Source organism: Bacillus sp. JK106 (genome assembly GCF_053663355.1).
In genome coordinates, this window is record NZ_JBSJQC010000001.1 from 230,687 (window position 1) to 345,542 (window position 114,856).

The window sequence follows — 114,856 nt, forward strand, 5'->3', positions numbered from 1 at the left end:
CAAAATCCAGCTCGGGGTGCTCGTCATCAGTCATGATTTGCGCATACACTTCCCATTCAGGATAATCGCCTTTTTCAATCGCTTCATACAAATCCTGTGTCGCATGGTTAAAGTTTTTCCCCTGAATCTCTTCCGCTTCCTTCTGTGTCAGGTTGCGGATGCCCTGTTTCGGTTCAAAGTGATATTTGACGAGCACGGCTTTTCCTTCTTCATTGACCCATTTGTAGGCATGGACGCCTGAGCCCTGCATCTGCCGGTAGTTGGCCGGGATGCCCCACGGCGAAAACAAGAAAGTGATCATATGAGTCGCTTCCGGTGATTGGGAAATGAAGTCGAAAATACGCTCGCCGTCCTGAATGTTCGTAACGGGATCAGGCTGAAATGCGTGCACAAGATCCGGGAACTTCAGCGGATCACGGATAAAAAAGATTTTCAGGTTGTTGCCGACCAGATCCCAGTTGCCGTCTTCGGTATAAAGCTTAACGGCAAAACCCCGGGGATCACGCAATGTTTCCGGGGAATGCTTCCCGTGGTTGACGGTAGAAAACCGCACAAACGCCGGAGTTTTCGTTCCTTTCTTTTGAAACACTTTCGCTCTTGTATATTTAGAAATCTCCTCGTCTCCAAAACTTCCGTACGCCTCAAAGTATCCGTGTGCGCCGGCGCCGCGCGCGTGAACGACACGCTCGGGAATCCGTTCGCGGTCAAAGTGGCTGATTTTCTCCAAAAAATCATAATTCTCCAATGTCGTCGGTCCTCTATTGCCGACTGTCCTGACATTCTGGTTGTCAGTGACCGGATGGCCCTGCCGGTTTGTCAGCGTGTCTTCTGACTCGCCTTTACCGGTCGTCTTACTGGAAAGCGTTTCTTCGCTGTTTTTGTTATTTTCCATTGTTGAACCCTCCTTTTTGAACGGTAACAATATGCCCAGCAGAGCCGTTTTTTAAAACCGATTTTCAAAAGAAGCGGTTATTCCGCGATCGGCGTCAAGGACCCGCCGTTCCATATTTCGCCCTTGTTCAGCGTCCAGCTGTTTTGATAAAGGCTTTGCGCGCCTTGATTGGCCGCCGGACTTAATTGTTCATCCCATGTCAAAAAGTACGTGGTCTGAGGGTATTTTTGCCTGATCGCATTAATAAAAGCAGCATAATCAAAGCTTCCGATATTGCCGGACGGACCGGTTTCGGCAAAGGCAAACGGTTTTTTCAGAGACAGCATTTCATCATAGCCTGATATCGCATACGGATCAGTGAAGTAAGCGTCCAGACCGGTAATATCCACATAAGATGAGCCTGGGTAGAAGTCTGTTTTAAAGTCTCTGTTGGCATCCGGCGAATACACCCACAAAAGGTTATCCAATCCTCTTGTCTCTGTCATATAGCGGTATATCTTCTTGTAAAGCTCTTTGTACAGCGAGATTCTCTCATTGTCTTTTTGGTTGTAGCCTGTCAGCCCCCACCAGAACCACTCGCCGTTCATTTCATGCAGCGGTCTGAACAGAACGGTGACGCCTTGATTTTTCAGCTGAGTAAGGCCGTCGGCAATTTTGCTGAGCAGCGCCTCAAGCCGTTTTCCTTCCACAGTTGAAGGGTCAAGGATGTTTTTGTACTGGCTGTTTGAGATGGCCGTTTTATAGTTTCCGGATGGAAAGGCCGGATTTGCGAGATGCAGGCTGACCTGAGGGAGGCCGCCGCTTTTCCAGTATGAGATTAAGCTGCTGTTGCAGCTGTAATCGATAGTATCGGTGATATCCGCTGTTTCCAGCCACCCTCTCCCATAGTCACAGCCGTAGATGGCGGGAGACTGTCCCGTCGCGTTTTTCAAGCGGTTTTCCTCTGTCATTGAAAAAGTGACATCGCTGTAGCCGCCGAACGCTCCGGACATGACCCTGTTTTCTGAACGGTTGGGCAGGTGCGCCAGCCAGTTCATGATATCTTTTGTCGTCTGCTGGGCATTTGGGTTGACGGGATAAACGGTGTGAGCCGATATCGGACTGGCGGCTCCTAAGAGTAATAAAACGATAGACAGGCAGACTGCTAACTTTTTAAGCATATAAAAGACCTCCTGATTTTTAAGATGATGAAGGGTGTGAAACGATAACCTCACAATCTCCTTCTATAACAAAATCTCCGGAATCCGCCGGCACGATAAAGTGATCGCCTTTGTGAACGGGGCATCCATCCAGTTCTCCGCGTCCTTTAATGACGCTTGCGAGTAAATACCGGCCGGGTGCGGGGAATGATGCTTTCCCGCTCACATCCCATTGATAAACTGAAAAGAAAGGTGTTTCGGCGAGTATCGTAATAAGAGCATCTCCGATCCGATGCTTTGTGCTTTTTACATTTTCATCGGTATGGGGAATGTCTGTTACGTCAATTGCTTTCTCAAGATGAAGCTCGCGTTTATTCCCGTTCCCATCCGTCCGGTCATAGTCGTAAAGCCGGTAGGTGGCATCAGAGCTTTGCTGGATTTCAAGAACGAGCGTACCTTCACATAAAGCGTGCAGTGTGCCGCTCGGGACATAGAAAAAGTCGCCGGGCTTAATGGGGATGCGGCGGAGCAGGTGATCCCACTCGTTTCGTTCAATGAGCCGAACGAAATCTTCTTTTGTTTGGGCGCGGTGCCCTAAAATGAGCTCCGCGTCTTTTTTGCAGTCCAACACGTACCAGCATTCCGATTTTCCGAGTTCTCCGTTTTCATGCCGATGTGCATATGCGTCATCCGGATGAACCTGCACGGATAAGTCCATATTTGCGTCAAGAATTTTTGTGAGCAGGGGAAAAGCGTCTTCTTTCGGATGTCCGAACAGGTCAGGGTGTTCATTCCAGAGCCGGTGTAATGATGTTCCGGAAAAAGGCCCGTTCCGCACGATGGATGTACCGTGCGGATGAGCTGAAATCGCCCAGCACTCTCCCGTCCGCTCAGAAGGAATCTCATACCCGAATGTATCGCGCAGCTTCGTCCCGCCCCATAATCTTTCTTTAAAAACCGGTTCCAAAAATAAGAGTTTCGTCATTTTCCCGCCTCCCGGTTTGCCGTCTCTAATGCGCGCTCCGCCAATACGAGCGAACCGGCCGCGCCGGAGTGAATCCCTAATTGAGGGGGAACGATGAAGTGTTCAATGTCGGGCAGGTCAATATATTGATTCAGCCGCTTTTTCACGTGCTGACGGATATAAGAGAACAGCTGATGCTGCTTCATGACGCCCCCGCCGAGAATGATCTTTTCAGGCGAAAGTATGAGAATATACTGCACAAGCGCTTCGGCAATATAATAGCCCTCAAGCTCCCACACTTCCTGCTGATCCGCCAGCAGATATGCTTTTTTCCCCCAGCGTTTCTCAATGGCGGGACCTGCCGCGAGGCCTTCCAGGCAATCTGTATGGTAAGGGCAATTGCCTTTGTAGCCGTCGTCAGGGTGTCTTCTGACATAAATGTGGCCCATTTCAGGATGAGACAGCCCTTGAACAAATCTGCCGTTCATGATGGCGCCCGCTCCGATGCCAGTGCCGACCGTCAAATAGAGGCAGCTGTCCGCGTTTTTGGCCGCGCCGAAAGAAGCTTCTCCGAGCGCCGCCGCATTAACGTCGGTGGTGAAGCCTGCGGGAATATGCAGTGCGTTTTTGATTGTTTGAAGAATAGGGCAGTTCCGCCAGGCTGTCTTCGGCGTCGCGGTGATGCACCCGTATGTTTGACTGTCGGGGCGGATGTCAATCGGTCCGAACGACCCGATGCCGATGGCTTCTATCGGGAAATCTTTAAAGTAACGGATGACCTGTCTGAGTGTGTCATCCGGTTCTCCCGTCGGAAACTCCGCTCTGTCCAGAATGGTGCCGTCTTTTTGTCCGGCGGCACAGACAAATTTCGTGCCGCCGGCTTCAATACCTCCAAGCATGGCCGTACCTCCTCATCTGTTAAAATCCGTTTTGATCGGAAACGGCTTTGAACCAGCGGCCGCTTTTTTTGACGGTCCGTTCGCCCCCGTTTTCCAGATTGACAGATACAAAGCCATAGCGGTTTTTATAAGCATTTGTCCAAGACCAGTTGTCCATGAAAGTCCAAAGATGATAGCCTTTAACATTTGAACCTTCTCCGATGGCCCGATGCACCCATTTGAGATGTTCCTGGATAAATTCAATCCTGTAATCATCCTGAATGATGCCGTTTTCATCGCGGAAGCGTTCCTCGCCTTCAACTCCCATGCCGTTCTCGGAAATAAAACATTCGATATTTCCGTAATGTTCTCTGAGATTGGTGAGAATGTCATAGATTCCTTTTTCGTAAATTTCCCACCCGCGGTGAGGGTTCATTTTCCGTCCGGGCATGACGTACGGATCGAAGAAACGCTCAGGCAGGAAAGGGGCATGCGGATTCGGAACATGTTCTTTTGCCTTGACGCGTCTCGGCTGGTAGTAGTTCACGCCTAACAGGTCAACCGTATGCTCCTGAATGAGGCGGAGATCTTCTTTCTCATAACGCGGCAGAAAGCCTTCCGCCTTGAGAATCTCGACAAGCTCCTCAGGAAATTCGCCCTTTACGGCGGGATCTAAAAATGAGCGGTTGAAAAAGGCGTCGGCAATCCGGGATGCTTTCAGATCTTCAGGGTGTGAGCTTCTCGGATAAGAAGGCGTCAGATTCAGAATGATTCCGATTTGTCCGTCCTGTTTCAATTCTCTGTAGGCTTTGACAGCCCTTGCATTCGACAGCAGGGTATGGAAGCCGGCCTGCACCGCTTCTTGAAAATTAACGTGATTCGGATAGTGAAAGTCGTATAAGTAGCCGCCTTCAATCGGCACAATCGGCTCGTTGTGAGTGAACCATTTTTTCACTTTGTCACCGAATAGCGAAAAGCAGGTTTTGGCGTAATGTTCAAACGCGTCAACGGTGTCCCGGCTGACCCAGCCTCCCTTACGCTGAAGGGCGAGCGGCATGTCAAAGTGAAACAAATTGACAAACGGCTCAATGCGATGGGCAAGCATTTCATCGATGACGTCCTGATAAAACGCGACCGCTTTCTGATTGACCTCGTCAGTTCCGTCCGGAATCAATCTTGACCAGGAAATAGACAGCCGGAAGGAGTTGTGGCCGATTTCTTTCATCAGCCGGATATCCTCCTTGTATTGATCATAAAAACGTGACGTGTCGCCGGGGCCGACGCCGTTAAAAAAACGGCTCGGCTCTTTTTCATACCAGTAATCCCATATGTTTTGGCTTTTTCCGTCTCTGTCGGCGGCGCCTTCTGTTTGGGTGGCGGAGGCGGAAGACCCCCACCAGAATCCTTCCGGAAAACGATATTGAATATTTGATTCAGTCAATTGATTTCTCTCCCTTACTGCGATTTTGATTACATACTCATGCTGTCATCCCGTGCATGCTGCTCGGCCTCGGCTTCTTTTTCCTTTGCCATATTTAATTTGTCCAGCGCTTTAAGAAACGGGAACCAGATGACAAAGACAATACAGAGGTTGACCAGCTGCATAATGCCGCCCATGACGGAATTGGTCGCCATAATCCCGTTAATGAAAAGGGGGACGGTCCAGGGCACGGTCACGCCGGTAGGAGGGGGCACGATCCCCGCCGACATGGCCAGATAGGTGACGAGCGTGACAACCATCGGCGCGATTACCCACGGAATGATAATGATCGGGTTCATCACGATCGGCAAACCGAAAATAACCGGCTCATTGACGTTGAAAATACCTGGCGCGAGACCGAGTTTGGATATCTGTTTCATCTGTTTGCTTTTCATAAAAAGCAAGATGGTGATCACTATGGCCAATGTCATTCCGGTTCCGCCCATTCCGACGGTGTAAATCTCCATAAACGGCTTAGAAATAATATGGGGAATCTCTTTTCCCGCTGTATACGCAGCCAAATTTTCGACCTGTAATGTATTCCAGATCGGGTCCATCACGGAATTGATAATGATCTGTCCGTGAAGTCCGAAAAACCATAAAATCTGAATAAAGAAAACAGCGATTAATGTAGGAATGATGCCGCTTCCAAGTCCGACAAGCGGGGCTTGAACCGTATGATAAATGACATCATGCAGATTGGTGTGAAAGATCTGGGTGACAGCCGCATTGATCAAGAGGAAGACGGTAAGCGTGATAAAAGCCGGAATCAATGCGGCGAACGATTTAGCAACAGCCGGAGGAACACCGGCAGGCATCTTAATCGTTAAGTTTCTCTGGACGATTCTTCTGTAGATTTCACCCGACAAAAAAGCGGTTATCATGCCGAGAAACATCCCTTTTGCTCCAAGCCGGTCAACCGGAATGACGCCTGCGACCGCTTTGCCCGTTTCCGGCTCTAAGACGAACGGGGTGAGCAGCAGAAAAGAAACCAATGCAATCGCTCCGCCGAATACGGCCTCCACTTCGTAGCTTTTTGAAAGGTAATAGCCGATCCCGAAGACGACAAAAATGGACATAATCCCCATCGTCGCCGTCGAAGCGCCGCCAAATCCGGATTGAAAGACAGACAGGGCGGAGCTGCTCATGATTTTGTTTAAAAACGGCAGGTTCGTCAGCACGACGAACACCGAACCGAAAATGGTCAGCGGAAACGCCAGCATAAAAGCATCCCGTAAGACTTGCAGGTAGCGGTTATTGTTTAATTTGCCCGCGATCGGAACAAGGAATTGGCTGATTTTCTCAAACACGTCTTCACCCCCGGCTTTTTATAAATTCTTTGATTGAAATAAGTCGAGCATTTCTTTGACGATCTCTTTCATTGAGAGCGCTGACATTAAGTGGTCTTCAGCATGCATAAAAAGCAGGGAGACATCCGTCTTGGCGCCGCCGGCTTCTTTTTGAATCATCTGAAAATGGATGTCGTGCGCTTTTCCCAGTTCTTCTTCAGCCTTTGTCAGAAAGGTGTCTGACTCATCTGGCCGGCCGTCTTTATAAGCGCGTATCGATTGAATAATACAGCTGCGGGCATTGCCGCTGTGAAGAATCAGCTGAAAACTGATCTGTTCATCCGTGTACGTTTCCATGCTTATCGCTCCTTTATTTGATCTCTATCAAGGAAACGGCCTGTTCGTATGCTTTTTTGCCGTCTCCCATGCCGTATGCCATCATATCAATCACATCAACGGTGATGTGAAGCGGGTCCGCCTCTTTCTGAAGCTCGCCTTTTAAAAAACTCATCTGCGGGCCGATCAGTACGACGTCTGCGTCTTTCATCGCTTCTTTTGCTTTATCCTGTCCGACTGCCCAAATCTCGGCCTCCTCACCGATGGAGCTGGCGTAATTCTGCATTTTTGTGACAAGAAGGCTGGTGGACATGCCTGAGCTGCAGGCTAATAAAATTCTTTTCATGAGGAATCCCTTCTTTCATAAAGTTAAAACGTTTTCATGAATATTATAATCTTTTGAAATTAAATGTCTATACTTTTAAAATATAAAAGTTTTACTTTTCGGATTTTTGACACAAAAAAACCTTTTAAGATTCAACTTAAAAGGTTTTTCATCTCAAGCGAGCCATAACAGCCATAAATAAAGTCCGATCAGGGTGATGAATAACGTCGGAATGGTTAATAGCAGACCTGTTTTGAAATACATTCCCCAGGAAATTTTCACGTTTTTCCGGCTCAGCACGTGGAGCCATAACAATGTCGCCAGCGACCCGATCGGCGTGATTTTCGGCCCGAGGTCAGAACCGATAACATTCGCGTAAATCAATGCTTCTCTCAGCAGCCCGTGAGTGTCCGTTCCGCTGATGGCTATGGCGTCAATCATCACCGTCGGCAGGTTATTCATAACGGAGGAGAGGATCGCAGCGATAAAACCCATTCCGAGTGTGCCCGCAAACAATCCGTGATCCGCCGCTTTCTGAATAAGCTGAGAAAGAAGATCCGTCAGTCCGGCATTCCGCAAGCCGTACACGACAACATACATGCCGACAGAAAAAAACACGATGGCCCACGGGGCGTCCTTGATGACTTGTTTCGCAGGGACGGCGGGGCTTCGCTGCGCCAGAATGAGAAAAATGACCGCGATGGAGCCGGCAACGAAGGAAACGGGTATCGACAGCAGTTCGCTGACGAAATATCCGATCAATAAAACGGCCAGCACAGCCCATGATAACCGGAAAAGGCGCTCATCCTTAATGGCGGATGCCGGATGTTTCACAAGACCGGTGTCATACCGTTTCGGAATGTTTTTTCTGAAATAGAGATACAGCACCAAAATGCTTGCCGCCAGAGAAAAAAGGTTGGGCACCAGCATGCGTGATGCATATTCAATGTACCCGATATGAAAGTAATCAGCGGATACAATATTGACCAAATTGCTTACAACGAGCGGAAGCGAGGTGGTGTCGGCGATGAATCCCCCGGCGATAATAAACGGAAAAACCAGCTTTTCAGGTAAATTCAAAGCCCGCACCATCGCCAGTACGATCGGCGTCAAAATGAGCGCCGCTCCGTCATTGGCAAACAGGGCGGAGACAACAGCCCCTAAGACCGACACATAGAGAAACATCCGCAGCCCGCTGCCTTTGGCCGCCATGGCCATATGCAGCGCGGCCCACTCAAAAAAACCGATACTGTCAAGAATTAATGAAATGATAATAATGGCGATAAAGGCGAGTGTCGCATTCCAGACGATCCCCGTCACTTCCGCGATATCGTGCAGGCTGACTGCTCCGGCGATCAAAGCGAGGACCGCTCCGCCGCAGGCAGACCAGCCGATTGATATATGTTTCGGCTGCCATATGACAAACACAAGTGTCAGCACAAAAATCAGCGCTGATAAAACCGCAACTCCCAAGAATATATCCCCCTTACCGGCATGTAACAGTGACTTCTTTTTGCCGCAATGTCTGTAAAACTTCGTCCTTTTCATCTATCTGCTGCAGAATCGAGCAGACCAGCGCGTATTCCGGTCCGGACGGATGAATGGCATAGTACCGCCACTGGCCCTCGCGTCTTTCGCGCACAAGGCCGGCGTTCTTTAATTTCCGCAAGTGCTGGCTGATGCCGGGCTGACTTATATGAAAAATAGCCGTCAGCTCGCAGACACAATATTCCTTATCCTCCAGAAGCTTCAGCATCAAAAGCCTCGTCGGGTCGCTTAGAAGTTTGAGGCACTGGCTGATCCCTTCGGAACTTAAAGCATTATGCCGCCGTTCCATGCGCTCACTCCTTTTTTACACTATTATATAAGCGAATGTTTATATAAGTAAATGGCAATATAAAAAAAGCCGGTCTTGCACTTTTCGCAAAACCGGCTCATGTTTATTTTTGGAACAGTTTTTTCGCTTCATCCATTGCTAATTTATTTCCCAGTGCCGAATAATCAAGCCAAGGCTGATCGGCAATTTTATAGACATGGTTTGCTTTCACGGCCTTAAGCCCTTTCCAGACAGCGCTTTTTTGCAATTCTTTATAGGCTTGCTGTGACTTGTCGTCTCTGTTAACGACCACGAAAATCGCATCCGCGTTGTAATCAGGCAGCACTTCTTGAGAAATGACTTCATAAGGGCGGGAGGTGTTCATTTCTTTAATGCCGTCAGCCGGTTTCAGCTTCAGATCGTCAAACAGAATCGGTCCCATCGGGCGGCGTGTGCTGAAGACGCGAAGCTCTTTTGCGTTCACGCGGATCGCCATGACTTTGGCGTTTTTCCCTAATTCCTTATTCATCATGGATCTGACTTGTTTTGTTTCATCTTCATAATCTTGAATAAATGTTTTCGCTTCTTTTTCACGGTTGACGATTTTTCCGATGTCTTTTAAATGATCACGCCATGTGCCTTTATCAAGGTCGAAAACGTGTGTGTTTCCGATTTTCTTGTATTTTGACACATCTTTTCCCGCAAATTCTTTATCAAGATAAATGTTGTCTGGATTCAGCTCAAGTAAAGCTTCCATATCCGGGTCTGAGGCAGGTCCGAGTTTTTTCGTGTCTTTCAGCTGATTTTTCACATGAGGGAGAAAATCTTTTAATTCTCCGCCCACGACGGAACCGGCAGGTGTAACGCCGAGAGCCAGCAGATCATTTGTCAGGTGAATGGACATCGAAGCAATTTTATGATCGCCGGATTTCTTTTTTGACTCCGGCTGTGATGAATCGGATTGGCAGGCAGCCAGTAAGAAAATACACATGAAACTGATGAGCGCAATTATTTTTTTCATGGGAATACTCCTTGTTTTATGATTTGATTTTCATGACGAGATAGAGAAAATACGGCGCGCCGATGGCTGCCGCAACCACGCCGGCCGGAATGGCGTTCGGCTGAAACAAAGACCGGCCGATGGTGTCTGCCGCGACAAGAATGACAAGGCCGATTAATCCCGCAATCGGAATAATATGCTGATGCATGGTGCCGACGAGCCGTCTTGCCAAGTGAGGGGCGGCAAAGCCGATAAAGCCGATTCCGCCGGCCATCGCGACGCTCGCGCAGGACAAGCCGACCGCTATGGCGATCAGCATGATCCTTTTTCTCTGCACGTGTGCGCCGAGCCCCGCGGCTGCCTGGTCACCGAGCATTAAAATATTCAAAGACCGGGCGTTCAGCCATGCAAGCGGTGCGAGAATGCCGATCCAGGGCAATAGCGACCACACGTGAATCCAATCTCTGCCCCAGACGTTTCCCACCAGCCAGCGGGAAGCGAAGGTATAAGTTTCTTCATTCAGGCGCAGCGACATAAACAATGTAACGGCGCTGAAGCCCGCGGAAACGGCGATCCCGACCAACAGCATGCGGATCGTTAAAAAACCGTTCAGCCTGTCGTACGTAAGCACTACGATCAGCAGGGCGGCGAGTGTTCCGCCCGCAAACGTAAACAGCGGGATGAACATCGACGCCTGCGCCTCCAGGGAATGAAAGAATGTGATATACATCATCAAACCGAAGGAAGCGCCGGCATGCAGTCCGAGAATGCCCGGATCGGCAAGCGGATTTCGGGATACACCCTGCAAAACAGCGCCCGACACGCCTAAGCCGATACCGGCCAGCATCGTCACCAGAATCCGGGGGAGCCGGTAATCGAATAAAACGGTTGTGCTTTGAAACGTGCCGTAACCGAACAGCGTTTTTCCCACGGTGAGGGGAGAAAGCCGGAATGAGCCCGTGTGCAGCCCGATCAGAATAATGCAAACGGCGATGACCAGCAGAACGAGACCTGCCGCCGCCGCTTTTTTTGTTTCTTTCTGCACTTTCATTTATAAGTCTCTCCCTTCCTTGCGGGCAATATAAAGAAAGAAAGGGACACCGACAAGTGCGACCATGATGCCTATCGCCAATTCTCTCGGGGGACTGACCGTGCGTGAGGCCAAGTCGGCCAAAATCAAAAGAATCGCCCCAAGCAACGCGGACATCGGAATAATCAGCCTGTACGTAACGCCGACGATCTTTCGCGCGATATGGGGAATGACCAGCCCGACAAAGCCGATCGCGCCGGCAGCGGAAACAGACACACCGGCAAGAACGACGGCGATCATTAATCCGGCGGCACGCGTCAGAGCCGTGTTCACCCCTAAATTCGCCGCCACGTCATTTCCCATTGAGAGAAGGGTGACGGACCGGCCCATGAATGTCGCGAGAATGATGAAGACCGCAATCACGGGAACAAGGACTTGTAAATGAGCCCACTTGATCCCTGACACCCCGCCGGCGTACCAGAAGGCCAAATCCTGGCTTAAATCGTAATAAATCGCCACACCGGTACTGAGTGAATGTAAAAGCGCGGCCACGACCGCCCCGGCAAGCGTCACCTTTAAAGGTGTCATGCTGCCTTTTCCCGCCGCACTGATAAAGAAAATCAAGCCGGTGCTTGCCAGTGCTCCCAAAAATGACATCACCATCAGCAGGGCGTATGACAAATGAGGGAAAAAAGCAAAGCTGAGCGCAACAACAAACATGGCGCCCGCGTTTACGCCTAAGACACCCGAATCGGCAAGCGGATTTCTCGTGACACCCTGCATGAGGGCGCCGGCTGCGGCAAAAGCGGCTCCTGTAACGGCCGCGCCGAGCACTCTCGGAAGACGCAATTCATGAATGATCTGCTGGCCCGTTATGTTCGGATTGTAATCAGCAACAGCCGACCAAACCGTATGTAAAGTAATGTCTTTCGCGCCGAATGAGACGGCGAAAAAAATAGAAACAAGCAGCCCGACCACCGCGATCAGGAAGAAAACCCCGTTTTTTAAGATGCTGTTCAGACGGCTTGCGGACGTGACAGAATCGCTCAAAAATCAATTCACCTACTTTTATGATCATTGTCCGGCATTTATTGAATATGAGAATCATTTTCATTTGAACCATCATATTATACCGGGCCGATTTTCAAAACGCAATAGAGTGTTCAACAATGATGCCCTTTTTTCTTTCATGTTTATATTGTAAAAAAGAAGTGAAAAACGTGAAAGAGGAAATCGCTATATTCAGAAAGGAGGGAGGCAAATGGCGGGAGAAGGAAAGCCTTTGCCGATTGAATTTTACCAGAGACCGTCAGTGGAGCTTGCCCCTTTATTGCTCGGCTGTCTCCTGGTGAAGGAGACGGATGAGGGAACGGCTTCAGGTTTTATCGTGGAAACGGAAGCTTATATGGGAGCGGATGACCGGGCGGCGCACAGTTTCGGCAACCGGCGCACGAAACGGACGGAAATTATGTTCCATGAGGCGGGCCGCATTTATACATACGTCATGCACACTCATACATTAATGAACGTCGTCGCCGCGGACATCGGCATTCCGCAGGCCGTGTTAATCAGGGCGGCGGAGCCTCATGAAGGACAGTTCCTGATGGAGAGCAGGAGACCGGGCAGACCCCCGAGAGAGTGGACAAACGGCCCGGGAAAACTGACGAAGGCGATGGGCATTTCAATGAACGACTACGGCGGCATGATCACGGAACCGCCGCTGTATATTACGGAGGGCTTTACGCCTGAACATATATCAACAGGCCCGAGAATCGGGATTGACAACAGCGGAGAAGCCCGGGATTATCCGTGGCGCTATTGGGTGACGGGGAACCGGTATGTCTCACGCTGACCATGTTTATAAACGCTGATAACAGGGGAAAGACAAGGTAAAAGAAAGGGGATTCAGACATTGAAAAAATTTTTCAAAACGATTATCAAATGGGCGCCCGTCATCTATCCGATTATCAGAAAAATCATAAAAGAACGGAAGGCATCTAAGCGGAACCGCATGTCCGCATCCCGAACAGCCGGCTGATCCGGCTGTTTTTTTACGGTCTTGGCATCGGATTGCCGCATTGACTTGAAATCCTCCCCAGTATAGAATTTACATACATTTACCCCTTCCTCATTCTTTTTGCCCATTTTTCACATCTGCATCTGATCTGATAGGAGGTTTTTCTCATGCTTCATGGGCGGCTTCGTGAACTTCTGCGCTTGCTTTTAGCTGCTGAAACACCGGTTACAAGCTCAGTCATCGCTGCAAATGTAAAGGTAACGACGCGGACGGTCCGCAATGACATAAAGGAACTGCAAACCATTGTAGAAAAACACGGCGCATCCATTCAATCTGTCAGAGGGAGCGGCTATAAGCTGCTGATCCGGAATGAGCAGCCGTTTAAAAACTGGCTTCAGGACAATTTCCAGCAGAACAGCACCGTGCCGATTTTTCCCGATGAACGGATAGATTACCTGATGAAAAGAATGCTTCTGGCCGACGGCTACCTCAAGCTGGATGACTTGGCGGAAGAACTGTTCATCAGTAAATCCACACTTCAATCTGATTTAAAAGAAGTCAAAAAACGGCTCCGCCCCTATGACATCATTTTGGAAACAAGGCCGAACTACGGCTTTAAGCTGCGCGGCGAAGAGCTCCGCCTCCGTTATTGTATGGCGGAATACTTAGTGGACGACCGCGAGCCCGAGCCTGATCTCCTGAGTGAAAAGGCCGGTATTCTGCCGAAAGACGACATTCATGTGATCCGCACAGCCATTATGAAGCAGGTTCGAAACCATAAGATCCCGCTTTCTTTCTTCGGCCTGAACAATCTCATCATCCATATCGCCATTGCCTGCAAACGAATCCGGACAGAAAACTATGTATCTCTCATTCCGGAAGATCTTCATGATATTAAGCTCGAAACAGAATATCAGTCAGCGGAAGCCATTGTAAAAGAGCTTGAATCTGCGCTTTCGGTCACCTTTCCCGAACAGGAAACCGCCTATATCGCCATTCACCTGCTCGGGACAAAGCGCATGACCCAGTCACAAATGGAAGGAAAAGAGCTTACAAGGCTGATAGACGGGGAAACCAGCCGTTTGACGGAGGCCATGATTGAAGCCATTGAGCGGGAGCTGAAGCTCGGAATCACGGACGACAATGAGCTGAAAGCGGGTCTTGCGCTCCATATCAAGCCGGCGATTAACCGAAACCGGTACGGCATGAACCTGAGAAACCCGATGCTCTCCGCCATAAAGGAGAATTATCCGCTCGCATTTGAAGCGGGAGTGATTGCGGGAATCGTGATCAAGGAGCAAACCGGCATTGATATTCATGAAAATGAGATCGGGTATTTGGCGCTTCATTTCGGAGCCGCCATTGAAAGGAGAAAGACGGAACGGCCGCCTAAACGCTGTCTGATTGTCTGTGCGTCCGGCGCCGGCAGCGCGCAGCTTTTAAGAGAAAAGCTCCGTTCCCGGTTCGCAAAACGTCTTGAAATCGTCGGAACGGCTGATTACTGCAGCCTTGACCAGCTTTCCTTTGAGTCGATTGATTTTGTGGTCAGCACCGTGCCGATCAAAAAAGACCTGCCTGTTCCCGTATTGAAGGTTCATACGCTGCTGGGCGGCGGGGATTTTACAAAAATCGACGCCATGCTGGAAGAAAAGCGGGAACAATTGAACTTTCTGAAACCGGAGCTGGTATTTTTGCAGCAGGATCTGGAGACGAAGGAGGACGTCATCCGTTTTCTCGGACAGCAGGTTGCAGAAGCCGGCCTCGCTTCTGATTCTCTGACCGATTCTATTTTTGAAAGGGAAGCGATTTCTCCTACGAGTTTCGGCAATCTTACGGCGATTCCGCACCCGCTCGTTCCGCAGACAGACACGACGTTTTGGGCGGTATGCACGCTGAAGAAGCCGATTGACTGGGCGGATAAGCGTGTCCAATTTGTCTGCCTGCTCTGCGTCGAGAAAGAAAGCAAAGCCGACCTCCAGCATATGTACAAATGGCTCGGCGGCATGTTGGATGATCCGGCCGCGGTAAGCCGTCTCTTAAAATGCACAACCTATCAGGAGGTTTTACGAGTATTCAGAGACAAACGATCAGAGAAAGACCGGGATACACCTTTTTTCCGTTAGCAGCGGAAAAAGCCTGAGTAGTTATGAAAGCGATTTCATAATATGATGTTACTAACATCGAGACATACAAAATATCAAACTTTCAGGAGGTCTTTTACATGAATATATTACTCGTTTGTGCAGCAGGGATGTCAACAAGCTTACTCGTCACCAAGATGGAAAAAAGCGCGCAGGAACAAGGAAAAGAATATAAAATCTGGGCGGTGTCAGGCGATTCAGTCAACCAGCATATTGATAAAGCGGACGTATTGCTGCTTGGGCCTCAAGTCCGTTATTTGCTTCCGCAGCTGAAAAAATTGGGTGAATCAAAAGGAGTGCCGGTTGAAGTCATCAATACCGTCCATTACGGCACTTGCAACGGAGCGGAGGTTCTGAAATCAGCGGAACAGCTCGGAAACGCATCGTAGAAAGGGGCGGGCCGTGTGAATAAGGTGAACCAGTTTTTAGAAGAGAAAGTCATGCCCATTGCCGGAAAAATTGCCTCCCAGCGGCATCTGCAAGCACTGCGTGACGGAATCATCCTCACCATGCCGCTTATCATCATCGGTTCATTTTTTCTAATCATCGGCAACCTGCCGATTCCGGGATATGCGGATTTCATGGCAAAGACGTTCGGAAGCGCCTGGTCTCAAAAACTGCAATATCCGGTTGATGCGACCTTTGAAATCATGGGCCTTGTCGCCGCTTTCGGAATCGCCTACCGCCTGGCCGAAAAATATGGGGTGGACGCATTATCGGCCGGTGCGATATCTTTGGCGGCGTTTCTCTTGGCAACGCCGTACAAAGTTCCGTTTCTGCCTTCCGGCGCAAAAGAGGAAATCATGGTGGGCGGCGGCATCCCGCTGTCTCTCATGGGAAGCAAAGGGCTGTTTGTCGCGATGATCATCGCCATGCTGTCGACGGAAATTTACCGCCTGATCATCCAGCGGAATTTCGTCTTCAAAATGCCGGACGGCGTGCCTCCGGCGGTCAGCAAATCATTTGTCGCTTTAATTCCCGGCTTTGCCGTCATCTTTCTGATCTGGGGTGCGCGTTTAATTGTCGAAGCGACGCCGTTTGAAAGCCTTCATAACATTGTAAGCGTTGTACTGGGGACGCCGCTCTCGATTCTTGGGGGAAGTCTCGGCGGAAGCCTGGTAGCCGAAGCGGTTCAAATGCTCTTGTGGGCGTGCGGATTACATGGGGCGAACATTGTCGGCGGCGTCATGGCGCCGATCTGGTTCGGAGCGATGGATGCCAACCGGATTGCGTTTCAGGCGGGCGATGCGCTGCCGAATATTTTCACCCAGCAGTTCTTTGAAATCTGGATCAACATCGGCGGAAGCGGCGCGACACTGGCGCTCGTGGTCACCATGTTTCTCCGTTCGCGAAGCAAGCAGATGAAGCAGCTTGGGAAACTCGCCATCGGGCCGGCTGTCTTTAATATTAATGAGCCGATTATTTTCGGAATGCCGATCGTCATGAACCCGATGCTTCTCATTCCGTTCATTATCACACCGCTTGTCACACTGGTCTTTACCTATATCGGCATGAGCACTGGCCTCGTCGCCAAACCTGCCGGCATTGCCGTCCCATGGACGATGCCGCCGATTTTCTCCGGCTATCTTGCCACGGGCGGAAAAATATCAGGGGCTGTCATGCAGGCGATTAATATCATCACAGCCTTTATCGTGTACTATCCGTTCTTCAGAATGTGGGATTCGCAAAAGCTGAAAGAAGAAAACGAACTTGAACAATCGCAGGCGCCAGCCGTACAGGGAGACGAAAAAGCCGTGCTGTAGAGAAAGGGAGTGAAACACATGAATGAAAAAATGGAACAGACCATTTTTCAGATCATCCTGCATGGCGGCAACGGAAGAAGCGCATCAATGGAAGCCATTGCCGCCGCAAAGCGGGGGGACAGAGCCATGGCCGAGGAAAAGCTTCAGGAAGCCGCAAGGGAACTGACAGAAGCCCATCATTACCAGACAGAATTGATCCAAAATGAAGCCGGCGGAGAAAAAACAGACATGACGCTTTTAATGGTGCATGCGCAAGATCATTTAATGAATGCCATGACCGTGAAAGACTTGGCCGTTGAGTTAGTCGAAATTTACGAAAAAGTGAGTCTGCAAGGGGGAGCAAAAATATGACAAAAGGAATTAAAATTGTAACGATCGGCGGAGGTTCAAGCTATACACCGGAGCTTGTGGAAGGCATCATTAAGCGCTATGAGGAACTGCCTGTCAGAGAATTATGGCTCGTCGACATTCCCGAAGGCGAGAAAAAACTCAATATCGTCGGCACGCTTGCAAAACGCATGGTCGAAAAAGCGGGTGTTCCGATAGAGATTCACCTGACGCTTGACCGGAGAGAAGCCTTGAAGGATGCGGATTTCGTAACGACTCAATTCCGCGTCGGCCTTCTTGAGGCCCGCGCCAAAGATGAACGGATTCCGTTAAAATACGGCGTAATCGGCCAGGAAACAAACGGTCCGGGCGGTTTATTCAAAGGGCTGCGCACCATCCCGGTTATTCTGGAAATCGCGAAAGACATCGAAGAGCTTTGTCCGAATGCATGGCTCGTGAATTTCACAAACCCTGCCGGCATGGTTACCGAGGCCTTGCTCCGCTACTCGAATCTGACAAAAGTCGTCGGCCTCTGCAATGTGCCGATCGGCATTAAAATGGGCGTCGCAAAAGCATTGGATGTGGATGTCAGCCGGATCGAAGTGCAATTTGCCGGGCTGAATCACATGGTCTTCGGATTAGATGTTTTCTTAGACGGCGTCAGCGTGAAGGATCAAGTCATTGAAGCCATGGGAGACCCGGAAAACGCCATGACGATGAAAAATATTTCCGGAGCGGAATGGGAGCCTGAATTCCTGAAGGCGCTCGATCTGATTCCTTGCGGCTACCACCGCTATTATTTCAAAACGAAAGAAATGCTCGAGCATGAAATAGAAGCGTCACAGACGGAGGGCACACGCGCCGAGGTCGTGCAGAAGGTTGAGAAAGAACTGTTCGAACTGTACAAAGATCCGAATCTCGCCATCAAACCGCCGCAGCTGGAAAAACGGGGCGGAGCGTACTACAGTGACGCGGCCTGCAACCTGATCAGCTCCATCTATAACGACAAACATGATATCCAGCCCGTCAATACGATAAACAACGGCGCGATCGCCAGCATTCCGAATGACTCAGCGGTCGAAGTGAACTGCGTCATGACGAAAGACGGTCCGAAACCGATCGCCGTCGGTGATCTGCCGGTGTCTGTCCGCGGACTCGTCCAGCAAATCAAATCATTTGAGCGCGTCGCCGCTGAAGCAGCCGTCACGGGAGATTATCAAACGGCGCTTCTTGCGATGACGATCAACCCTCTTGTCCCGTCAGACTCCGTGGCAAAGGCCATTCTGGATGAAATGCTTGAGGCCCACAAAGAACATCTGCCCCATTTCTTTAAGTCGATTGAAGCATAAGAGCAGTAAAAAAACCCGGATTCGCTTCCGGGTTTTTTGCTTATTTTGATTCGCTTAGTGAGGCGACTTTCGTCGTCCAGCCGAACACGTCGGCTTCCGCGCCTTTTTGAATGCCTGTAATGGTATCGTACAATTTCTTCGAGATCTCTCCGGTTTCACCGCTGCCGATGACAAGACTTTCATCATTCCAGATCAGTTCGCCGACCGGAGAAATGACCGCCGCCGTACCGGTTCCGAATGTTTCTTCCAATCGGCCGTCACGATGCGCCTGGATGATTTCATCGATCGAAATCTTCCGCTCAGACACAGTCAGTCCCCAATGTTTGAGAAGGGTGATGACGGAATTTCTCGTAATTCCTTCAAGAATGCTTCCGTTCAGCTCCGGCGTCACGATTTCGCCGCTGATTTTGAAGAAGATGTTCATGCTGCCGACTTCTTCGATGTATTTTTTCTCAATGCCGTCAAGCCATAAAACCTGGGAAAATCCCTTCTCTTCCGCAACCTGTTGCGCTTTCAGGCTTGATGCGTAGTTGCCGGCGGTTTTCGCATTTCCGGTGCCGCCTTTGACGGCGCGCACGAATTCGTTTTCCACGGCGATTTTTACCGGTTTAATGCCTTCTTTGTAATAAGAGCCGACCGGGGAAAGAATGATAAACAGCTTGTACGTATGGGATGCCGCTACACCGAGGAAAGGCTCAGTCGCAATAATAAACGGACGGATATAAAGGGAAGTGCCTTCCGCTTTCGGAATCCAGTCTTGGTCGATGGCTACGAGCTGTTTCAGGCCTTCAAGAACAAGCTCTTCATCAATGAGCGGGATGCAAAGGCGGTCATTTGACTGGTTCAGGCGCTCCATATTTTTCTCCGGTCTGAACAGAAGCACTTCCTGATCCTTCGTTACATACGCTTTAAGCCCTTCAAAAACGGTTTGGCCGTAATGATAAACCATGGCCGCAGGATCCATTGAGATGGACTGATAAGGGATAATTCTCGGATCATACCAGCCTTGACCGGCGTCGTAATCCATAACAAACATATGGTCGGTGAAAATTCTGCCGAACGCAAGGTTATGGGGGTCCGGTTTCGGTTTTTTGGCTGAAGTCAATTCAACACGAATGTCTTGTTTCATAATGTTCTGTCTCCCTATTGGTGTTATTGTCAAACTTATTTGAAAATAATTTATATTCTATTGTATACCTTCAACAAATATTCGCAATAGTTTTCCTCAAATTTGTGAAAAAATCAAATCACATAAAAAGCAGGGGAGAGAATGCCCCCTGCGTGTTCGTTTTTACGTATTCTGTCATCACCGTGCTCAGTGAACCGTCACCTTGCCGGTTTTGTAAAACTGCTCCATTGCTTTATCGACGTACACCCAGCCCTTCCAGGCGATATGGATGGTGTCTTTCATAAAGTACGGATCATATTCGTGCCCGGATAAGTCGGCAACCTGAAAGCCCTTCGCTTTAATTTGCTTAGTGACTTTTTTGTAGTAATCAGTCCGGCCTTTTTTCGGGAAGCCGGTGTAGTCATACCATTTTCCGTTGACCGGAATAACCACGAACATCGGTTCAGCGCCGGCATCTTTCAGAATGTCCAGCATATCCTCAAAGTCGTGATATTCGACTGATTTGGCGTACGTTCTTCCTTTGTTGATTCCTTTCACTCTCTTTACTTTCTTCTTAATCTTTTTATAAGAAGCGTCATCGATATAGAAAGGATTGGACTTGGAGCTCCGTTCTCCTAATTGAGCGGCGGCTGTCTTTAACTCTGACCACGATTTCCCTTTCAGGTTTTCAGAGATCGTCCGTTCAGGGCCCTTGGTTTCTCCCATTGAATAATAAAGATCTTTTTTCTCAAGCAGAGAATAATAAGCTTTGGCAGCCGGCATGACCGCTTTCACTTTCCATGATTGTCCGTTGACCATTCCCTTGTATAATTCAGAAAGGACGGCATCATGCTGAACAACTTTAAAACGGAGCATGCGCTTCATCATGTTCTTTTTGACCGCGGGATCAATCTGGTTATTAAATGCTAAATCCAATGCCTGAAGTGATGAAAAATTCGGCGCAAAGTGCTGTTCATCAGAACCTTTTTTGATAAACCATTGCGGAGAAACAATGAATACCAGCTTTTTGCCCTTCAGCTGCTGATAATGCGCCGCAAAGTTCACGGCGTGTATCAAGGATTGGTCCCCGCCTTTTCCGACAAGATAAGGCGTAAAGCCTTGGTTGTTCACTTGGAAATAGTTGGACGGGTGAAATTCATCCAGTCTTGAAAGCTCGGAAGAACCGAAAATCGGCATATACTTCGTGTCTTCGAACATTTTGTTTTGCAGATAGAGCCCCTGGAACATATTCGGATTTAAGGCTGCCGCCGACTCTTCGACACGTTTTTCAGGAATGAAGCGCGTAAGCCATGAAGCCGGAACTGCGATAGCTCCGACAAACAGGACAAACGCTAAAATAATTGGTCCAAAGAAACGCTTTTTCATTTACTTCAACTCAGTCAGTTTGTTTACAATGTTGTTTGGCGTATTCCACTCGTCACGGTCAAATTCAGTGATCGGCACTGTAATGCCGAAGCGGTTTTCGATGGCGACAAGCAGTTCTACAGTTCCGAAAGAATCAAGCAGTCCTTCTTCAAAGATTTCAATATCAGGATTTTCTTTTACAGCGTCTTCCTGACAAACTTCAGCTAATACGTCTAATACTTCCTGTTTAAATTCCATGTGTTTTCAATCTCCTTTAGTGATGAAATGGTTTTCCTGAGAAAATATAAAATCCGAAACATACGAAATGGAATGTGATGACGATGGCTAAAAAGGCCGTAAAACGATTGGCGGGCAGCCACTTGTATTTCTTATTCCATTTCTCAAAAAAGTTATACCCGGTCATTAATACGGCGTGGTAAAGGCCGTATATAATATATTGCAGGGCGAGTCCGTGCCAGACGCCCATCAGCATGAACAGCAGGAAATACCCGATGTTCGAGACGGCCATCCGGTTCTTTATCCATTTTTTCTTTGTCATCCAGAATACAAAGCGCATAAATACGTAGTCTCTGAACCAGAAGGATAAGGACATGTGCCAGCGGTTCCAGAAGTCTTTAATGTTTTTGCTGATAAACGGCTTATTAAAGTTTTCCGGAGATTTGATACCCATAATATAGCTTACACCGACGGCAAACATCGTGTAACCCGCAAAATCAAAAAACAGGTACAAGCTGTATCCGTACATGTACAGCACATTACCCCACAGTTTGCTGTGGGTGATATGAGACAGATTCATAATGAAATACGTGTTAATCGCATATCCGATAATGAATTTGTACAAGAAACCGATAAAAATTTTATGAATGCCGGTATACAGTAAATCAGCGTATTCTCCCTTTGTCCATACTTTCTGTTCGTCCTTGGCAAATCTGCGGTATCTGTCGATCGGGCCGGAAGAAATGGTCGGGAAAAACATAATAAAGTACAAAAGGCGGTGAAGCGGCATTTTTTCTTTAATCAGTCCGTCTCTCGTTTCCATGATCAGCTGGACGCCTTTAAATGTCAAATAAGAAATTCCTAAGAAACTGATCAGGTTATGAACCGGATGATGAGGCGCCGGCGGGAAGAAAAACGGCCATAATTTAGATAAAAACAGGGGTAAAATGGACGCGATCACGGCCATACTGAAGACAAAGCCGCTGTTGGCTTTCAGTCTGTAAGCGAGATAACCCCTGATTAAAAGCACCTGCCACAGCGTAAAGATACATAGTGCGATCACGCCGTGCAGATCATGCGCGAAAATCAAAGCCAATACGATGATGGATATAAACATGTTGTATCCTTGGAATCTCTTGCCGTTCAGCCCTAAAATAATCGTCGGCAAAAGAAGGATTCCAAGTAAGATAAAGAAGAAAAACGAGCTGTAAGGCGTCATACAAGAACCTCTTCGCCAATGCGTTTACGGTCGATTTTTCCGTTCGCAGTCATTTGAATGTGATCCTGATAAATGAATTTTCTCGGAATCATGTAGGCCGGAAGCGAAGCGGCCAGTTCTTTCTTAATGGCGCTTGTCAGCTGGAATTCTTTTTCAAAATCATGTTTTTCAGGCACGATGGCGGCAATTAAATATTCGACTGGTCCGTTAGGCTGATACGGGATGACAACCGCCGTGCGCACATATTGAGACTGCCTTACATGTACTTCGATTTCCTCCAGCTCCATGCGGTAGCCGTGAAGCTTAATCTGGAAATCAAGGCGTCCTTGGCAGAAAATCTGACCATCCTGAACATAACCGGCATCACCCGTGTGATATGCCCACTGGCCGTCAATTGAGAAAAACGCTTTTTCAGTCAGAGACGGTTCACCGAGATAGCCTTTGCTCACGCTCGGGCCGGCGATGATGATTTCCCCTTTTTCTCCGTCCGGAAGCTTATTCCCGTTTTCATCCATGATGAAGATATTCATATCGGGTTTTGCAAAACCGACGGGCAGAGATTCATTTTCATCGATAATCTGCTGCGTAATTTCAACGGAGGTGACGGCAACCGTTGTTTCAGTCGGGCCGTATGTATTGAATACGCGGGCCTTCGGAAAACGGTTTAACAGTTCCTGTGCCACGGCAGCCGGAAGCGCTTCTCCGCAAAACATAAATACTTCTGCCTCAGGCAGGAGCTCCTGCGTAAAGCCGGGGTCCATCAGACACATTTGGACGAAAGACGGCGTCGATGTCCAGACGTTCAGTTTGGATTTCTCCAGCTCTTCAAATAGTACTTTCGGTTTATTGATTTTGTCTTTCGTTACGCAGTGCAGCGTACCTCCCGTTTGAAGCGACGGGAAAATGTCCATGACAGATAAATCAAAAGAAAACGGAGCTTGGTTTAAGAATGTCTTACCCCCGCCCACAGGAAAATCCCTGCAGATCCAGTCAGTGAAGCTTTGCAGGTTATCAGCCGATATCTGTACGCCCTTCGGATTTCCCGTGCTGCCGGACGTGTAAATAATGTAAAACGTATCCAGCTCTTTTACCCAGTTCTCACGGCTGAGGTCTGCATCTCCGTCAGCTGCAAGCTCTTCGGGCGTAACGGTTTTAATCAGATTGCTTCCCGTATCGACTGCATCGCCCGATACGCTGATAAGCAGCTCTGCGCCTGAGCTTTCAATGATTTTGACGATCCGCTCCGCCGGAATGGAAACATCGACAGGGATGTAAGGGCGGCCCGCTTTGACGCTTCCCAAGAAAGAAACGATCATATTCGGCTCCATATGTCCGTAAACCAGGACAGGCGCTTTCGAACCGTCAGCCGTATGTTTTTGAATGCCGGACGCAACCCGCTCCGACAAATCCCATAATTCCCCGTAAGTGAGGGAATGATCTAAGGAACGAAACGCTATGGCCTGCGGCTTGGCGTCTGCGTATGTTTTTATAGCATCAAGTAGTTTCATAGTTATCCTCCCCGATTAGAAATCGTTGTAAATATAAGTGCCGGTATTCGCTGTATGAAATCCATACATCCAAAAGAGCAATACTAATATCAGAAAATAAAAGCCCGTATGAAACGTCCATTTGATCAATGTATTTTCATAAGCACGTTTTAATTTTTGCATCATATTCAAAATTCCTTCCCCGCGTATTCAATAATTACACCAGTATATGACGATTAGATTAACAAAAAGTTTCAAAATATGTCTAATATCCTAAGCTTAAAATTTCCTTAAAAATGAATGAGAAACAAAAGGATGGAAAACACGCATGTATAAATTGGAAAATGATCATACTAAAAAAGCACTGTTCAGGCGGGATTTTTAACTTATCGTAAATATAAACGAGGTAAAAAAATTTTGGCGGCTTTTTCTTAAGCAGGCTTGTGCCGAACCCCAATGGAGAAGGGCGAAAAGCCGTTTCCGGCAGGATAGCTGATAAAGCGCCGCATCTTGTGAAATGAGGAAGAAATTATTATGATAGATAAGGTAGCAGAAAACGTGAAAACCCCAATTCAACACTACTGTTATCGGCTGACTGTGAAAGCCTTTTAATAGAAAGGAAGAGGAAAATGAATCAAAACAATATGGGGGGCAGCCAAAAGACGCCCGAGAAAGAAAGCATGGGCCGCATTTTGTGGCAGCTAACCCGCCCTCATACATTGACGGCATCGTTTGTGCCCGTACTTCTCGGCACCGTATTGGCGATGTTTTACGTAAAGGTTGATTTCCTGCTGTTTTTGGCCATGCTGTTTTCCTGTCTTTGGATCCAGATCGCCACGAACTTATTCAATGAATATTACGATTTTAAACGCGGTTTAGATACGGAGGATTCCGTCGGTATCGGCGGAGCGATCGTCCGCCACGGCATGAAGCCGAAAACAATTCTGCAGCTGGCGCTCGGCTCTTATGCGATTGCCCTCGTGCTCGGTGTTTATATCTGCATGAGCAGCAGCTGGTGGCTTGCGGCTATCGGCCTTGCCGGCATGCTGATCGGCTATCTGTATACGGGCGGCCCGCTGCCGATTGCGTATACACCGTTCGGGGAACTGTTCTCCGGCATTTGCATGGGCTCTGTATTTGTCCTTATTTCTTTCTTCATTCAGACAGGCAGAATTAATGAGCAGAGCATTTTGATTTCCATCCCGATCGCCATCCTGGTCGGAGCGATTAACCTGTCCAACAATATTCGTGATATTGAGGAAGATAAAAAAGGCGGACGTAAAACGCTGGCCATTTTGATGGGGCATAGAGGGGCCGTCATGATACTGGCCGCATCTTTTGCCATCGCTTACATCTGGATCGTCGGTCTTGTCATCATGGGTTACACAAGCCCGTGGCTGTTCCTGGTCTTTTTGAGCGTGCCGAAACCCGTTCAGGCCGTGAAAGGCTTTGTGAAAAACGAAATGCCGATGAACATGATTATTGCGATGAAATCAACGGCGCAAACCAATACATTCTTCGGATTCCTGCTTTCAATCGGACTCCTGATCAGTTATTTCCGCTGATCAAATGAAAGGGCAAATGCCATAACCGGCATTTGCTTTTTTTTATGACATAATCTTCACGATATTGTAAAGAACCTGACCGCGGACTGACCCGTCTCATATATGGACAGCAAAGCAAGGAGATGAAAAAAATGGACTTGTCAACAGCCCATATGGATGATTTAAAAACGGTCATGGAAGATTGGAAAAATGAATTATTAGTTTATAAATTCGCTTTAGATGAGCTGGATACGAAGTTTTCGATCATCAGCCAGGAATATAATCTGATTCACGGGCATAACCCGATCGAGCATACAAAATCACGCGTGAAAAGTTTTGAAAGCATCGTCAATAAACTGATGCGAAAAGGCTGCGATGTGACGACGCAGGAAATGAAAGAGCATATTCATGATATCGCGGGTGTCAGGATTATCTGTTCCTTTATTTCCGATATTTATAATGTCGCTGAGGTTTTGAAGCAGCATAAGGATCTGAAGATCGTAAAGGTGAAGGATTATATCAAACATCCGAAGCCGAACGGCTACCGCAGTCTGCATTTGATTATTGAAATTCCCGTTTATTTGACGAATCGTGTGGAATATGTGAAGGCGGAAATTCAAATCCGCACCATCGCCATGGATTTTTGGGCGAGCCTTGAACATAAAATTTATTACAAATTAAATAACGAAGTCCCAAAGCATCTGACCGACGAGCTGAAGGAAGCGGCGGACATCGCCCATTATTTAGACGAAAAGATGCTTGGGATTAAGAAAGAAGTCGATTAAACGATTGACCCGTCACAACCAGCCGGACCGCTTTTATACGCAGTCCGGCTGGTTGTTTTTATGTTTACGCGTTTTTGCTTTCCCGCACGATGTATTCTGACGATGATTCAGGCTGAAATTCTGATTGAATTTGAACAGAGAATGCAATAGATATCAAATCGCAAACAGCACATTCCCGCAGAAAAAATGTGTAAGATCGAGGTTTACTTTTTTAAAAAAGGGAAAGACATTTGTACAACAAAAAGGGAGATGAATATCAGTGGGAAAGAATGAAACAATGCATATCGTATCATGTGCCGATGATAATTATGCTCGTCATTTGGGTGGGATGTTCGCTTCTTTATTGATGAATATGGATAAAACAAGGAATGCCAAATTATATGTGATCGACGGCGGAATTACTGCCGAAAACAAGGACAAGCTTGAACAGACCGCGATGTCATTCGGGACGCCGCTTGAATTTTTAGAAGTGGATGCTGATCAATACAAGCATGCAGTCGAAAGCAGCCACATTACAAAAGCGGCTTATTACCGCATTTCTATCCCTGATTTAATTAAGGATGAGTCCGTAAAGCGGATGATTTACATCGATTGCGATGCAATTGTGATGGAAGATATTTCGGTTTTATGGGACTTGGATATTTCCCCGGCAATAGTTGCGGCGGTAGAAGATGCCGGACAGCATGAAAGACTGAAAAAAATGAATATCAGCGACACTGCCAAGTATTTTAATTCCGGTATTATGATTATAGATTTCGAACCTTGGAGAAAACAGAATATTTCTAAAAGAGTGATTGATTTTATCAATGATAACAGCTCGGAGGATTTTCTCGTGTTTCATGATCAGGACGCGCTTAACGCGATTTTATATGATCAATGGCATGAACTGCATCCGCGCTGGAACGCGCAGACGCATATTATCATGAATGAGAAAACGCCTCCTGAACTGATCGACCGTATACGTTATAGAGAAACACGTGCCGAACCGGCCATCGTCCATTTCTGCGGCGGGGACAAGCCTTGGAATATAGGCACTTCGCACCCGTATCGTGATCATTATTTCCGATATATGTCCTTTACGAAATGGAACACGATTGACCGCCCGGCCATGAACCAATAGGCAGGTGTGATGAAAACGCTTGTGAAGCCGTTGACCGGCTCACAAGCGTTTTTTTATTATTTCACCCGAATCGCACGCACGCGTTTTTGCAGGCTGGTCTTTTCGGCAGACGGCTTCAATCGGCTGACTGCCGTTTGCGCCGCTGATTTTGCTTTTTTCGTCTTGGTTTTTTCCGCCGTTTTTACTTTGTCCCTTGCCTGCTGCCGGTTGAGTTTATCTTTTATCCGGCCAAGCCGTTTTTCCAGAGCGGTTTTTTCTTTTCCCGGCTGGATTTTGCTGACTGCTTTTTGGGCTTTTGCGGTGTTGGCTTCAGAGGTCTTTTTTTCCGCCTGCTTGACGCTGGCCTCAGCAGTTCTCAAAAGGCTTGAGTTGACAGCGTTCAGCCGCTTTTGCAGCCCTTTTTTCTCTGAACCGGCCGGTAATTTGCGGATGGCGCTTTGTGCGGCATTGACGGCGGTTTTTTTCTTTTGTTTTTCGGCAGTCCGGACTTTGTCTCTTGCGTCCGTCACATTTCTTGCCGTCTGAACTTTATTGATCCGCGCCTCGAGAGCGGTTTTTCCTTTTGACTTGGACAGTTTGCTGACTGCCGTTTTTGCTTCATTGATATCTGCCTGCTTTTTCGTCTTTTCCGCTTTTATTACGGCCCGTTCGGCAAAGCTCTTTTGCTTTGTGTGATATTGCACCAGTCCGTACCCGAATCGGCTGTCACGTCCGGGAGCGCCCAGATCTTTGACGTTTTGCTGCATCTGCTGCCGGAGCTGTGTATTTGTTTCCTCCGGATATTTCTGCCTGAGCAGCGCGAACATGCCGGTGACGTGCGGCGCGGCTTGAGATGTGCCGTCAGCCGTGGCGTACATTTGATTCAGATATGTGCTCGTAATATTGGTGCCGGGTGCGGCAAACTCAATTTGTTTTCCGGTCGTGGAAAAAGACGCGAGCCCGTTTTTTTCAGTTGACGCTGAGACTGCCGTTACGCTGCTGTAGGCGCCCGGATAATTGACGGGTTTTTTGTTGCCGTCGTTTCCTGCGGCGGCTACGATCACGATTCCTTTTTTGTAAGCTTTGTCAACGGCGTCGTGAAGACTTTTGCTGTCTGCGTTTGTCCCGAGGCTCATATTGATGATGTCCATTTTATTGGCGATCGACCAGTCGATCGCTTTAAGAAGGCTTTTGAGATCTCCCGCACCTTTTCTGTCTAATGCTTTAACCGCATATAACCGGACATCCGGCGCGATGCCGTCAATGCCGTATCCGTCATGTTTGGCCGCAATGATTCCGGCGACATGCGTCCCGTGTCCGTTGTCATCTTTGTATGAGGAAGTATAGCTGACTGCGGAATAGCCTCCGGCAATGGAGAGATCATCATGAGGGTAAATGCCGCTGTCAATGACAGCCACTTTCACCTTTTTTCCCGTCAAGCCTTCTTTCCACGCCTGCTTAACCTGAGTCGGTTCGATATCCCATTGCGGCAGCACGTAACTGCTGCTTTGGACCGCTGATAACGGGCGGATATCAGAACCGCCTGCTGCCTGAAAGGATACATTCTCTTCTACATATAAGATGTCAGGGTCCTGTTTCAGGTCTTTCACCGTTTGCGAATCGGCTGACACGGCGACTGCCGGGAGATGCTGATAGGTCTGTTCCACATCCGCTCCGCTGTCTATGGCGGATTCCTTGCCGTTTTGATTTTTGTACACCACGATAACGTCCCGGTCATGCGTCTCGGCGTGCGCGGGCGCCGCGGCGGAGAACAGGCTGATGCACAAGGCCGCGGCCATTATCGGTTTCAGGGTGTGATACATTGCAATTCCCCCTTTTTCTTTATATATCGGCGGTGCGGAATTCTTTTTTTCCTGAGGGATAAGGAAAATTTCTGTATGCAAATGTAAGCGTTTCCAAAATATGATGGAGAAAATGCTTTAAGACATCTGCGCAATGAACTCAAAAAGGGGGTTTTTGATAAATGAGTACGTTCAATCGGGTCATGGAAGAAAAAATCATGCCTGTCGCCGGAAAAGTCGCCGGCCAAAGGCACTTAAGAGCTTTGCGGGACGGCATTATTTTGACTATGCCGCTTATCATCATCGGATCGGTTTTTCTGATTCTGACGAGTCTTCCGATTCCCGGTTATGCCGATTTTATGGCTGGTCTTTTCGGTGAAAATTGGGTTGAAAAGCTCGGGTATCCCGTGAATGCGTCCTTTGACATTATGGCGCTTGTCGCCGCCTTTGGGATTGCTTATCGGCTTGCGGAAAGCTATGAGGTGGATGCCCTGTCGTCGGGAGCCATTGCCCTTGCCGCCTTTTTATTGGCGACGCCGTATCAGATTCCGTTTATCCCTGACGGCTCGTCAACAGAGATTATGGTGGGAGGCGGCATACCGATTTCGCTGCTCGGAAGCAAAGGTCTGTTTGTCGCGATGATCATTGCAATGCTGTCTACGGAAGTGTATCGGTTTATTATACAAAGAAATATCGTCATTAAGATGCCTGACGGAGTGCCGCCTGCGGTCAGCAAATCGTTCGTTGCGCTCATCCCCGGTTTCATTATTATTACGCTTGTATGGCTGGCCCGTCTGTTTATTGAAATAACTCCTTTTAAAAGTCTCCACAATGTCGTAGGCGATCTGCTGGGCACCCCGCTGTCTATTTTGGGCGGGAGTCTCGGCGGAAGTCTTATCGCCGAATTCGTGCAAATGCTTCTTTGGTCGTGCGGCATACACGGCGCGTCCATAATCGGCGGCGTCATGTCGCCGATCTGGTACGGGGCGATGGACGCCAACCGTTTGGCTTTTCAGGCGGGAGAAGCGCTGCCGAGCATTTTTACGACACAGTTCTTTCAAATATGGATTAATGTCGGCGGAAGCGGAGCGACGCTTGCCCTTGTGCTGACCATGCTTGTGCGCTCCAGAAGCAAACAGATGAAACAGCTCGGCCGTCTCGGCATCGGGCCCGCGATTTTTAACATTAACGAACCGATTATTTTCGGGATGCCGCTCGTCATGAATCCGCTGTTAATCGTGCCCTTTATCATCGCGCCGCTCTTGACCATTACGGCGACGTACATCGGGATGAGCACGGGGATGGTGGCAAAACCGGCGGGAATCGCCGTGCCGTGGACGATGCCGCCGCTGATTTCCGGTTATTTGGCGACGGGCGGGAAAATCTCCGGTTCGGTCATGCAGCTGATCAATCTCCTGATTACATTTATCATTTATTATCCGTTTTTCCGAATTTGGGATCTTCAAAAATGGAGAGAGGAACGGGCGGCGGAACAAAACGTCACAGAAGAAACATAAAAAAAACGGGCGCTTTCGCCCGTTTTTTTAACGCTGGAAAAATTCGATCCATTCGCCGTCAGGTCCTTCAATGTAAAAGTAGCGGTATCCGTTCGGAAGCGTCGTGATTTCTTCATCAATGAATACGGCGCCCTGACGCTTCGCATGCGTGAACTCCGACGCGATATCTTCAGTCAATAAAGCGACATGGTGCACTTTTCCTTCTGCGGGAAGCTCGCTGCTGTAGCCCTGGATCAGCTCAATTTCTGTCTCCGGCCCTTCTTGAAAGCCGAGAAAGGCAAGTTCAATAATGCCGTTCGTATGAGTGATACGATCCTTTAACTGCATACCGAGAACGTCTTGGTAAAAGGCGATGGATGTTTCAATATCTTTGACCATAATGCCTGTATGGTCGATTCTTTTGGCTGTCATGGTTTTCCCCCTGTTTTGAATTTTTCGGGACAATGCGGTGTTGATCATGTTTTATGGTACGATAAGAGAAAGCAAAACGAAAGAGGAATGCACAATGAAGCTACTTACAGTGAAAGATACATTTGCCGGAAAGCTGAAAAAAGGATTCCCCCTGATTGAAAAAGACGCTCTGTCCGGAAGCTCGGCTCATTTAACAGAGGGCGATCTTTTTGATGTGACATCCGAGAAGGGTGAGTTTATCGGAAAAGGCTATTACGGTTTGCAGAATAAAGGAGTCGGCTGGGTGCTGTCCCGCGCGAAAGATGAACGGATCGACGGACGTTTCTTTCTGGACAAGCTGAAAAAAGCGGTTGAAGCAAGAGCTCATCTGTTTAAGGCGCCCGATACAACGGCGTTCCGGCTTTTCAACGGTGAGGGCGACGGCATCGGCGGCGTCACGATTGACTTTTATGACGGTTATCTGCTGATTCAATGGTACAGTAAAGGCATTTACGCTTATAAGGACAGCATGATTGAGGCGATTGACGGACTGGAGCTTTCTTATAAAGCGATCTATGAAAAGAAACGATTCGATACTGCCGGGCAATACGTGGAAGACGACGATTTTGTCAAAGGCGAAAGAGGAGCTTTTCCGGTCATTGTTCAAGAAAACGGCATACGGTATGCGGTGGATTTAAACGATGGGGCGATGACGGGCATTTTCTTAGACCAGCGTCATGTACGCAAAGCGATTCGGGACAAGTATGCAAACGGCAGACGGGTGCTGAATACGTTCTCTTATACGGGGGCATTTTCCGTCGCGGCGGCGCTTGGCGGAGCTGAGAAAACGACCAGCGTCGATGTCGCCAACCGCAGTCTCGCAAAAACGATTGAACAGTTCAGCGCCAACGGAATTGATTATGAGGCGCATGACATTAAAGTCATGGATGTTTTCAAATACTTCGGCTATGCGGAGAAAAAAGGGCTGGCGTTTGACCTCATCATCCTTGATCCGCCTTCTTTCGCCCGCACAAAAAAACGGACGTTCAGCGCGGCGAAAGATTATAAAAACCTGCTGAAGGAAACGATTGCCATCACCGCAAAAAACGGCATCATCGTCGCTTCGACAAACAGCAGCGCCTTCAATATGAAGAAATTTAAAGGTTTTATAGAGACCGCCTTTAAAGAAACAAATGAGCGTTACGACATTTTGGAAGAATACACGCTTCCGGAAGATTTCAAAACGATTCCCGCGTTTAAAGAAGGGAACTATTTGAAGGTTGTTTTCTTGCGGAAAAAATAGGATGATCATTTATAGCGTGGAAAGAGGGGGAAAAGAAAACCCTCTTCCATCGCTCTAATACGGGATAAATAATCTTCATATCTTACTGTTTAAAGAAAAAACCCGCTATTACTTAGTATCTCATCTGTGCCGAGTAAAGTGGCCTCACTAATCCCCACATTGTTGGCTTTCATGAAGGATTGCACCGCTTGGTAGCCAACCGCATAACCTGCAAACGGTGATAAGCCGACAGGCTGATAACCTTGTTCGGCTGCAAAGGTGTCACCAAACATGTAACTGCTGACTTCAGCAAATCCTTTCACATTTAATGAGTCTTTGATAATTTCTTTTGAGTATTCTAAGTCTTCTTTTTCAAAAGAAGTAACCCAGGGACCTAACAGAGCTTCTCCGTAAAGTTCTTTGGCAAACGATTCTGCCAACCCCTCTATCATTAAGTAATCCCCAACCGTTACATTCCCATAATCCCAATTGAAATACGAAAAACGAATATTATGATGAAATTCATGTGCAATTACAGCAGGCAGTCTCGGTATGTTATATGAATTGGGGAATATTGAAACTTGAATAAATCCCGGAATTCCTCCGAATCCACAATACCCTCTATGTAATTCAAGCTTTTTTTGATTGGCCAGATACATCCCGAACCTTATTTCATCAGCATTTATTTTTAAGCGGTTTTGTTTGATAAATTTAACACAATGAGTTAAAGTGTCAAATGCAATTTGAGGAGCTTGAATTTCTTTTAGATTCTCTAATGCTTTTCTTCCGGTTTCCGTATCAAATATGCTCAGATAGCCCAGCATATTTGCAGCCATGATTACATCATATCCGTTAGGTTCCTTTGCCTTTAAGGGAACATTAATCTTTTTCCACATATCTTCAAAAGGTTTCATCATTGAATACCGATAATAATCTTCTCTATTTTCAATCATTGAAAATAACTTTTCGTATTGCCCAATTGTATCCTCGATAATGATTTTAATGGGTACCACCCTTTTTTTGATGATTTATATAAATTGTAATAGCATCACTCATGAGCTTCGCCAACCCTTCACCATACCGGTCGATGTTCTTAGTGAAGCGTTCATCTTCAATATAGAGTTGACCTAATCCGTAAAAGGCATCAAAAGAATATTCACCAAAATTTTCATTGAGAAAATCAAACCACTCTTTGATAGCGGTTTGTACGTCTGGGGACTCGGGAGATTGGTTAATAAGGAGTGCAAATTTATTGAACATTGCAGTCCACTTATCAGATAAATCTTTTTGCTCACCATCAGTCATGTTTTTCAATCTAATATTTACCTTATCGACAGGTTGATCACCCCACCGTTTGCGAGCTTCTTGTTCATAAAGATTATGATTGAAGTTCATTCCCTCAAACCGCTCTTTGTTCGTCATGCAAATCTCTCCCATCAAATGTTTGATTGATTTATCGATGGTTTCAATCATTTTATCGACTCTATTCCGTTTCTCAATCAACATTTTCTTTTGTAAAATTAATGCCTCCCTTCGGTTAAATGAAGGACTATTAATGATTTCTTTAATGTCTTTTAAGGAGAAATCGAGCTCCTTGAAAAATAGTATCTGCTGCAGCTGTTCAAGATTCTCTTCAGAATAAAGCCGATAACCGGAATCGGTCGTTTCCTGAGGAGTCAATAATCCAATTTGATCGTAATGATGGAGAGTGCGTATGCTTACTCCAATCAGTTCAGCTACTTCTTTTACTTTCATACCCATCACGTTTGCCGCCTCCTTAATGGCTACTCTAAAGTATTACGCAACGTAAGAGTCAATAGTTGGTTAAAAATTTTTTGTATATAAAGGGAGAACATATGAGGATTTCATTGCTGAAATTAAAGAAAAAAAGCCGGGCGTGAAGCTCCGGCTTTTTTCTATTCAATAATGTGCTGCACCCGGCCGATTCGCCCGTCTTCAAGGCGGACCTTAATGCCGCGCGGGTGGAAGCTTGAGTTCGTCAAAATATCCTTGACGATTCCTCTTGTCAGCTTTCCTGAACGCTGATCGGCTTTCAGGACGATATCGACTTCAAGTCCTTTTCTGATGCTGCTTCGCTGCTGGCCGTTCATATGACACATCCGTTCTTCAGTCTTTTCACTTCATGTCTTATCATATCGTGTTTTCGTCTTTTTATGAAGGACAGACAAATCAATTCTTCATGGCAACTAAAAAAAGACCGCTCTGTAAGGAGCAGTCTTTTATGACATAAACGAAAGCAAAATCGGGGCCGCGCACAGTGTCATAATCGCGGCGAGGATCATCGACACGCTTGAGATCGTTCCTGATACGGAGCTGAGCTCAAATGCTTTAGATGTTCCCGCTCCGTGCGCGCTAGTTCCGAGCAGCACGCCCCGGGCAATTTCGTTATCAATGCGGAAATAGCGGATGACCATCGGCCCGATGATCGTTCCCAATAAAGCCGTTAAAATGACGAAAACCGCTGTAACGGCCGGCATCCCGCCGATCATTTCTGAAACGTTCATGGCAATCGGCGTCGTCACGGATCGCGGCACGAGACTGTCGACTAAGCTGCTGCCGAGATGGAACCATTTTGCGATAAAGGCTGTTGACAGAATGGCGATACATGAACCGACCGCTACGTTCAAAATAATTTCCACGGCGTATTTCTTTAAAATCGGGAAATATTTATAAAGCGGGATGGCGAACGCCACTGTTGCCGGCTGAAGCATATCGGTCAGCAGTCCGCCGCCGAGATTGTATGTCTGATACGGGACATTGACAAGAAGCAGCAGGACGACCAAAACAGCGGGCGTAATCAGAAGCGGCGACGTATACACCCGCGGAAAACGAATGTAGAGTTTTTTCGCGCCCAAATACACTAAGACAGTTAAGAATAAACTTATGATTCCGATGAACACGTTTGTTTTTTCTCCTTTCTTTTTGCTATTAGCTGTGTAAGCGTACCTGTTGAAACCATCACGACAAATGTGCTGATGACGACGACAAGTAAAATGCTTACGCCGAATTTAGACATAATATCTCCGTATTCAATCACTCCGACGGCAGACGGGATGAAAAACAGCAGCAGCTCACCGAGGAGCCATGCTGCGCCAAGCTCAATCCATTCAAGTTTGATAATCTTGAAGTGCAATAATGTGAAAAGAATCACAATCCCGATTATACTGCCGGGAATATTTATATGAAGAGCCGCCGTGACCCAATTGATCAGACGCGCAAATATAAACAGCAGAGCGATTTGAATAACGGTAAGCAGCAATTTTTTCATAATGATGCCTCCCTTATATTTATATTGTACAGAAGGTTTTGCTATAGGTAAAATACATATAAAGAATAATGTGTATTCCTTTTGTCTATAGAAAGGATGAAATGTAATGGATATACGGCACTTAACGTATTTCTTGGAAGTGGCCCGTTTGAAAAGCTTTACGAAGGCTTCGCAGTCTCTGTATGTTTCACAGCCGACAATCTCAAAAATGATTAAAAACCTGGAGACGGAGCTCGGCATTAAGCTGTTTTACCGCAATGGCCGGCAAGTTGAACTGACTGACGCCGGGCAGAGCATGTATGTGCAGGCGCAGGAAATCACAAAGTCATTCCAAAACCTGACGTCAGAGCTGAACGATATTATGGAAGTGAAGAAAGGGCACGTCCGCATCGGTCTTCCGCCGATGATCGGGTCCGGCTTTTTCCCGAGAGTGCTCGGTGACTTCCGCGTCACATACCCCGATGTGACGTTTCAGCTTGTTGAGGACGGCTCTATTAAAGTGCAGCAAGGGGTGGAGGACGGCTCGCTTGATATCGGGGTCGTCGTGCTTCCCGCGAATGAAGAGATTTTTCATACCTTCACAATCGTCAAGGAAACCCTTATGCTTGTCGTCCATCCGTCACATCGGCTCGCTGACGAGAAAGAATGCAGTCTTCATGAATTGAAAGAAGAGCCGTTCATATTTTTCAGGGAGGATTTTGTCCTTCATAATCGAATTATGACGGAATGCGTGAAAGCCGGATTCAGGCCGCATGTCATTTATGAAACATCACAGTGGGACTTTATCAGCGAAATGGTATCCGCCAATCTCGGTATCGGCCTGCTGCCGGAAAGAATCTGCCGCGGTCTTGATCCTGACAAAGTCAGAACCATTCCGCTCGTTCATCCGGTCATTCCGTGGCATTTAGCCATCATTTGGCGGAAGGACCGCTATATGTCCTTTGCCGCCAGAGCCTGGCTGGAGCATACGAAATCGTATTTATGGAATCCGAAAAAGAGAAAAAAGGATGATTAAGCATGGACGCACAAACCGCAGCTCAACACTTGAGTAAAGTGCGGGATCAAAACCCGCTCGTTCACAGTATCACCAATAATGTCGTCACGAACTTCACCGCTAACGGACTGCTCGCGCTCGGCGCATCACCCGTTATGGCTTATGCAATTGAGGAGGCCGCCGACATGGCGAAAATCGCCGGAGCGCTCGTCCTGAACATAGGCACCCTCAGCTCGGCGTCGGTTGAAGCTATGATCGCAGCCGGAAAATCGGCCAATGAAAACGGTGTTCCGGTCATTTTTGATCCGGTAGGCGCCGGCGCCACGCCGTTTCGGACGGCATCAGCCCGCAAGATCATACAGGAGGTCCGCTTTTCCGTCATTCGCGGAAATGCCGCGGAAATCGCCAATATTGCCGGCGCCCCTGATTGGAAGATAAAAGGCGTGGATGCGGGGGAAGCCGGAGGAGATGTGGTTCAGCTCGCTAAGACGGCTGCAAGCAGGCTGAAGACGGTCATTGCGATTACCGGAAAAACCGACGTCATCTCCGACGGCACCGACACATACGCCGTACATAACGGTGATAAACTGCTGACGAAGGTGACGGGGGCGGGATGCCTGCTGACGTCTGTAATCGGAGCCTTCTGCGCAGCGGGGCAGGACGTTCTGCAAGCGGCCGTTTCAGCCGTTTCTGTATACGGAAGCGCCGCTCAGCTTGCCGCTTTGGACACCTCCCATAAGGGGCCGGGCAGCTTCCAGATTGAGCTTTTAAACAAGCTGGCAAGCATCTCAGAACAAGAAGCGGCCGAGCTTGCCGCAATTGAAAGGGTGATAGAAAAATGACGCGTATTTCTCGGGAAATGATGAAGGATATGTTATCGGTTTATTTTATTATGGGATCAAACAATACAAGCGCAGACCCGGTTTCCGTGGTGAAAAAAGCAATTGAGGGCGGCGCTACGCTTTTTCAATTTCGGGAAAAGGGGAGCGGTTCTTTAACAGGGGATGAACGTGTCCTGTTCGCGAAGCGGGTGCAGGATGTCTGCAGGCAGGCCGGGATTCCTTTCATCATTAATGATGATGTCGAATTGGCCTTGCGCCTTGAGGCGGACGGAGTGCATATCGGACAGGATGACGCAGACGCCGAAGAAACGAGAGCGGCAATCGGCGATATGATTCTCGGTGTGTCAGCACATAACGTCTCCGAGGTGAAGCGGGCGGAAGAAGCCGGAGCCGATTACGTCGGAATGGGCCCGGTCTATCCGACCGAAACAAAAAAAGATGCTGAAGCCGTGCAGGGCGTTACATTGATTGAAGAGGTACGGCGTCAGGGCATCACCATTCCGATTGTAGGAATCGGCGGCATTACGGCTGACAACGCGGCGCCCGTCATTGAAGCGGGTGCAGACGGCGTCAGCATGATCAGCGCCATCAGCCAAGCCGAAGATCCAAAAGCGGCGGCGCGGAAGTTTTCAGAGGAAATTCGGCGCTCCAAAGCAGGGCTGTCCCGATAGGGCGGCCCTTTTTCTGTGTGCGCAAAAAGGCAGTGACGGACTTGGAGAATAGAAGCTGTATGTCAAGAACAGAGCAATCAGCTTGCAATATCGACCGAAGCGTTTGACGGCTCTATCGCTTCTCTCAAAGTGACGCCTGAACCAATCACCGCCGGCGCCGAAGGCTCAAAAGCCCTCTATAAAACAGTGAATAGCGCGCAGTGAGAGTCACGGAAAACTTAATGCGGAATTCAGCGAATTTGAAGTTTTGATGTCGAAATACAAAACGTGCGATCAATCGTATACGTCTTGTGATACATTAAGTACAGATCAAATCAGAGAGATAAGCACGAAGCTGACGGCCCTTTCTGAAACCATGTCGAAGATTGCCGATGTGCTTTAAAAGGAGTTAAGACACAGCATGAGCGATGAACATAACAAGGAAAAACAGATCCACAGACGGGATGTCCTGAAGTGGGGCGCCGTCGCGGGCGCAGCCGTCGCTATCGGAGCGAGCGGCCTCGGGGGACTCGCGCCGCTCTTCAAACCGGCGGCCACCGCTTCAAAGAAGAATGATGAAAAACATGATCGTGATCAAATCGTTCCTTTTTACGGAAAGCACCAAGCAGGAATCACAACGGCGCATCAGACGTATGTGTATTTTGCGGCGCTTGATGTCATGTCAAGCGACAAAGCCGATGTCATCTCCCTTTTCAAACAATGGACAAGCCTGACACAGCTGCTGACTTCAGGCGCCGTCCCGTCAGGCGAACAGAAAAATAAATATATGCCTCCGCAGGATACCGGGGAGTCGCAGGATCTGGCGCCGGCGAATTTGACCGTTACCTTCGGCTTCGGCCCCGGGTTTTTCGAGAAAGACGGGAAGGACCGCTTCGGACTGAAGGATAAAAAACCGAGGCACCTCGCCGATATTCCGCCGATGCCTAACGACAAGCTCGATAAGAAACAAGGCGGCGGTGATATCGTTATACAGGTCTGCGCGGATAATGAACAAACGGCGTTTCACGCGGTGCGCAACCTGATGAAACAGGCATCGGGTGTGTGTGAAGTCCGCTTTCTCAATAAAGGTTTCTTAAGCGGCGGAAAAAACGGAGAAACACCGCGCAACCTCTTCGGATTCAAAGACGGTACCGGCAACCAAAGCACGAAGGATGAAAACCTGATGAATTCGATCGTTTGGGTTCAATCAGGAGAGCCGGACTGGATGACGGGCGGCACGTACATGGCGTTTAGGAAAATTAAGATGTTTTTAGATATATGGGACCGTTCATCCTTGAAGGAACAAGAGGACACGTTCGGGCGGGTGAAAAGCTCGGGCGCGCCTTTCGGACAAAAAAAGGAAACCGATCCCGTGAAGCTGAATCAAATTCCCGCCGACTCGCATATCAGCGTGGCAAAATCAACCGGCAGACAGATTCTGCGCCGGGCATTTTCCTATACGGACGGAATTGATCCGAAGACGGGCTATGTTGACGCAGGCCTGCTGTTTATCTGCTTTCAAAAAGACCCGGACCGCCAATTTGTCCCGATGCTGAAGGCTTTGGCGGCAAAGGATGCGCTGAATGAATACACACAAACGATCGGCTCTTCCTTATTCGCCTGTCCCGGGGGCTGTAAAAAAGGAGAATATATCGCCCAAAGGCTGCTGGAATCGTGACACCTTCCATATGGAAGGTGTTTTTTAAAAAAACACTTGTAACTATAAAAGTTACAACTTAAAATGATAAGGAAAGGAGACTTACAATGACACTGCAGATTAAAGTATATTCTGATTATGTATGTCCGTTTTGCTATGTCGGCAAAGCGGCGTTTGAAGAAGCTATCAAAGACAAGGACGTACAGGTGGAATGGATGCCGTTTGAATTGCGTCCGAGCCCCTCGCCGAAACTTGATCCGGTGAATGATCCCGCCAAGCGGCAGATGTGGAAAAACTCCATTGAGCCGATGGCGCAGTCGTTAGGCGTTGAAATCACGTTCCCCCGCGTGTCACCGCATCCTTACACGGATTTGGCATTTGAAGGCTTTCATTTCGCAAAGGAACATGGGAAAGGAAGCGAATACCATACACGCGTTTTTCAGGCGTTCTTTCAGGAAGAACAAAATATCGGTGACGTTGGCGTGCTGACAAAGCTTGCGGAAGAAGCCGGACTTGACGGCGCTGCCTTCAAAGAGGCGCTTGAGACAAGAGCGTACAAGGACGTACAGCGGGAAGCGCTCCGCCATGCTTATGAGGAAGCCGGCATTACGGCAGTGCCGACGTTTATCATCGGCGATGAGAGAATCCCTGGCGCGGCGGGAAAGGAAACCTTTGAACAAATCATTGAGCGGGAACTGAATAAACGTTAGTAAAAAGCCCTCTTTGCATCAGCGAGAGGGCTTTGCCATATAGTGTTTGACAAATGTTTGTCTGTCCGCTTCATATGCCGCGGCGTCAAAGGAGTCGCCGCAAAAATGAAGGCACCAAGGGTCTTTCTGGCAGGCGACGCCGACTTGATAGCCGTGTTTTTGAAATTCGAGCGACTGTGATGTGTCGTAAAAATGAAAGCCGCGAAACAAATCCTCCCGCCACTCCACGTCATATTGAGCCGCCATTAACAAGCCGTCAATGGCGTCAGCGGGCGTAAACAGGCCGTCTTCATCACCGTGCTCAAAATCCAGCGGGTGATAAGCATTCCCCCGGTATTCAATCACTTTTCCCATCCGCTGTCCGCTTTCCCACCAAATGCCGTTCGGCGGCAGGGTTTTGCAGCCGGCGACACCAAGAAGGCCGAGCTCCTGATGAGATTGAAAGATATGAAGCATGTCATGAAGGAAATGCTGATGAATGATAAAAGTATCCTGATGCAGATAAATTTTATATTTGGAGGGGTGTTTCAGCGCTTTGTTGTAGGACGAGGCCATGCTTGCTGAATCGTATATCGGCATGATATCAACGGAGTATGAAGGGGGGACGGTAAGCTGCATGATATGGCTCTTGCACCGGGAGTACAGCGACTCATCATTCACACAGACGACAAACAGAAATGAATGTGAATCCATTACATGCTCCTCTCGGCCTCAATCACATATTGATAGGCCGATGCTTCTGTCATAAAGTCATGCCTTATGCCAAGCTGTACGCATACTTCGTGCAATGATGCGATGGCTTTGTGGTAAGAAGGGTGATCAACGCGGATCGCCTCAATGCGTTTCACCTCATAGCCGGCGGCTTTAAATAATGAAAGAGTCTCTTCCCGGGTAAAAAAACGCAGGTGGGTCTGATCCATTAATCCGGCGTCACTGTAAGTCCATTTGCCGGCTAAAAGCTCCAGCACCACTGAGATGTGGCCGACATTCGGTATGCATGCAAGCACAGTGCCGTCTTTTTTTACATAAGGACGAAGCTTTTTCAGCACTGTCCACGGGTCGATAAGATGCTCAAGAACGTCTCCGAACAGCATGCAGTCGAATTGCTCTGATTCGTACGGAAGAATGGCGGATTCAATGTCGCCGCAAAGCACATGGCTCAATTTGCTTTCCGCCTTTTTTGCGGCTTCGGGATACGCTTCAATGCCGTAAACCGTTATTCCGCGGTCTTCGATCGCCGCTCCTAAATTGCCCGTTCCGCAGCCGACATCAAGCACTGTCCGCCAGTTTTCGTCTATTTTGTTCAATAAATAAGGATTCAGGCCTTCGTAGTAGTTCTGTTGTTTTTCATCATAATAGGGATTCGTATCCATCTGTGTATCACCTCATAAATGGGCATAATACACAAGATATGCAGCGGGGGGATCTCATATCACCATGTTTGGCTGTTCAATTGCGGAATACGGACGGGAATGGTTGTCCGGTATACGGTTTGTTCTCTGATTCCCCTCTTATTGCGGGTGTTCCTTTGAAAACTCAGGTGCGGGCGGACTGTGGCAGGTCATATAGTAAAAGGATCCGCCTGTAATCTTACCGCTGGCGGATGGTGTTTTTCATTGGTGTTTTTTTCTTCACCGCTTTTTCAGTATTTAAGAAGCGCCTCACATCGTCAATGTTCAAACCCATGATTCTAGCCTCTTGAATTAACAATTGCCAATCTTGATCTATATCTTTCATTACATGAGTTTTCATAAGAACCTCCAATTGAAAAATTGATTTGCCCAGCTACAGCAGCCAATGTATAACAAATATCACACATAGTTGGCCGGTAATCCCAAATTGAAGATGAATTCACCTACCTATTCCCTAAGAAAATGACTGAAATAACCAAAATCCTTCAAGAATTCTTACATATAATAATAAACAAATAAATACTGACTGGATAGTATGCAAATAAAAATAAACCATATGACCTATTAATATTTACCCTCAAAACGTCGAATAGCATATTCTTTTTGCATAAAAAATACCGCAAAAGAATGATTCGGTGTAAGATAAAGTGAATGATCAAACAGCTGGGGTAAAAAATGAAAAAAAACAAATTTCAAATTAAGAGAGAAGAAACATTTGAAAATTTTATTGACGCAGGCCTTCATCTCCTGATTGAAAGAGCTTACGATTCAGTCTCAATCGATGACATCAGTAAAGCGGCGGGTTTCAGCAAAGGGGCGTTTTACGTTCATTTTGAAAGCAAGGAAGATTTTCTGAAGCATTTGTTAGAGAGGCGTCAGATTAAAAAAAGGATCATCACTGGCTATCTCGACGAATTAGAAAAGCAAACAGAGCGGCCGTTGACGCTTTGTGAAGCCGCGGCCAGCGCGGCCAGCCTGTTGATGCGGTTTGTAAACAGCAAGCCTGCCTGGAATGTTGTGTCTTTTGCCGTTCATATGCCTACTTACAAAGTCGTCAGTGAATATGAAGCTTATATCCGTCTTTATAAGTTATGGATAGAAGAAAGCACCATGTACATAAATTGGCTCAAATCGAGAAATTTAATAGAAGACCATATAGATACCGAGCATACCGCTAACATGATGTGCGCGCTCATCGACGGGATGATTAAGCAATCCAATGTGCTGGGAAGGCCGGTTACTTTCCGCAGCATGTTTGACGCGCTCTATGTTTTTGTCAGCGGCAGAAAATCAGGGTAACGTTCTTCTTGATTTGACAAAAGGTTTAGAAAAGTCTTTCAGAAAGCGAGGAACTGCCATGCGCTACAGAGAAATTATGATGTATATCATTATGGGGATATTCACGACCATCGTGAATATCGTCAGTTTTTACATTCTGACGTCGGCATTTGAGATGGATTACAAGGCGGCGACTGTCGCCGCTTGGATTCTGTCCGTTCTATTTGCTTATGTTACGAATAAACGGTATGTCTTTCAGCAAAAGACCGCGGGGATGCGGAGTCTGGTGAAAGAATTAACGGCCTTTTTCAGCGTGCGGGTGCTGTCTCTCGCCATCGATCTCGCCATGATGATTCTTCTGGTCAGTCAATTTCATATGAACGAAACATTGGCGAAAATCGCCGATAACGTCATTATCGTAGTCGTCAACTATGCGGCCAGCAAGTGGATTGTCTTCAGAAAAGCGAAAGAAGAGGGCGTGTCATAACGGTTTTTTTCTGCGCCCTGGGGGGAAAGTGTAATGGTGGAAGAGGATGCGTATGAAGCACAAAATAAAGAAAGCGTTTGCTGATGTATTCGGGGAATCGGAGGACCTGCGCGTTTTCTTTGCGCCCGGCAGAGTGAATCTCATCGGAGAGCTAACGGGGGCCGCTATGAGGAGAGGACAGGGAGAAAAGCTGACTTTTACACGGCGGATATCGGAGCGAGAGAACTAAAGGGGGATGACGATGGCAATTGAGCGGCACGTGGAACGTTTAATCCGGTACGGATTGCAAAAAGAGCTGATTTCATTTCTTGATATTGAATATACAAGAAACCGTTTATATGAAACTTTGCATATTACCCATCCGGAGGCTTCAGAACAGAAAGAAAATGAATCGTCGGCATCATTGCCGGACATATTGGCCCCGATTTATGAATGGGCGGCAGAAACGGGCCGGATGGCAGCCGATACAGACACCTATCGCGACCTGCTGAGCGTGAAGATCATGGGCTGCTTTGCCCCGCAGCCGTCCGAGATTGTGCGTCGTTTTGAAGAAACAAAGGCGGTGCACGGGCCGGAGCAGGCGACAAAGGCGTTTTACCGATTTTCAGAGGATGTGTATTATATCCGTTCGGACAGAATACAGCGGAATGTCGGGTGGACGGCTGAGACGGCTTACGGAAAGCTGGACATCACGATCAATCTTTCAAAACCGGAAAAAGATCCGAAAGCAATTGCCGCTGCCAAAGAGCAGCCTCAATCCGATTATCCGAGATGTGTTCTTTGTAAAGAAAATGTCGGGTACGAGGGGAGACCGGATCACCCGGCGCGTCAAAACCTTCGTGTCATTCCGGTCATTCTCGGCGATGAGCAGTGGTTTCTGCAATTTTCTCCGTATGTGTATTACCGGGAGCATTGCATCGTTTTGAAAGACCGGCACGAACCGATGAAGATCAGCAAAAAAACGTTTGACCGGCTGCTGTCGTTTGTCAGCCAGTATCCTCATTATTTTCTCGGTTCCAATGCTGATCTGCCGATTGTCGGCGGCAGTATTTTAAGCCACGACCATTTTCAGGGGGGCCATTATGAATTCCCGATGGCGCGGGCGGAGACAGAAAGCCGGTACAGGCTGCCTGACTATCCGAAAACGGTGCTGGGAATTGTGAAGTGGCCGATGTCGGTCATCCGCCTGCAAAGCGAGAGCGCGTCTGAGCTTTCCGGCGCGGCGGATGCCATCCTGCGGGCATGGCGCGGTTATTCCGATGAGGCGGCTGATCTCCTCGCCTGTTCAGGAGAAACACCGCACAATACAATTACGCCGATTGCCCGGCGGAGAAACGGTTTATTCGAATTAGATCTCGTCCTCAGAAATAACCGCACCTCTGATGAGCATCCGCTGGGAATTTTTCATCCCCATCAGGAAGTTCATCACCTGAAAAAAGAAAATATCGGACTGATTGAGGTAATGGGGCTTGCGATTCTGCCGGGCCGCCTTGAACAAGAAATGAAATACACGGCTGAAGCGCTGTGCTCCCCGGACCCGGAAGCGGTCTTAACGGCAGACCCTTCTGCGGCAAAGCATAAAGATTGGGCGCTCAGTGTGCTGCATAAGCGGAAGGTAACGAAAGAAAACGCGGAACAGATTCTGAAAGAGGAAATCGGCCATGCCTTTGCGCGGATACTGGAGCATGCCGGCGTCTTTAAACAGACAGAAGAAGGCAGAGCGGCTTTCCGGCGGTTTATCCGCCATTTGGGCGCTCTACCGGAAAAAAGCCCCATCCCATAAGGGACGAGGCTTTTTTTTATCCTCTGCTTCTGGCGATCAGGCTGAATAAGAATACCACGATCGCAGCTCCGATGATTGCCGGAATGATGGCAAAGCCGGCAAGGTGAGGACCCCATGTGCCGAGCAGTCCGTGCCCGATCCATGCGCCGATCAGACCGGCGATCATTGACCCGATGATTCCCCCGGGCATACTGCCTTTTACAAATAAACTTCCGATCCAGCCGATAATAATAGCGACAATCAGAGATACGATAAAACCCATAAATATCACTTCCTATTTTTTATTATTTATGCCTATATGTTTCCTTCGTTTTGTCCATATTAAACATATGAATGCGTTTTTTATAATGAACATATCAAGGCGCGTTCCGGTCTTTTTTTTCACAATGCGTTGCGTTAAAATGGAAACCGTGTGAAAAGGTGTGAGCAAAGGAAAAAATATTTCTTTTGTAGAATGTTTAACAAAATGAAACTTTTTGTTGACCAGCGATTTTTATTATGGTAAACCTTTATTTGGTATTATTCGTTCTCGCTATCTTTTTTCTCTATATATGCTAAATGATCTAAAACTTTTTATGTTTGATTTACGCAAGTGGAAAAAGTTCATGCATTTTTTGACGATTTTGTGACATTAGGTCGAAAAAAAGATGAACTTTAGAAAAAAATAAAGCTAATAAGTGCAGATTTTGATAGCATAACAAGGTAGATAGAGAAAAGATTTTGAGAAAGTACATTTCAGATTCACTACATCAATAGGAAGGATGGTGATCTTCTTGTTCAGAGCATTTAAACCGTTACTTTTATTAGCGATGTTGGCTGTTGTTTTCGTACTGGGCGGATGCAGCGACATTTCCGTTTTAGATCCGAAAGGACCTGTAGCAGACCAGCAGAAAGATCTGATTCTCTTGTCAATCGGATTTATGCTGTTCATTGTCGGCGTCGTATTCGTACTATTTACAATCATTTTAGTGAAATACCGCGACCGCAAAGGCAAAGACAGCGGAAATTACAAGCCCGAGATGCACGGCAACACGTTCTTAGAAGTAGTCTGGACAGTGATCCCAATTTTAATTGTTATTGCACTTTCTGTGCCTACCGTACAGACGATATATTCGTTAGAAAAAGCGCCTGAAGCGACAAAGGATAAAGAGCCTCTTGTTGTTTATGCTACTTCGGTAGACTGGAAATGGGTATTCAGCTACCCTGAGCAGGATATTGAGACGGTTAACTACCTGAACATTCCTGTAGACCGTCCGGTTTTATTTAAAATTTCTTCAGCAGATTCAATGGCATCGCTATGGATTCCTCAGCTTGGGGGACAAAAATACGCGATGGCGGGAATGCTGATGGATCAATACTTACAAGCTGACAAAGTGGGAACATATGAAGGCCGCAACGCGAACTTCACCGGCGAACACTTTGCCGACCAGAAATTCAACGTAAAAGCTGTTACGCAAAAAGACTTTAACAGCTGGGTGAAAAAAGCCCAAAGCGATTCTCCAAAGCTGACGAAAGAGAAGTATGACGAACTGATGCTTCCGGAGAATGTCGGAAAATTAACGTTCTCTTCTACACACTTAAAATACGTTGACCACGGCCAAGATGCCGAATATGCGATGGAGGCGCGCAAACGCCTTGGCTACAAAGCCGTATCACCGCACTCTAAAACAGACCCGTGGGAAGATGTAAAGAAAAACGAATTTAAAGTATCCGACGATAAACAAGATTGAAATTGAACAAGAAAGGAGGAAGCCCGAATGAAATTGAGATGGGATGAATTTTTTGTAACAGGTGACCCATTAATTCTGGGCGCACAAGTTTCCATTGCGCTTTCCACTATCGCTATCATCGTTGTACTCACATACTTCAAAAAGTGGAAATGGCTCTGGTCTGAATGGCTGACGTCTGTAGACCATAAGAAACTTGGAATCATGTACATTATCTCTGCTGTTATCATGCTGTTCCGCGGCGGGGTCGACGGCTTGATGATGCGCGCCCAGTTAGCGCTTCCTAATAACAGTTTTTTAGACTCAAACCACTATAATGAGATCTTTACGACTCACGGTACGATCATGATTATCTTCATGGCGATGCCGTTTTTAATCGGTCTGATCAACGTTGTCGTACCTTTGCAGATCGGTGCGCGCGACGTAGCATTCCCTTACTTGAACAACCTGAGTTTCTGGACGTTCTTTGTAGGTGCGATGCTTTTCAATATTTCTTTCGTTATCGGAGGTTCTCCGAACGCAGGATGGACGAGTTACATGCCGCTGGCAAGCAACGACATGAGTCCCGGGCCTGGTGAGAACTTCTACCTGCTCGGTCTTCAGATTGCCGGTATCGGTACGCTGATGACGGGTATCAACTTTATGGTGACGATCCTGAAAATGCGTACGAAAGGCATGACGCTGATGCGTATGCCGATGTTCACATGGACGACGCTGATTACAATGGTTATTATCGTATTCGCCTTCCCTGTTTTGACAGTGGCATTGGCGCTGTTATCATTTGACCGTTTGTTCGGCGCTCACTTTTTCACGCTGGAAGCCGGCGGTATGCCGATGCTTTGGGCTAACTTGTTCTGGATTTGGGGACACCCTGAAGTATATATCGTTATCTTACCGGCATTCGGTATTTTCTCTGAAATTATTTCAGCGTTTGCAAGAAAGCAGTTATTCGGTTACAAAGCGATGGTCGGCTCAATTATCGCCATTTCCGTCCTGAGTTTCCTTGTATGGACTCACCACTTCTTCACAATGGGAAACAGTGCGTCCGTTAACTCTTTCTTCTCGATTACAACGATGGCGATTTCGGTTCCGACCGGGGTTAAAATCTTTAACTGGCTCTTTACGATGTATAAAGGCCGAATCAGTTTTACAACACCGATGCTGTGGGCGCTCGCGTTCATCCCGAACTTCGTTGTCGGCGGGGTAACAGGGGTTATGCTTGCGATGGCTGCAGCGGATTATCAATACCATAATACGTACTTCCTCGTATCTCACTTCCACTATGTGCTGATCGCGGGTACGGTATTTGCATGTTTCGCAGGATTTATTTTCTGGTATCCGAAAATGTTCGGCCACAAGCTGAACGAAAGAATCGGAAAATGGTTCTTCTGGATCTTTATGATCGGATTTAATGTATGTTTCTTCCCTCAATACTTCTTGGGGCTGCAAGGTATGCCTCGCCGTATTTACACTTACGGACCGAATGACGGATGGACTGCATTGAACTTTATTTCAACTGTCGGAGCCTTCATGATGGGTGTCGGATTCTTAATCCTTTGCTACAACATCTACTACAGCTTCCGCTACTCTACTCGCGAGATCAGCGGAGATTCATGGGGCGTGGGACGTACGCTTGAGTGGGCGACTTCATCTGCGATTCCGCCGCATTACAACTTTGCGGTGCTTCCTGAAGTGAAATCTCAAGATGCGTACCTGCAATTGAAAGAAGACAAAACGGATATTCATCCGGAAAGCAAGTTCAAGAAAATCCATATGCCGCACAACTCCGGAAGACCGCTTATTATGTCAGTGGCGTTCGGTATTGCAGGCTTCGGACTTGTGTTTGAATGGTTCTGGATGGGCATTGTCGGCTTGATCGGCATTCTGCTTTGCATGGTGCTTCGTTCATTTGAATATGACAATGGCTACTATATACCTGTTGAAGAAATAAAAGAGACGGAAAGAAAGATTTCCGAATAAAGGAGGCGTGATTTATGGAACATGCAGAACACGGCAATTCTAACGCGCCTATGGAATATCAATCTGAAACCGGCAGACTCAATATTCTCGGGTTTTGGATCTTTTTAGGGGCAGAGATTGTGTTGTTCTCAACACTATTTGCAACCTTCTTCGTTCTTCAAAGAAGAACAGCAGGAGGAGTCTTACCGGCTGAATTATTTGAAGTGAAGCTTGTCATGATCATGACATTCCTGCTTCTGATCAGCAGTTTCACCTGCGGGATCGCTGTTCATGAAATGCGTCGCGGAAGTTTAAAAGGCGTCGTCATTTGGACGATCATTACGCTTCTTCTCGGTGCGGGCTTCGTCGGATGTGAGCTTAACGAGTTCATCCACTATGTACATGAAGGAGCATCTCTCGGTACAAGTGCTTTCTGGTCTGGATTCTTCGTCCTTCTGGGAACGCACGGAACGCACGTAACGATCGGTATCTTCTGGATTGCCGGCATCTTACTGCAATTGAAGAAACGCGGATTAACGCCGCAGACGTCTTCAAAAATCTTTATCTCAAGTTTATACTGGCACTTCTTAGACGTTGTTTGGATCTTCATCTTTACAGGCGTCTATCTCATCGGATTGGGGGGACTATAATATGGCAAACAAATCTGCTGAACACAGCCACTTTCCGTGGAAGCATATCGTAGGTTTTGCGTTGTCTATTATTCTGACCCTGCTGGCCCTTTGGGTTGCGGTATATACGGAATTAAGCCCATCAGCAAAACTGTGGATCATTTTCGGATTCGCATTTATCCAAGCCGGTCTTCAGCTTCTCATGTTCATGCACATGACAGAAAGCGAAAACGGCGGAATTCAAGTCGGAAACACGCTCTTCGGATTTTTCGGAGCGATTGTTATCATCCTTGGTTCCATCTGGATCTTTGCGGCGCACTACCATCACGGGGACCATATGGATGGAAACCCTCCGGGCGGTGCGAAGCATCATTCCGAACATCAGGAATAAAAAGAAACCCTCTTCGTTCAGGCGAAGAGGGTTTTTTGTGCCTTTATTGGCTTCTTCTCCGGCGCAGGCGCGGAAGGCCGTAAATGATAAAGGCGGCGATATGGGCAACGATGACGTTGACGGCAAACAGGATGATCATGAGTGTGTGGCCGAGAGGGGATAGGCTGCTGGTTGCGTAAAAGTAGAAGAAAACCCACATGAGAATAATTGGCGGTATGGCCGAAAGAGCGACTTTTTTGTTATCCAGCCAGATAAAGAGGGGTGTTGCGCTTGCGACCAGTAAATAAGCAAAAAACATGTCCATCTTACATGTCTCCTTTCATTTTATGGGAGCGTTTCCAAAATGAAATACAGAGAATAAAATGTGTCTGTTTTGTGGTCGTTTTTTGAACATTTTGTTACAATTATTATACCATGTTTTCCAATTTTTGATACCGCTTTTTCGAGAAATGTATTGCAACTATTGCCTCATTTTTGGATAGGTACAAGAAACCGGAAAGGTCAAATACCCTGTCACATTTCCGGACAAGGGAATGGCACAGGCTGTGAACCTTTGCTATGTTCAAAGAAAACATGCACAGCAAGGGTGGTTTTGAAGTGGACATAACAAAAGACGATGTCACAGCGCCGGACGTCATTGCGCTTTTGCAGGAGCATCTGAAGAGCATGACCATGCATTCTCCCCCGGAAAGTATACACGCGCTCAATGCGGACCGGCTGCGTCAGCCTGACGTTACGTTTTGGAGTGCGAGGGAAAACGGCGTCCTGCTCGGCTGCGGCGCCTTAATGGAGCTAAACAGCCGGCACGGTGAGATCAAATCAATGAAAACGGCTCCGCATCATGTCAGAAAAGGCGCAGCCAACCGGATCCTCCGCCATATGCTTGAAGAAGCAAGGCGGCGGGGCTATCAGCGGATCAGCTTAGAAACCGGTTCTATGGAGGCTTTTCTCCCCGCCAGACGCCTGTATGAAAAAGCAGGGTTTCAATATTGTGATCCGTTTGCACATTATAAAGAGGACCCGAACAGCTTGTTTATGACGTTAAACATAGACTGAAACCCCTTTTCTGACGAGAAGGGGTTTTTTATCGGAAAAGTTTCATCATGACCGAAACATTTCCTTTTCTGACACGTCATATGTCGTGTAGTCCCCAAACCGTAAAAAATAAAAAGGAAGCAACCTCATCATGTTTTCTTGAACGGTGTTCATGTATAATAAACAATAGTGACTTCCGATGAAAATGTAAGGCGGGATAGAATGAGTCGATATAAGAAACAGCAAAATCCCTATTATCAGGGGGATTTGATTTTTATATTTGGTGTGTTTTTAATAATTAGTGTTGCGGCGATTTATGCGGCCGGACAGTTCGGGCAGTATGGAGGCAGTGCCTGGATGAAGCAGATTGTCTTCTATGTTATAGGTGCGGGATTCATCGGATTATTGCTGTACTTTGATTTAGAGCAGCTTGAGAAACTGAGTCTGTACGTATTGATTGCCGGCGTGCTGTCGCTGCTCCTTTTGCGTGTGGCGCCGGAATCCATCGCGCCGATCAAAAACGGAGCGAAGAGCTGGTTTCAAATCGGCAGCTTTACCCTCCAGCCCTCTGAGTTTACGAAAATAGGAATTATGATGATGGTCGCGTCCATTATATCGAAGGCGGGCCCGAAGGATCAAAGATCGCTTCGGGAAGATGTGAATCTGCTTTTGAAAATTGCGGCATGGACGGTTATTCCGATCGGGATGATCGTTTTGCAGGATGCCGGAACGGGTGCGATCTGTCTGTTTATCGTTATGGTGATGGTTTTTATGTCAGGTGTAAACTGGAAGCTGATCACCATCATCGGCGGTTCGGCCGCGCTTGTGCTTGGCCTATTCTTAGTGCTTGTAATTGAATTTCCCCATGTGGCGAATTCGATCGGTATTGCGGATTATCAAATTAACCGGATTACATCGTGGATGTCTGACTCCAGTGCGGCAACGACTCAGGCCGAGAGCGATAAAAGCTGGCAGGTGGATCAGGCCGTTATGGCGATCGGATCGGGCGGCATTACCGGAAACGGCGTTCATAATCTGAAAGTGTACGTACCTGAGGGACAGACTGACTTTATCTTTGCGATTTTGGGTGAAAGTTTTGGGTTTTTAGGCTGCGCCATTGCGGTTGTCATGTTTTTCTTTTTAATTTACAGACTTGTGGTGCTGATTGACCGCTTGCATGCGTTTAACCGATTTGGCGCGTTTTTTTGCGTAGGGTTTACTGCACTTATCGTGATTCACACCTTCCAGAACATCGGGATGAATATCGGCATTATGCCGGTTACCGGTATTCCGCTGCTGTTTGTCAGCTATGGAGGGAGCTCGGTGCTTTCTACATTAATCAGCTTCGGGATCGTATATAACGCAAGTGTGCAGCTGACGAAATATAAAAGCTACTTGTTCAATTCTTAATGTGAGACGGCTCGTTTTTCGGGCTGTCTTTTTTGTTTAGAGCATTTCGCTTTTGGCATGATACTCTTTCGGATATGATATATAGAGAAGGAGGCTTTATATATGAACAATACCATCGAAACCATACTTAATCATCGGTCGATCCGATCATTTACTGACGAGCTTCTGACAGCAGAAGAGATAGATACATTAGTGAAAAGCGCCCAGGCGGCGTCAACGTCCAGTTACGTGCAGGCTTACTCCATCATCGGCGTAACCGATAAGGAGAAAAAGCGGAAGCTGGCGGCACTGGCCGGAAACCAGCCTTACGTCGAAAATAACGGGCACTTGTTTGTGTTTTGCGCTGATTTGTACCGTCATAAAAAACTTGCTGAGGAAAAAGGCGAAAACATTACCGAGCTTCTTGAGAATACGGAAATGTTTATGGTCAGCGTCATTGATGCCGCACTTGCCGCACAAAACGTAAGTGTTGCCGCGGAATCAATGGGGCTTGGCATTTGTTACATCGGAGGCATTCGAAATGAACTTGATCAGGTGACGGAAGTGCTTGGTACACCTGACCATGTGCTGCCGCTGTTCGGCTTGGTAGTCGGTCATCCCGCTCATCCGTCCGGTCAAAAGCCGCGCCTGCCGAAACAAGCCGTATATCATGAAAACACGTACGATACGAATGAAGAAAACTTCCGCAGTTATATGAAGGAATATGATGAAACCATTTCCGATTATTATGATAAACGGACAAACGGCAAGCGGGTTGAAACGTGGTCTGATCAAATCCTGCAGTTCATGAAACAAAAACCGAGAACCTATTTAAATCAATATGTAAAAGATAAAGGTTTTCAAAAGAATTAAGAAAAAACCTCTCCTGACCGGGAGAGGTTTTTTTATGTTTCACGTGTAACATATTTCGACAAAATGGAACAAGGTATATAAATGTTTATCATCAGGGATGCTTATAAGCATACAGAAAGAAAAAACGGCTTAGCAGTGGTACGATGTTGATGAGGTGACAGTGATGATTTCATTAAGTATATTGGATCAATCTCCTGTATCAGAAGGTTGTTCTGCGGAAAGTGCACTGCGGAATACAGTAAGACTGGCGCAGGAGGCGGAAAAGCTCGGATATAAGAGGTTTTGGGTGTCAGAGCATCATTTTTCAGAGCGGTTGGCGGGTTCAAGCCCTGAAGTGCTGATCAGCCATATTGCGGCGAAAACGAATGACATTCGGGTAGGATCAGGCGGTGTGATGCTTCCGCATTACAGCGCATATAAAGTGGCGGAGAATTTCCGAGTGCTCGAAGGGTTGACGCCGGGCAGAATCGATCTCGGATTAGGGAGAGCGCCGGGCGGAATGCCGATCGCATCATGGGCGCTGAATGACGGAGGGAAGCGTAATGCTGATCAATATCCGCAGCAGCTTCGTGAGCTGGCGATGTATTTGCATGATGCAGCTGATGACAATCACCGTTTTCCGAATCTGACCGCATCACCCCTTATTAAGACGGCGCCGGAAGTCTGGCTTCTCGGTTCTTCGGGGGAAAGCGCGCTTCTGAGCGCAGAAATGGGAGCAGGCTATATGTTTGCCCACTTTATTAATGGAGAAGGGGGAGAAAGCACGACAGCACAATATAAGCGCAGATTTAAACCTTCTGTATTAGGAAAAGAACCAAAAACAGCCGTGGCGGTGTTTGTGCTGTGCGCGGATACGGAGGAGAAAGCGGAGGAACTCGCGGCCGTCATGGATTATACGCTGCTTGCGGGTGAACAGGGGATTCCGCTTCACGGCGTACCGTCTTACGAAACCGTCCGCGGCAATACGTATACACCGTATGAACAAAGACGAATTGCCGATAATCGGAATCGGATGATCATCGGAACGAAGCAGCAAGTGAAGGAACAGATTCTGGCTCTCAGTAAAGCATACGGAACAGAAGAAGTAATGGCTGTGACCATTACTCATCATTTTGAAGATAAACTTCAGTCATACCGTCTGCTTCGAGAAGCTTTTGCCGAATAGTCAGAAAGAAACCCTGCTGATGCTCCAGCAGGGTTGTTCGGTTATTCAATGATAAAAGGTTTTTCAGTCAGCACCTGGCTTGATTTCCCTTTGTTCGCGGCATAGGCCAGCATATAATATTCTCCTGCCGGCAGTGCGGTGTCACCATTGACTTTGCCGTTCCAGTCGAAATATTGATAGCCTTTATCCTGCTTTTTGTAGATGCCGGCTTGGCCGACAAAGTCAAGATTACTGTCATATACAAGGAAGGCAAGCTCTTCGGCTCCCGCCGGAAGATAGGTTTCAATTTGGTAGGTTCCCTGCGTTGTGCCGTCCTGTACGTCGATTGACGTCACGCGCGGATAGTCCGGCTCTTTTACAATCAGCAGCGTCGGCACTTTTGCGGCTGTTTTTCCGCCTTCACGCACTGTGACGGTTCCCTCATAGGTGCCCGCCTTTACTTTTTTGGCATTGACCTTTACTTTCGCATTGACCTTTCCGGTTTGATGAGCGGGGATCACGACCCGGTCTGTGCCCGAAACGGTAATGCCCGTGCCGTTGAAAGAATACTCGAGCTGATATGATTTTCTGATGGACGATTGGTTTTCAATCGTAAAGGTTTCTTTTTTCGTTTCATTGCCTTTGTCTTTCATAAACGTTCCGTAAGAATAACTTCCCGGGGCGACAAGGGAGTCTGCTTTGATCGCCTTCATGATTCTGATGCTTCCGGCGCCTTGCGCATTATGCGGGTATACGTCACCGTCCGCGTCCGTTAAGGTTTCCGCCGTGTTCATGAGAGCGGCTTTTATTTGTTCCGGGCTCCATTTCGGTTTGGCCTGCTTGATGACGGCAGCTGCGCCGGCTACATGCGGAGAAGCCATGCTCGTTCCCTGTTTCGATCCGTAGCCGTACGGGTCGGCCGGATCATGGGTCGGAATGGTGCTCACGATGTTTACGCCGGGAGCAGAGACGTCAGGTTTAATCATCCACGTGTCCATAACCGGGCCGCGTGACGAAAAGTCTGCCATTTGTTCAGTGAGCGATTTAGCGACGGATAAATGGAATGTCGCTTTTGTGCCGCCCGCTTTTAATTGGCTGACGAGTTTTTCGCCGTCTTCTGATGAAAGCTTAACCGTCGGTACGGACATGCCCGGTACGTTGGCTTCAATTTCTCCCGGGGCATTGTTATACACAACCATACCGATCGCGCCCGCTTTTTTGGCGTTGTCTGCTTTATCCACAAAGGCGATGCTGCCCCGTTTGACGACCGCGACTTTTCCTTTCAGATCTTTGCCTTCAAAATCCTTTTGCTCGCCGATACCCGCCTCTATGAGCTCTGTTTCTTTTTTATTCAGTGCTTTTATGTCATCTTCTTTGTTGTAGCCCATTACTTTCGCTGAGGAATAGGAACCGAAGGAGACGGCGTACTCGTTCAGCGGCAGCTGGGTCGCACCGACGGAGATGGCTTCTCTGGACGTTCCCGGAGAGCCGACGGTCCAATTGTTCGGCCCGCTGTTTCCGTTTGATGTAACGGCCGTGACGCCTTCTGACATCGCCCAGTCAAGCGCCGTGCTTGTCGCCCAGTCCGGGTTATTCACAGAATTGCCGAGAGAAAGGTTCATGACATCCGCTCCGTCCTGTACGGCGCGTTCGATGCCGGCGATGACGTTCTCCGTTGTTCCGCTTCCCCCCGGACCGAGCACACGGTAGGCAAGGAGTGTAGCATCCGGTGCGACGCCTTTAATCGTTCCGTTTGCCGCTACCGTGCCCGCGACATGAGTTCCGTGGTCAGTCGACGCGCCTCTCGGATCACCGGACGGTGTTTCTTCAGGATCGTAATCGTTATCCACAAAATCGTATCCTTTATATTGTCCGAAATTTTTCTTTAAGTCAGGGTGTTTATATTCGACACCGGTGTCAATAATGGCCACCTTGACGCCTTTCCCCGTATAGCCGAGCTTCCACGCGTCATTTGCCCCTATATAAGGCGCGCTGTCATCCATCTGCGGAGACACGGCATCCTTAGATAGGGTGATGTCTTTATCTTTCAGCTGATCGGTATGATAGCTGACGTTCGGATAAACCGCTTTGACATCCTGATCACTCAGCAGTTTCGGAATTTCATTTGCCGGGAGTTTCATGGAGAAGCCGGAAAACACTTGCTCATATTCCCTGTTGATTTTTCCGTGTTTAATGGTTTTGAGCGCTTTCTTTTTCACCTTTGAGCGTTCGCTTTTCAGCTTGCTTTTTGTCTGTGCTTTGCCGAGTTCCTTTGCTTCCGCCAGTGACTTTTCCTTCAGCTCGACGATGACTGTCGTTTGTTTGCCGGTGGTCATATCAATGTCACCAAATACCTCAGCCTTCTCAAGATCAGGAGTTTGCGGTTTTGAAGCCGGCGCAGCCTGTGAACTTGTGGATAAGGTAAAGGATAAGACAAAAGCCGGAAGCAGATAACGGATGATTCCTTTTTTCAATCGTGTTTCCCCCTTTTTCTTTATCTAAATTAGAAATCTAGTATATATTTCTTGAAAATTCAAAATAATCCTTGTGACATATGACTCATTTATGGAAATTGGTCTGTGAATAAGGAGGGAGTTATACACAGAATCCTGTGTATAACTGAATAAAATTGTGTATATATATTGTTGGGAACGAGTGTTCCTATACAAAATATAGATCGAGTTTGTGGATATGTGGATATACCCTGTGTTTAAGCTGTGCTTAACCAAGGGATAAGGTGTGTATAACTTTTTTTATCGGCTTTTCCATTTTTCAGGTCATTTCCATCAGCTTTCAACAAAACTTCTGAAAACTAGTTTGTTTTTTCACTCATATTGTGACAAACAATTCGCCCGGCCGCGTCTATCATAGAGTCATAGGGTTGCTAGACCCGCTAGTTTTTAGCGGAGAAGGATCGGCCGCCTTTTCCGTTAAAGCGGAGAGAAAAACAGGCCTGCGAACAAGCTGTCTGTCAAAAAGAAGCGGAGGGATGATTTGCAATGAAACGTTTGCTAGTATCTTTACGGGTGTGGATGGTCTTTCTGATGAACTGGATGGCGCCGGGTAACGGAAGATATCCATTAGCCGCCGTGTACGGAAACCAAGCGGCTTATCATAAGAAAGCGAAGCGGACGGCTGGGGCTTTTTCGTTTGTGAGCCGTGTCCGATCGGCGGATTTGACCGATGAAACGAAATCGGCCCGCGGCAGGCTGGATAAAAATCGATGGATGCCTGTCCGCAAAGAATTGCCGAAACGGGAGCGCGCGGGTCCGGCACCTTTACATCATATGAAAAAGAGGGTACAATCCCACTAAACATATGAACGGGAGCGAACCTCTTGAGAATAGACAAAGTATTAAATAACAATGCGGCGTTAATAAAAGAAGACGGACGGGAAAAGATCGTAATGGGTCCCGGAATCGCTTTTCAAAAGAGAAAAAATGATGTGATTCAAAAACATAAAATTGAAAAAATATTTGTCGTGCACGACGAAAATGAAAAGTTCAAACAAGTGTTAGAAACGCTTCCCGAAGAGCATATAGAGGCGGCTGAAGATATCATCAGCCATGCGGAGGGAGAGCTTGCGGCACCTTTGAACGATCACATCCACATTGCGCTGGCGGACCATTTATCCTTTGCGATCGAAAGGATTCAAAACGGCCTTCAGGTGCATAACCGATTGCTTCATGAAATTAAGGCGCTTTATAAAAAAGAATATGAAATCGGCCGCTGGGCGGTTGAACACGTGAAACAAACCCTCGGTATATCATTGCCTGATGATGAGGCGGGGTATATCGCGCTTCATATCCACACTGCTAAGGCGGATGCCAAAAGCATGTATTCGGCGATGAAGCATACAACCATGATCAAAGAAATGATCGAAAAGATCGAATCCTTTTTCGAACAGAAGGTGGATGAAGACAGTATTTCCTATCAGCGCCTCGTCACGCACTTGCGGTATGCGGTCAGCCGGTTGGACTCAAATGAAGCACTCCATTCCATGGACGAGGAGATGCTTTATTTCATCCAAAAAAAGTATCCGTTTGCTTATCGGTGTGCGCTTGAACTGGCGGCGTTCTTAAAAAATGAATATGATTTGGAACTGCCGGAATCCGAGGCCGGCTATATTACGCTGCATGTCCAGCGTCTGCAAAAAAACCCGGAATAACGCGTCTGTTTCGAGAAACAGACTTTTTTTTTGAAAACATATTGACGAAAGCGCTATCATGAAATAAAATGAAAGCGCATTAAAAAACTGAATCGGCGGGATTGTGACTGGTAATGCAGGCAAGACCTAAAATTTGCGTACATGAAAAAGGGATCATGCTGACCTTTTTCGTTGGCGAATTTTAGGTCTTTTTTGATTTTAGAAAGGGGGATACATCATGAATTATCAAGAAACGGCAAAACAGCTTATCAAACACATCGGAGGGAAATCAAATATCATCAGCGCGACACATTGCGCCACACGGCTCAGGCTCGTCATTCAAGATGAACAGAAGATCAGCCAGGCCGATATTGAAGAGACAGAAGGAGTAAAAGGGGCTTTCAGCAGCTCGGGGCAATATCAGATTATATTCGGCACCGGTCTTGTGAATAAAGTGTATGACGCTGTTTCAAAAGAAGCCGATTTGGAGCGGGAGGATCGTGAGACACATCAGGACGCAGCGAAAAAAAAGCTGAATCCGGCCGCAAGATTTGCGAAAACACTGTCTAACATATTCGTTCCCATCATTCCGGCTATCGTGGCAAGCGGACTTTTAATGGGGCTGCTCGGCATGATGAAGGCTTTTCACTGGGTGTCTGAACAATCATCGCTGTTTAAGCTTTTAGACATGTTTTCAAGCGCGGCGTTTATCTTCCTGCCCGTATTCATCGGGTTCAGTGCGGCGAAGGAATTTGGCGGCAATGCCTATCTCGGTGCCGTGCTCGGGGGGATTATGATCCATCCGGCGCTTTTGAATCCGTGGGGGCTTGCGGATGCATCGCCTGATTTTATGCAGCTCTTCGGCTTCGACATTGCGCTGCTCGGCTACCAAGGGACGGTCATCCCCGTACTGTTAGCCGTTTACATTATGAGCAAAGTGGAAAAGGGCACGAGAAAAATGGTGCCTCACGCATTCGACTTATTGGTCACCCCGTTTGTCACGGTGATTGTCACAGGATTTATCACCTTTATCGCAATCGGTCCTCTTGGCAGGGCGATCGGATCAGGCATTACCGTCTCGCTGACATATGTGTATGATCATGCGGGTATTGTTGCCGGACTTCTTTTCGGCGGTCTTTATCCGCTTATTGTGCTTACCGGTGTGCATCACAGCTTTCATGCGATTGAGGCCGGCCTCATCGCTGATTTGGGCAGAAACTATATCCTTCCTATCTGGTCGATGGCGAATGTCGCTCAGGGCGCGGCGGGACTGGCTGTATTTTTCCTGACGAAAAAAGCGAAAATGAAAGAAATCGCCCTGCCTGCCGCATTTTCCGCTTTTCTCGGCGTAACCGAACCAGTCATTTTCGGTGTGAACCTAAGGTACCGTAAGCCGTTTATCGCGGGAATGATCGGCGGAGCGCTGGGAGGGGCCTATGTCGTGGTGACCGGTGTCGCAGCCAATGCTTACGGTCTGACCGGAATTCCGATGATTGCCATCACGGCTCCGCTCGGTTTAGGAAATCTTATAAACTATCTGATCGGAATGGGCATCGCCTCTGTTTCGGCGTTTATTGCCGCTTACATTATGGGAGCTAAAGAAAAGGAGGCCGTCAAATGAGGACACCGGATCAAGAGCTGCGCCTGCAGGCTGAGGAAGTGAAAAAGAAGCGGCAAGAAACAGCCGCGTCAGATCCATACCGCCAGAACTATCATGTTATGCCGCCGGTCGGGCTTTTAAATGATCCGAACGGCGTCATCCAATGGAACGGCGTCTATCACTTGTTTTTTCAATGGCAGCCATTTCATACGGGGCACGGCGCGAAATTTTGGGCGCATGTGACGACGAAGGATTTCGTTGAGTGGAAAGAGGAAGAAATCGCGCTTGCGCCGGGTGAGTGGTATGACAAAAACGGCTGTTATTCCGGAAGCGCCATCGAAAAAGACGGGCGGCTCTGCCTGATGTACACAGGCAATGTCCGTGACGGAGAAGGAAATCGGGAAACGTATCAATGCCTCGCCGTATCCGAAGACGGGATCGTATTTGATAAAAAAGGAGTCGTCACGCGTCTCCCGGAAGGCTATACCGCTCATTTCCGTGATCCGAAGGTGTGGGAGAAGGACGGGGCGTATTACATGGTGCTCGGCGCGCAGACAGAAAAGCTCACCGGAAGCGCTGTGTTGTTCACGTCAGAGAACTTGACGGATTGGACGTTTCTCGGTGCGATTGCGGGGGCGGACTCGGGCGGTCTCGGGTCATTCGGCTATATGTGGGAATGTCCCGACCTGTTTTCCCTTGACGGAACCGACGTGCTGCTCGTATGTCCGCAGGGGCTTGAAGCCGACGGGATAAAATATCATAACAGCCACCAGGCGGGCTATTTCCTCGGCAGGCTGCATACAGAGCCGCCAGAATTTAAGCATGGTGAATTTACGGAGCTTGACAGAGGATTTGATTTTTATGCGGCGCAGACGCTGGAAGATGATAAGGGACGGAGGATTCTGTTCGCGTGGATGGGCGTTCCGGATCAGCATGAGGACAAACATCCGACACATGCGTATCACTGGATTCACTGCTTAACGATGCCGAGACAGCTGTCACTGTCCAACGGCAGAATCATACAGCGTCCGCTCCCGGAAATGAAATCGCGCCGCACGGATGAACAAAAGCGCAGTCTTCAATTGAATTGCTCGTCTGTAAGCCTCCCGGTGAAAGATGCGTCCCGGGCTGAAGTGCTGCTGGAAGACATCACTTGCGAATCCGGTTTTGAAATCTCAATTCGGGGTGCGTCCCGGTTTATATTTCATCAGGAAGAGGGGCTGGCTGTGCTGGAGCGCACTGCTTTCAGCGGAGAAGAAAAAGAAAAGAGAAGCTGCGCCATCAGCGAGGTGCATTCCGTCCAGCTCTTTCTGGATGCATCCTCCATCGAATTGTTTTTGAATGATGGAGAAGAGGTATTCAGCGCCAGATATTTTCCTTTCCCGGGAAATGATGACGTAACCGTCACTTCGGTTGGAAAAACGGAAATAAATGCCTCAATTTGGACACTTTTGTAGAAAATCGTTCTTTTTTCTTATGTGAAACCTATGCCATCTGTGCTATTCTTCAAACGAAAGCCTATGATTCCAGGAATAAAAGGAGTTGTTTTCTCAGCTTTGAAAAATCAGAAGATGACGCCGAAATGTTTACTTGTCAAAGCCGCAGAGCAAGTGGAAGATAAGCGGGAAGAATATAAAGAAGTATTGCTTCAGCTGAATCGCATGCTCAAGAGGGCTGAGCCGCACAATGAATGGAGTGATCGGCTGAGGCATACATATGAACAGATGAAGGAATATGCGCTGTTTGTGCAATCGATTGAGATGTTTTTGCGGTCATCCGCGAAAAAAATGAAATAATCCCCCTCGATCATGAGGGGGATATTTATTTTATTTTCCGCTAAGACGCATCGCCGAATGTTTAGTCGGTCCGATGTATTGGTTCAGCGGGAAAGATTCTTTGATTGCCGCAGTGATAAATTCTTTTGCCGCATAGATGGCTTCCTTCACTTCAGCGCCTTTGGCCAGTTCTGCCGTCACTGCGGCGGAGAATGTGCATCCGGCTCCGTGCGTGTAAGGCGTATCAATCATTATGCTTTCTAATACTTCCGCGGTTTCTCCGTCATACAGCACGTCGATCGCTTTTTCATGTTTCAATTTGCCTCCGCCTGTAATCAATACATATTTCGCGCCGAGTTCGTGAATTTTCTTGGCCGCTTCTTTCATGTCTTCCACCGTTTTTAATTCATCCATACCGCTCAGCTGGCTTGCTTCAAACAGATTTGGCGTGATGACGGTTGCCAGCGGCGCCAATTGGGTGCGAAGCGCTTCGGCATGCTCCGGATACAGCACTTCGTTCGCTCCTTTGCAGACCATGACAGGATCGATAACGACATTCTTCAGCTGTTTTTCTTTAATCGTTTTCGCCGCAAGCTCTATGATCTCCACGGTAGGGAGCATTCCCGTTTTCATGGCGTCTACGCCGATTCCGTCAACAATCGTCGCCAGCTGTGCGCGAATCGTATCGGCATCAATCGGAAATACTTGATGATCCCAGCTGTTCTCCGGGTCCATCGCTACGATCACGGTCAAAGCCGTCATTCCGTATACGTTTTTTTCTTGAAATGTTTTTAAATCGGCCTGAATTCCCGCGCCGCCGCTGGAATCAGAACCGGCAATAGTAAGTGCTTTGTGCATTGACATATCAATGGCCTCCATCAGTGTTTTATATCTCATTATAGTTAGATTTTCTCCCGATCACAATACGGAAGGCTTGGAGGAACGATTTGACAGCCCCGGGGGATGTGCGTACAATACCTACATAAGATTACTAGGTAAGGGTGAGAAAATAAATGCTCAACAGGGAGCTTGTAAAGGGAAGCACGGTCATTCTGGTGCTGACGCTGCTGAATGAACGGCCCATGTACGGGTATGAACTTGTGAAAGAAATGGAGAAAAGAAGCGGGAATGAACTGCAAATGAAGGAAGGCACGCTGTACCCATCGCTTCATAAGCTTGAACGCCAAAGCTATATTTCTTCTTACTGGGAAAAGCAGACCAAAGGGCCCGACCGAAAATATTACCGGATCACCGATGAAGGAAAAAACATTCTAGCCGAACGGACGAAGGAATGGAATCTGTTCTCCGCTCTGATGGACCGGATGCTGAAGCGGGGCGGGCAGAATGGATAAGGACCTTTATGTGCAGGAAATCAGAAAAGGGCTGGAAGGCAAGGCCGGAAGCCGTGAATTATTAAAGGAAATCGAAAGCCATATTCATCATGCCATTTGTGATCATCTGGAAAAAGGCAAAACCGAAAGCGAAGCGATGGAGCTTATTCTGCGGGAAGTGGGGACTCCGTCTGAGATTATCTCTGCTTTTCAAAAAGCTTCGGCGGTTCCCGCGCGGACTTTTATGCTCTTTTATCTGTTCTGCAACTGCGGTCTTTTTGTGATGGGGGCGATGATTACGATGATGCACGCGTGGAGGGTTCATCCCGCAGTTGACGCGCTGTGGAAAGGGGTTTCCGTTTCAGTATGGCTGATTATGATCGGTTATGTGCTGTATTGGTTCCAAATCGGCTATCAAGCTGGCAAAGAGTTCGGGGCAGGCGGCAAAAAGCTTGCTGAGCGGACGGTATGGGCTTCAATGGTGCCGAATCTATGTTTTATGTTTGTCTTTTTGTTCAATCTGGTTCCGGCTGGGCTGTTTCCTTCGGCGGTCACACCGAGTTTTGCGGCAGTATGCGCCGTTGTGACGGTATGTTTTCCGTTTTGCGGCAAAATGGGTTTTTACGCAGGCAGGCAGAGACTTGCCTGATCTTTTTTACTATATACATAGGGAATCTATATAGGGGTGTTAAAATGAGATTAGGTTCGTGGATGTACGGTGCGTGCGCCCAAATAGCCGTTACCGTATTTACCGTCTGCGGCTTGGTTCTTGCATTGCCCGTTGTGAGTCTTTTTATTATGTTTCTGAATGGGATGCAAGACGCTATTTTTGTTGTTTTCAGTATTTTGCTTCTTCTATTGTTTTATGCGCTGGGATGGATTTGGGCCGTTTCGTTTGCGCGTGAGTGGAAGGTGAAGCTTTTCGAGCTGCAGATCAGCTCGCTCATTCCGCTGGCGGGTATATTATACTTGTACATTGACAGCGGGGTGAGTATACCGGAACTGATTCATGATTGGCATGAGGATGGATGTGCGCTTGTCCCGCCGGCTTTTGTCTGCTTGTGCACATGCTATGCGATGGTGCTGGTGCCTGTTTATCAATCAAAACTTTGGAATGCCATGGATGCGGGCAGACTTAATGCCAAGGCGGTATGCACTGTTTGGGGAGACCTTCTGATCATTCTGGTTTTGCTGGCGGGGATGACCTGGATTTGTTTCTGAATGGGCCGAAATCAAAAATCCCCCCTGATCTCTCCGCCGCTTTATGTTTTAATAGAACATGAGAAAAAGCAGAAGGAGCGGGTCATGAATATATCAATTGTCATAGTCACGTATAATCGGATTCCGGCTTTGTGTGAACTGCTGGAGTCGATTTCCAGGCAGACCATTAAGCCTTATGAAGTCATCATCGTAAATGATGCCGGGGAATCGGTCGAACAAGCGAAGCAGCTGTACAGCGATCTGCCGATTCAGATTATTGATTTAGAACAGAATGCCGGACATGTGGAAGCGCGGAACGCAGGTGTGAAAAAAGCGTCGGGTGATTACATCATGCTGTGCGATGATGATGATTTCATTACGCCGGGCCATTTGAAAAGAATGGCGGCTGCACTTGCTGATGCGGATTTTGTCCATTCTGACGCGGAAATTGTGTCATTTGAAGAACGGGGCGGCACGAGATACCCGGTGTCACGAAAGCCATTCGCCTATACGGCGGATTATGCGGATATGCGGGTATTTTCCACGTACGTTCCGTCAGGCAGCATGTACAGACGTTCTCTGCATGACACGTTAGGGTATTTTGATCCGGATGTCCATAATTATTGGGATTGGGACTTTTATTTGCGCGCCGCGAAACAGCACTGTGTGAAGCGTGTTCCTTGCGCAAGCGTCATATATGCGTTTTTTGAGGGAGGCGGCAATCAGTCCGCGGATCTCGGCGGCAAACGGAAGCGGTACTTAGACCGGTTAAGCGAAAAGCACGGGCTTGGGGAGCTCCCGACGAAAAACTTCGCGGTTCTTCTTGGAGAGCCGGACATGAAGAGGCGGGAGGCGCCGACTGACATTGTGTGGGACGGAAAGCCCGTCCATTCAAGACTGCACAGTTCATAAGGGGGACGGACAGTTTGAAACAGCTTTTAAAAGACAGCTGGTGGAATCAGCTGAAAGATGAATTTGACAAACCGTATTATCAAGAGCTGAGAGAGATGCTGAAACAAGAATACAGCAGCCAAACGATTTATCCTGACAGCCATGATATTTTTAACGCCTTGCATTATACGCCCTATGAGGATGTAAAAGCGGTCATTCTCGGGCAGGACCCGTATCACGGGCCAGGACAGGCGCACGGGCTTAGTTTTTCCGTTCAGCCCGGGGTCAGACAGCCGCCGTCTTTGAAAAATATTTTCATAGAGCTTCAGGACGATATCGGCTGCTCCGTACCGAACCACGGATCGCTCGTCAGCTGGGCGAAGCAGGGAGTGCTTTTGTTAAACACAGTGCTTACGGTTCGCCGCGGGCAGGCCAATTCCCACAAAGGCAAAGGGTGGGAGCGGCTCACTGACCGCATCATTGATGTGGTGAATGAAAGAGAGAAGCCGATTGTCTTTATCCTGTGGGGGCGTCACGCGCAGATGAAAAAAGAGCGCATTGACACATCGAAACACATTATTATTGAATCGACTCATCCGAGCCCGTTTTCGGCAAGGAACGGTTTTTTCGGGAGCAGACCGTTTTCCCGTACAAACGCCGCCCTTGAAAAAATGGGGGAGCAGCCGATCGATTGGTGCATCCCCGACCTGCCGCAATAAACGGTTTTTTGAGGCGCTTCCGCCCGGCGGGAGCGTCTTTTTTGACGTTCCGGGCGGTATGCCGTCAGAAAAAATAACAAACTCCATTCTGCGATTCGCTCAGAAATTTGATAAAATGCAGGAAGAAGACAAATTACTGCTGGAGGATTTACTCATGAACATACATATCTCTGCTTTAATTCAGAAGATGGAAGAAGAACTGAGGCAGGCGAAAACGGCGACCCGCACCGAGGAGGTCAAAATGCACGCGGCCGCCATCCGCTCTCTGTGTGATGTCGTGCTCGGCACTCAGACGCACACCGCTCCGGCGCCTGTGCAGAATCCGATTCCGAAAGCGGCGCCGAAACCTTCCGCGTCTCCTTCGACAGACCCGCTGCTGCTTGAAAAAATGATGGGCAGCGCCGGGCTGAACCAATATCAGAAAAAAGCGAAAGACGAACGTGAGGAAGACGGAAACGGGGATTCCATTTTCGATTTTTAACAGGAGAGGTTGATTGACTTGAAACTGATACTCGGGGGTTTGCAATGGACGGCATTTATGATTGCGGCTGCGATTGTAGTTCCTGTCGCCATCGCACAATCATTTCACTTGAACCATGCCGATTCTGCCGCATTGATTCAGAGCACATTTTTTGTGCTTGGCGTCGCTGCGGTCATCCAATGTCTCCAGGGACATCGTCTGCCGATTAATGAAAGCCCGGCAGGCTTATGGTGGGGCGTATACACGATTTACGGCGGACTGACGGGCACGGTGTTTGCGACATTCGGCGAGACGCTGCGGGCGCTGCAGGGGGCGCTGTTATTAAGCGCTGTCTTTTTCTTTTTGTTCAGCCTTTTTAAAGTGATTGAACGGCTGGCCGTGCTGTTTACGCCGGTTGTGACCGGTGTGTATCTGCTGCTGTTGGTCATGCAGCTGAGTCAGCCGATTGTGAAAGGCCTTTTGGGCATCGGCTATTTAAAAAACAGCGTCGACGGCCTTGTATTCGGGCTCGCCATGGTTGTGACGGCGGCGATGTTCATCATGTCCCGATCGAATGTTACGTTCTTAAGACAGTATGCGATTCTCCTTTCGCTTGCCGGCGGATGGATCTTATTCGCCGTCTTCGGCGCTGCCAAACCGATTCAGATACCGGATCGCGTGATTCAGCTGCCGGTTCTTTTTCCGTTTGGAAAACCCGTGTTTGACAGCGGCTTGATCATTACGTCACTCTTCATTACCGTGCTTTTGATTGTCAACATGCTCGCGAGCATCCGGGTTGTAGAAGCGGCGGTGAAAAAATTCGGCGGCACCGTTGGGAAACGGCGTGAGCGTCCGGCAGGGTTTGCGGCTTCGATCAGCCACCTTTTGAGCGGGCTGTCAGGGGGCATTGCGCCTGTGCCGATTTCAGGGGCGGCCGGTTTTATTGAGACGACGAAGCTTCCTTCGAAAAAGCCGTTTCTTTTGGGAAGTGTATTTGTCATGATCATCAGTATGATCCCGCTATTTATGAATGCGTTTGCGAGTCTGCCCTCACCGGTCGGCTTTGCGGTAAACTTCGTCGTTTTCTCCACGATGGCGGGTCTTGCCTTTACAGAGTTTGACTCTTATGAGAAAGCGGAGCAAAAACGAATCCGCTCCATTATCGGTCTGGCGCTCCTCACGGGGGTCGGCGTAATGTTTGTGCCGGAGAGCGCGTTATCAGGGATGCATCCGATCCTGATTTCGCTCTTAAGCAACGGCCTTGTGCTCGGGACGCTGCTGGCGATAGCGATTGACCGAATCCAGCTTATCAAAAAGAAAAAATCCGACAATCTCGTGTCATCGGATGACGGACGTTGAATTTTGCCGATGTTGGGTTATGATTGAATTGGAAACTTTAACGAAAAGGCGGGAGAAAAATAGATGAAAGTGTTTATTATTCTTGGTGCGATTAACGCTTTATTGGCCGTGGCGCTGGGCGCTTTCGGCGCGCATGGGCTTGAAGGGAAAATCCCCGATAAATATTTGCAGGTGTGGCACACAGGCGTGCAATATCATATGTATCACGCGCTCGGTCTTCTGGCTGTCGCGTTTTTGGCCGAAAAGCTTTCTGGCGCAGGCAGTGTTTCTGTTGCGGGCTGGCTGATGTTTGCGGGAATCGTTCTGTTTTCAGGAAGCCTGTACGTATTGAGCGTGACGCAGATTTCCATTCTCGGCGCGATTACACCGCTCGGCGGCGTGGCGTTTATCATCTCTTGGATTATGATTATCGTCGCGGCCGTCAAATATTTATAAAGAAAAAAAGCCAATCCTCTGTCAAGTGAGCGATTGGCTTTTTGATTTATCTCGGAGAATAAGAAGACATGGAGTACGGATAAGTATAAGCGATTTCCTCATCAAACGTGATGTAATCAAGGTAAATGGTCAGAAGCAGATAGCGGGTGCCCGTTTTCGGATCGCTGATGATGATATGGTCACGTCCCGCCGCCTCAATCACACCGCGGAAAATCTTTGAATTCCATTCTTTGCTGTTTTCAAATGTCATATAAATCGTCGCCGTTTTGCCCCGGTTCAACCGCAGAATATTTTCAATGTATGACTCTTCAATCGGCAGCATGCCGGGAACGTTTTGTGACGATGATGGACCTGACGGGATTTGAAAGCTGCCGCCGCCCTGCTGCTGCGGCTGGCCGGGGAACCCCCCGCCGAAGCCCTGCTGGCCTTGCTGCATCGGCATTGTCATTTGCTGCTGCATCGGCATCATTTGTGATCCTTGGCCCTGAGGCTGCGGATAAGGATTAGGCCCGAGCTGCGGCTGGAATCCTTGCATATCCATTCCCATCCCCATCCCCTGCATTTGCTGATATTGATTCTTTTTCGGTTTCATATTGTTCCTCCTTTGATGAAAACCTCTTGATGCTGAAACCTCCTGACAAGTATCAGACAGCCGACAGAGCGGCTGCTGTTTTTATCTATTCCACCATATGAGCCCAAAGAAAGATTTATGCGAAAAAAGAAAATACGATCCAATGTTTCCGGACATCAGAGCCGGCTTTTTTTGTGCGCGCAATGCTTACTTTTCACATAATAGTCTGTATTCCTAGCGCATCTTCCGCATAAGGAACATATGATAGCGGTAGTTTCAGGTGCGAAAAGGGGGTGACGAGTTGCCTAAAGTGTCAGTGATCATGACGAGCTATAACAAAAGTGACTATGTGGCCCGCTCTATTAAAAGTATTCTGTCTCAGACGTTTACAGACTTTGAACTGTTCATTATGGATGACAACTCAAATGAAGAGACATTGGCGGAAATACGTCCTTTTCTCACGGATGACCGCGTCCGGTTTTATCAAAGCGATGTATCGGGCGTCAAAGAAAGAACGGAAAAAACACGCTACGCTGCTTTGATTAATCAGGCAATAGAAATGGCGGAGGGCGAGTACGTGACGTATGCGACCGACGACAACACGTATGTGCCGGAACGGCTTGAGAAAATGGTGAAAGAGCTTGATGAAGACCCGGAAAAAGCCGTCGTGTATTCAAGTTCCAAAACCTATCATCTGAATCAGCGGAAAGAGACGGTGAAGGAGACGGCCAGGCCCGCCGAACGGATCGTGTGGAACGCGCCGTGCGCCATTGACCATTGTTCGGTCATGCACCGGTTTTCCGTGCTGGAACAGGTCAAATCGGCATTCGGTTCCTATTGGGATGAAAGCCCCGCGTTTTACCGTATCGGTGACGCCCGTTTTTTCTGGAGAGTGAATCATTTTTATCCGTTTTACCCGATTTCTGAGGAGCTTGATATCAATTATATTACCGATCAATCCATCCATTATCAGCTTTTCGCGGCGGAGAAAAACGAGTTTGTGAACAGCCTTCCGCAGCAGACCACGTGCCGGGAGCTGAGGGAATCATTAAAAAAGCTTGGAAAGGGGTGAGGGCTTGTCGGCATACTTAGCGAATTATTGGGTGCTGTACCGGCAGTATATTGACCTTTTTCAGTCACTTCGCTACAAAGACATCCCGCTCGCATTGATCAGTAATTTTTATCAATATATCAGTCCGGCGCTTCGGGAGAGCATGGAGCAGAACCCAGAGCTTTTCGGTCCGGCGGATCAGCATATTCCTGAAGCCGGTATTCAGCCTTATTATGATCAAAAAAGGCAAAACATTAAGAAAACAGATGAGAAACCGGTAAACGGAAAAGTCATTCTGCATTTCGATCATCTTCGGTTCACCGAGGGAAATTACCGGCAGTTTGATCCGGCAAAAACAGCGGTACTGGCCAGGTGGAGTCTGCCTGACCATCATGGGCTGCCCGTTATCTGCAAATTGGAGCTGACGGAAATGGGACAAAAAGGGAACCCCGTCCCTTATATTGAAAAAGCCCATTCCATTTTGAAAGAGCTTCACAGCCATCCCGCTTTCGGAAACAGAGAATTTCAGGAACGTTTGTATAAAGACATCCCGTTATTTATTGAAGCGATTGACGCCGTTGATATTTTGTTTACGGCCGAGAAGATTTCCGCCGTTGTAGTCGGCACGACGGAGGATATTTACAGCCGTATGCTGGCGCTGATGTCCGCGAAAAAAAACGCCGTCAGCATCTGTCTGCAGCACGGAGCGCTCATGGGAGATGAAGCGTTTCTGCCCGTATTTACGGACTATCAGGCCGTATTCGGGGCTTATGAAGCGGAGTGGTATAAAGCAAAAGGCTGCAGGGAGGAACAAATCATCATCACGGGGCATCCCCGTTTCGACGAGATTTTCTCAAGAGAGCCGATAGATCGGGACACGTTTTACCGCAAACTTTCTTTTCTCCCGTCACAGCGGACGGTGCTGATCGCCACGCAGCCGTTTTCTGATGAATTTTATACGGGAGTGCTTGAAGAGCTTGCCGGCCAAAAGAACATGCAGCTCATTATTAAACCTCATCCGTGGGAAATCGGCAAAAACAAGCTGGATGCTTACAATCAGGTGCTGCGGAAATATAAAGCAGGCAAAATCATCAAAAAAGAGATGGAGCTGTATGATATTCTCCCGTATGTTGACGCTGCGGTGACACAGACATCAACGGTCGGTCTTGAAGCGATGCTGTTTCAAAAGCCCGTGCTGATCGGAAAATCAGCGGGAACCCGCCGATACCCTTATTATCATTCACTTGGAGAATTTGTCTTTGAGGACCCGCAGGCACTCGCTCAGGAATTAATCCGGATATGCGAAAGCCCCGCAGAATATCAAAAAGCGGAACAGGCGCGCCGTGCTTTTGTCGCCGCGAACTACCCGGTACAGGATTCGCTTGCCGCTTTATGCCAAGTGCTTCAGGAAAAAACCGGAGTCAGCTTCAGACGGGTTGACCCTTCATAAAAAAGATAGGAGCGCAAAAAAATGGTGCAAAAAAGATCAGCTTTTCTTCCCTATTCATTGCCCATGATCGGGAAGGACGAAATTCAGGAGGTTATTGATACGCTTGAATCGGGCTGGCTTTCAAAGGGACCGAAAGTAGAGGCGTTTGAAAAAGCCTTTGCCGCCTGGACGGGGGCAAAGCACGCGATCGCGCTGAACTCATGTACCGCCGCTTTGTTTTTGGCCCTGAAAGCGAAAGGGATCGGTCCCGGTGACGAGGTCATCACGTCTGCCGTGACGTTCAGTTCAACAGCCAATACAATCGTGCACACAGGCGCCGTTCCGGTGTTTGTTGACATCGATCCGCTTACGCTGAATGCAGACCCTGAAAAAATTGAGGCGGCCGTCACCCCGCGGACAAAAGCGATTGTACCCGTTCATTTCGCCGGCCAGTCGTGTGATATGGATCAGATTCTGGCCATTGCCGAAAAGCATCAGTTATTTGTCTTAGAGGATGCCGCACATGCCGTGTATACCACTTATAAACAGAAAATGATCGGATCAATCGGTGATGCGACGGCATTCAGCTTCTACGCGACAAAAAATCTGGCAACCGGTGAAGGCGGCATGCTGACGACGGACGATGACGGGCTTGCCGATCAGATCAGGGTGCTCAGCCTTCACGGCATGAGCAAAGGCGCGTGGAACCGCTATTCTTCAAACGGAAGCTGGTACTACGAGGTCGAAACACCCGGCTATAAAATGAATATGTTTGATCTTCAGGCAGCGCTTGGGCTTCATCAGCTGAAACGGATTGACAGCATGCAGCAAAGAAGGGCTGACATTGCAAGCCGCTACCAGGACGCCTTCAGACACATGAAAGGGCTGACCATCCCGCATGTCAGTGATGACGGGCGGCATGCATGGCATCTGTATGTTCTTCAAATAGAGGAGCAGGAGGCCGGGATCAGCCGGAACGATCTGATTTCCGCTTTGAAAGACCAATATAATATCGGCACAAGTGTTCATTTTATTCCGGTTCCGTTCCATCCGTATTATCAAAAAACGTACGGATATAAGGAAACTGATTTTCCGGCCGCGGCCGCGTATTATCACCGCACCGTATCACTCCCTCTTTATCCGTCAATGACAGATGATGACGTTGAATACGTCATTGTGGCAGTTACGGATATCGTCAAAGGGGCTGATTAGGTGTACAGACTGAGGGAAAATCTTGCGCAGGACATGATTCATGCCTTCCTGCATCAGAAGGGCATTCAGCCGGAAGCCTATGAATCGTCGCTCTGTTTATTGGAAGAAAACAGCCTTCAAGGCGTGATTTTATATGAAAACTCTTCGTGGGAAAGTCAATTGTTCCGAAAAAATATCATCAATGTGAAGCTTGCAGCCGCAAACAGCACCGGACAGCTCAAAAGGCTGTTTCAGGAATTTTACGCGGCAAGGCGGGCGGACGGCACTGATTTTATATTTATTAAAATACCGGCTGAAGATATCGGCGCGATGCAGGTCGTGCAGCAGCTTCCGAACGCTTATTTTGTAGGGAGTCTTCTCAAGCTCGTCAGTCCGGTGCGTGTATATAACAGCACGCCGCCGTTTGAGATTACAGAAGCCGGACCCGGTGACACGGAAGCGATCAGCCGGCTGGCCCGCGACGCCTTTACAAAAAGCAGGTATTATCAAGACCCCCATCTCAGTTATAAAAGTGCAAACCGCCTGTTTGAAGAGTGGGCGCGGAATAACGCGGAAGGAAGAGCTTCGTTACAATTCCTCGCCAAATATAAGGGAGAGACCGCGGGCTTTGTTCAGGGGCTGTCTAAAGGCGATGAATTCGTCCTTGATCTGATGGCGGTAAAGCCGGGCTTTGAAGGAAAAGGAGCGGGATACCATTTAGCGGCGCACGTGATTGAACAATCATTGCGTTTTCAGCATAAGACTGTATCAGCGGGAACGCAGCTCCACAATGTAAGAGCCGTCCGCCTGTATGAAAGAATGGGATTTAAAGCGGATGCGTCCTATTACTACTATCATGTGTGGCCCGGGAAGGAGGCGGACTGATGGCATCATGCAAAATCGGAACGAAGTCAATCGGCGAAGGTTCGCCCGTATTCATCATCGCCGAAGCCGGAATTAATCATGACGGAAAACTGAGCCAGGCGTTTGAATTGATAGATGCGGCCAGTGAGGCCGGCGCGGACGCGGTAAAGTTCCAAATGTTTCAGGCTGACAAAATGTATCAGAAAGACCCCGGCTTATACAAAACAGCTGCGGGAGAAAACGTCTCTATTTTTTCTTTGGTGCAATCAATGGAAATGCCCGCTGAGTGGATTGAACCGCTTATTGAATATTGTAAGAAAAAAGGCGTGCTGTTTTTAAGCACGGTATGTGACGAAGGCTCTGCCGACTTACTGTATGCGACTTCCCCTTCAGCCTTTAAAATCGCCTCCTACGAGCTGAACCATCTGCCGTTATTGAAATATGTCGCGGGGCTGAAGACCCCGATTATCTTCTCCACCGCGGGCGCTGATATTTCAGATATTCAGGAGGCTTATCAAACCATTACCGGCGAGGGGAACAAAGAAATTGCGATCATGCATTGTGTGGCGAAATATCCCGCGCCGCCTGAATACAGCAATCTGAGCGTCATTCCCATGCTTGCCGCCGCATTCCCGGATGCAGTGATCGGTTTCTCCGATCACAGCGCCCATCCGTATGATGTGCCGTGCGCGGCTGTCAGGCTCGGAGCGAAACTGATTGAAAAGCATTTTACGATCGATAAAAACCTGCCCGGTGCTGATCACTCCTTCGCCCTCAATCCGGATGAATTAAAAGAAATGGTTGCGGCGATCCGCTCAGTTGAAGCGGAGCTGCGGCAGGGGCATCACGCTCCGGTGCCGGAAGTGCTGTCGGGAAGTTCCCATAAAACGACGACACCGATTGAAGGGGATATCAGAAGGTTCGCTTACAGAGGCATTTTTTCAACAGCGCCGATTCAAAAAGGCGAATGTTTTACGGCGGGAAACCTTGCCGTCCTTCGTCCCGGCCAAAAACCGCAGGGGCTTCACCCGAGATATTTTGAGCTTTTAACTGACGGCGCGCGTGCGGTCAGGGATATCCCCGCCGACACGGGCATCACTTGGGATGACCTTTTGACGAAAGGCAGCCCATATGATGACTGACATTTTGTTTATCATTCAGGCGCGGATGGGAAGCGGGCGTCTTCCCGGCAAAGTGCTGAAACCGATCGGCGGGTATACGATCCTCGATATGATTGTCAAAAGGGTTCGGCAAAGCGCGTTTTACGATCAATCACGGGATAATCTGATCGTCGCCGTGTCTGACAGCAAGACCGACGACATTCTTTCTGCGCACTGCCTCAGCAACCGCTACCGTGTGCACCGTGGCAGCGAACAGCGTGTGCTTGACCGGTTTGCACAAGTCATCGAACAAGTAAAACCGGACATCGCAGTCAGACTGACGGGGGATAACCCGTTTGTCGACCCTTCGCTGCTTGATTTTCTGATTCAATCGCATTTAGATCAGCACGCAGACTACACGTATATCTGCGGTACACCGCTCGGGATCGGCGGCGAAGCGGTAAACGCGCGCCTTTTAACGGACATCAATGCCGACAAAACGCTGGCGGACAAATATCAGGAGCATGTCACCCTTTTAATAAGAGAATCTCCTGAGAGGTACCGGCTTCTCTTTCCTGAGCCCCCGCAGGAACTCCGGGCTCCTCACTTGCGGATGACCGTCGATACAGAAGAGGACTACAGGCTGGCCCGCGAGCTGTACGTAAAAGCGGGCTCGCGTCCTGATATTCCGGCAAAAGAATTGATCCATCTGCTGAATCGTGATCCGGAGCTCAGGGCCATTAATCAAATGATCCGGCAAAAAGAGGCTGATTAGCGTGCGGGTTTTGATTTTCGCGGACGGGGGCCGTGACATCGGCATGGGGCACGCGGTTCGGATGAAGCTGCTTGCCGGTGCCATTAAGAACAATTGCTCAATAACGTTCTACACAAATAAAGAGGCTTCTTCTTATCTGTCATCTGATCAATGGGAAGTGATCATCAAGCCTGACAAGGGACAGAAGGAATTTATTGTCCGGGAAATAAACAGGCGGGCTCCCGACCTTCTCATATTCGATCTGCTCGATATGCCGTGTGACTGGCTGGAGGAAATCAAAAAGCATTCATCGGCTCGTATCGTCTTATTTGAAGAAAAGAGGGAACATGTCATTCATTTATGCGATGCCGTTATAAACGGCATTTACGGCGGGCTGAAAAGCCGGACGGTTCAAATGGGCAGCGCCGCGGTATATGAAGGCCCGGATTATATGATTCTTCATCCGGGTTTTGAAAAAGCCAAACAGCTTTATCAGCTGAATAAAGAATGCCGGACCATATTGGTCTCATTAGGAGGAAGCGACCCGAAGAAGCTTGTCTTTAAAGTGATGGAAGCATGCCGCCGCATCCCCGGCATTCAGCGGAAACGAGTGATCATCGTCATGGGCGGCGCCGCGCCACATGCTGATGACGTGCGCGCGCTGATCACACAAATGCCTTATGCCGAGATGGTAATGCAGACAAATGACATGGCCGCGCTTCTCACGGGGGCTGATATGGCCGTCGTGTCCGGCGGGATCACTTTATATGAGACCATTTGTACAGGTGTGCCCTGCATTGTACTTTCTCAAGTGGAGCATCAAACCGTGACGGCTGAAAAATTCGCCGCACGAGAGGCCGCCGTTCATCTCGGCCTGGGAGAACACACCGCGGCGGGCGTGCTCGCTCGGCATATGTCTGAGCTGGCTGCTGATTATCCGAGACGGCTCGGGCTTCATCAGAACGGAAAGCCGCTGGTTGACGGCAGGGGCATCAAACGGGCGGCGGCGATTCTTTATGATTTGTGATAAAACCACACGTAAGGAAGTGTTCATGTGAAAGGTGTTATCTTAGCCGGAGGCACCGGCTCACGCCTTATGCCGCTGACAAAAGCGGTCAATAAGCATTTACTCCCTGTCGGTCCATATCCGATGATTTACTGGTCGATCATGAAGCTGGAAGAAGCGGGGATTACGGATATCTTGCTGATTACGCAAAAAGAATATATTCCGCAATTTCATAAACTTCTCGAAACCGGAGAAGAGCTCGGCGTCTCAATCACATATCAGGTTCAGCCAGCCGCATCCGGCATTTCCGACGGTTTATCATACGCAAAGCGGTTTACCGGGCGCGATCCGTTCGTTCTGCTTTTGGGAGATAATATTTTTGAAGATTCATTAAAACCTTATACGGAGCGTTTCGCAAAGCAGGGAAAAGGAGCGAAAGTGCTGCTGAAAGAAGTTGACGATCCGGAGCGCTTCGGCATCGCCGAGATTGATGAGGAAAACAAACGGATCAAGTCGATCATTGAAAAGCCGGTGCAGCCGCCGACCAGACTATGCGTCACGGGGATCTACATGTACGACGCAGAAGTGTTTTCTTATATTGAACAAATTTCTCCTTCAAAACGCGGCGAACTGGAAATTACGGATGTCAATAATTTATACATTGAACACAGTGAGCTGACGTATGATGTGTTAACGGGCTGGTGGGTGGATGCGGGCACGCATGAATCGCTCTATCTCGCCGGAAGCCTGGCGCATCAGGCATTACAGAAAGGACAGGAGCATTAATCATGCCAAAATCATATTTAATTACAGGGGGCGCCGGATTTATCGGCCTTACCTTCACAAAGATGATGCTGAAAGAAACAGATGTGCAGATTACCGTCCTGGATAATCTCACGTATGCAAGCAGGCCGCTTGAAATAGAAGCCTTAAAAAAGAACGGCCGTTTCCGTTTTATCAAAGGTGACATTTCTGAAAAAGAGGACATTGACAAAGTCTTTTCCCAAATGTATGACGCTGTCATTCATTTTGCGGCTGAATCCCATGTGGACAGAAGCATAAATCAGGCAGAGCCGTTCATCACAACAAATGTGATGGGCACATACCGACTGGCGGACGCGGTGTTACAGGGAAAAGCCGGCAGGCTGATTCACATTTCCACAGATGAGGTGTACGGAGATTTGGCGCCGGATGATCCCGCTTTTACAGAGACGACGCCGCTTTCTCCGAACAATCCGTATTCCGCCAGCAAGGCAAGCTCAGACCTGCTTGTCATGTCTTATGTGAAAACCCATAAGCTTCCTGCCATCATTACGAGATGCAGCAACAATTACGGGCCGTACCAGCACCACGAGAAAATGATTCCGACCATTATCAGGCATGCCGTAAACGGTACGCCGGTTCCGCTGTACGGCGACGGGATGCAGATCAGAGACTGGCTGTTTGCCGAAGATCATTGCCGCGCCATTAAGCTCGTGCTGGAAAAAGGAACACTAGGCGAAATTTACAATATCGGCGGAGGAAATGAACGGACGAATAAAGAGCTTGCGTCATTTATCATGAAGGAGCTCGGTGTCGAGGAACGGTTTGCTCATGTCGAAGACAGAAAAGGGCATGACCGCCGTTACGCCATCAATGCTTCAAAGCTGAAAAATGAGCTGGGATGGCGGCAGGACGTCACATTTGAAGAAGGAATGAGAAGAACCATTCGCTGGTATACAGACAGCCAAGACTAATCGGAAAGAAGGGGATCCGATTGACGAAGGTATTAGTAACCGGAGCGGCCGGTCAGCTGGGGCGGGAGTTATGCCGCCAGCTGAAGCGGGAAGGGTATGAAGTGATTGCCTTGACAAAAGCGATGATGAACATATCCGACCAGCGTTCGGTGCGGCACTCGTTCAGCCATTACAAGCCGGATATCGTCGTCAATACGGCGGCATACACCTCCGTTGACAAATGTGAAACGGAGCTCGACAAAGCGTATTTAATAAACGGAATCGGCGCTTATTATGCCGCGCTTGAGGCTGAAAACACCGGCGCGAAATTCATTCACATCAGCACCGATTATGTCTTCAGCGGCAAAGGAACACGGCCATACCAGACCGATGATCCCGCAGATCCGGGCACGATTTACGGAAAAAGCAAAAAACTCGGCGAAGAACTGATCCGGTTAACGGGAAAAAACCACACCATTATCAGAACGTCGTGGGTGTACGGCAGCGGCGGGCACAACTTTGTCAATACGATGCTGAAACTTGCGGATACACATGATCAGGTTCGTGTCGTTAACGATCAAGTCGGCGCACCGACGTACACAAAGGATTTAGCCGAAACGGTGATCGGTCTGTTTGACAAGCCGCCGGGCTTGTACCACGCCGCAAACAGCGGAATGTGCAGCTGGTATGAATTTGCCAAGGCTATTTTTGAAGAAAGCGGCAGAACCGCCGCCGTGCTGCCCGTCACGACGGAGGAATACGGAAATGAGACGCCGCGCCCCGCTTACTCGGTGTTGAGCCTTGAGTCGATTGAACGGCAGGGGCTCGGCATGAGGCATTGGCGGGAAGCGCTGCAGGATTATTTACAAAGGGAGGGACAGTGCAAGTGATCGAAGGCGTAAAAATTAAAAAGCTGATCAAACACAGCGATGACCGGGGTTTTTTCTCAGAACTCGTCCGTGACGATGAACATCTCTTAGAGCGTTTCGGGCAGGCTTCCTGGTCCAAAAGCTATCCCGGCGTCATTAAAGCGTTTCACTATCATGAGAAACAGGATGACCTGTGGTTTTTCCCGACGGGCCACGCCCAGGTCGTGCTGCATGACCTTCGCGAAGAGTCGGCAACCAAGGGAGAAACGGATGTCTACTACATGGGAGAAGACAATCCGATGCTCCTTCTCATTCCCAAAGGCGTCGCACACGGGTACAGAGTGCTGGGCGAAACCCCGCTGACCATTATTTATTTCACGACAATGTCCTACAATCCGGATCAGCCTGACGAAAAAAGAATCCCGTGGAATGATGACACCATCGGATTTGACTGGCAGACGGCTCACCGGTAGCGCACAAGACGAAGACAGCGGATGTCTTCGTTTTTTTGTGCTGATTCATCTCGCGAAAAATAAATGATTGAATATTCTAAAAAATAATTTACTTCCATGGATAAAGGTGGTAGATTATTCTCAGGAAAAGAGAAACCCAATTCGCGAATGGAATCATCAGACACGCTTTTCCGGCAGAGGACGCTCTGAATCCTATATGATCTGGAGGAATTCATGATGTTAAAAAGAAAATCATTTTCTGCCTTTCTCATCAGTGCTGCGGTATTTTCAGCTGTGTTCTTGCCATCTTTTCATGCGAACGCCCAATCTGCCGTTATTGAAGCGAAAACCGTCAATAGTACGAAAGAATACGCGACGTCTGATATTGAAGTCACATACAAGCCGAATGCGCTGCTTGCCGTCGGGGCCGTTGAATTTCAATTTCCTGACGGGTTCAACGCCACTGTGAGGGACTCTGTAAACGGAAGAACACTGAAAGAAATGCAAATTCTCAACTACGGAAAAACGGTCAGACTTCCGCTTACCCTTGACTTATTGGGCGCGTCTGAATATAATCTCGTCCTGGTGCGTAAAAACCTTCCGCGCGCGGGCACGTATACAATTAAAGGCGATTACGTAAACGGTTTGGGGGCCGGCAGTCTCTATGCCGAAACAAAGCTGGTTATTGACCCGCGTTAATTGGGATGAAAGAGGCTGACAACAGCCTCTTTTTTGATGCGCAAAATCCTGGCATGAATCTTGCATATAAAAAGGGGTGTAACGACAATGTGAAAGGGATTGATGGGTTTTGGTGTAAAAGCGCTTACATTTCGTTCTGCCGGTAATTGAAGCTTACACGTAAAATACGATGAGGTGATAAAACATGTCAGCCAACCCGCTTTCTAAAAGCACTCAGAAAGATGAAGAAAAAGAAGTTCTTAATTTGTTCTTGTCCACACAATCGATCATAAAAGAGGCCCTGCGCAAACTGGGCTATCCTGACAATATGTATGAACTGATGAAAGAGCCGATGCGGCTATTGACCGTACGCATCCCCGTCAAAATGGACAATGGTTCAGTACAGGTTTTCACAGGCTACCGCTCACAGCATAATGACGCAGTCGGCCCGACAAAAGGGGGCGTGCGGTTTCATCCGGAAGTCAGTGAAGAAGAGGTTAAGGCGCTTTCCATCTGGATGACTTTAAAATGCGGCATCACAAATCTTCCTTACGGGGGCGGAAAAGGCGGCATCATCTGTGATCCGCGGACGATGTCATTCGGAGAGCTGGAACGGCTGAGCCGCGGATATGTGCGCGCGATCAGCCAGATCGTCGGCCCGACAAAGGATATTCCGGCTCCCGACGTATATACCAACTCGCAGATTATGGCATGGATGATGGACGAATACAGCCGCCTGAGAGAATTTGATTCACCGGGATTCATTACGGGCAAACCGATTGTTCTCGGCGGTTCACAGGGTCGGGAAACGGCGACCGCGCAAGGCGTCACGATTTGTATTGAGGAAGCCGTTAAGAAAAAAGGGATTCCATTGGAAAATGCGCGGATCATCATTCAGGGGTTCGGAAATGCGGGGAGCTTTCTCGCTAAATTTATGCATGACGCCGGCGCCAAGGTGATCGGCATCTCAGACGCCCACGGGGCTTTGTATGACCCTGACGGCCTTGACATTGATTACCTGCTGGATAAGCGGGACAGCTTCGGTACGGTGACGAATCTCTTCTCTGATGTCATAACGAACCGGGAGCTGCTGGAAAAGGACTGTGATATTCTCGTGCCTGCCGCAATCTCCAATCAGATAACGGCTGAAAACGCCCATCACATTAAAGCCTCAATCATTGTGGAGGCGGCGAACGGCCCGACAACGATAGACGCCACGAAAATCCTGAATGAAAGAGGCGTGCTTCTCGTGCCGGATATTTTGGCAAGCGCCGGCGGCGTGACGGTGTCTTATTTTGAATGGGTGCAAAATAATCAAGGCTTTTACTGGTCTGAAGAGGAAGTCGCCGGAAAACTGCGCAGCGTCATGGTGAATTCGTTTGAATCCATTTATCAGACAGCGCATACCCACAAAGTCGATATGCGTTTGGCCGCCTATATGACAGGTATCAGAAAGTCGGCTGAAGCGGCCCGGTTCCGCGGCTGGGTATAAGTGTTATCCGCAAAGAGATTTTGCATCAGTTATATAGCGGATCGCAAAATTTCTTTGCGTTTTCAGATTGCAGCTGACAGATTCGGACAAGCTTTCGGCAAAGATTATCTTTTTTTATCACAAATTGCTATGCTGGTATGCTTCTTGCATCTTTATTAAGCGTGAGCACACATTACAAAATACGGGGAGGAATTCTAATGACAGTTTCATACGCACACGAACCATTTACAAATTTTCAGGAAGAGACAAATAAACAATCGTTTCAGGAAGCGCTGGCTTATGTGAATTCACAGCTCGGCAAGCATTATCCGCTTATCATCAACGGTGAAGCGATTGAAACGGATAAAAAGATCATTTCCGTCAATCCGGCAGATAAAAAAGAAGTGATCGGTTCTGTATCGGCAGCCGGAAAAGAACTTGCGGAAAAGGCCATGCAGGCTGCGCTGCAGGCATTTCAAACATGGAAAAAAGTACGGCCGGAACACCGCGCGAATGTGCTGTTTAAAGCGGCGGCGATCATCCGCAGAAGAAAGCACGAATTCTCCGCGTACCTGGTGAAAGAAGCGGGAAAACCGTGGAAGGAAGCGGATGCGGATACGGCGGAAGCGATCGACTTTTTAGAGTATTACGCCCGTCAGATGCTGAAACTGAAAGACGGTTCTCCTGTAAAGAGCCGTGACGGAGAATATAATCAGTATCACTATGAGCCGCTTGGGGTGGGAATCGTCATTTCTCCATTCAACTTCCCGCTTGCGATCATGGCGGGAACGGCGGCGGCAGCCATCGTAACAGGCAACACGATACTTCTGAAACCGGCGGATGCGGCGCCTGTCGTGGCGGCGAAATTCGTAGAAGTGATGAAAGAAGCGGGCCTGCCGGACGGCGTGCTCCAATTCATACCGGGCGACGGAGGAGAAATCGGCGACTATCTGGTTGAGCATCCGAAGACGAGATTTGTGTCGTTTACAGGCTCCCGCGCGGTCGGATGCCGCATCTATGAACGCGCCGCAAAAGTACAGCCGGGCCAAAAGTGGCTGAAACGGGTCATTGCCGAAATGGGAGGGAAAGATACGGTGCTTGTAGACAGAGATGCTGATCTTGATCTTGCCGCTTCCTCAATCGTGTATTCCGCCTTCGGATTCTCAGGCCAAAAATGTTCAGCCGGTTCGCGTGCGGTCATTCATCAGGACGTCTATGATGAAGTTGTTGAAAAAGCCGTCGCTTTAACAAAATCACTCACCGTCGGAAGTCCGGAAGATTTTGATACATACATGGGGCCAGTCATCCACGAAGCATCTTATAATAAAGTCATGAGTTATATCGAAATCGGCAAAACAGAAGGAAAACTCCTGACGGGAGGCGAAGGTGATGATTCAAAAGGATACTTTATTCAGCCGACCATTTTTGCGGATGTTGATGAAAACGCCCGCCTGATGCAGGAGGAAATTTTCGGGCCTGTCGTCGCGATCTCAAAAGCCCGTGATTTCGACCATATGCTTGAGATTGCCAATAATACCGATTACGGACTGACGGGCGCTCTGTTATCGAAAACCCGCGCGCACATTGAACGCGCCCGCGAAGATTTTCACGTCGGAAATCTATACTTCAACCGCGGCTGTACGGGAGCGATTGTCGGATACCAGCCGTTCGGCGGCTTCAATATGTCAGGAACCGATTCGAAAGCCGGAGGACCTGACTATCTGATTCTTCATATGCAGGCAAAAACAACGTCTGAAGCCTATTAATCTTTCGGAAATAGCGCGATGAAAAAAGAGTCGCGCTATTTTCTCTATATGAGGGTAAGGAGGATGGAATATGTATCAGCAGCTCAGCAAAATGCTTCCGGAGGAGAAAATAGAAGCCATTACGAAATCACTAGTGGCCTTAAACAGCATCAACGGCACATTGGGAGAAGGAAAAAAAGCCGACTATATCAAAGATATGATCAAGAGCTTTCCCTACTTTCAGGAGAATCCGTCACATGTGTGGGAGCAGGCGATTCCTGAGGACCCTTACGGCCGCAAAAATATTTTCGCATTTATTGAGGGAAACGGCGAAAGCCTGAATACGGTCATTTATCACGCTCATCTTGATACGGTCGGCATCGAGGATTTCGGCCCTTTAAAAGATATCGCTTTTGATTCCGACCGTCTCGCGGAATATTTCTCAAACTATGAATTTGATCGGGATGTGCAGCGGGACGCCCGCTCAGGCGAGTGGATGTTCGGAAGGGGTTCGGTTGATATGCAGAGCGGTATTGCCGTTCATCTCGCCAATCTGCTTCACTTTTCTGAACGGCGCGATCAGCTGCCGGGCCATATTCTGTTCATGGCAAACCCGGATGAAGAAAGCCAGCATTCCGGCATTTTAACCAGCATTTCTGAATTAAAACGGCTGAAACAAGAAAAGCAGCTTCGTTATTTAGCAGCGATTAACAATGACTTCATCACGCCGCTGTATGAGGGTGACACGACAAGGTACATATACACGGGTGCGGCAGGGAAGCTTTTGCCTTGCTTTGCGATTTACGGGCGGGAGGTGCATGTCGGAGATACGCTGTCCGGCATCGATCCGAATTTGATCGCGTCAGAAATCACCAGAAGAATTCACAACAATATTCATATGGCGGAAAACATTGAAGGGGAGCTTGTGCTTCCGCCGACCTGCCTCTACCAGCGTGACAATAAGGAAGCGTATAACGTGCAGACCGCCGTCAGCAGCTATGTCTATTTTAATTATTTTATTTACGAGAAAACCGCCAAAGAAGTCATGGATCAGCTGACCGCCGTGGCTGACGAAGCCTGCAAAGAGACAGAACAAAAATTATCTGATTATTATGACGAATACTGTGAGAGAACGAGCCTGCCGAAAAAAGAGATGTCATGGAACGTTCAAGTGTACAGTCTGGAAGATTACCTGAAAAGGCTGAGAAGCCGCGGGATAGACCCTGCACAGTGTATCGGGCAGGCATTTAAAACATATGAACATCTTGAACTGCGGATGAGATGTTTTAAAGCCGTCGAAGAACTGCAAAAACTCGATCCTGAGCAGGGAGCCAAAGTCATTATTTTCTATGCGCCGCCTTATCTTCCGCACAATTATCTGAAGGAAGAAAGCACACGGGACCGGCTTTTGCAGCATGTCATTCAAGAAGCGGTCGATAAAACAGCGGCATCAACCGGAGAAACATTCGTCTTTAAAAAGTTTTTCCCTTATTTAGCGGACGGAAGCTTTTTATCGCTGCATGAAACAGACGAGGAGGTCTCCGCCTTTACCGATAATTTTCCGGGCTGGGATGTCATCGGGACGATTCCTTTTAAAGAAATCAGGGAATTGAATATTCCGTCGGTCAATATAGGGGTATACGGAAAGGACGGCCATAAATGGACGGAACGCGTGTACAAACCGTACACATTCCATGTGCTGCCGGAACTCATTCAGCAGACGACAATGCACCTTTTGCACAGCTACCGATTAGACATACGCACAAATGGCTGACATAACGGAATAAGGGGGATGTATATGCAGGGAGATACCAATCAAAATGAATTGCAGCGCACGATGAAGGGCCGGCATTTGTTTATGATCGCCCTCGGCGGCGTGATCGGGACGGGGCTTTTTCTGGGCTCCGGTTTTACGATCAGTGAAGCGGGGCCGATCGGCGCGATATTGGCTTATGTGATCGGCGGATTTTTAATGTATCTGGTGATGCTTTGTTTGGGGGAGCTCGCGGTCGCTATGCCGGTCGCAGGATCATTTCAGGCGTATGCCGCAAAGTTTCTCGGGCCGTCGACGGGATTTACGATCGGATGGATGTACGCATTCAGCTGGGCCAATACAGTGGGGCTTGAGCTGACGTCGGCGGGGATTTTAATGCAGCGATGGTTTCCGGCCGTTCCGATTTGGGTGTGGTGCCTGGTATTCGGCGTCGTCATTTTTTCCATTAACGCGCTGTCTGCACGGAGTTTTGCGGAAATGGAATTTTGGTTTTCCAGCATTAAGGTCATGGCCATTGTATTGTTTATTATTCTCGGCTGCGCTGCGGTATTCGGCTTTGTCGGTTTTAACGGCGGGCAGACGGCTCCGTATCTGTCAAACTTTACGACGGACAAAGGGCTTTTCCCGAACGGTGCCCAAGCCGTGCTGTTTACCCTTGTCATGGTGAATTTTTCATTCCAGGGTACCGAACTGGTCGGAATCGCCTCGGGAGAAAGCGAAAATCCGGAAAAGACGCTTCCCCGCTCGATCCGAAACGTCATATGGCGGACGCTGTTTTTCTTCGTGCTGGCGATGTTTGTTCTCGTGTCCATTTTGCCGTATCAAACGGCAGGCGTCATCGAAAGCCCGTTTGTGGCTGTGCTGGATAAAATCGGCGTTCCTTATGCGGCTGATATCATGAACTTTGTCATTCTGACCGCCATGCTGTCGGTGGCGAATTCCGGGCTGTACGCTTCGTCCAGAATGATGTGGTCCCTATCAAAAACTAAGATGGGCCCCGCTTCCTTAACGAAACTGACGAAAAAAGGCGTGCCTCTGAAAGCTCTTTCCATCACCATCGCCATCTCCGGTTTATCCCTGCTGACAAGTGTAGTCGCGGCTGAAACGGTGTATGTGTGGCTCATTTCCATCTCCGGTATGATTACCGTCGTCGCGTGGATGTCAATCTGCGCTTCACAATTCGTTTTCCGGAGACGCTTTCTCGCTGAAGGAGGAAATCTGAAGGACCTGGCATTTAAAACGCCTCTTTATCCGATTGTGCCGATTCTCGGATTTTCGGTTTACGGTCTTATCTTAATCAGTCTCATCTTTATCCCCGACCAGCGTATCGGTCTGTACTGCGGCGTCCCGCTGATGATCATCTGTTACGCGTATTATCACTTCGGTATCAAAAAACGCCTGAAGCGTGAGCCGGCTTCTTCGGAAAAAGGCGCTGCCGGATAAGAAAAAAAGCCCTCCGCTTAAAGCGGCGGGCTTTACTTTGTGTTTCGTTTGGCCGACAGAACATAGGATAGAACGGCACAGAACTGAAAACCGAAAATGCTGACGGCCATCGGCCAGGCATTTTCTTCTCCGGCAATACCGACAAGGGGAGCGGCTGCCGCACCGCCGATAAAGGGCAGGAGTCCGAGAAGAGCCGCAGCGCTTCCCGCGCCTTTCTCCTGTTTCTGCATAGCCAAAGAAAATCCCGTCGTCGTGACGATCCCGACAGAAGAAACAATGATGAATAAAGAAATGCAGACCGCCGCCAGGCCTAAACCAAACGCAAGTGATAAAAGCAAAGCGATGCTCCCGATGACGGCAATCATCAGACCGGAGACAAACAGCTTCCGTTCATCATGTGTTTTGGCCATCCGTCCGGTGATTTGGGTGGCGCATATGATTCCCGCACCGTTTACGGCGAACAGCAGGCTGAACATTTGGGCCGATACGCCGTAGATGTTTTGCAGTACAAACGGCGACCCGGCAATATATGCGAACATGCCGGTCATCACAAATGCCTGGCTGAGCGCAAATCCCATAAACATCCGGTCGCCAAGCAGGCCGCGAAACGTCATCAGCGTCTCCCGGAGTCCGCCGCTTGTCCGCTTTTCCGGCGGGAGTGATTCAGGCAACGCCGTAAGCACGGCGGCAGAAATGATACAGCCGATCACCGCCAGCACGATAAATACGATTTTCCAGCCGGCGAACTGAAGGATAAATCCCCCTGTAATCGGCGCTAAAATCGGCGCCGCCCCATTGACGAGCATCAGTAATGAGAAAAAAGCCGTCAATTCTTTTCCGGAATACATATCGCGTGCGGAAGCCCGTGCGATGACGATTCCGGCCGCCCCGGTGAATCCTTGAATAAACCTCATGACAATTAAAAACGAAACAGAAGGGCTGAAGGCGCATAATAAAGAAGACAGCGTATAAAGCAGCAATGACAGAATCAGCGGCTTCCGGCGCCCGATCATATCACTGAGCGGCCCGACAACGATCTGCCCGACCGCCAGCCCCAAAAGACAAAACGTCAGGCTCAGCTGCGCAAGTGACGCTGTCGTATGAAGATCGGCCGCCACTTCAGGCAAAGCGGGCAGATACATATCGAGCGAAAGCGGCCCGAATGAAGCGAGCGTCCCGAGAATCAGTACCATGCCGAGGCCTGCGCGGGCGGCCTTTGAATCAGCGTTATTCATTTCATGACCCCCACCTTAACAAATGATTCTATCACTATAGCATAACCAGACGGTGTATTTTATATCATTTATTGAATATAAACTAAATATTTTATTTAAAATCTGAATGTAAATAAAAAATCAGAATTAGTTTTCATTTGAAATGTAAAATGAAATATAAGGATGCTAAACTATAAAACAACAAAAGGTAGAAAAGTTTTACGGAAGAGGTGTTCAAAGAGCATGAACAGCAAACAAACCGATCACATCGAAACGAAACGCCGATTTCCGGTCTGTCTCGCGCTTGCTTTGACATTAGGCGTATTTGCCGCGGGTTCTGAAGAGCTGGTGATTTCTCCGCTGCTTCCGGATTTAGCGCAGGCTTTCAGTTCGGATGTCAGTGTGCTGGCGCTTTCCATCAGTATTTACGGAGTGATGATTTTTATCGGGGCGCCGCTTCTCGTTCCGTTGGGAGATAAATATTCCCGGGAACTCAGTCTGCTGGCGGGACTGCTTATATTTACGGCCGGCACGGTGATCTGCGCGCTGGCGCACAATCTCTTTTTCTTCTTTCTGGGCAGGGCGCTTTCCGGGCTTGCGGCGGGTGCGTTTGTGCCGACAGCATACGCGGTGGTCGGCGACCGTGTGCCTTATGCGTACCGCGGCAAGGTGATGGGTCTGATCGTGTCAAGCTGGTCGCTCGCTTTGATTTTCGGTGTTCCGATCGGCTCTTTTATCGGCGGCGTTTTGAATTGGCGGTGGACGTTTTGGATTTTCGCCCTGATGTCTGTCCTCGTTGCTTCGCTCATTTTCATTGAGGCGCGCCGCAGCACGGCGGATGGGGATAAAACAGAAGAGGAAAACGGACGGCAGGCAGGCACTTTCCGGGACGCGCTGAAGGTGCCCCGTGTCCCTGTATACCTCACGATCACTTTTTGCAACATGATCGGTTTTTACGGCATGTATTCCTTTCTCGGCACATATCTTCACCGCGTGCTGCCGGGTGGGAATACAGCTTCAGGGCTGCTGATCATGGTGTACGGAATCGGTTTTTCCATGAGCGTGTTCACCGGAAAAATCGCAGATAAGGCGGGGAAAATGCGCTCTTTGATCGCGGCATTGGCCGTGATCAGCATATGGCTTTCCTGTCTCGCCTATGCGCCGTCATCAATGCCGTTTTTGGTCATCGGGTTATTCGTCTGGGGATTGATGCAAAGCCTGACGGTGACCTTGCTCAGCACTATTTTAAGTGATTGCTCACAGAGCCGTCGGGGCAAAATCATGGCATTTTACAGTCTGGCGTCCAATTTGGCCGTCACCTTGGGTTCTGCTGTCATGGGTCCGGTCTATGTCGGATACGGATATGCAGCTGTCGGATTTATCTGTGCGGCCGTCACCCTCATCGGCTTTGTCCTCAGCGTTTTCGCATACAGAAGGTATGGAAAATATGAGCATAAGACCGACCAATCATTGTATCGGTAAAATAAAGTTTCTATAATTTTGTAAATGTTAATTTTTAACACCTTATATCATAAGGTGTTTTCTAATATATAGGAATAATTATCAATATTTTCAAATAATATTGACAGCTTGAACGTCTATGGATAATATTTACTTAAAATTTAACAGATTGGTTGGTGCTCATGATTATATTGGATAATAGCATTCAAACAAAAAGCAAGGCTTATTCAATATCTAAACTGATTACGATCAACACGCTCGGTCCTGAAGGGACAAGCAGTGAGTACGCAGCAAAAAACTTCATCACCAATTTCACCCTTCTCCAAGGGGTGAACAGCAAATTATCACTGCATGATACATTTGAATCGTGCATTGAAAAAACGCTTCAAAGTCCGCTGGAATACACAATTGTGCCTCACGCGTATGACGGCATTAAGCACTTCTACATGAGACCGGATCTGCAGCTTCTGCAAATTTTCAGGTGCGACACCCCGATGTACGGCCTGGCTGTCCGGCCCGGTTTTGAGTATACGGATGACATGCTTGATAAGACTGTCATCGTATCCCACCCGTCTCCTATCAATTTGATTAAGTATTTTACCCGTAAAGATGTCACGTTTGATCTGGTGAACTCAACGAGCGCAGCCGCGAAAAGAGTGAAGGACGGTTTGTCCGACATCGCGCTGACAAATGAGCTGGCCAGACAAAAGTACGGCCTTCACTTTGTCAAAACATTTAAAAGCATTCCCATGAGCTGGTCATTATTCGGAAAAGGAGAGATTCATGATGAAAACTGAACAAGATTTGCAGGAACTTTATTTCCCGACGCCTAAATTAATAGAATGGGATAACGGAGTAAGACAATATTCGTCCGTCAGAGGCGATACGGAAGTTCTGCTTTCTTACGTTCCGCCGCATACAAACGTGGAACCGCATCAGCATAAGGAAGTCCAAATCGGCCTTGTCGTTTCCGGCGAGCTGTCCATGACTGTCGGAGATGTCACAAGAAAGATGACAGCGCTGGAATCAGCCTATATCGCGCCTCCTAACGTGCCTCACGGCGCAAGAAATGAGACGGATCAAGAAGTGATCGCCATTGATATTAAACGCCTGAAAGCCGGTGAAACCTATACAAGCCCTGAGGATTATTTTTTGAATATTTTTAAAACAAGAGACTTATTGCCTGGGATGGAAGTCACGTTCTTCGTGGAAGACTGGGTGGAAATCATGCTTGCCAACATTCCGGGAAACGGAGGAGAAATGCCGTTCCATAAACACCGCAATGAACAGATCGGCATCTGCATCGGCGGCGGCTATGATATGACCATTGAAGGCTGCAAAGTGGATATGACATTCGGCACAGCTTATTTCTGCGATCCGAGAGAAGATCACGGCGCCATCAACAGATTTGAAAAAGATTCAAAATCAGTCAATATCTTTTTCCCTCCGCGCTATAACAGAGCAAAAGCGAAAAAATTAGAGGCGAAAGAGTCATGAACCTGACGGATAAAACCGTCCTCATCACAGGGGGCGCATCAGGCATCGGTTATGCCGCGGTTCAGGCGTTTCTGAATCAAGAGGCAAATGTGGTCGTCGCGGATATTGATGAGACGCAGGGAGAAGCGATGATCCGGAAAGAAAACAATGACAGGCTGCATTTTGTCCGGACGGATATTACAGATGAACCGGCATGTCAAAATGCCATCCGGTCAGCGGTTGATAAGTTCGGCGGATTGGATGTGTTAATCAATAACGCCGGCATCGAAATTGTCGCCCCGATTCATGAGATGGAGCTGAGCGATTGGGACAAAGTGCTCAACGTCAATTTGACGGGCATGTTTCTTATGAGCAAGCACGCGCTCAAGTATATGCTCAAAAGCGGCAAGGGCAATATCATTAACACGTGCTCCGTCGGAGGAGTCGTCGCATGGCCCGACATTCCCGCGTATAACGCCTCTAAAGGCGGCGTACTGCAGCTGACGCGTTCGATGGCCGTCGATTACGCCAAACACAACATCCGCGTCAATTGCGTGTGCCCGGGAATCATTGACACACCTTTGAATGAAAAGTCGTTCCTTGAAAACAACGAAGGCACGCTTGAAGAAATCAAAAAAGAAAAAGCGAAAGTCAATCCGCTGCTGAGACTCGGCAAGCCTGAAGAAATAGCGAACGTCATGCTGTTTCTCGCTTCGGATTTATCAAGCTATATGACCGGAAGCGCGATCACCGCAGACGGTGGATACACCGCACAATAGAGAAGGAGTGTTTACATATGGAGAGAAAAACAGTATTGGTTATCGCTGACCTTGGGGGATGCCCGCCGCATATGTTTTACAAAAGCGCAGCTGAAAAATACAACCTCGTCAGCTTTATTCCGAGACCTTTTGCAATTACAGCCTCTCATGCGGCATTAATTGAAAAATACTCGATTGCGGTCATTAAAGATAAAGACTATTTTAAGAGTCTGGCTGATTTTGAGCATCCCGATTCGATTTACTGGGCTCATGAAGATCATGACAAACCTGAGGAAGAAGTCGTCGAAGAAATCGTCAAGGTGGCTGACATGTTCGCGGTTGACGCCATTACGACCAACAATGAACTGTTTATCGCTCCGATGGCAAAAGCGTGTGAACGTCTCGGCCTGCGGGGAGCGGGCGTACAGGCCGCTGAAAATGCCAGAGATAAAAACAAAATGAGAGCCGCCTTCAACCGGGCCGGCGTCAAGTCCATCAAAAACAAACGGGTGACGACGCTGGAAGATTTCCGCGCCGCGCTTCAGGAAATCGGAACGCCGCTCATTCTGAAGCCTACATATCTGGCGAGCTCCATCGGCGTGACGCTCATCAAAGAGAGAGAAACGGCAGAAGCCGAATTTAACAGAGTCAATGAATACCTGAAGTCGATTAACGTACCGAAAGCGGTCACGTTTGAAGCGCCTTTTATCGCGGAAGAATTTTTGCAGGGCGAGTATGACGACTGGTACGAAACAAGCGGTTATTCCGACTATATCAGCATAGAAGGCATCATGGCCGACGGGGAATACTTCCCTGTCGCGATTCATGATAAAACACCGCAAATCGGATTCACGGAGACATCGCATATTACGCCGTCCATCCTGGATGATGACGCGAAGCGGAAAATCGTCGAAGCTGCCAAAAAGGCGAATGAAGGACTCGGCCTCGAAAACTGCGCGACACATACAGAAATAAAATTAATGAAAAACCGGGAAGCCGGATTGATTGAATCAGCGGCACGATTTGCGGGCTGGAACATGATTCCGAATATTAAAAAGGTCTTCGGCGTCGATATGGCGCAGCTGTTATTGGATGTTCTCTGTTTCGGAAAAGAAGCCGATCTGCCGAATGGATTATTGGAGCAGGAGCCGTGCTATGTCGCCGACTGCCACTTGTATCCTCAGCATTTCAAAGAGAACGGCCAGCTGCCTGAGACCGCTGTCGATTTCGTCATTGAAAGCATTGACATTCCTGACGGCGTCTTAAAGGGAGATACCGAAATCGTTTCTTTCTCGGCGGCCGAGGCGGGTACGTCCGTGGATCTGCGGCTGTTCGAAGCGTTCAACAGCATTGCGGCGTTCGAGCTGAAAGGAAGCAATTCGGGTGACGTGGCCGAATCAATCAAACAAATTCAGCAGCAGGCGAAGCTGACTGCAAAGTATGCGTTACCGGTATGAAACAGCTGAAACCGAACTCTAAGTATTTGCTTTTCGGGCAGGCGCTTTCGTTTATGGGAGACTATTGCGTTCTCCCGGCCCTGCTCATTTTGTCTACATACTATCACGACTACTGGGTGACGTCCGGCGTCATCGCGGTCCGCAGTATTCCGATGGTGTTTCAGCCGTTTTTAGGCGTGCTCGTGGACCGGCTCGACAGGGTGAAAATCATGCTGTGGACGGATGTGATCAGAGGTGTCATCTTTTTGGGGCTGACATTTCTCCCGAAAGGCGAATATCCGCTGCTTTTTCTGGCGCTGCTGTTTATTTCTTACGGAAGCGGCGTGTTCTTTAACCCGGCACGTCTCGCGGTCATGTCGTCTTTAGAAGCGGATATTAAAAATATCAACACTTTGTTTGCAAAAGCCACGACGATTTCGATTATTGTCGGCGCTGCAGCCGGCGGACTTTTTCTGTTAGGCGGTTCTGTGGAGCTTGCCGTCGCGTTTAACGGGGTGACCTATCTTGTCTCCGCGTTTTTCATCAGCCGCATTAAGCTTCAATACGTGCCGATTCAGTCAGAAAACGTAAGAGAAGCTTTTCAGTCGTTTAAAGAAGGCCTGAAGGAAATCAAAACAAATGCTTTTGTGTTAAACGCCATGTTCACGATGATTACGATGGCGCTTTTGTGGGGTGTCGTCTACAGCTATTTCCCGATTGTCAGCCGCTTTTTAGGCGACGGGGAAATCGGCAATTTCATCCTGACGTTCTGTATCGGCTTCGGCGGCTTTATCGGCGCCGCTCTTGTCAGCAAATGGGGCTTTAACAACAATAAAGGGCTGATGTATTTTACAGTGTTATCGATCGTCTCGCTTGCGCTGTTTTTGTTTACTCCGATTTTCGCCGTGTCAGTCATTGCCGCCATTCTTTTCTTTATCGCAATGGAATACGGTGAGGTGCTGGCGAAGGTCAAAGTTCAGGAGAACGCGGCGAACCAGATTCAGGGCCGGATCTTTTCGGTGGCGGAGGCGTCCATCGGATTGTGCATCGCCGTCGGTTCCATGCTGATCAATATTGTAGACGCGGCAGTCATCATGGCGTTTATCGTCCTTTTGGTCAGCGGGCTGTTTCTGCATACAAAACTGGTCAATAAATCCTTTTCAGAACGGAATAACGAATCAGAGCAAATTCATTTATAAGGAGCCTTTCAGATGGAAATCATACCGTCCGACGTCATCAAGACACTTCCGAAACAGGAATTTTCGCTCGTTTTTCAAAAGGTAAAAGAGATGGAGAAAACGGGAGCCCAGATCATTAATCTCGGGCAGGGGAATCCCGATCTCCCCACTCCGCCGCATATCGTTGAAACATTGCGGGAGGCTGCGCTGAATCCTTCGTATCACGGATACGGCCCGTTCAGAGGCTATCCGTTTCTGAAAGAAGCCATCGCGGAATTTTATGAGAGAGAGTACGGGGTATCGGTCAATCCGGAGACAGAAATCGCGCTGTTCGGCGGAGGGAAAGCTGGTTTGTACGTTTTGACGCAATGCCTGCTGAACCCCGGCGATATCGCCTTAGTCCCGAACCCCGGCTACCCTGAGTATTTATCGGGAATCACAATGGCCAGAGCGGAGCTGCATGAGATGCCGCTTCATCCGGAAAACGGCTATCTGCCGGATTTTGAGCGGATTGATCCCGCCGTCCTGAAAAAAGCGAAGCTGATGTTTTTGAATTACCCGAATAACCCGACGGGCGCGACTGCGGATCAGGCGTTTTATGAAAAAGCGGCTGCGTTTGCAAAAAGTCATGACATCCATCTTATTCACGATTTTGCATACGGCGCGTTCGAATTTGATCAGAACCCGGCCAGCTTTCTTCAGGCGAAGGAAGCAAAAACAGTCGGCGCGGAGCTTTATTCATTTTCGAAAACCTTCAATATGGCAGGCTGGAGAATGGCATTTGCCGTGGGGAATGAGAAAATTATTCAGGCGGTCAATGAGTTTCAGGATCACGTCTTCGTCGGCATGTTCGGCGGCCTTCAGCAGGCGGCAGCGGCGGCGCTGTCAGGAAATCCTGAGCATACGGAGCGTCTGAAGCGCACTTATAAAGAACGGATTGATTTTTTCACGGCGTTATGTGAAAAGGAATTAGGCTGGAGCATTGAAAAACCGAAAGGGACTTTTTATGTCTGGGCTGAAATTCCGAATGAATTCGAGTCATCACACCAGTTTTCGGACTATCTGCTGGAGCATGCCCATGTTGTCGTGACGCCCGGCGAGATTTTCGGCAGCGGCGGAAAGCGTTATGTCAGAATATCAATGGTGGCAAAACAGGGCGATTTAAGGGAATTCGTGCTGCGGATTCAAAAGCTAGGTTTGTCCTTTCCTTCATTACAAGAAACATCCCGCTGAGAGCGGGATGTTTTTATTATATGCTTTTCATGCTGCCGCCGTCGGCTGACACTTGCTGTCCGGTAATATAGGAGGCTTCTTCAGAGGCAAGAAAGGCAGCCAGCGCCGCGGTTTCTTCCGCAGTTCCGACACGCTTCATCGGGACGCCTGAGGCAATCCGTTCCTCCGCTTCCGCTTTAGAAATGCCGTTTTGCTTCATGACATTCTTCACGAATTGGTGATAACGGTCTGTGGCGATAAATCCGGGATTCAGACAGTTGACAGTAATGTGAAAAGGCGCAAGCTGAATGGCGATGTTTTTGCTGGCATTAATTAAAGCGGCGTTCATCATGCTGTTGGTAAACATATTGGCGCCGGGTTCTTTCCATAGGTTTCCGACGATATTAATGATTCTGCCGAATTCGTGCTGTTTCATGATCGCTGCGGCCGTTTTCATAGAGTCGATATAGGCGATCGTTTTATTCGTAAAGGTATTTGTCATATCCTCTATATCGCAGTTTTCAAAGGTATCCGGCGAGCCGCCCGGAATGTTGTTGATCAATACATCAAGCCGTCCGCATTGTGATCTGATTTCTTCAAAAATGCCGGCTCTCGCCTTCTGGTCCGACATATCGCCGGCCAGAACGGTGACGCCCGCATCCGGATGTTTGGCGAGGATCTCTTCTTTTACCGATTCGATATTTTCGGGAACTCGTGAATTAATGACGGTATGAAAGCCATTGTCCGCCAGTTTCAGAGCGATCGCTCTGCCGATCCCCTGACTGGCTCCCATAATAAATGCGGTTCGTTTTGACAACTGTCTGCACCCCTTTACCAAAATGGAATCTCCTTTACATCGTAAAAAAAAATGATAAAAATAGCAAATTTTATTTAAATTCTGACAAAGAAAAAATAATAAGCGAACTTAACCTTAGTTGAAATAAAAGTTTCATTAATCAGCATAGCATCAATTTTGAAATAATTTATTAAATGGTAAAAAATACCCTTTTATTAAAAGAGTCCTTACGTTAGCATATAAAAAATTCAAAAAACAAACCGGGAAAGAGAATAAAGAATTAAAAAGGAGGTTAGTTTTAATGAAAAAAAAGGAGCGCATAATTATTGTAATATCAATCCTCATAATATTTTGTTCATTGATAGCAGTTGCATCAAATATCTATCAAAAAAATGATAATTTATATGCTGGACAGGCTACTACAAATGAAGTGAGAAATGCAATAAAAGATCAAAATCACGTATTTGTATACTATTATCAAATAAATTGTCTTCATTGTAAAAGGGTTTCACCATATCTTATTCCGATGGGAGAGAAAATAAACGGAAAATTCCTTATATTAAACATCGAAGGTGATCAAAAATCTTGGGAAAGTTATAAGATAAATCAAACACCGACATTAGTCGTTTATAAAAATGGAAGGGAAACTAATAGAATTGAAGGGGAACAGACTAAGAATAAATATAAAAACTTTTTTAATTCGGAAAGTTGAGCATGTATCCATAGCAATCATATCAATAATAATGCTGTATTCTGGTTTTATGAAATTATTTGACGTATATAGTTTTATATTTTCACTACAATATTATCAATACATACCCGAGTCAATGTATCTAATAGTAGGGTTTGCAGTCCCCATTATTGAAATAGTGATTGCGTTTTTGATCTGGGGGAAACGATTTCGATATTTTTTCGTAATATTTTATAAACTGTTAATCACAATATTTCTTATTCTGTTAATGGCTAATTTCGGTAGATATTTTCCGTATGGTTGTGGTTGTTTTGGTAATGGAAACGCAGAAACTATTGGTTATTCAACGATTTTCAGAGAGGTTTTGTTTTTAATTCCAAGTTCTTTGTACTTAATCTTAAGGAAATATTGAATATATAAATATTTTCGGTTAACCGCAATTTTTTTATATTATGATTACAAAAAAAGGAAAGGGGGAGATCATATGATTAAAAAAATTTGGGATGCAAAGCACTACCTACTGTTGACTTTATCAATTTTATTGGCAATTTCGTGTATATTACCTAATTTTGCATCAGCGGATTATGAGCCAGGAGATGAAAAATTAAGTAGAGCATCCAAATCTGAAACATTAAAAATTGATGACTGGATTAAAGATTGGGGAAAAAAAGATGAAAAACTGGCGTTGATGAAGAAGTACAGCAAAAACATAGAGTTTGATAACAACAAAAGACATATGATGAAAGTTGAGAATTATGGAACTAAAACGCTTTATTATGCTTATTATCCTTTAAAAGGAGAAAACGTCGAAAAAGATAGCAATTTTATCGTTATACTAGATGAAAATGGTAAAATTATAGAGGACTACTCTTTAGTTGGTGTAAGGGAGAAATCAGGGAAAGTTGCTTCAAAGGTGATTAAAAATAAAAAACTCATTTATAATGCTGAAATTAATAAATCTGGAGAAGTTGAATCAGGTTTTGTTATTAAAGACAATGGTGAAAAAGTTGATTTAACAAAAAGCATGTCTTCTCAGGGGTTTAAGCAATGGTGGAACTGCTTTAATTCTTGTTTATCGGGACAAGGAGTTGCTTCGTGGGCAATCGCTGCATTAGCCACACTATGTGGTGTTGCTTGTGCTAGCACTGCTGGTGCTGGTTGCTATGCTTGTCTGTTGGCAGCTGATGTTGCAACTGGTTCTGTAATAGGAGTTTGTTATGGACGATGTAAAAGTAAATTTTAAATTTATAAAATTAGCAGGGCAATCCCCTGCTAATTTTTTATAAAGATCAAGTAAATATTGGGCTCAGTCAATCGTTTTTAAATTATAAATATAAGGAGCCTAATGTATGGTAGTGTGGTTCCAAAGATTTTGTTTTAAAGGGGTTTTCAAAGGTGAACAATATAACGAAAACAGAGAGTGAAATCATTGATCTAATAGCTAAAGAAAAATCCAATATAGAAATAGCTGAACAATTAGGTTATTCTCAAAGAGCTATTGAATATCATATAGCAAAAATACGTAAAAAGTTAAATGTACGTTCTCGAGTTGGAATAATAGTAAAAGCTTTCAAAAAAGAATTAATTTAACTAACTTTCAGTATTAATTGTTAGTATTTCTTATTTAGAATGAGGATCGATATAAATGCTGTACTTATAACTAACGAGGAAAATAAGAGTAAAATCTGTTCTTTGTCTAGGTTGATTAAATTAAAATAAAATATTGTCAAGAAAATGAAAAGATAAATTAAGGTCAGCATAAAAGTATAGGCTAAGCTCTTCTGTATTATAAACTTTCCTCGTTCATCTCTTTTTAATGGTAATGATGGGAAGGTAGCCCATAGAACAAAGCTTATTATTGAAAGAGTTAAGATGGGAAAAGTTATTGAAGGTAATTTTGTTTGCGTAAATATTGATAGTGCTATAAAAGCTCCTGAGACGATAATGAAAAAAACAAAAGATATTAAAAAAAAGTTCTTCTTCATTTTTATTCCTCCTCTAACAAAAATATATTCTCTACACTTTCCTTGAAAATCTTTGCTATTTTCAAAGCTAAGGGCAGAGAGGGATTATATTTCCCATTCTCAATTGAAATGATGGTTTGTCTGGACACTTTTAATTTCAAGGCTAGCGTTTCCTGTGAATAAGAATGCCTCTGTCTAATTTCTTTTAACCGATTTTTCACTCATATTTCACCTCATTTCGATACAACAATTGCTCGGTGAGTAAAGTGTACTTTACGTAAAGTAAACTTTACATCAAGTTCAATATTTTGTCAATAGTTTTTTGGAAAAAGCCTGATTTTTAAAATCAGGCTTTAACAACTTATTACACATGCAAAAACTTCGGAAGCGTGTCGAGAGACAAGCGGTTTCCGACAAAAAATGAACCGAATTCGCCGTAGCGCGCGCTGACTTCATCAAAGCGCATTTCATAAACAAGTTTTTTGAACTGAAGCACATCATCGCTGAAGAGCGTGACGCCCCATTCGTAATCGTCAAAACCGACAGATCCCGTGATAATCTGTTTGACTTTGCCGGCATAGCTCCGTCCGATCAAGCCGTGACTTCTCATCAGGTTTCTGCGTTCATCCATAGAAAGCATGTACCAGTTGTCATTGCCGCTTCTTCTTTTATCCATCGGATAGAAGCAGACGTATTTCGCTTCGGGCAGCTCAGGATACAGGCGGGCGCGGACATGCGGATTTTCATACGGATCGCCTTCTCCGCTTGCGAGGTAGTTGCTCAGCTCAACCACGGACACGTAAGAATAAGCCGGGATTGTAAATTCAGCAAGCTTTGATTTGTTAAATTCAAGCTCGATTTCGTTCAGCTCTTCCATTGTCGGGCGAAGAATCATCAGCATAAAATCAGCTTTCTGTCCGACGATGCTGTAGATGGTTTGCGAGCCTTTGCCTTCTTTTTGGGCGACGCCCCATTTTTCAAGCAGTCCCGTAAATTCGTGAATAATCGACAGGCGCTCATCGCTGGATAACATCTTCCATGACGTCCAGTCCATTGTGCGGAAATCGTGAAGCGCGTACCAGCCGTCAAGCGTTTGGGCGGCTTCGTTCGTTTTTTGCTGCTCACTCATGTATCTTCACTCCTATATCTTTTCATTACATTGATGCCTTCACTATATCACAGTTTAACCGTTTCGGCTGTGGAGAAACCTTGAATAATCCGAAGCCTTGTGTCAGAAACTAAGCCGTGAAACAAACCGTCAATTAAATTAGTTAGAAAAATAAGATTTCTTTTTGAAAGCGCTATAATAGAAGTTGGTTATTTGAATTTAGCTGGAAGAAGAGTATGCTGTAAAAGTAAGCGTTTTTTGTCAACATAGAGGAGGGAATATCGTGGCAGATTTATTTACAAAAGTACAAGAAAAAGTCGCAGGAAAAGATGTGAAAATCGTATTTCCTGAAGGGTTGGACGAACGTATCCTGGTTGCGGTCAACAACTTGGCGGGCAACAAGGTATTAAAGCCGATTGTGGTCGGCAATAAAGAAGACATTCAAGCAAAAGCGAAAGAATTAAATCTTACGCTTGACGGCGTGGACATTTTTGACCCGCATACATATGAAGGCATGGAAGAACTCGTTCAGGCTTTCGTAGAACGCCGCAAAGGCAAAGCGACGGAAGAACAGGCCCGCAAAGCTTTGCTGGACGAAAACTATTTCGGCACGATGCTTGTGTACAAAGGTCTCGCAGACGGACTTGTCAGCGGAGCTGCACATTCTACAGCCGATACGGTGCGCCCTGCACTGCAAATCATTAAAACAAAAGAAGGCGTGAAAAAAACATCAGGCGTCTTCATCATGGCCCGCGGTGACGAACAATATGTATTTGCTGATTGCGCGATCAACATTGCACCTGACAGCCAGGACCTTGCCGAAATCGCCATTGAAAGCGCCAATACGGCTCAAATGTTTGACATTGACCCGCGCGTTGCCATGCTCAGTTTCTCTACAAAAGGATCGGCGAAATCAGACGAGACGGACAAAGTGGCTGAAGCCGTGAAAATTGCGAAGGAAAAAGCGCCTGAGCTTACGCTTGACGGCGAATTCCAATTCGACGCTGCATTTGTGCCGTCTGTCGCGGAGAAAAAAGCGCCGGATTCCGACATTAAAGGAGACGCGAATGTATTTGTATTCCCAAGCCTTGAAGCAGGAAACATCGGCTACAAAATCGCTCAGCGCTTAGGCGGCTTTGAAGCGGTCGGACCGATTCTGCAAGGATTGAATATGCCTGTAAACGATCTTTCCAGAGGATGTAATGCGGAAGACGTCTACAATCTTGCGTTAATTACGGCTGCTCAAGCGCTGTAATCCGCAAAAGCCGGCCTTTACGAGGACCGGCTTTTTTTATAGAAAGAATGTCACTGCGGCCCAGCCGAACAGGGACAAACAGAGAGAACCGATCAAGCCTGCTGCGAGCGCCCGCCAGCCGCTATGACGAAACGCCGATATATGGACTTTCAAACCGAGACCCGCCATCGCCATACCGATTAAAACATAAGACACTTGAACAAGAAACGCGGAAAACGAAGCTGAAATAACGCCTGATGTATGGATGGCGCTCATTCCGAGAAATCCGAAGATAAACCAAGGGATGGGGAGCGAAGCGGCAGAAGCCGTCTTTGACTTTCCGCTGCGGCGCGCCCGCATTCCGAGCATGAATGCGGCCGGGATGAGCAGCGCGACCCGGGTCAGTTTGACGATCACCGCCATCTCGACTGCTGCTTTTCCTCCGGCGCTGCCGGCAGCCGCCGCATGCGCCACTTCGTGAAGCGTTGCCCCGCAAAAGGCCCCGTAAGCCGCAGGAGAAAACCCCAATCCATGATAAGCAAGAGAATATACAACAGTAAAAACGGTTCCTAATAACGAAACGGCGGCCGCGCTGATGGCGGCTGCATTTTCATTTGATCTGATCTGCGGCGCGATCGCGGCAATGGCAGCCGCCCCGCAGATCGCTGTGCCGCAGGCTGTCAGCGTGCTGAGTGTCTGATCTATACGGAACAGCCGGGACAGTCCGTATACAACGGCACCCGCAAACATCATACAGCAGACGGCAATTGCAAATACGTGCCAGCCCGCATGATAGATATCCGCCAGATTCAGTCTCATGCCAAGCAGGATGATGCCTGCTTTCAGCAAGTATTTGCTTGAGAACGCGATCCCCGGCTCTAATGCCGCCCGCTGTCCGAATACGGCGCGCCAGAGCATGCCGATCAGCATGGCAAGGACAAGCATTCCGAGCATATGCAAAAACGGCAGGCGGCTGACATAGAAAGCCGCAAACGCAATTCCTGCGGTAACTGAAATACCCTTTATCATCTTCATCTCAGTCACTTCCCATTATCTTGATAACTCCACTTTACTGCGGTCTTAATCATTAGTAAAATATATTTATATGATCTAAACGATTAGGAAAAATAATGATTAGGGGCGATGCTTTTTGTATTATGGGGAATTGAAAACATTCATTGCCGTCGTGGAAGAAAAAAACTTTACAAAGGCGGCGCAGAAGCTGATGATTTCTCAGCCAAGCGTCAGCCTTCACATTAAAAACCTGGAGAAAGAATTCCAAACCGCTTTGCTGAACCGCTCTCCGAAGCACTTTACGACGACGCCGACGGGGGACATTCTCTATCAGCGCGCCAAGCAGATGGTCTTTTTGTACGAACAGGCGAAATCCGAAATTTACGCCCACCATCATTATGTCAAAGGGAAGCTCAAAATCGCCGCGAGCTTTACCATCGGCGAATATATTCTGCCGCCGCTTCTCGCAAAGCTTCATAACGAGTATCCCGAACTGAACCTGGACGTCATGATCGGAAACACGGAGGAGGTCAGCGAAGCGGTTCGGATGCTTCAAGCCGATATCGGATTAATTGAAGGGCATACGGGGAAAAACGAGCTCGACATTCAGCCGTTTATGGAGGATGAATTGTGCATTGCCGCACCGAACGGACACCCGCTCGCCGGCAGAAAAAACATCCCGGCTGCCGAATTGCAAAATCAAGCGTGGGTGACAAGGGAGAAGGGTTCGGGAACGAGGGAATATTTAGACCATGTCCTTCAATCAAACGGACTGCGGCCGAAATCCATGATGACGATCAGCAGCAACCAGGGCGTCAAGGAAGCCGTGATCAGCGGAATGGGTCTTTCCGTTCTGTCAAAAAGCGTGCTGCAAAAGGATCTGCTTCACGGCAGCATTTCCGTGCTTGAGATAAAAGGATTCTCCTTAAAACGGAAACTGTCTATCATCCAATCTTCCATTATGGAGAACACAAAAAACAAAGAAATCTTCATCGCTCTTTTGAAAAGCCAATTTCAATCATCTCAAGCGGAGTGATATAATAAATGCATGGAAAGCCTATGACGAAAGGGATTTAATATAGATGGGAAAGCAACCGATTGATTTACTGATGCAGCCGAGCTGGAGAATCATTGACCAATCCAGCCTCGGCCCTTATTTTGATGCGAAGCAGTCATTCGCAATGGATGATACGCTGTGCGCCTCCGTAGGCAAAGGGGAATCGCCTGCGACGGCACGCTCTTGGGTGCACCACCGGACGATCGTGCTCGGCATTCAGGACACACGCCTGCCGTTTTTAGAGGACGGCGTGAAATTGCTGGAGGACGAAGGCTACCGTGTCATTGTCCGCAATTCAGGAGGCCTAGCGGTCGTTCTCGATGAAGGCGTATTGAATATCTCGCTTATTTTTGAAGATGAGAAAAAAGGCATCGACATTGACAGAGGCTACGAGGCGATGACAGAGCTGGTGCGGCGGATGCTGCGTCCGCACAATGCCGAAATTGAAGCATATGAAATTAAAGGATCGTACTGTCCGGGCAGCTATGATCTCAGCATCGGCGGCCGAAAATTCGCGGGAATCTCACAAAGACGCCTGCGGGGCGGAACCGCGGTTCAGATTTACCTCTGCGCCGATAAAAGCGGAAGCGAACGCGCCGATCTGATCAGACGTTTCTATCAAGCCGCTTTAAAAGACAAAAGCAACGATACAAAAGGCGTATATCCCGATATCCGGCCCGAAACGATGGCTTCATTAAGCGAATTGCTGCAAACAGACATTACCGTGCAGGACTTAATGCTGGCGCTTTTGACTGAACTGAAGGAACTCAGCGGACGCCTGTATGCAGCCGGATTATCGCCGGAAGAGGAAATGGTATTTGAAAAAAATCTGACCCGAATGCTGGAACGGAATGAGAAGGTGTTCGGCACGCAGGAAAGCTTGGACTGAGTCCGGGCTTTTTTTGTTTTTGGTAATTATATACTATTTAGTTATAGTGAAAAAGAATTGTTATATCAAAACTAGTTTACATTATATGCCTTATTTGATTAATATATTTATGTAGGTTCCAAATAATTCTATAAACTGAAGGAGATGGAGATATGAACTTTAAAAAAATAAAAGAAGAAAAAAGAATCACGATCCCGACACATTTGTTAGCCGGAGATGCGGAACAATCAGGCAATTCTTTCGCTTGGAGCGGCTGGGTGCTTGTAGTCCCGAGCCAAGAAGACAATCAAAACCCGAATTTGAATTTCTCTGATTTAGCCGCTCAAAAGTAAGATAATCACTGTTTGGAGCCTACGCATCTGAGACGAGGCGGTGAGAGTGTGACACAAGAGTATATAAGAGAAATTAAGCGGGGAGCACTGTCATGGATTGTTGAAAATATCCATTATTTTGATATGAATCATAAAGTAGCGAATGATTTCAGATGGCGTCTTAAAACATTTATAGAACTCATTTTTCTTACCAATTACCTGATCAGAAATCAGGCAGATGATAAGGAGGTTGCTGTTTTAACGGAGTTTATTACAGAAAGGCTCCGTAATGATCAGCTTGAAGAATTTATTCATTTTGATCCGGACGGTCTCGCCGGATTGGCTATTGCGGGTGAATTTCTTACCTTGACTGATCATCCGTCACAGGCTTCAGTGATATGGGAGCTGGAAAAATTCACGGCAGCGCGTTTTGATTGCAGCCTTGCTAAAATTCCCTTTCGAAAAATGGATTTGAAGTACAGTCTGCAAAGAGCGGGCGTAACCTCGGAAATAACGGACTTTTCTGACTTATATCACTACACAGCAGCTGGCCAGGATATCCCAAATACATATATGACGGATCATGATGCGTACAGCATCACTCATACGATTTTTTATATAACAGACATGGGATGTTCTTCGCTTACGGATAAAGAATATCATCTGCCGTCCTTAAAAGAAAAGGTCCTGAAATTTCTCGGGATCTATATCTGTCTTGAGAATTTAGATATTACCAGTGAATTATTGATGTGCAGCTCTTTTTTACATATCGACATGGATAAGGACAACCATAAACCGCTCTATGAAGCAGCCTGGAATAAAATCTATCGGGGCCGAATGAAAGAGGGGAATGTCCCGAGCATCACCTATCAACATAAACCCGGTTTGAAAGGTGAACAGCGAAGAGAAGATGTGTTTAAACATTGCTATCATACAACACTTGTCGCCGCGGGTGCCGCACATGCCTGTCTTAGAACAGAAAGGAACGATTAACTTGAACAGATTAGCTGAAGAGACGGATCAATTTTTATTATCTTTTGCTGAACAATCGCTTCCGGATCAAAAGAGCATTCAGCTGTTTGCCGGCTTCTGCAAATACTACAGAAAGACGAGCCATTCTTCCGCTGTAAAAGAACATACTGAAAGGATTGCCTCCGCTTTCGTTGATAAGTCATGCTGGGAAGATCTGTTTCACTGTAACACGGCCATTGTCAATGAGTTGATTCATATCTATTTAACGGCAAAAGCTTATAAAAAGAAGCAGGGAATGGAAGCGGATGATCAGATCATACGTCACGGATTGCAAAACGGCTATCTTATAAAAAAAGAATGGCCTTATTTTAAATATGCCGAATTCGTCGGTTTACTGAATGAGCTGGGAATGTCAACTGACCATGAAAAAGTGCGCTTTTACAAGAATTCGATGTTTCAGCCTTTGCTCCATGACGCATGGAAAAGAACAGCTGAAAACGAGCTGGAGTTTGTCGAGTACTGTCTTCTTCATTTAGACCAGGGAGAGCATCTGCTTCATCCCGGCTTGAAGGCCTCCATTCAAAAATGGCTTGTGTTTTGTCTCGGCAGCCGAAAAATGAAACAGCTGTGCAATATGTTATTTATCCAATCGTGTATCGATCCATTTTTTTATGGCTGTCAAGCGGCTCTTCATCATATAAATAACGAGAATCCATCCATTCATTGTGCTCCGGCTCTTCTGCCGGCGATTGAGATTCTGAATCTGGAGTGTGGAACATGCGGATAGTCAAGGAACATTTTAATATAAAAAAAACAGAAGAATGGCTGCTGGGTTTTTGGAAGAACATTCAGCTGCAGCCGGAAGAAATGGAAGCAGATGATCTCATGCACCTGTTTTGCGGTTTAGCGGCATGTCATCATTTTGAAAAAAGAAAGGATACAGAAGAAATTATTCTATTCTTAGACCGTTATTTTTGGGAAAAAACGCACGAATGCCATCCGGTCCTGTTCGCGTATGCGTATCATGTGTACCGCAGGATGGATGCCGCAAAAAGCATCTTTTTTCATAACGGACTTGAACAAATGGTCCGCGGTTTACAAGAGGAACTGAAATCAGAGCCTTCCTCTATGATCCTCATGGTGTTAGCAGCTTATTTTGGAGCGGTGACCCCGGAAGAACTGATCGTTTTCTTAGAAACCGCAATGAAACGTGAGGCCGATTTGCTCATGGCACCGGGCGGCATCCAGGAAGAACAGGCGGATGCCCTTTATGCCGTCTCTTATTTGCAAATGAAAGAATTACAGCCTTTTCTCGCAAAATGGTACAAAACATCAGATTTTGCTTTTTCAGGTTTAATGTTAGCCGAGTGCAGAAAGTATCACATTGCCGCCGTTGCAAAATACACAGCCATTATGAAATTTCTCCGATTCGATGAGGCGCTTTTTATACGGGAAGGGCGGGAATTTCTACGCTTTCAGCAGCGAAGCAGCGGGAGCTTCGGTTATTTGAATCCATTAGCGATGGACCAAGGGGCGGTCAGCGGCAAATTGCTGGACCGTCAGTATTTCCTGCCGTCCGCTCATTATGCCGCCGCCTCTCTGTCTATGCTGTAATGTCTCTCTTTTGAAAGACGGAAAAAGAAATCAATAAACAAATAAGAAAGTAGATCGCTATAACTGTCACGGAATAGGGGATGTTTAACGTTGAAATCGCATCACCCGCACTTTTATTTACATAAGCAACGAGGTTTAAATGCGGAAAGAGCGTAAATTTATACCACGTAAATTGGGCAAGCAAATCAGTTCCGCCCAATATACTGCCGGCAAACAGCAGTAAAATGGATAAGCAAAGGGAGAGCGCCTGGTTTTTGCACAATACTGACAAAGTGAACGCAATGGTGACAATACTTATAATTGATATGAAACGCAAAAGCAGAATGATTCCGGATGCTTTGATTGAACTGATGGTATACAGACTGTCATTTAAATGAGTATAGACGAGCGGATATGAAGCATTGGAAAAACCGAATAACACGCCGCCGATCAGCAAACAGCTCACACAGTAAAATAAGTAAATCATACCGGTAAACAGAAGAGAGGCCAGAAATTTCGATGTTAAAATCCGCCATCTTCGGTTCGGGCTTGTAGCGATAAACTTAATCGTCCCAAGGGCAAATTCTTTAGAAACAACCCCGCTGACGGTTAAAATCGCGGTTAAGCTTACGAAAATCTCAAGCCCGTTTGAAGTAACGGTGCCGAAAAACCTCCAGCCGTTCCATTCATAAGGGTTGATGTTATGCTCCAAATAATAGTCTTTATTCTTAACATCAGCAGAATAATAAACGCCTGCCGTTTCAGCCGGTTTATTAATTTCTTCCTGTTTTTTTTCGGCGAGAAGCCGTTCTTTCCAATTGTTATCCGAGGAAGCATCTAACTCATGATTCATAATAAGGCCGGCCAGCAAAACGATGAGAAACAGGAAAAAAAGAGATAAAAGTGTGCCTTTTTTTCGAGTTATTTTTATGAATTCGTTCTGCGCCAGATGAAATATGCTCATACCGCGTCCTCCTGATCTGTAATCATCATGTATTTCTCTTCCAATGACAAAGTCCTTGCAGAAACGCGGGAAATCAGAATCTCTTTCTCTGCCAAAGTTTTAATGATATACGGGATGGTATCTTCCTCCGCTTCCAATTCAATGATGCGGCTGTCTTTTTGCTGTACTTGAAGAATACCGTCCTGCTCTAATATTTCTTTCGCCCTTGCCGGATGATCGACCGTGACGGTAAACAGCTTTTTCTGACCAAGGTCATTTCTGCTCTTCATGTCTTCAATTCCTAAAATCCGTCCCTTTTTAATGTAGGCAACCCTGTCGCAAATCTCCTCCATTTCTGACAATAAATGGCTTGATAATAAAATGGAAACCCCTTGCTTCGCTAAATCGGAAAGAATGGTGCGCAATTCTTTCATACCTTTAGGATCGAGGCCGTTCATCGGTTCATCCAGAATTAATAATCCGGGATTGTGAAGAAGAGAATAAGCGAGCCCCAAGCGCTGTTTCATGCCTAATGAGAAATGTTTCACTTTTTTGCGGGCAGCCTGCTCCAGTCCGACTTTTGCAAGGGTATTCATAAGGTCATCCGTTCGCAGCGAGGTGCTGCGCAGTTTAGTAAAATATTTTAGGTTTTGCAAAGCGGTCATGTTCGGATACATATCCGGGCCTTCAATGATAACCCCGATATGTCTCATAAAATATTCAAAGTCGCTGTCCGGTCTGCCTCTGAATGAAATGGCTCCTTCTGTTTTTTTAATAAGCTGTACGATCATTCTGAAAATAGTGGTTTTACCTGAGCCGTTCGGCCCTAAAAGGCCGAATATCTCACCTTTTCTTACATTGAAAGAAATTGACTGTACAATAGGGGTATGATTGATGGTTTTAGAGACATCTTTTAATATCAGGGCTGGTTCACTCATGCTACTTGCACACCTTCCTTATGATTTAGGGTAAAAGCCGTCAAAACCGAAGAACATGCTTCCGATCAGGCCGGCAGCGATTAAAATGAAAGCAATGCTATACCACATTTTTCGATTCAATGGTTTCCCTCCTTACAACGCTGACATTCCATTTGAAATAGCGCAAAAAGATGCGGAATATCAGTTTCGAAAGATCAAATCCGGCCATAAACACCGCCATGCCCGCTCCGAGGACCATACATCCGTTAAAAATGGCTGTTACAATCGGCACTTTTACGAGGAGAAAGAATGATCCGGTCATCAGCATCAGGCCGATTGCCATCAAACTTAACACCGCAACAGAGGCAAAAAGAAACGGTGTCAGCATAAACATGAAGTTGAACATGCCCATACCCAGCATCAGGCCGAATGCTTTGAAAAAGGAGCGCCATGTTTTCTGCTCCTCGGCATCACTGATGAAAATATCCGCTTTTAAGGCGCGCGCAAGTGTTTTGGGGTTTCCTAAATTGCCGGCGATTTGTTCATCGCTTTTTCCTTCAGCGACGCCCATTTGGAATATTTCGCCGATATCGGCGAGTATCTCTTTTTGTTCAAGTTCCGGCAGATCTTTAATTTCCCGCCGGAGATGTTTTAAATATTGGTCTTTACACATTCATTTTCCCTCCTTAATGATGCTGTTCACTTTTTCGGACAGGTCAAGCCATTCCGATTTTAATGTGTGATGATAAAAGGCGCCTTCTTCTGTTACTTTGTAATATTTGCGTGACGGGCCTTGATCTGAAGCTGCTGTATACGTTTTTAAATAGTTATTTTTCGTAAGTCTTCGTAATATGGGGTAGATGGTGCCCTCCGATACAGGGAACGTTTCACTTATGACCTTGATTAATTCATAACCATATAAATCTTCATAAAGAAGCAGGGACAACACACAAAGTTCCAATGCTCCTTTTCGTAATTGGCTACTCATTTACTATCATTCCCATCATATCTAATAATTGTATTCTCTATACAGTGTATTGCACAGTAGCTAATCGATCAATAATTCCCAAGAACCATTTGGGATGAGGAATTGAATCTTTATGCTTATGTGCGGGCGGGGACCGAGATGCGCAGCCCTTGCGGGAAGAAGGCCTCCTGAACAATGTTTACATTAATATAGATCAGGATGCGCGTCATTGACAAATGGCAAAAACCCCTTTTTCCATGACAAGGAAAGGGGTTTTTTGCGTTATTCGGCCATTTTTTCTAAATTGCCGTTCCGGTCCATTTTAAAGGACGGAGAAGAGGCATGCTCGTCGTCTTCAAATAAAACTAGTTTTCTGGCTCTGTTCATGATTTTCACCAAGGTTTCGTAGTCTTCCTGAATGGTCTTTTGATCTTTTTCAAGCTTTTCGACGGCCGCTTCCAGCTGCTCGGTTTTAGACTGAAGTTCTTGATTTTCCCGTTTTAAACGGTCATTTTCCATCTGCAGGGCGGAAGTTTGCTTTCCGCTGCCTTCATAGCTCTGCAGAAATTGAATGACGTCTGCCATTGTGAGCTCCGCCTTTTGGCTCGGCTGCTGAGGCGCCAGCAAATGTGATAAACTAGCTAACTCTTCCTTGAAGCTTTCATCGACATAAGGCATATGTTCGCCGGACATGACGGCTTGCCGGTCCTCTTTTGGCGCTTCCGTTTGAACCGTCTCTTCGGCTGCGGTTTCTTGAATGATGTCCGCATCCGGTGCAGGCGGCTGGTATAATAGTTTCTTCTTGGCCGGCTGGCCGTTTCCGAGCGCGCGCATCCGCTGTTTCCGCTGTTTTTTTGCAAGCTGAAGCGCTTTTTCATATTGATGGCGCACGACGGCATTCCATCTGAATCCGCACGCTGCCGACGTTCTGTTTAATTTATCGCCTACCTCTTCAAAGGCGTTCAGCTGCGTGCTCCCTTCCCGGACGTGCCGGAGCACGGTTTCCGCAAGCAGCAGGTCATTTTCCTCCGACCAGGCGTCCTGTCTTTGCTTTGTCAATGTTCTCAACCCCCAATAATCTTTGATGGTATTAGAATGTCCAGATTGGAAAATATTTATACAAATTGGCTGAAAGAATGAGAGATACGCAGAGCCTTGCAGGATAAGATGAATCCTTGTACAATAAAACGTGATGTGATTTTTTTCGTTTTTTAAAATTAAGATTTAACATAGAGGAACATTGAATGAAGGGAAGCGTACATCATGGCTAATGAATTCCGAGTGTGTGATGATTGCCAGGCCACCAATATTAAGACTTTGCTGCCGCGTTTGAAAGAAGCTGACCCGGATGCAAAAGTGGAGGTCGGATGTCAGTCATATTGCGGGCCCGGACGCAAGAAATCGTTTGCTTTCGTAAACAACCGCCCGCTGTCGGCGCCGACTGAGGACGAGTTGATTGAGAAAGTGAAAAAGAAGATCAAAAAGTAAATGTGCATTTTTACGACAGCCTCGCCCGATGGGTCAGGCTTTTTTGCTTCAAAAAATCAATGATTGAAAACTGGAACAAAACGCCGGACAAATTCAAGGATGTTTTCAAATTACAGAGCCGATATAATAGAATCACGGCTAAAAAAAAGAGGGAATGACGATGGCGTATCCAAACGGAAAATTATCAGAAGAAAAAGTGTTTAAAGATCCCGTTCACCGCTATGTTCATGTGCGGGACAAGCTGATCTGGGATTTGATCGGCACCCGTGAATTTCAGCGGCTGCGCCGGATCAAACAGCTCGGTACGACGTATTTGACGTTTCACGGCGCGGAACACAGCCGTTTTAACCATTCTCTCGGCGTCTATGAGATTGTCAGACGAATGGTTGATGATGTTTTTAAAGGGCGTCCTGAATGGGATGACAATGAACGCGAACTCTGTCTCAGCGCCGCGCTTTTGCACGATTTGGGACATGGGCCGTTTTCGCATTCCTTTGAAAAGGTTTTTCATCTGGATCATGAAGACTATACGAGGGAAATCATTCTCGGCGACACCGAGGTGAATCAGGTTCTCAGAAAGGCGGGACCGGGATTTCCGCAGGATGTTGCTGAAGTCATTGCCAAAACATACAAAAACAAACAGGTGGTCAGCCTGATTTCGAGCCAGATTGATGCCGACAGGATGGATTACCTTCAGCGGGACGCATACTATACGGGCGTCAGCTACGGACATTTTGATATGGAACGGATTTTAAGGGTCATGCGTCCGCGAGAGGACCAGATCGTCATTAAGCAAAGCGGCATGCACGCCGTCGAAGACTATATTATGAGCCGCTATCAAATGTACTGGCAGGTGTATTTTCATCCCGTGACGAGAAGCGCAGAAGTCATTTTGACGAAAATTCTCCACCGCGCGAAGCAGCTCCATGAAGAAGGGTATATATTCACTCATGCTCCCGTTCATTTTTATTCCATTTTTGAAGGGAAGCTGACGCTTGCGGATTATCTGAAGCTTGATGAAGCCATCATTTTATATTATTTCCAGGCTTGGGAGGAAGAAGAGGACCCGATTCTGTCCGACTTGTGCCGCCGCTTCATTAACCGCCAGCTGTTTCAATATGCCGAATTTAACCCCAATGAGGAAATGTCGGCTTATTTTGAATTGACCGCTCTGTTTAAAGAGGCGGGAATTGATCCCAATTACTATTTAGTGGTCGATTCTTCATCGGATCTGCCGTATGATTTTTACCGGCCGGGTGAAGAGGAGGAGCGTCTGCCGATTCATCTGTTAACGCAGAACGGCCAGATCAAAGAGCTGTCCAGGCAGTCCGCTATTGTCGAATCCATTTCGGGCAAACGCCGGACGGATCATAAGCTGTACTATCCGATGGACCTCATTTTTGATGATTCAGAAAACCCTGAAGCAAAATTAAAAATCCGGCAGCTGCTGGGACTGACATAAAAGGATTTTGGTAAAGAAGGAAAAGGAGATGTCGGGAATTTGTTGAAAGAACATGCAAAACTGATGAAGGTGTTCTCGGATTCTGGAGAAATCATCGGGCGGAAAAAGCTGCAGAAAATCATTTATATCGCGAAGAAAATGCAGTATCCTTTCTACGAAAAATATGATTTTCATTTTTACGGCCCGTATTCCGAAGAACTGACGCTTCGAATTGAAGAGCTGTGCAATCTTGGGTTTCTGGATGAGGTGAAGGAAAAAAAGGGCGGCTACTTTCAATACCGGTACTCGCTGACGGAGACGGGAGCCGAGTTTTTACATCATGCGGAGCTTACGATGCCGGATATGAAGAAGTATATCGACAGCGTCAACAGCCGCTCATCCCGGTTTCTGGAGCTGGTGTCTACGATTTTGTATTTTGACGGCCTTGAAGCTGAGGAAAAGAAAGAGAAAGTGTTTACGATAAAAAGCAAACAGAAATATACGGATGAAGAATATGATGAGGCGCTTCACTACATAGAAGAGCTGAAACACATTTGTTAAAGGCGATGGCTTTCGTCTTTTTTTATGAAAAAACCAGGCCGCGATGAAGCGGGCCTGGTTTTGTTTATTGTCTCAATTTGCTGTGCTTGTACGAATATAAAAAGTAAACGATGACGCCGATGATCAGCCAGACGGCAAAATAAAGCCACGTTTTCAGCGGCAGATTGACCATTAAAAACAAACAGCAGATAATGGCCAAAATCGGCAGTACGGGTACAAAAGGCACTTTAAATCCCCGTGGAAGATCTTTATGGGTGCGGCGCAGAATCAGCACGGACAGACTGACCATGGCAAATGTCAATAGCGCGCCGATGTTTGAGAGATCTGACAGCTCTTTCAGATCAACAAAACCCGCGATGCATGCGCTGATCAGTCCGATCAGCCACGTATTAAAGATCGGCGCTCCCGATTTCTTTCCGACAATGGTAAAGACTTTCGGCAGCATTCCGTCTCTTGCCATCGCAAAAGATATACGGGTCGCCGCATAGGTATGGGCGAGAACGACGGCCATCAGTCCGATCACCGCACCGGCAGCGATAATGCCCGCCACCGCGTTTTGTCCGACAGTCTGCAGCACATAAGACATGGCTTCCGGCACATTAAGCTGTGAATACGGAACCATACCCGTCATGACGAGACAGACGATGACGTATACCAATGTACAGATCACCAGTGAACCGATAATACCGATCGGCAGGTTGCGCTGCGGTTTTTTGACTTCTTCAGCCGAAGCCGAAATCGCGTCAAACCCGAGAAACGCAAAAAAGACGGCAGAAGCCCCCGTAATGACGCCTTTGATTCCAAAAGGCATAAAAGGGTGCCAATTGCCCGGCTTTACAAAAAAGCTTCCTGTGATGATAAACAGCAAAACAATTCCGATTTTTACGAGAACCATTATATTATTAAAGGTTTTGCTCTCTTTAGAGCCGCGTGACAGAACGACGGCAATTAATAGAGTAATGATGATGGCAGGAAGGTTGACGATGCCCCCCTGGCTCGGCACGTGCAGCAGACTGTCCGGCAAAGGCGTGCCGATTTCGGCTAACAGATTATTAAAATAACTTGACCAGCCGCTTGCCACCGCCGACGCCGTCACCATATAAACGGATAAGAGCGTCCAGCCCATTAAATGGCCGACAATTTCTCCCATGGTGGTATAAGAGTAAATATAGGCGCTTCCGTAAACCGGGAGAACAGAAGCGATTTCGGCGTAACATAATGCTGCAAGGCTGCAGACAACGGCTGCAATGATAAAAGAAAAGATTACGGAAGGCCCGGCGTTTTTCGCGGCCGTAATGCCTGTAAGGACCATGAC

At 47.5% G+C, this 114,856-nt stretch carries 123 protein-coding genes and 3 pseudogenes (2 of these 126 cut by a window edge); 81 read left to right on the top strand and 45 right to left on the bottom strand.

Annotated features, from left to right (window positions below; genetic code table 11):
* From katX to ACWJJS_RS01220, 13 genes are all read right to left on the bottom strand, one after another.
* Positions 1-892: the 5' portion of a catalase KatX gene (gene katX, locus ACWJJS_RS01160; protein ID WP_077723034.1), read on the bottom strand. 722 nt of this gene lie to the left of the window's left edge; only the first 892 of its 1,614 coding nucleotides appear in the window; it begins with the start codon at positions 890-892; its stop codon lies beyond the left edge, outside the window.
* A 77-nt stretch (positions 893-969) separates the two neighbouring features.
* Entirely contained in the window at positions 970-2,052 is a 1,083-nt protein-coding gene (locus ACWJJS_RS01165) for a glycosyl hydrolase (protein ID WP_070082572.1), read from the bottom strand.
* Between the two features lie 19 nt (positions 2,053-2,071).
* A complete protein-coding gene (manA, locus tag ACWJJS_RS01170; protein ID WP_070082571.1) occupies positions 2,072-3,016 on the bottom strand; it encodes a mannose-6-phosphate isomerase, class I in 945 nt (314 codons plus the stop codon).
* On the bottom strand, positions 3,013-3,894 hold the full coding sequence (locus ACWJJS_RS01175; RefSeq protein ID WP_070082570.1) for an ROK family protein: 882 nt from the start codon (positions 3,892-3,894) through the stop codon (positions 3,013-3,015). Before ACWJJS_RS01175 ends, manA begins: the two co-directional genes overlap by 4 nt.
* A gap of 19 nt (positions 3,895-3,913) precedes the next feature.
* Positions 3,914-5,314 carry a glycoside hydrolase family 1 protein gene (locus tag ACWJJS_RS01180; protein WP_070082569.1) on the bottom strand — a complete coding sequence of 467 codons (1,401 nt, stop codon included), beginning with the start codon at positions 5,312-5,314 and terminating at the stop codon, positions 3,914-3,916.
* A 29-nt stretch (positions 5,315-5,343) separates the two neighbouring features.
* Positions 5,344-6,663, bottom strand: a complete 1,320-nt coding sequence (gene celB / locus ACWJJS_RS01185) for a PTS cellobiose transporter subunit IIC (RefSeq protein ID WP_176283601.1) — start codon at positions 6,661-6,663, stop codon at positions 5,344-5,346.
* 18 nt (positions 6,664-6,681) lie between these two features.
* Positions 6,682-6,999, bottom strand: coding sequence for a PTS lactose/cellobiose transporter subunit IIA (locus ACWJJS_RS01190; protein ID WP_014306083.1), 318 nt, complete (start codon positions 6,997-6,999; stop codon positions 6,682-6,684).
* A 13-nt stretch (positions 7,000-7,012) separates the two neighbouring features.
* Entirely contained in the window at positions 7,013-7,324 is a 312-nt protein-coding gene (locus tag ACWJJS_RS01195; protein ID WP_454023246.1) for a PTS sugar transporter subunit IIB, read from the bottom strand.
* Between the two features lie 153 nt (positions 7,325-7,477).
* Positions 7,478-8,776, bottom strand: a complete 1,299-nt coding sequence (locus ACWJJS_RS01200) for an arsenic transporter (RefSeq protein WP_454023247.1) — start codon at positions 8,774-8,776, stop codon at positions 7,478-7,480.
* Between the two features lie 13 nt (positions 8,777-8,789).
* Entirely contained in the window at positions 8,790-9,140 is a 351-nt protein-coding gene (locus tag ACWJJS_RS01205) for an ArsR/SmtB family transcription factor (protein WP_014306081.1), read from the bottom strand.
* Between the two features lie 103 nt (positions 9,141-9,243).
* Positions 9,244-10,140, bottom strand: coding sequence for an ABC transporter substrate-binding protein (locus ACWJJS_RS01210; protein WP_014306080.1), 897 nt, complete (start codon positions 10,138-10,140; stop codon positions 9,244-9,246).
* A gap of 16 nt (positions 10,141-10,156) precedes the next feature.
* Entirely contained in the window at positions 10,157-11,170 is a 1,014-nt protein-coding gene (locus tag ACWJJS_RS01215; protein WP_025853649.1) for a FecCD family ABC transporter permease, read from the bottom strand.
* A complete protein-coding gene (locus tag ACWJJS_RS01220; protein WP_454023383.1) occupies positions 11,171-12,169 on the bottom strand; it encodes a FecCD family ABC transporter permease in 999 nt (332 codons plus the stop codon).
* Positions 12,170-12,410: 241 nt separating this feature from the next.
* Between ACWJJS_RS01220 and ACWJJS_RS01225 the strand changes: the two genes are divergently transcribed.
* From ACWJJS_RS01225 to licH, 7 genes are all read left to right on the top strand, one after another.
* Positions 12,411-13,001, top strand: a complete 591-nt coding sequence (locus tag ACWJJS_RS01225; protein WP_003150858.1) for a DNA-3-methyladenine glycosylase — start codon at positions 12,411-12,413, stop codon at positions 12,999-13,001.
* Between the two features lie 51 nt (positions 13,002-13,052).
* Positions 13,053-13,187 carry a hypothetical protein gene (locus tag ACWJJS_RS01230; RefSeq protein ID WP_369719122.1) on the top strand — a complete coding sequence of 45 codons (135 nt, stop codon included), beginning with the start codon at positions 13,053-13,055 and terminating at the stop codon, positions 13,185-13,187.
* Positions 13,188-13,333: 146 nt separating this feature from the next.
* Positions 13,334-15,289, top strand: a complete 1,956-nt coding sequence (gene licR, locus ACWJJS_RS01235) for a transcriptional regulator LicR (protein WP_436335313.1) — start codon at positions 13,334-13,336, stop codon at positions 15,287-15,289.
* 98 nt (positions 15,290-15,387) lie between these two features.
* Positions 15,388-15,696 (top strand): PTS lichenan transporter subunit IIB, encoded by a 309-nt coding sequence (gene licB, locus ACWJJS_RS01240; RefSeq protein ID WP_003150863.1) that lies wholly within the window; start codon positions 15,388-15,390, stop codon positions 15,694-15,696.
* Between the two features lie 15 nt (positions 15,697-15,711).
* Positions 15,712-17,070, top strand: coding sequence for a PTS cellobiose transporter subunit IIC (gene celB / locus ACWJJS_RS01245; protein ID WP_039253354.1), 1,359 nt, complete (start codon positions 15,712-15,714; stop codon positions 17,068-17,070).
* A gap of 18 nt (positions 17,071-17,088) precedes the next feature.
* Positions 17,089-17,421: a PTS lichenan transporter subunit IIA gene (gene licA, locus ACWJJS_RS01250; protein ID WP_146275805.1), complete on the top strand. Its 333-nt coding sequence runs from the start codon at positions 17,089-17,091 to the stop codon at positions 17,419-17,421.
* Positions 17,418-18,746 (top strand): 6-phospho-beta-glucosidase LicH, encoded by a 1,329-nt coding sequence (gene licH, locus ACWJJS_RS01255; RefSeq protein ID WP_003150870.1) that lies wholly within the window; start codon positions 17,418-17,420, stop codon positions 18,744-18,746. The genes licA and licH overlap by 4 nt, the downstream gene beginning before the upstream one ends.
* A gap of 40 nt (positions 18,747-18,786) precedes the next feature.
* Here the strand turns inward: licH and ACWJJS_RS01260 are convergent, their stop codons facing one another.
* From ACWJJS_RS01260 to ACWJJS_RS01285, 6 genes are all read right to left on the bottom strand, one after another.
* Positions 18,787-19,878, bottom strand: coding sequence for a branched-chain amino acid aminotransferase (locus tag ACWJJS_RS01260; RefSeq protein WP_025853645.1), 1,092 nt, complete (start codon positions 19,876-19,878; stop codon positions 18,787-18,789).
* 183 nt (positions 19,879-20,061) lie between these two features.
* Positions 20,062-21,240: a D-alanyl-lipoteichoic acid biosynthesis protein DltD gene (gene dltD, locus ACWJJS_RS01265; protein WP_165409222.1), complete on the bottom strand. Its 1,179-nt coding sequence runs from the start codon at positions 21,238-21,240 to the stop codon at positions 20,062-20,064.
* Positions 21,241-21,477 (bottom strand): D-alanine--poly(phosphoribitol) ligase subunit 2, encoded by a 237-nt coding sequence (gene dltC, locus ACWJJS_RS01270; RefSeq protein WP_003150875.1) that lies wholly within the window; start codon positions 21,475-21,477, stop codon positions 21,241-21,243.
* A 16-nt stretch (positions 21,478-21,493) separates the two neighbouring features.
* The gene (dltB, locus tag ACWJJS_RS01275; protein ID WP_003150877.1) at positions 21,494-22,675 is read right to left on the bottom strand and encodes a D-alanyl-lipoteichoic acid biosynthesis protein DltB; all 1,182 of its coding nucleotides are present in this window, start codon (positions 22,673-22,675) and stop codon (positions 21,494-21,496) included.
* A complete protein-coding gene (dltA, locus tag ACWJJS_RS01280; RefSeq protein ID WP_070082563.1) occupies positions 22,672-24,183 on the bottom strand; it encodes a D-alanine--poly(phosphoribitol) ligase subunit DltA in 1,512 nt (503 codons plus the stop codon). The genes dltB and dltA overlap by 4 nt, the downstream gene beginning before the upstream one ends.
* Positions 24,184-24,198: 15 nt before the next feature.
* On the bottom strand, positions 24,199-24,348 hold the full coding sequence (locus ACWJJS_RS01285) for a teichoic acid D-Ala incorporation-associated protein DltX (RefSeq protein ID WP_003150882.1): 150 nt from the start codon (positions 24,346-24,348) through the stop codon (positions 24,199-24,201).
* Between the two features lie 443 nt (positions 24,349-24,791).
* Between ACWJJS_RS01285 and ACWJJS_RS01290 the strand changes: the two genes are divergently transcribed.
* The 3 genes from ACWJJS_RS01290 to ACWJJS_RS01300 all read left to right on the top strand — a co-directional run bounded on the left by ACWJJS_RS01290 (position 24,792) and on the right by ACWJJS_RS01300 (position 27,611).
* Positions 24,792-25,727 carry a 1,4-dihydroxy-2-naphthoate polyprenyltransferase gene (locus ACWJJS_RS01290; protein WP_003150884.1) on the top strand — a complete coding sequence of 312 codons (936 nt, stop codon included), beginning with the start codon at positions 24,792-24,794 and terminating at the stop codon, positions 25,725-25,727.
* 131 nt (positions 25,728-25,858) lie between these two features.
* Positions 25,859-26,491: a GTP pyrophosphokinase gene (locus ACWJJS_RS01295; RefSeq protein ID WP_007407732.1), complete on the top strand. Its 633-nt coding sequence runs from the start codon at positions 25,859-25,861 to the stop codon at positions 26,489-26,491.
* 259 nt (positions 26,492-26,750) lie between these two features.
* Positions 26,751-27,611: a glycosyltransferase family 8 protein gene (locus tag ACWJJS_RS01300; protein WP_454023248.1), complete on the top strand. Its 861-nt coding sequence runs from the start codon at positions 26,751-26,753 to the stop codon at positions 27,609-27,611.
* A gap of 56 nt (positions 27,612-27,667) precedes the next feature.
* Here ACWJJS_RS01300 and ACWJJS_RS01305 read toward each other — a convergent pair whose 3' ends face one another.
* A complete protein-coding gene (locus ACWJJS_RS01305) occupies positions 27,668-29,413 on the bottom strand; it encodes a S8 family serine peptidase (RefSeq protein ID WP_454023249.1) in 1,746 nt (581 codons plus the stop codon).
* A 161-nt stretch (positions 29,414-29,574) separates the two neighbouring features.
* Between ACWJJS_RS01305 and celB (ACWJJS_RS01310) the strand changes: the two genes are divergently transcribed.
* On the top strand, positions 29,575-30,909 hold the full coding sequence (gene celB, locus ACWJJS_RS01310) for a PTS cellobiose transporter subunit IIC (RefSeq protein ID WP_003150892.1): 1,335 nt from the start codon (positions 29,575-29,577) through the stop codon (positions 30,907-30,909).
* A 27-nt stretch (positions 30,910-30,936) separates the two neighbouring features.
* Here celB (ACWJJS_RS01310) and ACWJJS_RS01315 read toward each other — a convergent pair whose 3' ends face one another.
* Complete coding sequence (locus tag ACWJJS_RS01315; RefSeq protein WP_032867832.1) at positions 30,937-31,320, bottom strand: VOC family protein; 384 nt, start codon at positions 31,318-31,320, stop codon at positions 30,937-30,939.
* A gap of 94 nt (positions 31,321-31,414) precedes the next feature.
* Between ACWJJS_RS01315 and ACWJJS_RS01320 the strand changes: the two genes are divergently transcribed.
* Positions 31,415-32,602 (top strand): class I SAM-dependent rRNA methyltransferase, encoded by a 1,188-nt coding sequence (locus tag ACWJJS_RS01320; protein ID WP_454023250.1) that lies wholly within the window; start codon positions 31,415-31,417, stop codon positions 32,600-32,602.
* An 89-nt stretch (positions 32,603-32,691) separates the two neighbouring features.
* On the opposite strand, the gene ACWJJS_RS01325 is transcribed toward ACWJJS_RS01320, so the two are convergent.
* From ACWJJS_RS01325 to ACWJJS_RS01345, 5 genes are all read right to left on the bottom strand, one after another.
* Complete coding sequence (locus ACWJJS_RS01325; protein ID WP_039255011.1) at positions 32,692-33,585, bottom strand: DUF2268 domain-containing protein; 894 nt, start codon at positions 33,583-33,585, stop codon at positions 32,692-32,694.
* Positions 33,581-34,342 (bottom strand): MerR family transcriptional regulator, encoded by a 762-nt coding sequence (locus ACWJJS_RS01330; protein ID WP_454023384.1) that lies wholly within the window; start codon positions 34,340-34,342, stop codon positions 33,581-33,583. The genes ACWJJS_RS01325 and ACWJJS_RS01330 overlap by 5 nt, the downstream gene beginning before the upstream one ends.
* Before the next feature lie 155 nt (positions 34,343-34,497).
* Positions 34,498-34,692, bottom strand: a complete 195-nt coding sequence (locus tag ACWJJS_RS01335) for a YwbE family protein (protein WP_003150901.1) — start codon at positions 34,690-34,692, stop codon at positions 34,498-34,500.
* Between the two features lie 129 nt (positions 34,693-34,821).
* Positions 34,822-35,502, bottom strand: a complete 681-nt coding sequence (locus tag ACWJJS_RS01340; protein ID WP_012118753.1) for a CidB/LrgB family autolysis modulator — start codon at positions 35,500-35,502, stop codon at positions 34,822-34,824.
* Positions 35,484-35,870, bottom strand: a complete 387-nt coding sequence (locus ACWJJS_RS01345) for a CidA/LrgA family holin-like protein (protein ID WP_007407725.1) — start codon at positions 35,868-35,870, stop codon at positions 35,484-35,486. The genes ACWJJS_RS01340 and ACWJJS_RS01345 overlap by 19 nt, the downstream gene beginning before the upstream one ends.
* 106 nt (positions 35,871-35,976) lie before the next feature.
* Here ACWJJS_RS01345 and cidR point away from each other — a divergent pair, with 106 nt between their 5' ends.
* From cidR to ACWJJS_RS01375, 6 genes and pseudogenes are all read left to right on the top strand, one after another.
* Positions 35,977-36,885: a cidABC operon transcriptional activator CidR gene (cidR, locus tag ACWJJS_RS01350; RefSeq protein ID WP_003150908.1), complete on the top strand. Its 909-nt coding sequence runs from the start codon at positions 35,977-35,979 to the stop codon at positions 36,883-36,885.
* 2 nt (positions 36,886-36,887) lie between these two features.
* Positions 36,888-37,706, top strand: coding sequence for a hydroxyethylthiazole kinase (gene thiM / locus ACWJJS_RS01355; protein WP_173612926.1), 819 nt, complete (start codon positions 36,888-36,890; stop codon positions 37,704-37,706).
* A complete protein-coding gene (gene thiE, locus ACWJJS_RS01360; RefSeq protein WP_003150910.1) occupies positions 37,703-38,377 on the top strand; it encodes a thiamine phosphate synthase in 675 nt (224 codons plus the stop codon). The genes thiM and thiE overlap by 4 nt, the downstream gene beginning before the upstream one ends.
* 42 nt (positions 38,378-38,419) lie before the next feature.
* Positions 38,420-38,759, top strand: a pseudogene (locus ACWJJS_RS01365) (Efem/EfeO family lipoprotein); the annotation flags it as partial.
* A gap of 18 nt (positions 38,760-38,777) precedes the next feature.
* On the top strand, positions 38,778-40,034 hold the full coding sequence (gene efeB, locus ACWJJS_RS01370) for an iron uptake transporter deferrochelatase/peroxidase subunit (RefSeq protein WP_278071413.1): 1,257 nt from the start codon (positions 38,778-38,780) through the stop codon (positions 40,032-40,034).
* An 86-nt stretch (positions 40,035-40,120) separates the two neighbouring features.
* Entirely contained in the window at positions 40,121-40,723 is a 603-nt protein-coding gene (locus ACWJJS_RS01375) for a DsbA family oxidoreductase (protein ID WP_003150913.1), read from the top strand.
* An 18-nt stretch (positions 40,724-40,741) separates the two neighbouring features.
* Here ACWJJS_RS01375 and ACWJJS_RS01380 read toward each other — a convergent pair whose 3' ends face one another.
* The 3 genes from ACWJJS_RS01380 to ACWJJS_RS01390 form a co-directional block, all read right to left on the bottom strand.
* Complete coding sequence (locus ACWJJS_RS01380) at positions 40,742-41,416, bottom strand: glycosyltransferase family protein (protein ID WP_024085947.1); 675 nt, start codon at positions 41,414-41,416, stop codon at positions 40,742-40,744.
* Entirely contained in the window at positions 41,416-42,096 is a 681-nt protein-coding gene (locus ACWJJS_RS01385) for a class I SAM-dependent methyltransferase (protein WP_003150915.1), read from the bottom strand. The genes ACWJJS_RS01380 and ACWJJS_RS01385 overlap by 1 nt, the downstream gene beginning before the upstream one ends.
* 217 nt (positions 42,097-42,313) lie before the next feature.
* On the bottom strand, positions 42,314-42,475 hold the full coding sequence (locus ACWJJS_RS01390) for an anti-repressor SinI family protein (RefSeq protein ID WP_029972917.1): 162 nt from the start codon (positions 42,473-42,475) through the stop codon (positions 42,314-42,316).
* A 335-nt stretch (positions 42,476-42,810) separates the two neighbouring features.
* Here ACWJJS_RS01390 and ACWJJS_RS01395 point away from each other — a divergent pair, with 335 nt between their 5' ends.
* From ACWJJS_RS01395 to galT, 5 genes and pseudogenes are all read left to right on the top strand, one after another.
* On the top strand, positions 42,811-43,434 hold the full coding sequence (locus ACWJJS_RS01395; RefSeq protein WP_454023251.1) for a TetR/AcrR family transcriptional regulator: 624 nt from the start codon (positions 42,811-42,813) through the stop codon (positions 43,432-43,434).
* Between the two features lie 79 nt (positions 43,435-43,513).
* The gene (locus ACWJJS_RS01400; protein ID WP_172615168.1) at positions 43,514-43,900 is read left to right on the top strand and encodes a GtrA family protein; all 387 of its coding nucleotides are present in this window, start codon (positions 43,514-43,516) and stop codon (positions 43,898-43,900) included.
* 52 nt (positions 43,901-43,952) lie between these two features.
* Positions 43,953-44,018, top strand: a pseudogene (locus ACWJJS_RS01405) (galactokinase family protein); the annotation flags it as partial.
* Positions 44,019-44,056: 38 nt separating this feature from the next.
* A pseudogene (locus ACWJJS_RS01410) lies at positions 44,057-44,152 on the top strand (galactokinase family protein); the annotation flags it as partial.
* On the top strand, positions 44,142-45,683 hold the full coding sequence (galT, locus tag ACWJJS_RS01415) for a UDP-glucose--hexose-1-phosphate uridylyltransferase (protein WP_454023252.1): 1,542 nt from the start codon (positions 44,142-44,144) through the stop codon (positions 45,681-45,683). The pseudogene ACWJJS_RS01410 and the gene galT, both read left to right, overlap by 11 nt.
* A gap of 16 nt (positions 45,684-45,699) precedes the next feature.
* Here galT and ACWJJS_RS01420 read toward each other — a convergent pair whose 3' ends face one another.
* Entirely contained in the window at positions 45,700-45,945 is a 246-nt protein-coding gene (locus ACWJJS_RS01420) for a GlsB/YeaQ/YmgE family stress response membrane protein (protein WP_003150926.1), read from the bottom strand.
* A 502-nt stretch (positions 45,946-46,447) separates the two neighbouring features.
* On the opposite strand from ACWJJS_RS01420, the gene qoxA reads away from it, so the two are divergent.
* The 4 genes from qoxA to qoxD are packed head-to-tail and all read left to right on the top strand — an operon-like array spanning position 46,448 to position 50,389.
* Positions 46,448-47,413, top strand: a complete 966-nt coding sequence (gene qoxA, locus ACWJJS_RS01425; protein ID WP_014306059.1) for a cytochrome aa3 quinol oxidase subunit II — start codon at positions 46,448-46,450, stop codon at positions 47,411-47,413.
* 27 nt (positions 47,414-47,440) lie between these two features.
* The gene (qoxB, locus tag ACWJJS_RS01430) at positions 47,441-49,390 is read left to right on the top strand and encodes a cytochrome aa3 quinol oxidase subunit I (RefSeq protein ID WP_012118743.1); all 1,950 of its coding nucleotides are present in this window, start codon (positions 47,441-47,443) and stop codon (positions 49,388-49,390) included.
* Positions 49,391-49,404: 14 nt separating this feature from the next.
* The gene (gene qoxC / locus ACWJJS_RS01435; protein ID WP_003150930.1) at positions 49,405-50,019 is read left to right on the top strand and encodes a cytochrome aa3 quinol oxidase subunit III; all 615 of its coding nucleotides are present in this window, start codon (positions 49,405-49,407) and stop codon (positions 50,017-50,019) included.
* A gap of 1 nt (position 50,020) precedes the next feature.
* On the top strand, positions 50,021-50,389 hold the full coding sequence (gene qoxD / locus ACWJJS_RS01440) for a cytochrome aa3 quinol oxidase subunit IV (protein WP_007407711.1): 369 nt from the start codon (positions 50,021-50,023) through the stop codon (positions 50,387-50,389).
* A gap of 43 nt (positions 50,390-50,432) precedes the next feature.
* Here the strand turns inward: qoxD and ywcE are convergent, their stop codons facing one another.
* On the bottom strand, positions 50,433-50,693 hold the full coding sequence (gene ywcE, locus ACWJJS_RS01445; RefSeq protein ID WP_003150937.1) for a spore morphogenesis/germination protein YwcE: 261 nt from the start codon (positions 50,691-50,693) through the stop codon (positions 50,433-50,435).
* A gap of 293 nt (positions 50,694-50,986) precedes the next feature.
* On the opposite strand from ywcE, the gene ACWJJS_RS01450 reads away from it, so the two are divergent.
* From ACWJJS_RS01450 to ACWJJS_RS01465, 4 genes are all read left to right on the top strand, one after another.
* A complete protein-coding gene (locus ACWJJS_RS01450) occupies positions 50,987-51,445 on the top strand; it encodes a GNAT family N-acetyltransferase (RefSeq protein ID WP_024085944.1) in 459 nt (152 codons plus the stop codon).
* A gap of 201 nt (positions 51,446-51,646) precedes the next feature.
* The gene (locus tag ACWJJS_RS01455; protein ID WP_003150942.1) at positions 51,647-52,834 is read left to right on the top strand and encodes an FtsW/RodA/SpoVE family cell cycle protein; all 1,188 of its coding nucleotides are present in this window, start codon (positions 51,647-51,649) and stop codon (positions 52,832-52,834) included.
* 102 nt (positions 52,835-52,936) lie between these two features.
* Positions 52,937-53,686, top strand: coding sequence for an oxygen-insensitive NADPH nitroreductase (gene nfsA, locus ACWJJS_RS01460; protein WP_021494748.1), 750 nt, complete (start codon positions 52,937-52,939; stop codon positions 53,684-53,686).
* Positions 53,687-53,849: 163 nt separating this feature from the next.
* Positions 53,850-54,851, top strand: coding sequence for an LLM class flavin-dependent oxidoreductase (locus ACWJJS_RS01465; RefSeq protein WP_046560137.1), 1,002 nt, complete (start codon positions 53,850-53,852; stop codon positions 54,849-54,851).
* A gap of 41 nt (positions 54,852-54,892) precedes the next feature.
* Here the strand turns inward: ACWJJS_RS01465 and ACWJJS_RS01470 are convergent, their stop codons facing one another.
* Positions 54,893-57,304 (bottom strand): S8 family peptidase, encoded by a 2,412-nt coding sequence (locus ACWJJS_RS01470; RefSeq protein WP_454023253.1) that lies wholly within the window; start codon positions 57,302-57,304, stop codon positions 54,893-54,895.
* 525 nt (positions 57,305-57,829) lie between these two features.
* Between ACWJJS_RS01470 and ACWJJS_RS01475 the strand changes: the two genes are divergently transcribed.
* The 5 genes from ACWJJS_RS01475 (at position 57,830) to ACWJJS_RS01495 (ending at position 62,373) form a co-directional block, all read left to right on the top strand.
* Positions 57,830-58,144, top strand: coding sequence for a hypothetical protein (locus ACWJJS_RS01475; RefSeq protein WP_003150952.1), 315 nt, complete (start codon positions 57,830-57,832; stop codon positions 58,142-58,144).
* 23 nt (positions 58,145-58,167) lie between these two features.
* Positions 58,168-58,998 (top strand): PRD domain-containing protein, encoded by an 831-nt coding sequence (locus ACWJJS_RS01480; RefSeq protein ID WP_003150954.1) that lies wholly within the window; start codon positions 58,168-58,170, stop codon positions 58,996-58,998.
* A gap of 217 nt (positions 58,999-59,215) precedes the next feature.
* Positions 59,216-60,598 carry a sucrose-specific PTS transporter subunit IIBC gene (locus tag ACWJJS_RS01485; RefSeq protein ID WP_454023254.1) on the top strand — a complete coding sequence of 461 codons (1,383 nt, stop codon included), beginning with the start codon at positions 59,216-59,218 and terminating at the stop codon, positions 60,596-60,598.
* Positions 60,595-62,034, top strand: a complete 1,440-nt coding sequence (locus tag ACWJJS_RS01490) for a sucrose-6-phosphate hydrolase (protein ID WP_454023255.1) — start codon at positions 60,595-60,597, stop codon at positions 62,032-62,034. Before ACWJJS_RS01485 ends, ACWJJS_RS01490 begins: the two co-directional genes overlap by 4 nt.
* A 63-nt stretch (positions 62,035-62,097) precedes the next feature.
* Positions 62,098-62,373: a DUF1273 domain-containing protein gene (locus tag ACWJJS_RS01495; protein ID WP_229154584.1), complete on the top strand. Its 276-nt coding sequence runs from the start codon at positions 62,098-62,100 to the stop codon at positions 62,371-62,373.
* 30 nt (positions 62,374-62,403) lie between these two features.
* Here the strand turns inward: ACWJJS_RS01495 and ACWJJS_RS01500 are convergent, their stop codons facing one another.
* Positions 62,404-63,216, bottom strand: coding sequence for a bifunctional hydroxymethylpyrimidine kinase/phosphomethylpyrimidine kinase (locus ACWJJS_RS01500; RefSeq protein ID WP_454023256.1), 813 nt, complete (start codon positions 63,214-63,216; stop codon positions 62,404-62,406).
* 149 nt (positions 63,217-63,365) lie between these two features.
* Here ACWJJS_RS01500 and ACWJJS_RS01505 point away from each other — a divergent pair, with 149 nt between their 5' ends.
* From ACWJJS_RS01505 to ACWJJS_RS01540, 8 genes are all read left to right on the top strand, one after another.
* The gene (locus tag ACWJJS_RS01505; RefSeq protein ID WP_003150960.1) at positions 63,366-63,704 is read left to right on the top strand and encodes a PadR family transcriptional regulator; all 339 of its coding nucleotides are present in this window, start codon (positions 63,366-63,368) and stop codon (positions 63,702-63,704) included.
* Positions 63,697-64,332 carry a permease prefix domain 1-containing protein gene (locus ACWJJS_RS01510; protein WP_173612934.1) on the top strand — a complete coding sequence of 212 codons (636 nt, stop codon included), beginning with the start codon at positions 63,697-63,699 and terminating at the stop codon, positions 64,330-64,332. The genes ACWJJS_RS01505 and ACWJJS_RS01510 overlap by 8 nt, the downstream gene beginning before the upstream one ends.
* 44 nt (positions 64,333-64,376) lie before the next feature.
* Positions 64,377-64,904 carry a hypothetical protein gene (locus ACWJJS_RS01515; RefSeq protein ID WP_071392445.1) on the top strand — a complete coding sequence of 176 codons (528 nt, stop codon included), beginning with the start codon at positions 64,377-64,379 and terminating at the stop codon, positions 64,902-64,904.
* Between the two features lie 84 nt (positions 64,905-64,988).
* On the top strand, positions 64,989-65,795 hold the full coding sequence (locus ACWJJS_RS01520) for a glycosyltransferase family 2 protein (protein ID WP_094247918.1): 807 nt from the start codon (positions 64,989-64,991) through the stop codon (positions 65,793-65,795).
* A 14-nt stretch (positions 65,796-65,809) separates the two neighbouring features.
* Positions 65,810-66,493, top strand: a complete 684-nt coding sequence (locus ACWJJS_RS01525) for a uracil-DNA glycosylase (RefSeq protein ID WP_012118732.1) — start codon at positions 65,810-65,812, stop codon at positions 66,491-66,493.
* Positions 66,494-66,551: 58 nt separating this feature from the next.
* Positions 66,552-66,974 (top strand): YwdI family protein, encoded by a 423-nt coding sequence (locus tag ACWJJS_RS01530; protein WP_015387535.1) that lies wholly within the window; start codon positions 66,552-66,554, stop codon positions 66,972-66,974.
* An 18-nt stretch (positions 66,975-66,992) separates the two neighbouring features.
* Positions 66,993-68,312: a purine/pyrimidine permease gene (locus tag ACWJJS_RS01535; RefSeq protein WP_003150968.1), complete on the top strand. Its 1,320-nt coding sequence runs from the start codon at positions 66,993-66,995 to the stop codon at positions 68,310-68,312.
* 63 nt (positions 68,313-68,375) lie between these two features.
* Positions 68,376-68,747 carry a DUF423 domain-containing protein gene (locus tag ACWJJS_RS01540; protein ID WP_003150969.1) on the top strand — a complete coding sequence of 124 codons (372 nt, stop codon included), beginning with the start codon at positions 68,376-68,378 and terminating at the stop codon, positions 68,745-68,747.
* A 46-nt stretch (positions 68,748-68,793) separates the two neighbouring features.
* Here the strand turns inward: ACWJJS_RS01540 and gerQ are convergent, their stop codons facing one another.
* Positions 68,794-69,339, bottom strand: a complete 546-nt coding sequence (gene gerQ / locus ACWJJS_RS01545) for a spore coat protein GerQ (RefSeq protein WP_003150971.1) — start codon at positions 69,337-69,339, stop codon at positions 68,794-68,796.
* 280 nt (positions 69,340-69,619) lie between these two features.
* On the opposite strand from gerQ, the gene ACWJJS_RS01550 reads away from it, so the two are divergent.
* The 16 genes from ACWJJS_RS01550 to ACWJJS_RS01625 all read left to right on the top strand — a co-directional run bounded on the left by ACWJJS_RS01550 (position 69,620) and on the right by ACWJJS_RS01625 (position 86,860).
* A complete protein-coding gene (locus ACWJJS_RS01550; protein ID WP_024085938.1) occupies positions 69,620-70,390 on the top strand; it encodes a glycosyltransferase family 2 protein in 771 nt (256 codons plus the stop codon).
* Between the two features lie 4 nt (positions 70,391-70,394).
* Positions 70,395-71,819, top strand: a complete 1,425-nt coding sequence (locus ACWJJS_RS01555; protein WP_454023257.1) for a capsular polysaccharide export protein, LipB/KpsS family — start codon at positions 70,395-70,397, stop codon at positions 71,817-71,819.
* Positions 71,820-71,840: 21 nt separating this feature from the next.
* A complete protein-coding gene (locus ACWJJS_RS01560; protein WP_454023258.1) occupies positions 71,841-73,010 on the top strand; it encodes a DegT/DnrJ/EryC1/StrS family aminotransferase in 1,170 nt (389 codons plus the stop codon).
* Positions 73,011-73,874, top strand: a complete 864-nt coding sequence (locus ACWJJS_RS01565) for a GNAT family N-acetyltransferase (RefSeq protein WP_102422054.1) — start codon at positions 73,011-73,013, stop codon at positions 73,872-73,874.
* Positions 73,874-74,995 carry an N-acetylneuraminate synthase family protein gene (locus tag ACWJJS_RS01570; RefSeq protein WP_454023259.1) on the top strand — a complete coding sequence of 374 codons (1,122 nt, stop codon included), beginning with the start codon at positions 73,874-73,876 and terminating at the stop codon, positions 74,993-74,995. The genes ACWJJS_RS01565 and ACWJJS_RS01570 overlap by 1 nt, the downstream gene beginning before the upstream one ends.
* The gene (locus ACWJJS_RS01575) at positions 74,988-75,728 is read left to right on the top strand and encodes a cytidylyltransferase domain-containing protein (protein ID WP_167860625.1); all 741 of its coding nucleotides are present in this window, start codon (positions 74,988-74,990) and stop codon (positions 75,726-75,728) included. The genes ACWJJS_RS01570 and ACWJJS_RS01575 overlap by 8 nt, the downstream gene beginning before the upstream one ends.
* A 1-nt stretch (position 75,729) precedes the next feature.
* On the top strand, positions 75,730-76,734 hold the full coding sequence (locus ACWJJS_RS01580; RefSeq protein ID WP_454023260.1) for a PseG/SpsG family protein: 1,005 nt from the start codon (positions 75,730-75,732) through the stop codon (positions 76,732-76,734).
* A 27-nt stretch (positions 76,735-76,761) separates the two neighbouring features.
* Positions 76,762-77,499: a sugar phosphate nucleotidyltransferase gene (locus ACWJJS_RS01585; RefSeq protein ID WP_017418672.1), complete on the top strand. Its 738-nt coding sequence runs from the start codon at positions 76,762-76,764 to the stop codon at positions 77,497-77,499.
* 2 nt (positions 77,500-77,501) lie between these two features.
* Positions 77,502-78,449 (top strand): dTDP-glucose 4,6-dehydratase, encoded by a 948-nt coding sequence (rfbB, locus tag ACWJJS_RS01590; protein WP_454023261.1) that lies wholly within the window; start codon positions 77,502-77,504, stop codon positions 78,447-78,449.
* Positions 78,450-78,469: 20 nt separating this feature from the next.
* A complete protein-coding gene (gene rfbD, locus ACWJJS_RS01595) occupies positions 78,470-79,318 on the top strand; it encodes a dTDP-4-dehydrorhamnose reductase (RefSeq protein WP_146283962.1) in 849 nt (282 codons plus the stop codon).
* The gene (locus ACWJJS_RS01600) at positions 79,315-79,770 is read left to right on the top strand and encodes a dTDP-4-dehydrorhamnose 3,5-epimerase family protein (protein WP_003150986.1); all 456 of its coding nucleotides are present in this window, start codon (positions 79,315-79,317) and stop codon (positions 79,768-79,770) included. Before rfbD ends, ACWJJS_RS01600 begins: the two co-directional genes overlap by 4 nt.
* Positions 79,771-79,986: 216 nt before the next feature.
* Positions 79,987-80,448: a biofilm surface layer hydrophobin BslB gene (bslB, locus tag ACWJJS_RS01605; RefSeq protein ID WP_454023262.1), complete on the top strand. Its 462-nt coding sequence runs from the start codon at positions 79,987-79,989 to the stop codon at positions 80,446-80,448.
* A 184-nt stretch (positions 80,449-80,632) separates the two neighbouring features.
* Positions 80,633-81,919 (top strand): Glu/Leu/Phe/Val family dehydrogenase, encoded by a 1,287-nt coding sequence (locus ACWJJS_RS01610; RefSeq protein WP_015387545.1) that lies wholly within the window; start codon positions 80,633-80,635, stop codon positions 81,917-81,919.
* Positions 81,920-82,116: 197 nt separating this feature from the next.
* A complete protein-coding gene (gene pruA, locus ACWJJS_RS01615; RefSeq protein ID WP_003150992.1) occupies positions 82,117-83,664 on the top strand; it encodes an L-glutamate gamma-semialdehyde dehydrogenase in 1,548 nt (515 codons plus the stop codon).
* 70 nt (positions 83,665-83,734) lie between these two features.
* Positions 83,735-85,417: a M20 family metallopeptidase gene (locus ACWJJS_RS01620; RefSeq protein ID WP_071392439.1), complete on the top strand. Its 1,683-nt coding sequence runs from the start codon at positions 83,735-83,737 to the stop codon at positions 85,415-85,417.
* 24 nt (positions 85,418-85,441) lie between these two features.
* Positions 85,442-86,860, top strand: coding sequence for an amino acid permease (locus ACWJJS_RS01625; RefSeq protein ID WP_094247410.1), 1,419 nt, complete (start codon positions 85,442-85,444; stop codon positions 86,858-86,860).
* A gap of 32 nt (positions 86,861-86,892) precedes the next feature.
* Here the strand turns inward: ACWJJS_RS01625 and ACWJJS_RS01630 are convergent, their stop codons facing one another.
* On the bottom strand, positions 86,893-88,095 hold the full coding sequence (locus tag ACWJJS_RS01630) for a multidrug effflux MFS transporter (protein WP_014306037.1): 1,203 nt from the start codon (positions 88,093-88,095) through the stop codon (positions 86,893-86,895).
* 222 nt (positions 88,096-88,317) lie between these two features.
* Between ACWJJS_RS01630 and ACWJJS_RS01635 the strand changes: the two genes are divergently transcribed.
* From ACWJJS_RS01635 to ACWJJS_RS01665, 7 genes are all read left to right on the top strand, one after another.
* A complete protein-coding gene (locus ACWJJS_RS01635) occupies positions 88,318-89,556 on the top strand; it encodes an MFS transporter (RefSeq protein ID WP_172615064.1) in 1,239 nt (412 codons plus the stop codon).
* 161 nt (positions 89,557-89,717) lie between these two features.
* On the top strand, positions 89,718-90,332 hold the full coding sequence (locus ACWJJS_RS01640; protein ID WP_003150997.1) for a bacilysin biosynthesis protein BacA: 615 nt from the start codon (positions 89,718-89,720) through the stop codon (positions 90,330-90,332).
* Positions 90,322-91,032, top strand: a complete 711-nt coding sequence (locus ACWJJS_RS01645) for a cupin domain-containing protein (RefSeq protein ID WP_003151000.1) — start codon at positions 90,322-90,324, stop codon at positions 91,030-91,032. Before ACWJJS_RS01640 ends, ACWJJS_RS01645 begins: the two co-directional genes overlap by 11 nt.
* Entirely contained in the window at positions 91,029-91,790 is a 762-nt protein-coding gene (bacC, locus tag ACWJJS_RS01650; RefSeq protein ID WP_128974137.1) for a dihydroanticapsin 7-dehydrogenase, read from the top strand. The genes ACWJJS_RS01645 and bacC overlap by 4 nt, the downstream gene beginning before the upstream one ends.
* A 17-nt stretch (positions 91,791-91,807) precedes the next feature.
* Positions 91,808-93,226, top strand: coding sequence for an ATP-grasp domain-containing protein (locus tag ACWJJS_RS01655; protein ID WP_416405923.1), 1,419 nt, complete (start codon positions 91,808-91,810; stop codon positions 93,224-93,226).
* Entirely contained in the window at positions 93,223-94,404 is a 1,182-nt protein-coding gene (locus ACWJJS_RS01660) for an MFS transporter (RefSeq protein ID WP_017418686.1), read from the top strand. The genes ACWJJS_RS01655 and ACWJJS_RS01660 overlap by 4 nt, the downstream gene beginning before the upstream one ends.
* A 12-nt stretch (positions 94,405-94,416) precedes the next feature.
* Positions 94,417-95,616: a pyridoxal phosphate-dependent aminotransferase gene (locus ACWJJS_RS01665; protein ID WP_077723002.1), complete on the top strand. Its 1,200-nt coding sequence runs from the start codon at positions 94,417-94,419 to the stop codon at positions 95,614-95,616.
* 16 nt (positions 95,617-95,632) lie between these two features.
* On the opposite strand, the gene ACWJJS_RS01670 is transcribed toward ACWJJS_RS01665, so the two are convergent.
* Entirely contained in the window at positions 95,633-96,412 is a 780-nt protein-coding gene (locus tag ACWJJS_RS01670; RefSeq protein WP_017418688.1) for an SDR family oxidoreductase, read from the bottom strand.
* 280 nt (positions 96,413-96,692) lie between these two features.
* On the opposite strand from ACWJJS_RS01670, the gene ACWJJS_RS01675 reads away from it, so the two are divergent.
* The 4 genes from ACWJJS_RS01675 (at position 96,693) to ACWJJS_RS01690 (ending at position 98,672) form a co-directional block, all read left to right on the top strand.
* Positions 96,693-97,103 (top strand): thioredoxin family protein, encoded by a 411-nt coding sequence (locus tag ACWJJS_RS01675; protein ID WP_173612947.1) that lies wholly within the window; start codon positions 96,693-96,695, stop codon positions 97,101-97,103.
* Positions 97,027-97,494 (top strand): MauE/DoxX family redox-associated membrane protein, encoded by a 468-nt coding sequence (locus ACWJJS_RS01680; RefSeq protein ID WP_454023263.1) that lies wholly within the window; start codon positions 97,027-97,029, stop codon positions 97,492-97,494. Before ACWJJS_RS01675 ends, ACWJJS_RS01680 begins: the two co-directional genes overlap by 77 nt.
* Positions 97,495-97,566: 72 nt before the next feature.
* Positions 97,567-98,325, top strand: coding sequence for a hypothetical protein (locus tag ACWJJS_RS01685; protein ID WP_017418690.1), 759 nt, complete (start codon positions 97,567-97,569; stop codon positions 98,323-98,325).
* A gap of 152 nt (positions 98,326-98,477) precedes the next feature.
* Positions 98,478-98,672, top strand: a complete 195-nt coding sequence (locus tag ACWJJS_RS01690; RefSeq protein ID WP_017418691.1) for a response regulator transcription factor — start codon at positions 98,478-98,480, stop codon at positions 98,670-98,672.
* A gap of 397 nt (positions 98,673-99,069) precedes the next feature.
* Here the strand turns inward: ACWJJS_RS01690 and ACWJJS_RS01695 are convergent, their stop codons facing one another.
* Together ACWJJS_RS01695 and hemQ are read right to left on the bottom strand one after the other, a co-directional pair.
* Entirely contained in the window at positions 99,070-99,267 is a 198-nt protein-coding gene (locus ACWJJS_RS01695) for a helix-turn-helix transcriptional regulator (RefSeq protein ID WP_017418693.1), read from the bottom strand.
* Positions 99,268-99,410: 143 nt separating this feature from the next.
* On the bottom strand, positions 99,411-100,175 hold the full coding sequence (gene hemQ / locus ACWJJS_RS01700; RefSeq protein ID WP_003151011.1) for a hydrogen peroxide-dependent heme synthase: 765 nt from the start codon (positions 100,173-100,175) through the stop codon (positions 99,411-99,413).
* A gap of 262 nt (positions 100,176-100,437) precedes the next feature.
* On the opposite strand from hemQ, the gene pta reads away from it, so the two are divergent.
* Entirely contained in the window at positions 100,438-101,409 is a 972-nt protein-coding gene (pta, locus tag ACWJJS_RS01705; RefSeq protein ID WP_003151012.1) for a phosphate acetyltransferase, read from the top strand.
* Positions 101,410-101,445: 36 nt separating this feature from the next.
* On the opposite strand, the gene ACWJJS_RS01710 is transcribed toward pta, so the two are convergent.
* The gene (locus ACWJJS_RS01710) at positions 101,446-102,423 is read right to left on the bottom strand and encodes a YeiH family protein (RefSeq protein WP_326361969.1); all 978 of its coding nucleotides are present in this window, start codon (positions 102,421-102,423) and stop codon (positions 101,446-101,448) included.
* Between the two features lie 115 nt (positions 102,424-102,538).
* On the opposite strand from ACWJJS_RS01710, the gene ACWJJS_RS01715 reads away from it, so the two are divergent.
* From ACWJJS_RS01715 to ACWJJS_RS01740, 6 genes are all read left to right on the top strand, one after another.
* Positions 102,539-103,438, top strand: coding sequence for a LysR family transcriptional regulator (locus ACWJJS_RS01715; RefSeq protein WP_007407666.1), 900 nt, complete (start codon positions 102,539-102,541; stop codon positions 103,436-103,438).
* Between the two features lie 46 nt (positions 103,439-103,484).
* Positions 103,485-104,348, top strand: a complete 864-nt coding sequence (locus ACWJJS_RS01720) for a lipoate--protein ligase family protein (RefSeq protein WP_025853620.1) — start codon at positions 103,485-103,487, stop codon at positions 104,346-104,348.
* 152 nt (positions 104,349-104,500) lie between these two features.
* On the top strand, positions 104,501-104,680 hold the full coding sequence (locus ACWJJS_RS01725; RefSeq protein WP_003151018.1) for a hypothetical protein: 180 nt from the start codon (positions 104,501-104,503) through the stop codon (positions 104,678-104,680).
* Between the two features lie 48 nt (positions 104,681-104,728).
* Complete coding sequence (locus ACWJJS_RS01730; RefSeq protein WP_025853619.1) at positions 104,729-105,652, top strand: DUF6895 family protein; 924 nt, start codon at positions 104,729-104,731, stop codon at positions 105,650-105,652.
* Positions 105,621-106,418, top strand: coding sequence for a hypothetical protein (locus tag ACWJJS_RS01735; RefSeq protein WP_070082532.1), 798 nt, complete (start codon positions 105,621-105,623; stop codon positions 106,416-106,418). Before ACWJJS_RS01730 ends, ACWJJS_RS01735 begins: the two co-directional genes overlap by 32 nt.
* Complete coding sequence (locus ACWJJS_RS01740; protein ID WP_070082531.1) at positions 106,409-107,245, top strand: hypothetical protein; 837 nt, start codon at positions 106,409-106,411, stop codon at positions 107,243-107,245. The genes ACWJJS_RS01735 and ACWJJS_RS01740 overlap by 10 nt, the downstream gene beginning before the upstream one ends.
* On the opposite strand, the gene ACWJJS_RS01745 is transcribed toward ACWJJS_RS01740, so the two are convergent.
* From ACWJJS_RS01745 to ACWJJS_RS01765, 5 genes are all read right to left on the bottom strand, one after another.
* Positions 107,235-108,188 carry an ABC transporter permease gene (locus ACWJJS_RS01745; RefSeq protein ID WP_070082530.1) on the bottom strand — a complete coding sequence of 318 codons (954 nt, stop codon included), beginning with the start codon at positions 108,186-108,188 and terminating at the stop codon, positions 107,235-107,237. The two genes, ACWJJS_RS01740 and ACWJJS_RS01745, sit on opposite strands and share 11 nt — an antisense overlap.
* The gene (locus ACWJJS_RS01750) at positions 108,185-109,105 is read right to left on the bottom strand and encodes an ATP-binding cassette domain-containing protein (protein ID WP_031378569.1); all 921 of its coding nucleotides are present in this window, start codon (positions 109,103-109,105) and stop codon (positions 108,185-108,187) included. The genes ACWJJS_RS01745 and ACWJJS_RS01750 overlap by 4 nt, the downstream gene beginning before the upstream one ends.
* A 97-nt stretch (positions 109,106-109,202) precedes the next feature.
* The gene (locus tag ACWJJS_RS01755; protein ID WP_102422322.1) at positions 109,203-109,757 is read right to left on the bottom strand and encodes an HAAS signaling domain-containing protein; all 555 of its coding nucleotides are present in this window, start codon (positions 109,755-109,757) and stop codon (positions 109,203-109,205) included.
* A complete protein-coding gene (locus tag ACWJJS_RS01760; protein WP_014306027.1) occupies positions 109,758-110,072 on the bottom strand; it encodes a PadR family transcriptional regulator in 315 nt (104 codons plus the stop codon). It lies immediately after the preceding gene.
* Positions 110,073-110,333: 261 nt separating this feature from the next.
* Positions 110,334-111,110, bottom strand: a complete 777-nt coding sequence (locus ACWJJS_RS01765) for an RsfA family transcriptional regulator (RefSeq protein ID WP_025649388.1) — start codon at positions 111,108-111,110, stop codon at positions 110,334-110,336.
* 204 nt (positions 111,111-111,314) lie between these two features.
* Here ACWJJS_RS01765 and ACWJJS_RS01770 point away from each other — a divergent pair, with 204 nt between their 5' ends.
* The 3 genes from ACWJJS_RS01770 (at position 111,315) to ACWJJS_RS01780 (ending at position 113,541) form a co-directional block, all read left to right on the top strand.
* Entirely contained in the window at positions 111,315-111,539 is a 225-nt protein-coding gene (locus ACWJJS_RS01770; RefSeq protein ID WP_003151034.1) for a DUF1450 domain-containing protein, read from the top strand.
* 160 nt (positions 111,540-111,699) lie between these two features.
* The gene (locus ACWJJS_RS01775) at positions 111,700-113,001 is read left to right on the top strand and encodes an HD domain-containing protein (protein WP_025853614.1); all 1,302 of its coding nucleotides are present in this window, start codon (positions 111,700-111,702) and stop codon (positions 112,999-113,001) included.
* Positions 113,002-113,040: 39 nt separating this feature from the next.
* The gene (locus ACWJJS_RS01780) at positions 113,041-113,541 is read left to right on the top strand and encodes a YwgA family protein (RefSeq protein ID WP_007407653.1); all 501 of its coding nucleotides are present in this window, start codon (positions 113,041-113,043) and stop codon (positions 113,539-113,541) included.
* Positions 113,542-113,605: 64 nt separating this feature from the next.
* Here the strand turns inward: ACWJJS_RS01780 and ACWJJS_RS01785 are convergent, their stop codons facing one another.
* Positions 113,606-114,856: the 3' portion of an amino acid permease gene (locus ACWJJS_RS01785; protein WP_146283978.1), read on the bottom strand. It continues 129 nt past the right edge of the window; only the last 1,251 of its 1,380 coding nucleotides appear in the window; the start codon falls outside the window, past its right edge — the gene reads right to left on this strand; it ends in the stop codon at positions 113,606-113,608.

Coding starts and splice junctions, on each gene's coding strand:
- ACWJJS_RS01165 (WP_070082572.1), bottom strand. CDS start 2,052: ATGCTTAAAAAGTTAGCAGTCTGCCTGTCTATCGTTTTATTACTCTTA.
- manA (WP_070082571.1), bottom strand. CDS start 3,016: ATGACGAAACTCTTATTTTTGGAACCGGTTTTTAAAGAAAGATTATGG.
- ACWJJS_RS01175 (WP_070082570.1), bottom strand. CDS start 3,894: ATGCTTGGAGGTATTGAAGCCGGCGGCACGAAATTTGTCTGTGCCGCC.
- ACWJJS_RS01190 (WP_014306083.1), bottom strand. CDS start 6,999: ATGGAAACGTACACGGATGAACAGATCAGTTTTCAGCTGATTCTTCAC.
- ACWJJS_RS01195 (WP_454023246.1), bottom strand. CDS start 7,324: ATGAAAAGAATTTTATTAGCCTGCAGCTCAGGCATGTCCACCAGCCTT.
- ACWJJS_RS01205 (WP_014306081.1), bottom strand. CDS start 9,140: ATGGAACGGCGGCATAATGCTTTAAGTTCCGAAGGGATCAGCCAGTGC.
- ACWJJS_RS01210 (WP_014306080.1), bottom strand. CDS start 10,140: ATGAAAAAAATAATTGCGCTCATCAGTTTCATGTGTATTTTCTTACTG.
- ACWJJS_RS01215 (WP_025853649.1), bottom strand. CDS start 11,170: ATGAAAGTGCAGAAAGAAACAAAAAAAGCGGCGGCGGCAGGTCTCGTT.
- ACWJJS_RS01225 (WP_003150858.1), top strand. CDS start 12,411: ATGGCGGGAGAAGGAAAGCCTTTGCCGATTGAATTTTACCAGAGACCG.
- licR (WP_436335313.1), top strand. CDS start 13,334: ATGCTTCATGGGCGGCTTCGTGAACTTCTGCGCTTGCTTTTAGCTGCT.
- licB (WP_003150863.1), top strand. CDS start 15,388: ATGAATATATTACTCGTTTGTGCAGCAGGGATGTCAACAAGCTTACTC.
- licA (WP_146275805.1), top strand. CDS start 17,089: ATGAATGAAAAAATGGAACAGACCATTTTTCAGATCATCCTGCATGGC.
- licH (WP_003150870.1), top strand. CDS start 17,418: ATGACAAAAGGAATTAAAATTGTAACGATCGGCGGAGGTTCAAGCTAT.
- dltD (WP_165409222.1), bottom strand. CDS start 21,240: ATGAAAAAGCGTTTCTTTGGACCAATTATTTTAGCGTTTGTCCTGTTT.
- dltC (WP_003150875.1), bottom strand. CDS start 21,477: ATGGAATTTAAACAGGAAGTATTAGACGTATTAGCTGAAGTTTGTCAG.
- dltB (WP_003150877.1), bottom strand. CDS start 22,675: ATGACGCCTTACAGCTCGTTTTTCTTCTTTATCTTACTTGGAATCCTT.
- dltA (WP_070082563.1), bottom strand. CDS start 24,183: ATGAAACTACTTGATGCTATAAAAACATACGCAGACGCCAAGCCGCAG.
- ACWJJS_RS01285 (WP_003150882.1), bottom strand. CDS start 24,348: ATGATGCAAAAATTAAAACGTGCTTATGAAAATACATTGATCAAATGG.
- ACWJJS_RS01290 (WP_003150884.1), top strand. CDS start 24,792: ATGAATCAAAACAATATGGGGGGCAGCCAAAAGACGCCCGAGAAAGAA.
- ACWJJS_RS01295 (WP_007407732.1), top strand. CDS start 25,859: ATGGACTTGTCAACAGCCCATATGGATGATTTAAAAACGGTCATGGAA.
- ACWJJS_RS01305 (WP_454023249.1), bottom strand. CDS start 29,413: ATGTATCACACCCTGAAACCGATAATGGCCGCGGCCTTGTGCATCAGC.
- celB (WP_003150892.1), top strand. CDS start 29,575: ATGAGTACGTTCAATCGGGTCATGGAAGAAAAAATCATGCCTGTCGCC.
- ACWJJS_RS01315 (WP_032867832.1), bottom strand. CDS start 31,320: ATGACAGCCAAAAGAATCGACCATACAGGCATTATGGTCAAAGATATT.
- ACWJJS_RS01320 (WP_454023250.1), top strand. CDS start 31,415: ATGAAGCTACTTACAGTGAAAGATACATTTGCCGGAAAGCTGAAAAAA.
- ACWJJS_RS01330 (WP_454023384.1), bottom strand. CDS start 34,342: ATGGGTATGAAAGTAAAAGAAGTAGCTGAACTGATTGGAGTAAGCATA.
- ACWJJS_RS01335 (WP_003150901.1), bottom strand. CDS start 34,692: ATGAACGGCCAGCAGCGAAGCAGCATCAGAAAAGGACTTGAAGTCGAT.
- ACWJJS_RS01345 (WP_007407725.1), bottom strand. CDS start 35,870: ATGAAAAAATTGCTGCTTACCGTTATTCAAATCGCTCTGCTGTTTATA.
- cidR (WP_003150908.1), top strand. CDS start 35,977: ATGGATATACGGCACTTAACGTATTTCTTGGAAGTGGCCCGTTTGAAA.
- thiM (WP_173612926.1), top strand. CDS start 36,888: ATGGACGCACAAACCGCAGCTCAACACTTGAGTAAAGTGCGGGATCAA.
- thiE (WP_003150910.1), top strand. CDS start 37,703: ATGACGCGTATTTCTCGGGAAATGATGAAGGATATGTTATCGGTTTAT.
- efeB (WP_278071413.1), top strand. CDS start 38,778: ATGAGCGATGAACATAACAAGGAAAAACAGATCCACAGACGGGATGTC.
- ACWJJS_RS01375 (WP_003150913.1), top strand. CDS start 40,121: ATGACACTGCAGATTAAAGTATATTCTGATTATGTATGTCCGTTTTGC.
- ACWJJS_RS01380 (WP_024085947.1), bottom strand. CDS start 41,416: ATGGATTCACATTCATTTCTGTTTGTCGTCTGTGTGAATGATGAGTCG.
- ACWJJS_RS01385 (WP_003150915.1), bottom strand. CDS start 42,096: ATGGATACGAATCCCTATTATGATGAAAAACAACAGAACTACTACGAA.
- ACWJJS_RS01390 (WP_029972917.1), bottom strand. CDS start 42,475: ATGAAAACTCATGTAATGAAAGATATAGATCAAGATTGGCAATTGTTA.
- ACWJJS_RS01395 (WP_454023251.1), top strand. CDS start 42,811: ATGAAAAAAAACAAATTTCAAATTAAGAGAGAAGAAACATTTGAAAAT.
- ACWJJS_RS01400 (WP_172615168.1), top strand. CDS start 43,514: ATGTATATCATTATGGGGATATTCACGACCATCGTGAATATCGTCAGT.
- galT (WP_454023252.1), top strand. CDS start 44,142: ATGGCAATTGAGCGGCACGTGGAACGTTTAATCCGGTACGGATTGCAA.
- ACWJJS_RS01420 (WP_003150926.1), bottom strand. CDS start 45,945: ATGGGTTTTATCGTATCTCTGATTGTCGCTATTATTATCGGCTGGATC.
- qoxB (WP_012118743.1), top strand. CDS start 47,441: ATGAAATTGAGATGGGATGAATTTTTTGTAACAGGTGACCCATTAATT.
- qoxC (WP_003150930.1), top strand. CDS start 49,405: ATGGAACATGCAGAACACGGCAATTCTAACGCGCCTATGGAATATCAA.
- qoxD (WP_007407711.1), top strand. CDS start 50,021: ATGGCAAACAAATCTGCTGAACACAGCCACTTTCCGTGGAAGCATATC.
- ywcE (WP_003150937.1), bottom strand. CDS start 50,693: ATGGACATGTTTTTTGCTTATTTACTGGTCGCAAGCGCAACACCCCTC.
- ACWJJS_RS01455 (WP_003150942.1), top strand. CDS start 51,647: ATGAGTCGATATAAGAAACAGCAAAATCCCTATTATCAGGGGGATTTG.
- nfsA (WP_021494748.1), top strand. CDS start 52,937: ATGAACAATACCATCGAAACCATACTTAATCATCGGTCGATCCGATCA.
- ACWJJS_RS01465 (WP_046560137.1), top strand. CDS start 53,850: ATGATTTCATTAAGTATATTGGATCAATCTCCTGTATCAGAAGGTTGT.
- ACWJJS_RS01475 (WP_003150952.1), top strand. CDS start 57,830: ATGAAACGTTTGCTAGTATCTTTACGGGTGTGGATGGTCTTTCTGATG.
- ACWJJS_RS01485 (WP_454023254.1), top strand. CDS start 59,216: ATGAATTATCAAGAAACGGCAAAACAGCTTATCAAACACATCGGAGGG.
- ACWJJS_RS01490 (WP_454023255.1), top strand. CDS start 60,595: ATGAGGACACCGGATCAAGAGCTGCGCCTGCAGGCTGAGGAAGTGAAA.
- ACWJJS_RS01495 (WP_229154584.1), top strand. CDS start 62,098: ATGATTCCAGGAATAAAAGGAGTTGTTTTCTCAGCTTTGAAAAATCAG.
- ACWJJS_RS01500 (WP_454023256.1), bottom strand. CDS start 63,216: ATGTCAATGCACAAAGCACTTACTATTGCCGGTTCTGATTCCAGCGGC.
- ACWJJS_RS01505 (WP_003150960.1), top strand. CDS start 63,366: ATGCTCAACAGGGAGCTTGTAAAGGGAAGCACGGTCATTCTGGTGCTG.
- ACWJJS_RS01510 (WP_173612934.1), top strand. CDS start 63,697: ATGGATAAGGACCTTTATGTGCAGGAAATCAGAAAAGGGCTGGAAGGC.
- ACWJJS_RS01515 (WP_071392445.1), top strand. CDS start 64,377: ATGAGATTAGGTTCGTGGATGTACGGTGCGTGCGCCCAAATAGCCGTT.
- ACWJJS_RS01520 (WP_094247918.1), top strand. CDS start 64,989: ATGAATATATCAATTGTCATAGTCACGTATAATCGGATTCCGGCTTTG.
- ACWJJS_RS01530 (WP_015387535.1), top strand. CDS start 66,552: ATGCCGTCAGAAAAAATAACAAACTCCATTCTGCGATTCGCTCAGAAA.
- ACWJJS_RS01540 (WP_003150969.1), top strand. CDS start 68,376: ATGAAAGTGTTTATTATTCTTGGTGCGATTAACGCTTTATTGGCCGTG.
- gerQ (WP_003150971.1), bottom strand. CDS start 69,339: ATGAAACCGAAAAAGAATCAATATCAGCAAATGCAGGGGATGGGGATG.
- ACWJJS_RS01560 (WP_454023258.1), top strand. CDS start 71,841: ATGGTGCAAAAAAGATCAGCTTTTCTTCCCTATTCATTGCCCATGATC.
- ACWJJS_RS01570 (WP_454023259.1), top strand. CDS start 73,874: ATGGCATCATGCAAAATCGGAACGAAGTCAATCGGCGAAGGTTCGCCC.
- ACWJJS_RS01575 (WP_167860625.1), top strand. CDS start 74,988: ATGACTGACATTTTGTTTATCATTCAGGCGCGGATGGGAAGCGGGCGT.
- rfbB (WP_454023261.1), top strand. CDS start 77,502: ATGCCAAAATCATATTTAATTACAGGGGGCGCCGGATTTATCGGCCTT.
- bslB (WP_454023262.1), top strand. CDS start 79,987: ATGTTAAAAAGAAAATCATTTTCTGCCTTTCTCATCAGTGCTGCGGTA.
- ACWJJS_RS01610 (WP_015387545.1), top strand. CDS start 80,633: ATGTCAGCCAACCCGCTTTCTAAAAGCACTCAGAAAGATGAAGAAAAA.
- pruA (WP_003150992.1), top strand. CDS start 82,117: ATGACAGTTTCATACGCACACGAACCATTTACAAATTTTCAGGAAGAG.
- ACWJJS_RS01620 (WP_071392439.1), top strand. CDS start 83,735: ATGTATCAGCAGCTCAGCAAAATGCTTCCGGAGGAGAAAATAGAAGCC.
- ACWJJS_RS01625 (WP_094247410.1), top strand. CDS start 85,442: ATGCAGGGAGATACCAATCAAAATGAATTGCAGCGCACGATGAAGGGC.
- ACWJJS_RS01630 (WP_014306037.1), bottom strand. CDS start 88,095: ATGAATAACGCTGATTCAAAGGCCGCCCGCGCAGGCCTCGGCATGGTA.
- ACWJJS_RS01635 (WP_172615064.1), top strand. CDS start 88,318: ATGAACAGCAAACAAACCGATCACATCGAAACGAAACGCCGATTTCCG.
- ACWJJS_RS01640 (WP_003150997.1), top strand. CDS start 89,718: ATGATTATATTGGATAATAGCATTCAAACAAAAAGCAAGGCTTATTCA.
- ACWJJS_RS01645 (WP_003151000.1), top strand. CDS start 90,322: ATGAAAACTGAACAAGATTTGCAGGAACTTTATTTCCCGACGCCTAAA.
- bacC (WP_128974137.1), top strand. CDS start 91,029: ATGAACCTGACGGATAAAACCGTCCTCATCACAGGGGGCGCATCAGGC.
- ACWJJS_RS01655 (WP_416405923.1), top strand. CDS start 91,808: ATGGAGAGAAAAACAGTATTGGTTATCGCTGACCTTGGGGGATGCCCG.
- ACWJJS_RS01660 (WP_017418686.1), top strand. CDS start 93,223: ATGAAACAGCTGAAACCGAACTCTAAGTATTTGCTTTTCGGGCAGGCG.
- ACWJJS_RS01665 (WP_077723002.1), top strand. CDS start 94,417: ATGGAAATCATACCGTCCGACGTCATCAAGACACTTCCGAAACAGGAA.
- ACWJJS_RS01675 (WP_173612947.1), top strand. CDS start 96,693: ATGAAAAAAAAGGAGCGCATAATTATTGTAATATCAATCCTCATAATA.
- ACWJJS_RS01680 (WP_454023263.1), top strand. CDS start 97,027: ATGGAAGGGAAACTAATAGAATTGAAGGGGAACAGACTAAGAATAAAT.
- ACWJJS_RS01685 (WP_017418690.1), top strand. CDS start 97,567: ATGATTAAAAAAATTTGGGATGCAAAGCACTACCTACTGTTGACTTTA.
- hemQ (WP_003151011.1), bottom strand. CDS start 100,175: ATGAGTGAGCAGCAAAAAACGAACGAAGCCGCCCAAACGCTTGACGGC.
- ACWJJS_RS01710 (WP_326361969.1), bottom strand. CDS start 102,423: ATGAAGATGATAAAGGGTATTTCAGTTACCGCAGGAATTGCGTTTGCG.
- ACWJJS_RS01720 (WP_025853620.1), top strand. CDS start 103,485: ATGGGAAAGCAACCGATTGATTTACTGATGCAGCCGAGCTGGAGAATC.
- ACWJJS_RS01725 (WP_003151018.1), top strand. CDS start 104,501: ATGAACTTTAAAAAAATAAAAGAAGAAAAAAGAATCACGATCCCGACA.
- ACWJJS_RS01735 (WP_070082532.1), top strand. CDS start 105,621: ATGCCTGTCTTAGAACAGAAAGGAACGATTAACTTGAACAGATTAGCT.
- ACWJJS_RS01740 (WP_070082531.1), top strand. CDS start 106,409: ATGCGGATAGTCAAGGAACATTTTAATATAAAAAAAACAGAAGAATGG.
- ACWJJS_RS01745 (WP_070082530.1), bottom strand. CDS start 108,188: ATGAGCATATTTCATCTGGCGCAGAACGAATTCATAAAAATAACTCGA.
- ACWJJS_RS01750 (WP_031378569.1), bottom strand. CDS start 109,105: ATGAGTGAACCAGCCCTGATATTAAAAGATGTCTCTAAAACCATCAAT.
- ACWJJS_RS01755 (WP_102422322.1), bottom strand. CDS start 109,757: ATGTGTAAAGACCAATATTTAAAACATCTCCGGCGGGAAATTAAAGAT.
- ACWJJS_RS01760 (WP_014306027.1), bottom strand. CDS start 110,072: ATGAGTAGCCAATTACGAAAAGGAGCATTGGAACTTTGTGTGTTGTCC.
- ACWJJS_RS01770 (WP_003151034.1), top strand. CDS start 111,315: ATGGCTAATGAATTCCGAGTGTGTGATGATTGCCAGGCCACCAATATT.
- ACWJJS_RS01775 (WP_025853614.1), top strand. CDS start 111,700: ATGGCGTATCCAAACGGAAAATTATCAGAAGAAAAAGTGTTTAAAGAT.